Raw genomic sequence first — 111,719 nt, forward strand, 5'->3', positions numbered from 1 at the left:
ATGCCTGCAAGGCCTCCTGCGCCATGAAGCGGCCGGTGCCCTTGCAGGTCATGTAGCCGATCTTGTCGAACTGTTGCTGCGGCATGGCGCGCAGCAGCGGGTACAGCGTGCCCAGCGTCTTGCCGATGCCGGTGGGCGCCTGCGCCAGCAGGTGGCGGCCGTTCACGGCCACGCGGTAGACGGCCTCGGCCAGCAGGCGCTGGCCCGGCCGCAACTCACCCTTGGGGAAGGGCAGCGCGGCCAGCGCCGCGTCCCGCGCGCTGCGGTGTGCGGCCTCCTGCGCGGCCCAGGCCTCGAAGGCGCGGCAGCGCGCCTCGAACGCGGCCTGCAGCGCGGCTGCGGTGAGCTTGTCACGCAGCACCGTTTCGTTCTGCGTGTCGGCGTCCACATAGACCAGCGCCAGCTCCAGCTCTTCCAGCCCGCGGTCGGCGGCGATCAGCGCGCCATAGGTCTCCAGCTGCGCCCAGTGCAGCGCGCGGCGGTTCTCGGGGATGAGGTCGACCGGGCCGCGAATGGTCTTGATCTCCTCCAGCCGGTTCACGTCGGCCTCGTAACCGTCGGCGCGGCCGCGCACGCGCAGGTTGCCCACCTGGCCTTCCAGCGGCAGCTCGATCTCATAGCCCGGTGAGCGCCGCGCCAGCACGGCCAGCTGCATGGCCTGGCCTTCCAGCGCGGTGGCGGACGGCGTGAAGCGCCGGTCCAGGCTGCCTTCCTTGGCCGTGAACTCGCACAGGCTGCGGACGGAGACGGTGTAGGTCCAATCGGCCATCAGAAGAGAGAGAGGTTTTCTCTTGCCGGTTCCGTGACGCGTTCTTTGGCGGGCGCAGCCGGCTGCACCTCGCTGGCATGCACCAGGTTGCCGATGCGCACGCCCATCAGCCGCAGCCGCTTGTCGAACTTCACGCGCTTCAGGCACAGGCCCACCGCGTGGCGGATGTCGGCGGCGCTGCTGATCGCGGCCTTGACGGTCTGGTCGCGCGTGACGGTGATGAAGCCCTCGAAGCGCAGCTTGATGCCTACGGTCTTGCCGGCGTAGCGCTTGCGTTCCAGGTCGCGGGCCAGGCTCTCGCACAGATCATCCATGATGCTGCCCAGCAGCGCGCGATCGTGCACCGCGCTGAGGTCGCGCTCGAAGGTGGTCTCGCGGCTGATGGACACGGGTTCGCTGAACGTGACGACCGGGCGGTTGTCGCGGCCATGCGAGGCGTTGTGCAGCCACTGGCCGTAGCTGTCGCCGAACTGCTCGACGAGCCAGGCCGGCGAGGCGGCGGCGATGTCGCCCACGGTCTCCAGCCCCAGCTTGATCAACTTCTCGCTGGCCTTGGGGCCGATGCCGTTGATCTTGCGCACGCCCAGCGGCCACACGCGCGTGGGCAGGTCGTCCATGGTCAGCACGCTGATGCCGTCGGGCTTGTCCAGCTCGCTGGCGATCTTGCTGAGCAGCTTGTTGGGCGTGACGCCGATGGAGCAGGTCAGGCCCGTGGCCCGGCCCACCGAGTTCTTGATCTCGCGCGCGACGGCCTTCACGCCGCCCAGCGGGTCGTGGCCCACGGCGTCGCGCACGCCGGGCACGTCGGTCAGGTCGATGTAGATCTCGTCGATGCCGCGATCCTCGATGACCGGCGCGACCTCGGCCACGGCGGCCTTGAAGAGCCGCGAATACTTGCGGTAAGAGTCGAAGTCGGCCGGCAGCAGGATGGCGTCGGGGGCACGGAGTGCGGCCTTCATCAGGCCCATGGCCGAGAACACGCCCAGGTCGCGCGCGGCGTAGGTGGACGTGGTAACGACGCCGCGGCCGGTGTAGTCGCGCAGCTTGGAGTAGACCCAGCTGCCGTCCTCCAGCTGGCGCGGCGCATCGGCCCGCCGCCCGCCGATGACGACCGCCTGGCCCTTGAGCTGCGGATAGCGCAGCAGCTCGACGGACGCGTAGAAGGCGTCCATGTCGAGGTGGGCGATCCAGCGCTCGGGCAACTGCATGTCAGTGGCGCGCGGCCGCCCGAAGCCGCTGACGCGCCCCCGCGGGGGGCAGCGAGCGGATGCGAGCGTGGGGGCATTTCATGCCCTGGATTGTCCAGTGGAGGGATGCCAGCAGCTGGCAGCATGGTCAGAATGCGCCGGCCGCCCACTCCTTCACCGAAACCGATGCGCGTCCTGCTGTTCTGCATCTGCCTGGCACTGACCGCCTGCGCCAGCGCGCCGATGAACCCGCCGCGCAACAAGCCGGCGGCCACGCAGACGCTGCAGCGCGAGCCCAAGCCGCTGGACGCTGACACCTATGTGGCGCTGAGCTTCTCGGGCGGCGGGCTGCGCGCGGCGGCGTTTTCCTACGGCGTGCTGGAGGGCTTGCGCGGGCAGGCGTCCGCGCCGGGGCGCAACCTGCTGGACGAGGTCAGCTTCATCACCAGCGTGTCGGGCGGTTCGTTGACTGCGGCCTACTTCGGGCTGCACGGCGCCGAGGGCCTGCGCGATTTCCGCGACAAGGTGCTGCTGCGCGACGGCGAGGCCGGGCTGCGCTTCAGCCTGCTGAACCCCAACAACCTGCGCCGGCTGTTCGCCGGCGGGTTGAACGACCGCAGCGATTTCAACGACTGGCTGGAGAACGACGTCTTCAAGGGCGCCACCTTCGCCGACATGTTCAAGCGCCCGCGGCCCGTCGTGTGGATCAGCGCCAGCAACGTGCAGTACCGGCTGGCCTTCCCCTTCCACGAGCGCGCCTTCGATGCGCTGTGCAGCGACCTGGCGAGCTACCCGGTGTCCGAGGCGGTGGCGGCGTCCATGGCCGTGCCGCTGTTCTTCGCGCCGGTGGTGCTGGAGCGCTTCCCCGGCCAGTGCGAGCTGAAGACGCCGCCGGGGCTGATCGGCCGGCGTGATGACCGCGACGACCAGCACCGGCTGCGGCTGGCGCTGGGAAGGCTGTTCCGCGACAACCTGGACCCCAAGGCGGGTCGCTTCCTGAAGCTGGTGGACGGCGGGCTGACCGACAACCTGGGCCTGGTGGCCATCCTGCAGAGCCGCGTGCTGCTGAACACGCCCTACGGGCCGCTGCCCGAGAACGACGCGGCGACGATGCGGCGCATGCTGTTCGTCGTCGTGGATGCCGGGCAGGGCCCCAGCGCCGACTGGGCGCGCGAGGTGGCCGGGCCGTCGGGCGTGGATATCGCATCGGGCGCCGTTGACACGGCCATCGAGAGCACGATGCGCATGAGCTACGCGAGCTTCCTGCCCATGGTGCGCAACTGGGAGCGCGATCTGGTGACGTGGCGCTGCAGCCTCAGCGACGAGCGCAAGGCGGCGCTGCGCGCGCTGATCCCGGACTGGCGCTGCGAGGACATCAAGTTCAGCGTCACGCAGATCAGCTTCGCCGACCTGTCCGAGGCGGAAGAGCAGGCGCTGAACGGCATCCCGACACGGCTCAAGCTGCCGCCGGAGCAGATCGACCGGCTGATCGCCGCCGGCCGTGAGGCGGCAGCGGCGGATGCGACGGTCAAGCGGTTCTCAGCGGCCGTGCAGCGAGGGGAGTGATCACCACAGGCCGTGGACTTGCGGCGCGATGCGCCGCTTGTAGAGATCGGCGAGCGCGTCCATCAGCGGCGCGGGCAGCGCGGCGAGGTCGGCGGCGCTGACGTTCTCGTCCACCTGGGCCGGCGTGCGGCCGCCGGGGATGGCGGTCGTGACGGCTTCATGCATGACGATCCAGCGCAGCGCCAGCCTGGCCATGCTCACGCCTTCGGGCAGCAGCTGGCGCAACTCCTCGACGGCGGCCAGCCCCTGTTCGTAGTCCACGCCCGAGAAGGTCTCGCCCTTGTCGAAGGCCTCGCCCTGGCGGTTGAAACCGCGGTGGTCGTCGGCGGCGAACTTGCTGTCGCGCGTGAACTTGCCGCTCAACATGCCGCTGGACAGCGGCAGCCGCGCCAGCACGCCGACCTGTGCCGCTTGCGCGGCGGGCAGGAACGCCTCGGCCGGCCGCTGGCGGAACAGGTTGAAGATGATCTGCACGGACTGCACGCCGGGGAACTTGAGCGCGGCCATCGCCTCGTCGATGCGCTCGACGCTGACGCCGTAGTGACGCAGCTTGCCGGCCTTCACCAGGTCGTCCAGCGCGCCGAAGACCTCGGGCATCGTGTAGACGGCCGTGGGCGGGCAGTGCAGCTGCAGCAGCTCGATCGCGTCGGTGTCCAGGTTCTGCAGACTGCGTTCGATGAAGGGGCGCAGGTCACGGTAGCCGTCGGCCACATGCGGGTTCAGGCGGCGGCCGGCCTTGGTGGCGACGTGGAAGGCGTCGCTGGGGCGCTCCCTGCGCAGCCGGGCCAGCAGACGCTCGCTGTGGCCGTCGCCATAGACGTCGGCCGTGTCGAAGAAGTTCACGCCGCGGTCCAGCGCGCGGTGCAGCGCGGCCATCGCGGCCGTGTCGTCGGTGTCGCCCCAGGTGCCGCCGATGGCCCAGGCGCCGAAACCGATTGCAGAGACGTTCCAGCCGGTGCGGCCGAGGGGGCGGTAGATCATGTGCGGTCCCAAAACAAAACCGCGCGCCGGCAGGGCGCGCGGTGATCAAATGGTAGCGCGAACAGCAAGCCCTTGCGGGCTGTGCGTCACAACACCTCGGATGCGAAATCCGCGAGCCGCGAGCGCTCGCCGCGCGCCAGCGTCACGTGGCCGCTGTGGGCCCAGCCCTTGAAGCGGTCCACCGCGAAGGTCAGGCCCGAGCTGCCTTCGGTCAGGTAGGGCGTGTCGATCTGTGCCAGGTTGCCCAGGCAGACGATCTTGGTGCCGGGACCGGCGCGGGTGATCAAGGTCTTCATCTGCTTGGGCGTCAGGTTCTGCGCCTCGTCGATGATGACGAACTTGTTCAGGAAGGTGCGCCCGCGCATGAAGTTCAGGCTCTTGATCTTGATCTTGCTGCGCACCAGATCGTTGGTGGCCGCTCGGCCCCACTCGCCGGCCGACGAGCCGCCCTTGGCCAGCACCTCCAGGTTGTCGTCCAGCGCGCCCATCCACGGGCCCATCTTTTCTTCCTCGGTACCGGGCAGGAAGCCGATGTCCTCGCCCACCGGCACGGTCACGCGGGTGACGATGATCTCGCTGTAGCGGCGCTCATCGAACACCTGCGCCAGCGCGGCGGCCAGCGTCATCAGCGTCTTGCCGGTACCGGCCGTGCCGGTCAGCGTGATGAAGTCGCACTCCGGGTCCATCAGCAGGTTCAGCGCGAAGTTCTGCTCGCGGTTGCGCGCGGCCACACCCCAGACCGAATGCTTCTGGTGGCCGTAGTCCTTCAGCGTCTTCAGCACGGCGGTCTTGCCGGTGATCTCGGTGACCTTGGCGTACAGCGGTGTGGCGCCCGGCGCTTCCAGGTAGACCAGCTCGTTGATCAGCAGCGTGGGCACCAGCGGACCGCTGATGCGGTAGAACGTGGTGCCGCCCTGCTGCCAGCTCTCCATGGTCTTGCCATGGCGCTCCCAGAAGTCGGCCGGCAGCGCCTGCACGCCGGTGTAGAGCAGGTCCGAGTCTTCCAGCGTCTTGTCGTTGCGGTAGTCCTCGGCGGGCAGGCCCAGGGCGCGGGCCTTGATGCGCATGTTGATGTCCTTGGACACCAGCACGACTTCCCGGCCCGGGTGGCGGCCCTTCAGCGCCTGGACGACACCCAGGATCTGGTTGTCCGCCTTGCCCTGCGGCAGGCCCTGGGGGAGCGGCGTGTCGATCAGTTCGGTCTGGAAGAACAGCTTGCCTTCGGCCTCGCGGTGGCCGGTGGCCGCCAACGGCAGGCCCTTGGCCATCTCGGCGATGCTGCTGCTCTGCAAGCTGGCGGCCAACTGATCCAGCTCGCGGCTGACCTGACGCACATTGCGGGCGACCTCGGTCATGCCCTTCTTGTGCCCGTCCAGTTCCTCGAGCGTGATCATGGGCAGGAAGACGTCGTGCTCCTCGAAGCGGAACAGCGACATCGGGTCGTGCATCAGCACATTGGTGTCGAGCACGAACAGCTTGGGATCGCCGGCCGGTTTGCGCGTGCGTTTGGGCGCAGCGGCGGGTTTGGCCGGCGTCTTGCTGGCGGCCTTGACGGGCAGGCCCGGTTTGGCGCCGGCAGGGCTGGAGGCGGGGGTGGGAAGCCGCAGCACTTCGGCTGTGGGCGGCGCGGCCGGCGTCGCCGGAGTCAGCGCGGGCGCGACGCTTGGGGGTGTCGCGCGAGGTTTGCTGGGGGTCAGATTGGCCGAGTAAGCAGTGGCATCGAGGCGGCTGGCGCGTTGTGCAGGAGGCTTAGGCAGTGGCATGTACGGCGGGTCGACGACAAGTGAACCCCACGCGAACCAAGCTCCAGAAAGCAAAAAGCCGCACAGGATGAGTGCGGCTTTTTGATCTGAGACATGGATTCGACCCGGGGCATGAGCTGATTATGCACATCCCGCGGGTGTCCGCGATGTCAGCAAACAACGCGTTGTGATGTCGCTTACGCGGCTTCCTTCTTCAGGCCCTTCACGGCCTTCAGGACTTCGTCCACATGGCCGGCGACCTTGATGCCGCGCCATTCGCCCACCAGGATGCCCGTGGGGCTGATCAGGAAGGTCGAGCGCTCGATGCCCTTGACCTTCTTGCCGTACATGATCTTGTTCTTGACCACGCCGAACATGTGGCAGAGCTTTTCTTCGGTGTCGGCGATCAGCTCGAACGGCAGTTCCAGCGCCTGCTTGAACTTGTCATGCGAGGCCATGTTGTCGCGCGAGACGCCGAACACCACGGCGCCGGCCTTCACGAAGTCCTTGTGGCGGTCGCGGAATTGCATCGCCTCGGTGGTACAACCCGGTGTGTTGTCCTTCGGGTAGAAGTACAGCACGACCGACTTGCCCAGGAAGGCGTTGCCGGTGAACTTCACGCCGCCGGTGGCTTGAGCCTCAATTTCCGGCAGGGGTTTGTTGAGCGCAGGCGTCATTGGGGGGTGCGGCAAGTTGTGCTCGCGGGGTCCCCGGTTCGTGATTGCTGTGAAACCATTCACAAAAACAATCTACGCGGGCGCCCGCAAGCAATAGCCCGTCATTATAAGGCCTCGCCCAGCCGGCTCGGCCCGAAGGTCATCCCTCGATCAGCAGCGCCGCGAGCACGTTGCGGCCTTCGCTGGCCAGCACGTTGTAAGTGCGGCAGGCGGCGGCGATGTCCATCACCTCGAAACCGATGCGCGCTTCGACCAGCCCGCGCCACAACGCCGGGTTCGGAAAGCGCAGCCGGGCGCCGCTGCCGAAGACCACCAGCTCCGGTTTCAGTGCCTTGATTGCTTCGAAATGCGCGGGTTGAAGTTCCTCGAAGCGCGAAGGCGCCCACGCATGGACCTCGCCCTTCCACGGCACCAGCACGCTGGCCGTGTGCGGCTGGCCATTGACCCAGACGCCCTGGGTGTCATGGCGGGAAATGCTGTTGCCGCCTTGCGGCTCGTCGAGCTGGAACTTCATCTGAAACAGAGGCGCAGAAAGCCGGGCGCGAGTGTCGCCCAGAACGGCATGCCGCATGCCTGGCCCCTTAAACTTCAAGGTCCTTCTTTTGCACTGCAGCAGACGCTGCGCCGGAGCCCCTTTGAAGCCCATTGCCAAGTCCAGCAAGCTCGCCAGCGTCAGCTATGACATCCGCGGCCCCGTGCTCGACAAGGCCCGGCAGATGGAGGAAGAGGGCCAGAAGATCATCAAGCTGAACATCGGCAACACGGCCGTGTTCGGCCTGACGCCGCCGGACGAGATCGTGCAGGACATGATCCGCAACCTGGGCGACGCCGGTGGCTACACCGACAGCAAGGGCCTGTTCGCGCCGCGCAAGGCGGTGGTGCACTACACGCAGCAGAAGGGCATCAAGGGTGTCACGGTGGACGACGTCTACCTGGGCAACGGTGCGTCCGAGCTGATCCAGATGTCCATCAACGCGCTGGTCAACGATGGCGACGAGATCCTGATCCCCGCGCCCGACTTTCCGCTGTACACGGCCGTCGTGGGCCTGTCCGGCGGCCGTCCGGTGCACTACCGCTGCGACGAAGGTGCCGGCTGGCTGCCCGACCTGGCCGACATCGAGGCCAAGATCACGCCGCGCACGCGCGGCATCATGGTCTGCAACCCGAACAACCCGACCGGCGCGCTGTACCCCAACGACCTGCTGCTGGGCATCATCGAGCTGGCCCGCAAGCACCAGCTGGTCATCTTCGTGGACGAGATCTACGACAAGACGCTGTACGACGGCGTCACGCACACCAGCATGGCGTCCCTTGCGGACGACGTGCTGTTCATCACCTTCAACGGCCTGTCCAAGAACTACCGCAGCTGCGGCTACCGTGCCGGCTGGATGATCGTCAGCGGCGAGAAGCGCCATGCTCGCGACTACATCGAGGGCCTGAACATGCTGGCCTCGCTGCGGCTGTGCTCCAACACGCCGGGTCAGTTGGCCATCCAGACCGCGCTGGGCGGGCACCAGAGCATCGACGACCTGGTCGCGCCCACCGGCCGGCTGTGCCGCCAGCGCGACCTGGCCTATGAGCTGTTGACGCAGATCCCGGGCGTCAGCGTCGTCAAGCCGAAGGCGGCGCTCTACATGTTCCCGCGCCTGGACCCCAAGATGTACCCCATCGCGGACGACCAGCAGTTCGCCTACGAGCTGCTGGCCGAGGAGAAAGTGCTCATCGTCCAGGGCACCGGCTTCAACTGGCCCGAGCACGACCATTTCCGCCTTGTCTTCCTGCCCAATGTGGACGACCTGCGTGAGGCCATCGGCCGCATCGAACATTTCTTGGCGGGCTATCGTCGCCGCCACTCCTCCTGATTTCCCTGTTGTCCTGAGAGCCCTGCAATGAAAGCGATCCAAGTTGGCCTGATCGGCCTCGGCACCGTCGGTGCCGGCACCTTCAACGTCTTGCAGCGCAACCAGGCCGAGATTCGCGGCCGCGCCGGCCGGGGCATCGAGATTGCGATGGTGGCCGCCCGCAACGCCGAGCGTGCCAAGGCTTACCAGGCCATCGTCGGCGACGGCGTGCCCTGCACGGGCGACGCGCAGCAGCTGGTCAACAACCCCGCCATCGACATCGTCGTGGAACTGATCGGCGGCATCGAGCCCGCTCGCACGCTGGTGCTGCAGGCGATTGCCAACGGCAAGCACGTCGTCACGGCCAACAAGGCGCTGCTGGCGCTGCATGGCAGCGAGATCTTCGCGGCCGCGCGCGAGAAGGGCGTCACCGTGGCCTTCGAGGCGGCCGTGGCCGGCGGCATCCCCATCATCAAGGCGCTGCGCGAAGGCCTGACGGCGAATCGCATCGAGTGGATCGCCGGCATCATCAACGGCACGACCAACTTCATCCTGTCGGAGATGCGCGGCAAGGGCCTGGACTTCGCCACCGTGCTGAAGGAGGCCCAGCGCCTGGGCTATGCCGAGAGCGACCCCACCTTCGACATCGAAGGCGTGGACGCCGCCCACAAGCTGACCATCATGAGCGCCATCGCGTTCGGCGTGCCGGTGCAGTTCGACAAGGCGCACGTGGAAGGCATCTCCGCGCTGCAGGCGGCCGACATCAAGTACGCCGAACAACTGGGCTACCGCATCAAGCTGCTGGGCATCACGCGCCGTCGCGAGAATGGTTTCGAGCTGCGCGTGCACCCCACGCTGATCCCGTCCACCCGCCTGATCGCCAACGTCGAAGGCGCGATGAACGCCGTCGTCGTGCAGGCCGATGCCGTCGGCACGACGCTGTACTACGGCAAGGGCGCCGGCGCCGAGCCGACCGCCTCGGCCGTCGTCGCCGACCTGGTGGACGTGACCCGCCTGGCCACGGCCGACCCCGACCACCGCGTGCCCCACCTGGCCTTCCAGCCCGACGCGATGAGCGACACGCCGGTGCTGCCCATGGCCGACGTGCACACGGCCTTCTACCTGCGCCTGGTGGTGGCAGACCAGGCCGGCGTGCTGTCGCGCATCACGACCATCCTGGCCGAGCATGACATCTCCATCGACGCCGTGCTGCAGCGTGAGTCCGCCGAGGGCGAGCGCCAGACCGACCTGATCATCCTGACGCACGACACCGCCGAAGGCCGCATGAACGAGGCGCTGGCCAAGATGCAGGGCCTGCCGACCGTCCTCGCGCCCATCGTCCGCATCCGCAAGGAAGAACTGGCGTAATGGCCCACCCCGTCCCGGCTGACGCCGGCCCCCTCAAGGGGGCGCAGCCAGTGGCCCGGCAAAGCCGGTTCCACGGCAGCCGCTTGATCAACTCGTTTGGTGCCAAGAGCTGTTTGCTCGCGGCGAATGCATCATGAAGTACATCTCAACACGCGGTGACCAGACCGAGCGCGGCTTCTCCGACATCCTGCTGGAAGGCTTGGCGCCGGACGGCGGCCTCTACCTGCCCAAGACCTACCCCAAGGTCGACGCCGCCACGCTGGCTCGCTGGCGCGGCCTGACCTATGCGGACCTCGCGTTCGAGATCCTGTCGCTGTTCATCGACGACATCCCGGCCGAGGACCTGCGCGCCATCACGCGCCGCGTCTACACCGCCGAAGTTTTTGGCACCGAGGCCATCACGCCCATCACCTGGCTGGGCGAGGGCATCGCGCTGCAAGGTCTGTCCAACGGCCCCACGCTGGCCTTCAAGGACATGGCCATGCAGCTGCTGGGCGCGCTGTTCGAGTACGAACTGGGCCGCCGCGGCGAGACGCTGAACATCCTGGGCGCCACGTCGGGCGACACCGGCAGCGCCGCCGAGTACGCGATGCGCGGCAAGAAGGGTGTCAACGTCTTCATGCTGAGCCCCAACGGCCGCATGAGCCCGTTCCAGCAGGCGCAGATGTTCAGCCTGCAGGACGCCAACATCCACAACATCGCCATCGACGGCGTGTTCGACGACGCGCAGGACATCGTCAAGGCCGTGTCCAACGACCTGGCCTTCAAGCGCGAGCACCGCATCGGCACGGTGAACTCCATCAACTGGGCGCGACTGCTGGCGCAGGTCGTCTACTACTTCGCCGGCTACTTTCAGGCGACGAAGACGAACGCCGAGAAGGTCAGCTTCACGGTGCCGTCGGGCAATTTCGGCAACGTCTGCGCGGGCCATGTGGCGCGCCAGATGGGCCTGCCCATCGCCAAGCTGGTCGTCGCGACGAACGAGAACGACGTGCTGGACGAGTTCTTCCGCACCGGCAACTACCGCCCGCGCGGCACGGCCGACACGCACGAGACGTCGAGCCCGTCCATGGACATCTCCAAGGCCAGCAACTTCGAGCGCTTCGTGTTTGACCTGCTGGGCCGCGATGGCGCGCGCGTGAAGGCGCACTTCACGGCACCGACCTTCGAGCTGTCCGCCGGTGAGCATGCCGACATCGCTGGCTTCGGCTTCACGTCCGGCCGCAGCACGCATGCCGACCGCGTGGCCACCATCCGCCGCTGCCATGCCGAGCACGGCATCGTCATCGACCCGCACACGGCCGACGGGCTGAAGGTCGCGCTGGAGAAGCACGAGCCCGGCACCACCATGCTGGTGCTGGAGACCGCGCTGCCGGCAAAGTTCGCCGCCACCATCCAGGAAGCGCTGGGCCAGGAGCCGCCGCGGCCCGCGGGCCTGGAAGGCATCGAGGACCTGCCCAAGCGGGTCATGGTGATGCCGGTGGATGTGGACCAGGTGAAGGCCTACATCCGCGCCCATGTCTGACGGCGGAAAAAAGCCCGGCCTGATCCCGCTGGACGACGCGCTGGCGTCGCTGCTGGCGCAGGTCACGCCGCTGGCTGGGGCCGAAACGCTGGTCACCTCCGAGGCGCGCGGCCGCGTGCTGGCCGTCGACCTGGTGTCGCCGGTGGACGTGCCGCCGGCCGACAACTCGGCGATGGACGGCTACGCCCTGCGCGCCGCCGACCTGGCCGCGCTGCTGCCCGTCACGCAGCGCATTCCCGCTGGCACGGTGCCCACGCCACTGCCCGCGGGTGAGGCGGCCCGCATCTTCACCGGCGCCCAGGTCCCGCCTGGCGCGGACACCGTCGTCATGCAGGAGTTCACCGAGCTGGTGGACGGCCAGGTGCGCGTGACCCAGCCCGTCACCCCCGGCGCCAATGTGCGCCTGCGTGGCGAGGATGTGCGCGCCGGTTCTATCGTGCTTCCAGCCGGCACGCGGCTGGACGCCGTCGCGCTGGGCCTGGCGGCCACCGCCGGCGCGGCGCAGCTGAGCGTCACGCGCCGCCTTCGCGTGGCCGTGTTCTCGACCGGCGACGAACTGGTCATGCCTGGCGAGCCGCTGCCACCCGGCGCCATCTACAACTCCAACCGCTTCACGCTGCGCGCGCTGCTGCAAGGCCTGGGCTGCGAGGTGGTGGACCTGGGCATCGTGCCCGACAACCTGGATGCGACGCGCGCCGCGCTGCGTGAGGCCGCTTCGCGCGCCGACGTCATCCTGACCTCCGGCGGCGTGTCGGTCGGCGAGGAAGACCATCTGCGCCCCGCCGTGCAGGCCGAGGGCCAGCTGGACCTGTGGGCCATCGCCATCAAGCCCGGCAAGCCGTTCGCGTATGGCCGCGTGGGCGAGGCGCATTTCATCGGCCTGCCGGGCAACCCGGTGTCCAGCCTGGTGACCTTCCTGGTGCTGGTGCGGCCCTTCCTGCTGAAGCTGCAGGGCGCGACGCGCGTCGCGCCGCGGGGCTACCGCATTGCCGCCGGCTTCGACTGGCCCAAGCCCGACAAGCGCCGCGAGTTCCTGCGCGTGCGGCTGGACGACGAAGGCGGCCTGGCGCTGTTCTCCAACCAGAGCAGCGGCGTGCTGACCTCGGCCTTCTGGGCCGACGGCCTGCTGGACAACCCGCCGGGCCAGGCCTTCAGCGCCGGTGACCCGGTGCGCTTCATTCCGTTCAGCGAGTTGCTCGCATGACGATCTCGGTGCGCCTGAAGTTCTTCGCGTCGCTGCGCGAGAAGCTGGGCGAGGGCGAGGCGCTGGCTCTGCCCGCCGGCTCTACCGTCGGTGCGGCGCGTGAGGCGCTGCGCGCGCGGGGCGGTGTGCATGCCGAAGCACTGGCGCCGGGCCGCGCGGTGCGCTCGGCGTTGAACCAGAAGATGTGCGCCGAATCGGCCGCGCTGGCGGACGGCGACGAGCTGGCGTTCTTTCCGCCGGTGACCGGCGGATGAAGCTGAGTCCACTGCACGGTGCGATGGCGCAGTTGGCCGTGTTGCCAACTGCGGTTCTCGCTCTTTCCGTCAAGCATGGCGAAAGGGTCTACGTGCAGGTGAACCCGTCTCAAGGCCTTGCTTTGTCGGAGAAGCGGATCATTGAGGGGCTCGTCGACCGAGCACGGCGTGCCTGCAATGACTTGAAGAGAGCTTGGGTCATCGCCGAAGCAGAAGGTCCGTTTTCGTTGAAGCCGAACCCGGAAACGTTGACCGTCAAGGCCTTGCTTGTGGCCTATGGCCTAGACGCGGAGCGCATCAAGGGTGGGAACCAGCGCGTCGCGGTAGGCAGCATGAAGTCGACAGCCGAGACCACGCTGGTCAGGGTTGAGTTGACCTGTGATGCGAATGCCTGAGGAAGGGGAGTAGCGCGATGGATGGCCTGCACTTGACGGCGGATCTCCGCGGTGTCGATCCGATGCTGTCCTTGATGCGTGATGCCGGCACGCTGGCGGCAATGTGTCGCGACGCTGTCGTCGCATCCGGCCTCAGCGGCGTCGCCGAACTCTTCCACCACTTCGGCGCTGCCGACGAGCAGAGCGGCATCACCGGCGTCGTGTTGCTGGCCGAATCTCACCTGGCCATCCACACCTGGCCCGAACTGGGTGGCGTGACGCTTGACGTCTATGTCTGCAACTACGGCGCGGACAACAGTGCCAAGGCGGAGGCGCTGATGGCAGCGATGGTGCGTGCCTTCAATGCCGAGGTGGTGAGCCACCAAAGGGTCATTCGCGGACGCTGAGACGTGACCCGCCTCCCTCCCGTAGAGCCCGGCGACACCGCCGCGGACGAACTAGAGCAGGCGGTGGCCGAGGCGCGTGCGCATCGCAGCCGCGTCGATGCCGTGGAGGGGCAGCTCCACGTGCCGAACCACATTCCCAGCAGCGAGCGCTTCGCGCATGTCTTCTTTTCGCTGCTGCTGCTGATGTACGCATCGCATGGGCTCATCCACGATGACCTCTACATTCCCGGCAAGTGGGCGCCTGGTGTGCACCTGCATGGCGTGCCGATGTGGGTGATGTGCGGCGCGATGATCAGCGCCGTTGCGAGCATGTTGTCCGTGGTCGTCGACCACTACGACACGCGCGCCAACGAGATTAGCTACCGGCGTGTTGCGATCGGCACGCAACTGCTGGGCTGGCTTCTCTTCTTCGGCGCGTTTGCTTTGGATGGCTGGGTCTATCAGCTCGCGACGCGGTAGCAGTCACTGCGCTTTGCGGTCGATGTTGAGCCTCGTCGCGGCTTCTATGCCCGCCGTGTAAGCCTCCTCGAACACCGAATATCCCGCGAGGTCGCTGTGCACGAAGACGACGCGTCCTGTTGATTCGTTCAGCGCGGCCAGCGCTGCCGAGCTGCGCAGGCCGGGTGTCGGGATACTCATTGCATGGCCGAAGCGGCACAGGTCCATGCGTTCGACCTTGGCGGACAGGTCGGGATGCGTCTGGGCGAGCTCATCGGTGACGACCTTGGCCCAGTGCTGCCAGGGCTGGCTCAACAGCGCGGCGCGCTGCGCGGCGGGCAGCGCGAAGTAGGCGGTCAGCAGCGGCGGTTGTGGCGTCGGGTCCAGCGACTGGTGGCGGGCGTCCACATAGCCCAGCGCCGTGGTGCCATAGCGCACGCTGTCCCAGGCGGCCGGCGCGCCCACGCGGTGCAGCAGCGGTTCGCGCAGCAGCACGTTGGCGGTCAGCCACGGGGCGTAGCTCAGCCTCAGCGCGCGCAGCGCGTCGGGTGGTGTCGCCAGCAACCGTGCGGCGATGAACAGCGGCGTGGCCATGACCACCGCGCGGGCCGACCAGCGCTCGGGTGCGTTGGCGGCCTCGTTCCACGCGAGCGCCTCGATGCCCTCGCGCCCCTCGGTCACGCGCAGCACGCTGCGGCCGACGTGGAGGCGGTCGCGCAGCGGTTGGGCGATGCGTTCGCTGAGCCAGCCATTGCCCTGCGGCCATGTCAGCACGGGCTCGCGCTCGGCCGTGTCGTCGCCCGGCGCGTGGAAGCCGTGGCGGCTGGCGAAGTAGTGCAGGCCGGCCCAGGCGGACACGCCGTCGGCATTGGCGCCGAAATCGTCGCGGCAGCAGTAGTCCAGGTACCAGCGCAGCCGTTCGTCGTTCAGGCCTGCGCGGTCCAGCCACGCGGCGAAGGTCTGCGCGTCCAGCGCGGCGTGGCCGGGCGTCCAGTGTGCGCGGCGCGTGGGCATCGCAAAGCCCAGCTCGCGCTGGGCCTGCGCCACCAGCGCCGCGAAGCGTCGGTACTGCTCGCGCGTGGCCGGCGCGTCGTCGGCGGGCGGCAGCAGGCCTTCGTGCCAGGCGCCGTCGAAGAACAGGCGCTCCTGCGGGCTGTGGCACAGGTGGCGCTCGTCCCAGACGGTGCGGCCCAGGTGTTGCCGCGCGACGCCCAGGTCGTGCAGCAGCTCGGCCACTTCGCGCGCGTGCTCGCCCGGCACCGGCAGGTAGTGGGCGCCCAGAGGGCAGGGCAGGCCGTTCAGCGTGTGACTTCGGCTGTTGCCGCCGGCCTGGTCTTCCAGGTCCAGCAGCGCGAAGTCGTCGACACCGCGCTGCCTCAGCGCCCGTGCGCAGGCCAGGCCCCCGATGCCGGCGCCGACGATGAGCACGCCGGTCTTCTTGATCGGGCCATCCGCCTTCGGCAGCTCGCCGCGCAACCGATGGCCGCGCTCGGGATGGGTGCCGACCCAGCCGCCTTGCAGCGGCGGCTTTTCCGGCGTGCAGCCGGCGGACAGCGCACCCAGCAGCAGGGCGCGGCGCGACAGGCGGGGCGAGGGAAGGGAGAGGGGCGGACGCAAGGGCGCGAGCCTAGCAGCGAAATCGGCAGCGTCCGGTGCGTGCATGCGCGGGCCGTGCGCCGGGCCGCTCCCAAGCCGGCCCGCATGAGGCGATGTGCATGCGGCTCGACGCCGCATGCATCGCCGTCCCCGCGGGGGACCGACCAGGCGCGCCCGCGTTCAGCGGTGCGAGCCTGGGCGAGGGGCTTGTCTGTTCAGCCGCAGGGCGCGCGCCACTCGCGCAGTTCGGCGGCCAGGACGGGATGCTTGCCGGTCTCGGCGCGTTCGATCAGCGCGGTGACATTGGCTTCGGTGACCAGCTCGTGGCCCACGCCTTGCAGCAAGGCCTGGTAGACGCTGTCGAGATCGGACGCGTCGGTGTCGGCCGGCGTGGTGGGAACGGTCTTGGCGAGGGTGGATTGCATCGGAGGCTCCTGGCATCGGCACGATGTACCGCGATCCCGGTTCCCGGCAATCGGCGTTCCTCAGTGCACCGCGCCCCACTCCTCCTCGAAGGTCTGCACCAGCACCTGGTTGGACAGCCGGTTCACGTCGGTGGGCACGCGGGCCATGTCGGGCGGAAAGGCCAGCAGCGTGGGCAGCGTCTGCGGCGTCACGAAGCGCAGGCCGGCGGGGAACTCCGTCGGCATGCGGAACGGCCGGCGCGACGCGAGGATGAAGCCCCATTCGCCGAACGACGGCACGTGCGCGTGATACGGCGTGGCGGTCAGGCCGACGGATTCGATGGTGGTCACCACGGTCCAGTAGCTGCGCCGCGCGATCAATGGCGACGTGGTCTGCACCACCGCGTAGCCGCCCGCGCTCAGGTGCTGGTCCACAAACTCGTAGAAGCTGGCCGTGTAGAGCTTGCCCAACGCGAAGTTGGACGGGTCGGGGAAGTCGATGACGATGACGTCGAAGGTCTCCGTCTGCTGCTCCAGCCAGCCAAAGGCGTCGGTGTTGATGATGCGCAGCTTGGGCGAAGACAGCGCATGGCCGTTCAGCGCGGCGAGCTTGGGCGAATCGCGGAAAAGCGTGGTCATCAGCGGGTCCAGCTCCACCAGCGTGACCTGCTCGACGCCGGGGTGGCGCAGCACCTCGCGCACGGCCATGCCGTCGCCGCCACCCAGCACCAGCACGCGCTTCGGCGCGCCATGCGCAGCCATGGCCGGCTGCACCAGTGCCTCGTGGTACCGGTACTCGTCCTTGGAGTGGAACTGCAGGTTGCCGTTCAGGAACAGCCGCGTGCCGGCGCGGCCCTCGGTGACGACGATGCGCTGGTAAGCGCTGCTCTGCTTGAAGACGATGTCCTCGCCATAGAAGCGGTCCTCGGCCCAGGTGGTCAGCCGGTCGGCGCCCAGCAGTGCGGCCATCAGCAGCCCGGTGGACAGCGCGCAGGCAGCGACCATGGAGGACCGGGCCCGCACCTCGGCGCGAAACAGCCACAGCGCCCAGATCGCGACCGCCACGTTGATCAGCCCGAACACGACGCCCGTGCGCACCAGGCCCAGGTGCGGCACCAGCACCAGCGGGAAGGCCAGCGCGACCAGCAGCGCGCCGAGGTAGTCGAAGGTCAGCACCTGCGAGACCAGGTCCTTGAGCCCGTAGCGCGCGCTGAAGTGGCGCTTCAGGATGCGCATGACCAGCGGAATCTCCAGCCCCACCAGCGTGCCCACCAGCAGCACCAGTCCGTACAGCAGCACGCGGAACGGCGTGTCCGCGCCGGGCGGCAGCAGGCTGTGCACGGCGAACAGCGCGGCCGGCATCAGCCCGCCGATGACTCCCACCAGCAGTTCCACCTGCAGGAACACGCCCACCAGTTGCCGCTCGACGAAGCGCGACAGCCAGGAGCCCAGCCCCATCGCGAACAGGTAGACGCCGATGACGGTGGAGAACTGCAGCACCGAGTCGCCCAGCAGGTAGCTGGCCAGCGCACCGGCGGCCAGCTCATAGACCAGGCCGCAGGCCGCGATGAAGAAGACGCTGACGAGCAGCAGCGCTTCGGCGGCCGAGACCCGGGAGGGAGAAGCGGTGGTGGCGTCCGTCATGCAGCTTTCAAGGCTTGGGCGGGTTCAGCGTCACCGAGAACGCCAGCTTTGTGCCGTCCGCGCTCGCCGCGATGTTGCGTACCGCGCCGCCCAGCTCGGGCAGATCGGCCAGGGGCTGGAAGCCGCTGCCGGCTTTGCCGTCCCAGCGTAGGAACAGGTGGCCGCGTGCCATGATGAAAGAACCGTCGGGCAGGCTGACGAAGTACTGCGGGCGGTTGGCCGGCTTGTCGCCTTCGGGCAGCGGCGGGGTTTCGATCAACACCTGCGGCTTGGCGTCGCCGGGGCCCTGGGCGGCAATGATCCAGCGGTTGGCGTCGGTCTGGTCGACGAAGAGCGCGCGCTTGCCGTCCGCCGTGCGGCCCAGCGACCGGCCAGGCTTGGTGGTCAGCAGCGTCTGCTGGCCGGTCGTGCGGGAGATGAGCACGGCCTTGTGGTCGTTGCGCTGCGGCACGTCGTCGACGACGAAGGCCGCGATCAGGTCCGGGTTGATCCATGCGTGGTAGCCGATGCGCTTGGTGGGCACGACCGGCGCGACGGGCTTGCCGTCCCAGCCGAAGCGCCACAGCGACGGCTCGTTCATCTCGATGCCGTAGGCCGGGTCGGCGGTGATGACGCGGATGGCCGAGAAGCCGCTGCCGTCGGCCAGCGGCGTGGGCGAGTAGAGCTTTTCGGTGGTGTCGGTGACGGCGGCGGTCTTGCCGCTGAGCAGGTCGTGGCGGTAGATGTTGTTGGTATCGCCGCGGGTCGCCGCGTAAACCACCGCGTTGCCGTCCGGCGTGAAGGCCGGCTGGAAGTGGCTGCCCTTGCCCGGCGTGATGTTGCGGGCCTCGGTGATCGTGCCGGCCTTGACGTCGAGCCTGGCGACGAAGACGGCCACGTCAGGCGGCGCGTCGGCCGCAAACACGGGGAGGGCGACGGTCAGGAGCAGGGCCTGGGTGAGGCCGCGGAAGGAGAAGCTCATGGCTTGCCTTTGCAGTCGTTCAGCGGACCGCGAGTGTCGGCTAGAACGAAGTGGGTAAGGGCAGCGCCTTGCTCCAGTAGAAGATGTCCCAGCCGGCGCGCAGGCCGCCGGTGGTGAACGGGTCGGTGGCGATCAGCGCCTCGACGGCGGCCTTGTCTGGCGCACGCACCACCCACAGCGCGCCCACCGGCGTGGCTTCGGGCGACTCGCGCAGCGAGCCGGCCACGCGCAGCGCGTCGCCCTGTGCCGCCACCCATTGCAGGTGCGCCTGCAGCAACTGCTGGCGCAGGTCGCCCGCGCCGGGCCTGTCGTGGAAGCGGATCGCGAACAGCGTCCAGTCTTCGTGGGCGTTGCCGGTCAGCGTGGCGAAGTCCAGTTCAGCCATGGATCGCCGCAGCGACGATGTTGCCGATGGAGATGCACATGGCCCCGACCACGATGGCCAGTGCCAGGTTCTTGTGCTCGACCAGTTCCTCCCACAGCTTGTAGGGGGTGATCTTGTCCACGATGATGAAGCACACCCAGAAGATGACGACGCCGATGACGGCATACATCGTCGTGCCGAGGATGACTTCGGGCTTGAGCCAGTCGAGGGTCATGGTGCGAACTCCTTGGGGGTCGTCTTATTTGTGGCTGCCGCCACCGCTGCTGTAGCCGCCGTAGCTGCCGCCACTGGGGATGTAGACGCCGCTGCCGCTGGAACGCGTGCGGCATTGGCGGTATTCGTTGCTGTTCTCGCCGAAGCTGTTCTTGTACTGCTGGCAGTCGTCGCTGGAGCAGGCGCGCAGCAGCGTGCCCAGGATGACCATCAGGAACAGACCCACGACGATGTAGACCAGCAGCTTGCCGCCGCTGTTCTTGAACGCGGAGGCGTCGCGCGAGAAGGTCGCTGCCGGCGCGCTGAGGCCGAAGGCCTTCTGCACGTCGGCGGCCGGCAGCGTGCGCCCGGCGCTCCAGGTGACCTCCGGGCCCTGCTGTTCGCGGCTGAGCAGGTACTGGCCGTCGCGGCTGGCATAGTCGGTCACGCGCACGCGGTCGTCCAGCCGCACGGGCCAGTAGAACTCGCCCAGCACATAGGTGTTCTTGGCCTGGTAGGTCCAGCGCTCGGCGTAGGCGCGGCTCTGCCAGGTGGCGCTGCCGCGTTGCGTGCTGGGCGCGCCGGTCAGCGTGCGAACGAGGCTCCAGCCCTCCTGCGTGTCGACGAGGAAGGCGAAGCCGGCCAGGCGGTTGAACAGCAGGTACTCGCGCCAGAAGCTCTGTTCGTCCTCGGCGTCTTCCGGGATGTCGCAGCGCTCCTGGTAGCCGACGACCTGCCAGGCCTGCGCCTTCTCGCCGTCGATCGCCAGCGTGCCGGTGCGGCCCAGCGGGATCAGCGGCGGGTTCTCGGGCGACTGCGCGGTAAAGCCCAGCGCCTTGGCGTCGCCCTCGGGCAGATCGACGACGGCATGGCATTGCGCGCAGACCATGCTCCTGGTCTGCGACAGCTTGGGCTCCAGCGGCGAGCCGCAACTGGGGCAGGCAATGCTGCGGCCCTTGAACTTGGCCTCGGCGACGGACTCGCCCTCGGCCGTGCTGCGCAGGCCTTGCAGCGCCAGGTCGGCCAGTTGCACGCCCCGGCCTATGGACCAGACCGGCGGGCCGTCCTCGCGGTACTCCAGCGAACCGACCTCGTCGCGCTCGTTGCGCAGCTCGACGACGCGGCCCGTGCGCGGCACGCGCGGCAGCTCGCCCTCGGCGGCGCGCACGGCGGCCTCGACGACGGCGGCGACCTGCCAGCGCTGGCCGCCCAGCGTCAGCGGCAGGCCGACCTGAGGATCGGCCGGCGGCGCTTCGGTCAGCGGGGCTTCGAGGCTGAGGACGAACTGGCCGTTGTCCTCGCTGAGCCATGCCACGCGAGGGGTGTCGCCTGCGTCGAACAGCAGATGCCATTCGTTCCAGTTGCCCAGCTCCGAGCCGCGCTGCACGCGGCCCACGACGGCAAAGCCGCTGCCCGCAAAGCGCCCGGTGGCGCCCAGCTGCAGCGGCGAATAGTCTTCAAAGATCTCGGCGCTCTGGCCGATGCGCTCCAGCACGTCGCCGTCGCGCACCAGCGTGCTGCGGCAGAAGCCGCAGACGGCCGTGCTGGACGCTGCGCTGGCGAACTCGACCGGTGCCCCGCAGTTGGGGCACGAGGCACGCCACCGCCGTTGGGCGGCTGGCGCCTGATCAGCCAAGTTTCTTCAGCAGGTCAGCCTTCTTCGCGGCGAATTCCTCGTCGGTCAGGATGCCCTTGGCCTTGAGGTCGCCGAGCTTTTCCAGCAGCGCAACGATGTCGTCGGGCTTGCTGGCCGCCGGGGCGGGTGCTGCGGCGCCCACGCCGGCCAGGCCCTGGCCCAGCGTCTGCGCCAGCGTCTGGCCCAGCGCCACACCGGCACCCAGGCCGATGGCTTCGCCGGCAATGCCGCTGCCGCCATTGGCCGCACCCTTGGCCATCTCGGGCAGCGCCTGCGCGGCTTGGTACTGCATGAACTGGCCCATGTTCTGGCCAATGATGCCCATGCCGATGCGCTGGTCCAGGATCTTCTGCAGCTCCTCGGGCAGCGACACGTTCTGCATCGTCACCGAGATCAGCTCCAGACCCAGCGACGCGAACGACGGTGCGGTGGCTTCCTTCAGCGCGGCGGCGAACTCGACCTGGTTGGCGGCCAGGTCCAGGAAGGGCGTTCCGCTGCCGGCCACGGCGTCGCTGATGTGCTGCAGCATCAGGCCGCGCAGCTGGCCTTCCAGGTCGGCCACCGTGTAGCGCTCGCGCGTGCCCGAGATCTGGCTGTGGAAGACCTTGGGATCGGCGATGCGGTAGGCGTAGTTGCCGAAGGCGCGCAGGCGCACGGCGCCGAAGTCCTTGTCGCGGATGGCCACCGGCTGGCTGGTGCCCCAGCGCTGGTCGATCTGCTGGCGCGTGCTGAAGAAGTAGACATCGCTCTTGAAGGGCGATTCGAACAGCTTGTCCCAGTTCTTCAGATAGGTCAGCACCGGCAGCGTCTGCGTCGTCAGCTTGTGCGTGCCGGGGCCGAACACGTCGGCCACCTGGCCTTCATTGACGAAGACGGCGACTTGCGATTCGCGCACGACGAGCTGGCCGCCGTTCTGGATTTCCATGCCGGCCATCGGGAAGCGCCACGACAGCGTGCCGTCGCTGTCTTCCGTCCACTGGATGACGTCGATGAACTGTTTCTTGATGAAATCCATCAGAGCCATGTGTTGGTCTCGCTTGTGGTTCTTGAACAGAAATGGCGTCCAGTATGGGGCCACGGCGTGGCGGCATTTGCCCCAAACAGGTGAATCTCACCGCCGGCCGGGGCGAGAATCCGTGCCATGGCGAGAGTGTGCATCCAGACGCAGGACTTTGACCTGAGCCGCGAGGCCGCAGCCCTTCGAGCAGGGGATGGCGGCGTGGGCGCGGTGGCTGTTTTCGTGGGCACCGTGCGCGAGATCGGCAGCGGCGCGGCCGTCAGCCAGATGGAGCTGGAGCACTACCCCGGCATGACCGAGACGGCCATCGAGGCGATGGTGGACGAGGCGCTGGCGCGCTTCAACATCCGCGCCGCCAAGGTCATCCACCGTGTGGGGCTGCTGCAGGCGGGCGACCAGATCGTGGCGGTGCTGGTCAGCAGCGCCCACCGAGGCCAGGCCTTCCAGGCCTGCGAGTTCCTGATGGACTACCTGAAGACGCAGGCGCCGTTCTGGAAGAAGGAATACACGGCCGACGGCGCCCAGTGGGTGGATGCCCGCGTGGCCGACGACGAGGCGCTGGCGCGCTGGGGCATTGCTGTCGGGAACGCCGTGTGAACGCAGCGGCCGTGGCCCTGGGGGCGGCGTTGGGCGCCTTGGTGCGCTGGCAGGCCGGCATGCTGTTCAACGCACGCTGGGCGGGTTTCCCGCTGGGCACGCTGCTGGTCAATCTGGTCGGCGGGCTGCTGGTGGGCATCGCGCTGGAGTGGTTCGGCCGCCAGCCGAACGAGTTGCTGAAACTTTTGCTGGTCACCGGCTTCCTGGGCGGGCTGACGACGTTCTCGGCGTTCTCCGGCGAGTCGCTGGCCTTGCTGCGCCACGGGGATTTCGCCATGGCGGCTGCCCACACGCTGGCGCATGTGCTGGGAGCGCTTTTTGCCGCGTGGCTGGGCATGAGACTGGTGCAGACGCTGTTTTGACGGCTTGAAAAGCGGCGCCCGGCGCCCACTTGGCTTCGCAACCGGAGGATTCCATGCGTGCCGACAAGTTGACCACCCGTTTCCAGGAAGCCCTGGGCGAAGCACAGAGCCTTGCCCTGGGCCGCGACAACCCCTACATCGAGCCTGTCCATGTGCTGGCGGCCATGCTGGCCCAGGATGACGGCCCGCGGGCGCTGCTGGAGCGTGCGGGCATCAATGCCGCCGGCCTGAAGACGGCGCTGGACGGGCTGATGGCCGGCCTGCCGCAGGTCAGCGGCGCGGGCCAGACTGTGCAGGCCAGCCGCGACCTGGTCAGCCTGCTGCAGGCGGCCGAGAAGGAAGCCACCAAGCGCGGTGACCAGTTCATCGCCAGCGAGATGTTCCTGCTGGCGCTGGCCGACGCCAAGACCGACCTGGCCGGCGTCGTGCGCGGCCATGGTCTGACGCGCAAGGCGCTGGAGGCCGCCATCCAGGCCGTGCGAGGCGGTCAGAACGTGGATTCGGCCGATGCCGAAGGCCAGCGCGAGGCGCTGAAGAAATACACGCTGGACCTGACCGAGCGCGCCCGCCTGGGCAAGCTGGACCCGGTCATCGGCCGCGACGAGGAGATCCGCCGCGCCATCCAGGTGCTGCAGCGCCGCAGCAAGAACAACCCGGTGCTGATCGGCGAGCCGGGTGTGGGCAAGACGGCCATCGTCGAAGGCCTGGCGCAGCGCATCGTCAACGGCGAGGTGCCCGACAGCCTGAAGAACAAGCGCGTGCTGGTGCTCGACATGGCGCTGCTGCTGGCCGGCGCCAAGTACCGCGGCGACTTCGAGGAGCGCCTGAAGGGCGTGCTGAAGGAAGTGAGCCAGGACGCCGGCCAGACCATCCTGTTCATCGACGAGATTCACACCATGGTGGGCGCCGGCAAGGCCGAGGGCGCCATCGACGCCGGCAACATGCTCAAGCCCGCGCTGGCGCGCGGTGAGCTGCACTGCATCGGCGCGACGACGCTGGACGAATACCGCAAGTACGTCGAGAAGGACGCCGCGCTGGAGCGCCGTTTCCAGAAGGTGCTGGTCGACGAGCCCAGCGTGGAGGCCACCATCGCCATCCTGCGCGGGCTGCAGGAAAAGTACGAGGTGCACCATGGCGTGGAGATCACCGACCCCGCCATCGTCGCCGCGGCCGAGCTGAGCCACCGCTACATCACCGACCGTTTCCTGCCCGACAAGGCCATCGACCTCATCGACGAGGCCGCGGCCAAGATCAAGATCGAGATCGACTCCAAGCCCGAGGCGATGGACCGCCTCGACCGCCGCATGATCCAGCTCAAGATCGAGCGCGAGGCCGTGCGCAAGGAGAAGGACGAGGGCTCGCAGAAGCGCTTTGCGCTGATCGAGGAAGAGCTGCTGAAGCTGCAGCGCGAGTACGACGATCTGGAAGAGATCTGGACCGCCGAGAAGGCGCAGGCCCAGGGCTCGGCGCACGTGAAGGAAGAGATTGACCGCATCCGCCAGCAGATCGAGGAGTTCAAGCGCAAGGGCGACTTCAACAAGGTCGCCGAGCTGCAGTACGGCCGCCTGCCCGAGCTGGAGAAGCAGCTGCACGACGCGCAAGCCAAGGAAGCCGGCAAGAAAGCGGGCGACGCCACCCGCCCGCAGCTGCTGCGCACGCTGGTGGGCGCCGAGGAGATTGCCGAGGTCGTGGCCCGCGCCACAGGGATCCCGGTCTCCAAGCTGATGCAGGGCGAGCGCGAGAAGCTGCTGCAGATGGAAGCCAAGCTGCACGAGCGCGTGGTGGGCCAGGACGAAGCCATCCAGGCCGTGTCCGATGCGATCCGCCGCTCACGCGCCGGGTTGTCCGACCCCAACCGGCCGCTGGGCAGCTTCCTGTTCCTGGGCCCCACCGGCGTCGGCAAGACCGAGCTGTGCAAGGCGCTGGCCGGCTTCCTGTTCGACAGCGAAGACCACATGGTGCGCATCGACATGAGCGAGTTCATGGAGAAGCACTCGGTCAGCCGCCTGATCGGCGCGCCTCCGGGCTACGTCGGCTACGAGGAAGGGGGCACGTTGACCGAAGCCGTGCGCCGCAAACCCTACTCGGTGCTGCTGCTGGACGAGGTCGAGAAAGCGCACCCTGACGTCTTCAACGTGCTGCTGCAGGTGCTGGACGATGGCCGCCTGACCGACGGCCAGGGCCGAACGGTGGACTTCAAGAACACCGTCATCGTGATGACGTCCAACCTCGGCTCGCAGCACATCATGGCGCTGTCCGACCAGGGCGACGACGTCATCCGCGAGGCGGTGTGGAGTGAGGTCAAGAGCCACTTCCGGCCCGAGTTCCTGAATCGCATCGACGAGACCGTCATCTTCCACGCGCTGGGTGCCGCGCACATCAAGTCCATCGCGAAGATCCAGCTGCGCCAGCTGGAAGCGCGGCTGGACAAGATGGAGATGAAGCTGGACGTGTCCGACGCGGCGTTGGACGAGATCGCCAAGGTCGGCTTCGACCCGGTGTTCGGCGCCCGGCCGCTCAAGCGCGCCATCCAGCAGCGCGTGGAGAACCCGCTGTCCAGGCTCATCCTGCAGGGCAAGTTCGGCCCGAAGGATGTGATCCCGGTGGATGTGGACGGCGGGGAGTTCTCGTTCGGGCGGGTGGTGCACTGACCGGCAACGCGCGGCGGCGACTTCACATCGTCGTCGCCGCGTCCTGGGCGTTGCCCAGCTCCACCCGGTTGCGGCCTGCTTCCTTGGCGCGGTAGAGCGCTGCGTCGGCGCGCCGGAATGCCCGGTGTGTGGCGGCGCCCGGTGGCACCAGCGTCACGCCAAAACTCGCGGTGATGCCGAAGCGGCCCTTGGGATCCACGGTGCCCGCCGCGAGTGCCGCGCGCAGCTTGTCGGCCAGCGCGGCCGGCTCGTCGATGTGGCGGCAGCGGCAGACGATGAGGAACTCCTCGCCGCCCCAGCGGCCGACGACGTCGGCGTTGCGCAGGTTGGCCGACACGATGGCGGCCACGCGGCGCAGCACCTCGTCACCGGCCGCGTGGCCCCAACGGTCGTTGATGTGCTTGAAGTAGTCGATGTCCAGCAGCACCAGGCCCAGCGTCTCGGCCTGGGCTTCCAGGTCGTCCAGTGCCGTCTCCAGGCCGCGGCGGTTCAGCACGCCGGTCAGCTCGTCGATGGTGGCGAGGCGGCGCAACTGGTCCTGCTCCACACGCAGCTGGCGCGTGCGCGCGGTCAGCGCATCGATCTCGCGTTGCTGGCGGCGGTCGCGCTGCCGCAGTTCTTGCCAGCGCCACATGGCCAGCACGCTGGCGCCCAGCAGCCACAGGCACAGGATGCCCAGGTAGACGCGGTCGCGGCTGATCCATTCGCCCTTCAGCGTGAGGCTGCGCAGCACCAGGTCCTGCGGGTGGCCGCTGAGGTCGGCCGGCAGGTCCACGGTGAACGAGGTCACGTTCTCCAGGCTGGGGCGGTTGTACTCGCGCGCCAGGTCGAACTGCTGCATCCACCACTCGGGCACGGTCAGCTCGGCCATCTCGATGTCCACCGGTTTGGCCACGTCGCGCTGGCGCAGGTTCACCGACTGCATGCGGGCGCTGTTGCCATCCTCGGGCTTGGAGAAGCGCGCGTCGAAGTTGCGCAGCGCCACGCGCACGAAGGGCGAGCTGCCCTTGTAGCGCAGCTCCATGTGGAGGGTGTCGAAGTGGCTGAGGTCCAGGCCGTGGCCCTTCTCGGCGTCGCCCAGCATGAAGGTCAGGCCGCAGCCCTGGCGGCCGTCGATGCCGCGGTAGTGGCAGCGCCAATGCCGCCGGTCGACATCGACCCAGCGCACCGGTGGTTCGTCCTGGCCTTCAACGGCCTGCTGGGCGCCGACCAGGAAGAAGTTGCTGGCCACGCCCGGCCGGGTCAGTTCCATCGTGCGCGGCGGGAGCCAGGACTGGCCCAGCAGCATCGCCACGGTGAGGGCGATGCCGGCGGCAAGGAAGCCGGGGTTGCTGGGCGCGGGCCGCATCGATCGGGGGGTGTTTTTCAGCCAAGCTGCACTGTAGTGGCGCCCGTGCGGGCCATCACCATGAGATGGCGGACTTCGTGGCGGATTGCCGCCCGCGTCACCAGCGCGAGCGGTGGTCTTCGGTCACGCCCAGCAGGGCTTGCACGTCGCGCCGCGCTGCGGCCGTGTCGGCACGCACCCAGCCGGAGAACGTGCCCACGGGCTGCACATAGTGGCTGGCGGCGAAGCCCAGGTTGCGGCTGTCCTGGCGCAGGCCTTCGGGCGTGAAGGTCAGGTCAAGCAGGCCGTCGTCGGTGTGCACGCGCCAGGGCTGCAGCGGCTGGGCGGCGTCGAACTCGAACCGCGCCGTGCCCAGCGCGATGGGGTGGCCGTCCAGCCAGAGTAGGTTCTCCTGGTCGCCGAAATAGCCTTGTTGCAGGTTGAAGCCCACCCCCGGGCCGTGCGCGCTGGCCCAGCGCCAGGCGGTGTTGCGGGCCAGCAGGCCGTTGGAGGCGTCCACCGCCGCGAACGCGCCGTCCAGCAGAAAGCGCCGCCCGCCGGCCTCCGCCCAGCCCTGGACGGGCAGCGCGGTCGTCTTCTGCGTGGCGTGCGCCAGGCCGCCGGCGATGGGGCCGATGGCCAACAGCGGCGGCGCCATGTCGGCCAGTTCCAGCCGCGCATGCAGGCGCAATGCCCGGGTGTCGACCTGCAGCTCCAGGCTGTCGTCGGGCTGGTGTTGCAGGCTGAGGCGGGCGGCGGGGCCGCGAAACCAGGCGTGGGCGCCGGCCAGCGGCTCGTCCGACACTCGGGCCTGCAGCCCGGGCAGGCCGTCCTGGTGCCAGTCTGCCCGCAGCCGGCGCTCGCCGCGGTCGAACAGATAGGCGAAGGCCGTGGCCGTCCAGCCCAGGTCCACGATGGCGACGCCGATGAACACCTCGTTATTGCCCAGCCCCACGTACTGCCAGCGCTTGTGGTGCAGCCGGCGCCACAGCCAGCCCGGGCTGTGCTTCAGCGTCGCCCAGTCGATGCGGGCGATGCGGCCGGCATGGCGGCCGTGGGCAGGCAGTCCGTCGACGACGACGGCGGAGGGTGCGGGTGTCATGCGTTGTGGTGTTGCCGGCGCCATTGCAGCGGCGCAAGGCCCGTCCACTGCCGGAAGGCGCGCGTGAAGGCGCTTTGTTCGGAATAGCCCAGCAACAAGGCCACCTCGGCCAGCTCCAGTTGCGGGTCGCGCAGATAGGCCTCGGCGAGCTGGCGGCGCGTGTCGGACAGCAGGGCCTGGAAGCTGTGGCCCTGCTCGGCCAGGCGGCGCTGCAGGCTGCGGGGGCTCATCTGCAGGTTGGCGGCGAGGTCGGCCAGTGATGTGTGGCCGCTGCGGATCTGCCCCACCAAAGCCTGGCGCCAAAGGACCACCGGCCCCGAGACGGCGGCCACCTGCTGCAGCAGCCGCTCGGCCTGCGCATCCAGCAGCGCCAGCAGGTCGGCGTCGGCGCCGCGCAGCGGCAGGGCCAGGTCTTGTGCGGCCAGCAGCAGCCGCGTGCCGGGCTGGTCAAAGCGCACCGGCGCGCCGAAGAAGTCCGTGTACGGACGCAGGTCCGGCGGCTGCGGGTTGACGAAGTCCACCGCCAGCGGCCGCAGCGGCCGGCCGGTCATGTCGCGGGTCAGTTGCACGAGGCTGGCGATGGCGGTTTCATCCACCAACGCACCGGGCCGGCCGCGCTCCACGCCCCATTCGATGCTGAGGCCTTGCACGGTCGGGCGCACGCGCGCCAGGTTCACGTCGTAAACCGCGCGGTGATGCCGCTCCAGCCGCTGCAGCGCGTCACCCAACGTGCCGCAGGCCAGCGCGGCAAAGCCCACGACGCCGAAATGGCGCGGCGCGATGCCCCGCGCCAACCGCAGCGGGAAGGTGGCGCGCGGGCCGGGGTCCAGGTCGCGCGCGTGCGCCAGCAGCGCCTGCCAGCGCTTCAGCGCGACGAAGTCCTCGTCGGCGGCGGGCGGCGTGCCCAGCGCGTCGGCAAGGCCCAGCGCGGCCATGTGCTCGAAGAGCAGGCGCACATAGCTGGCGGCGACGCGGGTCTCGTCCATGGTCGCGGCATCATCCCGCAGCGCGTGATGCGTCTCGGTGCGGGATCACCCCAGCGCGTGGCGTGATCCGTCAAAAACCAGGGGTTTGCCGTCAAGAAGCGGCGCGCGTTTCGGATCAACATCGCGGCCATGGACTGGCTGCTCGACCTCTACCAACGCCACTTCGACTGGCGCGACCTCACGCTGGTCATCCTGTCGCCCGTGTTCGGCGTCTTCATCGCGATGGAGGCCTGGCGCTTTCGCAAGACCGGCGTGTTCGACTTCCGCGACACCTTCGACAGCCTGAACAGCGGCGGCAGCTACCTGGTGGCCGACCTGCTGCTGCTGGCCGTGCTGGTGCTGCCGGCGATGGGCTGGGTGTACGACCACCGGCTGTTCACGATCGACGTGACCGTGTGGCGCTTCATCGGCCTGTTCCTGTTCGTCGAGTTGCTGTACTACGGGTTCCACCGCGCCAGCCACCGCATCCGCTGGTTCTGGTGCGCGCATGTCGTGCACCACGGTTCGGAGAAGATGAATTTCGGCACCGCGCTGCGGCAGAGCTGGTTCTACCCCATCGCCGGCAACTGGCTGTTCTACCTGCCGGCGGTGTGGCTGGGCTTCGAGCCGCGCTGGGTGCTGTTCGCGCTGTCGCTGAACCTGGGTTATCAGTTCTTCGTGCACACCACCTGGGTGGACAAGATGCCGGCGTGGTTCGAGTTCATCTTCAACACGCCGTCGCACCACCGCGCCCACCATGGTCGCAATCCGCAGTACATCGACCGCAACTTCGGCGGCATGCTCATCGTCTTCGACCGCCTGTTCGGCACCTTCGAGCCCGAGCGCGAGCCGGTGGACTACGGGCTGGAGCATCCGTTCCCGACGCACAACCTGTTCTGGCTGAATGCGCATGAGTGGCGGGCGATGTTCCGCGACATGGCCGCCGAGAAGACCTGGGCTTTGCGTCTGGCCCACTTTTGGAAGCCGCCGGAGTGGCGGCGGCATTCCAACGGGTTCAGGGAGTGATCAAGGCTTGAGATGCTCGGCCAGGAAGGCTTCCATGCGCTGTGCGTGATCCACGCGGTTCTTCAGGTAGTACAAGCCGTGCCCTTCATCGCGGTAACTCACCCAGACCGGTTCGTTACCCGCGTCGCGCATCGCCTTTCGCAGGCGCTCGCCGTGGGCCAGGGGCACGCGCCAGTCCATCTCGCCATACACCAGCATCACGGGTGCCTTGATCCTTGCCGCCTGTTTCACCGGTGACTGGGCTTCGATCATCGCGGCTTCCCGGCTCGCGTCTCCCACCATCACGGGCAGGCTGTGCCGGCGCACTTCGGGGCCGATGTCGTCGGCCAGCCACGCCGAGCCCTGCAGGTACAGCGCCAGGTCGGCCGGCGCGAAGCCCGCGATCCCGCAGCGATAGAGCGCCGGGTCGTTCGCCAGGCCCATCAGGGTGCTGTAGCCGCCATAGCTGTCGCCGACTATGCAGGCCTTGTCGCTGGCAATGCCTTCCTTCTGCGCCCAGCGCAGTGCGTCGGCCACGTCGTGCTGCATGGCCTGCCCCCACTGTCGGAAACCCGCCTCGAAGTGGGCCTTGCCGTACCCCGTGCTGCCACGCATCTCGGGCTCGATGACCACATAGCCCCGTGACGCGAGGAACTGCGGCATGGCATGCCAGCCCCAGGCGTTGCCGCGCAGCCAGGGACCGCCGTGCACCAGCACGACGGCGGGGCGCGGTCCGGTGGCTGCATTGGGCCGCGTTACCCAGACCGGCAACTCGCGACCGTCGCGCGCACGTATACGTTGCAGGCTCATGCCGGCCATCTGCTCGGGAATCACGCCGTTCATCACGGCGCCGACAGGTCGCCAGGGCTTCTCGCCATCGGCCGGCCGGGCTTGGTAGAGATACAGCTTGCCGGGATCCTGGTCGCTGTAGGAGCGTACGACAGCCACCATGTCGGGTGCGCCGCAGCGGCGGCAGTCGACGCGATTGACTCGGCCGGGGAAGATCTGGTCCACCCGATCCTGGAAGGCTTTCATCGCAGGGTCGAGCCAGTGCGTCGTCTCGCCATCGACGACGAAACGCAGGCCCAGCAGTTGACCTTCGCTCTGCACCAGTCCGCCGTCGAAGTCGAAGCCCGGCGTCCTGATGATGAACCGGTCCTCCGGCTTGCCGAGCTTGAAGTCGTAGCGCGACAGCCAGTAATAGCCCTCGGGGCCTTCCGCGCGCGTCACGTAAAGGCTGCCCGCATCGTCGACGCCTTCAATGTAGAAGGGAACCGACAGCGAGTCGCTCTCGTAGAGCTGAAGCCACTGTCTGCTGCCGGGCGCGCGCCAGTAGGCCGCACTCTTGTTCTGGTGGTGCGTGACGGCCACTCGCAACTCGCCCTGGCTGTCGGCGAGCCATCCGACCGCGTGCGGTGGCGCATCGAGCTGATCCGGCCTGCGCGTCGAGCCGACGCGGGTGTCAAGCCACAGCGGCGTCGTCGATGTCTCATCGTTCCAGGCAAGCATCAGGATGCGATCGTTCGCCTGGCCAGCGACCGGGGCCGGCACGCGCAGCACGCTGTGATGGCCCGACCACAGCCGCCGGATTGAACTGCCATCGCTATTGGCCGCGTACAGCGCGGCCGGCGAGCCGTACCGATCCGGACCGTCGTCGGCGCGGAAGACGCTGAAGGCCAGCCGGTCGTCGCCCATCCAGTGCACGCGGCGGATGTCGCCATCGGGGAAATACGCAATGCGCCGCGCCTGGCTGCCTTGCGACAGGTCAAGCACCGCGAGCCCCACGCGGTCTGCTCCCTGATTGGACAGCAGCGCCAGCTTGCGGCCGGACGGCGACAGCACGACGTCGCCCATATCGGCGTTCTTGAAGAAGGTCTGGATCGGCTGCGCGGTTGCGGCGCACCCGGTCATCCACAGTGCTGCGGCGAGCGAGGCGGCGCGTATCAGTTGATGGAAGGTCATGGTCATCCGGCGTTCAAGGCTTGAGGTGCCTGGCCAGGAAGGCTTCCATGCGCTTGGCGAAATCCACGCGGTTCTTCACGTTGCCGAAGCCGTGGCCTTCGCCGGCATAGGTCACCCACACCGGGTCGTTGCCGGCATCACGCAGCGCCTTGCGCATGCGGTCGCCGTGCGCCATCGGCACGCGTCGGTCGCCCTCGTTGAAGGCCAGCATCACCGGCGCCTTGATGCGAGCGGCCTGCTTGACGGGTGAGTTCGCCGCCAGCATCGCGGCGTCCTTGACGGGGTCGCCGACCGACTCTGGGATGGTGTAGCGCCGGCCCGTGGCGCTGATGTCGTCGCTGACCCACCAGGAGCCGGCGGCGTACAGGTCCAGGTCGGTCACGGCCAGCCATGCGACGCCGCAGCGGTAGAGGCCTGGGTCGCGCACCAGGCCCATCAGCGTGCTGTAGCCGCCGTAGCTGGCGCCGGCGATGCAGGCCTTGTCGCTGGCGATGCCTTGCTTCTGCGCCCACTTCAGCGCGTCGGTCACGTCGTCCTGCATGGCCTGGCCCCACTGCTTGAAACTCGCGCGGAAATGCGCGTCGCCGTAGCCGGTGCTGCCGCGGAACTCCGGCTCGATGACGACGTAGCCGCGCGACGCGAGGAATTGCGCGTCCGCCTCCCACGCCCAGCTGCTGCCGCGCACCCACGGGCCGCCATGCACCAGCACGACGGCGGGCAGCGCGGCCTTGGCATCGGCCGGTCGCGTGATCCACACCGGCAGCTCCAGCCCGTCGCGGGCCTGGATGCGCTGCAGTTCGACGGTAGCCATCTGCTGAGGATTCACGCCTTCGCGCACGGCGCCCATGTCCATCCAGGCCTTCTCGCCTGCGCCTGGCTTGGCCTGGAACAGGTAGAAGCGGCCCGGGTCGCGGTCACTGAAGCTGCGCACCAGCGCCACCATGTCGGGGCCGCCGCAGCGTCGGCAGCTGATGAGGTTGGCGTTGCCCGGGAACAGCCGGTCCACACGGTCCTGGAAGGCCTTCATCGCCGGATCGAACCAGGCGATCGTGGGCGCATCCACCAGCAGGTGCACGCCCAGCACGCGGCCGCTGGTCTCGTCGATGACGAGGCCGCCGTCGAAGTCGAAGCCGGGCGTCGCAACCAGGGGCTTGTCCTGGGGCTTGCCAGTGGTGAAGTCGTAGCGCTTGAGCGTGGCCTGGCCGGCGGCGCCCTCATGCACGCTGACGTACAGACCACCGGCATCGTCGACCGCCTCGATGTTGAAAGGAGCCGACATCAGGTCGCTGTCGAACAACGGTGTCCAGGTCTTGCTGCCCGGCGCGCGCCACAGCGCGGCCTGGCGGCCATCGCGGCGGGTGAATGCCACACGGGCCTCGCCGCGGCTGTCGGCCAGCCAGCCCACGGTGCCCACGGGTTCGTTGAAGTTGACGTTGCGCGTCGTGCCCATGCGCGTGTTGAGCCATTTGAGGGCTTCGGTGTCGTTGTCGGCGCCGGGCGAGAACTCGGCCAGCAAGACCTCGTCGTTGCTGCCGCCAGCTGGCAGGCGCGGCACCTTGAGCAACCGGTGGTGCCAGTCCAGCAGCCGGTTGTCGCTGTTGCCGTCGCTGATGACTGGCTTCCACTGCCGGCGCACCAGCTGGCGGAACTTGCTGCCGTCGGCGTTCACGGCGAACAAGCCCGGCGCGCCGCTGTAGCGGGCACTGCCGTCGAACAAGTCCACGACGCCATAGACCAGCCGCTCGTCATCCACCCAGCGAACGTCGTGCACGTCGCCGTCGTTGAAGCGGGCCACTGCGTTGAGCTTGCCACCCTTGTCCAGGTCCATGACGACCAGCGCGACGCGGTCCGTGCCGCGCGAGGTCGTGAACGCCAGCTTGCGGCCGGACGGCGACAGCACGACATCCAGTAACTCGGCGTCCTTGTAGAACAGCTCGGCAGGCGGCGGTGCGGCGACGGCGGTGCCGGAAAGGACGGTCAGCGCCAGCACGGCACAACGGAGCAGGTGGGTTATGTCTCTTGTCGTTGTTCAGGGTTGCAGATGCTTGGCCAGGAACGCGGCCATGCGTTCAGCGAAGTCCACACGGTTCTTGATGATGCTGAAGCCGTGGCCCTCACCGGGGTAGGTCACCCACTCGGGCGGATTGCCCGCCTCGGTCAAGGCGTCGCGCATGCGCTTGCCATGGGCCAGCGGCACGCGCAGGTCTTGTTCGCCGAAGGCCAGCAGCACCGGGGCCTTCACACGGGCGGCCTGGCGAACCGGGGAGTTGGCGATGATCATGGCGGCGTCTTTCTCAAGGTCGCCGATGCTCTCGGGCAGACGGTGCCGGCGCGATTCATCACTCGTGTCGTCGTTGACCCACCAGGAGCCCTTGAGTAGCAGCTCGAGGTCGGTCACGGCGACCCAGGCCACGCCGCAGCGGTAGAGGTCGGGATCCTTGATGAGCCCCATCAGCGTGCTGTAGCCGCCATAGCTGCCGCCGGCGATGCAGGCCTTGTCGCTGGCCAGGCCTTCCTTCTGCGCCCACTTCAGCGCGTCGGCCACGTCGTCCTGCATGGCCTGGCCCCATTGCTTGAAGCCCGCGCGGTAGTGCGCGCTGCCGTAGCCCGTGCTGCCGCGGAACTCGGGCTCGATGACCACGAAGCCGCGTGACGCGAGGAACTGTGCCTGCCCATTCCAGCGCCAGCTGCTGCCGCGCACCCAGGGCCCGCCATGCACCAGCACGACGGCGGGGAGTGCCCCCGTGGCGTTGGCGGGCCGCGTGACCCACACAGGCAGGTCACGACCGTCGCGCGCGGTGATGCGGCGGAATTCCAGCAGCGCCATCTCCGACGGCTTCACGTCGTCGCGCACACGGCCCACGGCGCGCCACGGCTTCTCGCCTTGCGGCGGCTGGGCCCGATAGAGCCACACCTGGCCCGGGTCGCGGTCACTGTGGCTGCGCACCACGGCCACCATGTCCGGTGCGCCGCAGCGGCGGCAGTTGATGCGATTGATGCGGCCGGGGAACTGTGCGTCCGCTTCGTCCTGCAAGGCCTTCATGGCCGGGTGAAGCCAGACGGTGGTCTCGCCATCGATGAGGACGCGCACGCCCAGCGCCTGGTCGTCGCCGTCATCGATCAGCGCGCCGCTGAAGTCGAAGCCCGGCGTGACGACCAGCGGCTTGGGGTGGGGCGCGCGGCGGTCGAAGTCGTAGCGGCTCAGCACCTGCTCGCCGGCCTTGCCGCTGGCATGCGTGACGTAGAGCTGGCCGGCGTTGTCCACGCCTCTCGGCGTGAAAGGCGAGTTGAAGGGGCCAGCCTCGAACAGCGGCTGCCAGTCGCTGCTGCCAGGCCCCCGCCACAGGGCACCCACGCGGCCTTCCCGGCGCGTCAGGGCCACCCGCAGTTCACCGCGGCCGTCGGTCAGCCAGCCCACGGTGTCGTCGGGCACCTTGATGTCCAGTGAGCGCGTGCGGCCGGTGCGCGTGTTCAGCCACAGCGGCGTCTGCAGACGTCTTTCATTCGTCTCCACGTGGGCGACCAGGATCTCTTCATTGGCCGAACCGGCCATGAGCCGGGGCACGCGCAGCAGCACGTGGTTCCAGTCCAGCATGCGCTTTCTGCCGCTATCACCATAGGTCACGTTGGGCCGGTTCATGCGCAGCACCAGTTGCCGCGGTTCGCTGCCATCGGCATTGATGGCGAACAGACCCGGCGCGCCATTCGGGCGGCCGCTGCCTTCGGAGAAATCGACCACGCTGAACAACAGGCGCGTGTCGTTGACCCAGTGCACCCGCGATACGTCGCCGTCGTTGAACTGGGCCACGCGACGCACCTGGCCGGTGTTCAGGTCGAACACCGCCAGCCCGACCCGGGTGCCGCCGCGCGCGGTAAGGAACGCGAGCTGGCGGCCAGTGGGCGACAGCACGGCTTCAAGCAGGTCGGGATCCCGGAAAAAGGTCTCCGTTGGCGGTGGCGCCGCTGCAGCCGGCCGCGCGAGCAGTAGCAGGCCCACCAGCGCGGCGGCCCAACGATGAAGGCGGTTCAATGGTCTCTCCCTCGCCACTACGTCGGCGGCCCGCGCAGCATAGGGCAGGGCGTACGTAGGCTGGCTGCACGCCTTGGCAATCCTCACCACCGGCGCGCAGGGGCGGGCCTGCGGGACAATGCCGGGCCATGACTGCTGCTTCCCCCGACGACGCGCCCGTCGTCATCATCGGCGCCGGCCTTGCCGGTCTCACCGTGGCCTTGCACCTGGCCGACAGCGTGCCCGTCGTCGTGCTGGCCAAGCGCGACCTGACCGAGGCGGCCACCGCGTGGGCACAGGGCGGCATCGTGGGCGTGCTGGGCAGCGACGACTCCATCGACAGCCATGTGCGCGACACGCAGGACGCCGGCGCCGGCCTCGTCGACGAGGGCACGGCCCGCTTCATCGCCGAGCGCAGTGCCGCCGCGGTGGGCTGGCTGGTGGAGCAGGGCGTGCCCTTCACGCCCGACGACACCGGCCCCATGGGCCTGCACCTGACGCGCGAAGGCGGCCACGCGGTGCGTCGCATCGCGCACGCGGCCGACGCGACCGGCAAGGCCATCCACGACCAGCTGCTGGCCGTCGCGCGCCGTCACCCCAACATCCGGCTGCTGGAGCGCTGGATGGCGCTGGACCTGATCACCTCGCGCCATGTGCAGCGCGACGAGGTGCCGCGCGTCTACGGCGTCTATGCGCTGGACATCGACAGCCAGCGCGTCGAGACGCTGGCGGCGCGCGCGGTGGTGCTGGCCACCGGTGGCGCCGGCAAGGTCTACCGCTACACGACCAACCCCGACACGTCGACCGGCGACGGCATCGCGATGGCCTGGCGCGCCGGCTGCCGCGTCGCGAACATGGAGTTCATCCAGTTCCACCCGACCTGCCTGTACCACCCGCAGGAGCGCAGTTTCCTCATCACCGAGGCGCTGCGTGGCGAGGGCGGGCACCTGAAGCTGCCCGACGGCACGCGCTTCATGGCCGCGCACGACGAACGCATGGAGCTGGCGCCGCGCGACATCGTGGCCCGCGCGATCGACTTCGAGATGAAGAAGCACGGTCTGGACTACGTGCTGCTGGACGCCACGCACCTGGGCGAAGCCTTCCTCATCGAGCACTTCCCGACCATCCATGCGCGCTGCCTGAAGCTGGGCATCGACATCGCGAAGCAGCCGATTCCCGTCGTGCCGGCCGTGCACTTCACCTGCGGCGGCGCGGTGACCGACCTGGCCGGCCGCTGCGACCTGCCGGGGCTGTACGCGGTGGGCGAGACCGGCTACACGGGCCTGCACGGCGCCAACCGGCTGGCCAGCAACTCGCTGCTGGAGTGCGTGGTGCTGGGCCAGACCTGTGCGGCCGACATCCTCAGCCACGAGCCCCAATCCCCCGCACCGCTGCCGGCCTGGGACGAGAGCCAGGTCGAGAACGCCGACGAGCAGGTCGTCATCGCGCACAACTGGGACGAGCTGCGCCTGCTGATGTGGAACTACGTCGGCATCGTGCGAACCACCAAGCGGCTGGAGCGGGCGCTGCACCGCATCGAGCTGCTGCGCGGCGAGATCGACGACTACTACGGCAGCTTCCGCGTCAGCCGCGACCTGCTGGAGTTGCGCAACCTGGTGGATTGCGCGGAGCTGATCGTCAAGTCGGCACTGCTGCGCCACGAGAGCCGCGGCCTGCACTACAGCCGCGACTACCCGCAGACGCTGCCGGTCAGCTTCCCGACGGTGCTGATCAGCGAACGGCGTCGCCGTTAGCCGCCAGTCGGTATTGGGCCCAGCTGCAGCTGCACGCCGAAGCCTGCGGGCAGCGTCAGCAGCTGCAGCCCGCCGCCGTGGGCGCGAGCCACGATGTCGGCCAGCATCAGGCCCAGACCCATCTGGCCCTCGTACTGCTCGGCGGTGATGGCGCGCTGCAGCGCCGCCACATGCTCGGGCGTGGCGCCCTGTCCGTCGTCCACCAGCTGCACGCAGTTCGGGCCGCTCACCGCCACGTGCAGCGTGCGCGCGCCGTGGCGCAGCGCGTTGTCCACGAGGTTGATCAGCGCCGCCGCCAGCAGGTCGGCGTCGGCGTGCACTTCGGCCGGCTGCGATGCTTCGATGTTCAGGCCCTCCAGCGGCAGCCGCGCCAGCAGCGCACCGACGTCGACGACGGTTGGCTGCAGGTCGACGCCACTCCTGAACAGCGTAAGCAGTGCGGTCACGACGCGGCGCAACCTGCCGGTGGCCTGACGCACGCGCAGCAGGCGCGCCTGCAGAGGTTCGGGCGCCTCGCGCAGCGCGACGGCGAGTTGCGCGTCCATGCCGGCCAGCGGAGTCCGCAGCGCATGGGCAGCGTGCGCCGTGAAGGCGCGTTCGTTGGCCATGCGGCGCTGCAGGCGCCGACCGAGGTCGTCGATGGCGTCGTGGATGGGCGCGATCTCCGCCCGCGTGGCGGCCGGCAGCGCGGCGTCGGGCGTCAGCGGGTCGTGCCGGCGCAGCGCGTCGGAGAAGTCGTTCAGCGGCTGCAGCTCCCGGCGCAGCCGCACGCGCAGCAGGCCCAGTCCCACGAGGCCGACGAGCAGCGCGGTGCAGGCGCTGGCCAGGCCCACGGCGGCCATGGTCTCCTGCCGCTCCTCGGCCGTCTGGGCCACGTAGAGCATGGCGTTGCCGAGCGGACGCCCGTAGCTATGCCAGCCATTCGTCGTGCGGGCGGGGCCGGACAACGGACTCGCGTGGAAGGGCTGCTCGGGCGCGAGCGCGGAACGGGCGCTCAGCCGACCTTTCTCATCGACCAGCTGCCACGCGAAATGCTGGGTCGGCGTGCCCGTCGTGACGACGCGCGGCCCCGTGCCCACAGGCAGCGGACCGACGTCCAGCACGGCGGCGAGCAGGTCGGCCGAGTCCTGCAGGGTTTCGTCGAGCAGCTCCTCCACCTCGGCCCGCACAGCCAGCCAGACCAGGGTGGTGCCGACAAGCGCCCACAGCAGCCCGAGGATCAGCACGAAGCGGGACAAGCGCCCGCGGATGGAGGGCAGAGCGGTCGCTGCTGTCATGCGGCAGCCAGGATGCGGTAGCCCAGCCCGCGCTGGGTCTCGATGAGGTCGCGGCCCAGCTTGCGGCGCAGGCTGGACACGTGCACCTCCAGCGCATTGCTGGCGATCTCGGCCTCGCCGCCCAGCACGATGAGTTCGAGCTCGCGCTTGCCAACGATGCGCCCGCGGCGCTGCATCAGTGCCTCCAGCAGCGCCCACTCGCGGGCTGTCAGGTCTACGCGCTGGCCGGCGAGGCTGGCCTGCTTGGCCGACAGGTCCAGCTCGACCAGGCCCACGGTGACCACCGAGCCGCTGGCACCGGCGCGGCGACGCGCGATGACGCGCAACCGGGCGCCGAGTTCCTCGGGCTCGAAGGGCTTGACGAGGTAGTCGTCGGCGCCGCTGTCCAGCCCCTCGATGCGGTCCCGCAGCAGGTCCCGCGCCGTCAGCACCACCACCGGCGTGGCGATGCCGCGGCGCCGCAGCGAACGCACCCAGTCCACGCCCGAGCCGTCGGGCAGCTGCCAGTCCACCAGCAGCGCGTCGAAGGGATCGCGCTCCAGCGCCCGGGCCGCGCCCAGCTCGCGCACCCAGTCCACGATGTGGTCCTCGGCCTGCAGGAAGTCACGCAGTCCTTCTCCCAGCACGTCGTCGTCTTCAAGCAGCAGCAGGCGCATGTCCGTCCCAACCCCTCACGCGGTCGCTGAACGCTAGCACGCGTCCAGCTTCAGCCTGTCTTCAGGTCGGCCGGGCTCAATGCCGGCCCATGCTCGTTGTCTCCCCATCGCTGTCGCATCTGCCGGCCAGGCGTTCCTGGCGTCTTGAGTCACTGGGCACCTGGCTGTCGTTGGGCGTGCTGCTGCTGTGGGACGCCAGCGGGCTGGACCTGCGCTTCGCCCGCTATTGGGGTGATGCCGGCGGATTCGCCTGGCGGGAGCACTGGCTCACCGCCGGCGTGCTGCACGAGGGCGGCCGCGCGCTGGCCTGGGTCGTCGTCGCGCTGCTGGTGGTGAATGTGGTCCGGCCGCTGTGGCGGCTGCAGAGCCGGCGGGAGCGAGTCTGGTGGCTGGCGGTGACGCTGGCCTGCGTCGCCCTCATCGCTCTGCTCAAGCGCGCCAGCACCACCAGCTGCCCGTGGGACCTGACCGAGTTCGGCGGCGTGGCCCGCCATCTGTCGCATTGGCGGCTGGGCGTGGCCGATGGCGGCGGCGGGCATTGCTTCCCGTCCGGTCACGCCAGTGCGGCGTTCGCGTTCCTCGGCGGCTACTTCGCGCTGCGGCGCGCCTATCCGCGCCAGGCCCGGGCCTGGCTGGCGGGTGTGCTGCTGGCCGGTGCGCTGTTCGGCGGCGCCCAACTGGCGCGCGGCGCCCACTTTCCCAGCCACACCTTGTGGACGGCCTGGATCTGCTGGGCCGTCACGTGGCTGGCCTGGGGCGTGTCGACCGGGCCGGCACGCCCTGACGTGACGCGGGCGCTGACCGACGCGCGGCGCCGCCTGCCGGACTGGCTGCGCCCTCAGGCTTCGCAGCCGTTGACCCAGGCCTGGCTGGCCGCCCTGTGGATGGGCCTGCTGGCCAACTGGCCGCTGTGGCTGAAGCTGCACGGCATGGCCGAAGTGCGGCCGCTGTTCATCGTCGCCTTCGCCGGCATGGTGACGGCGGCGACCGGTGCGGTGCTCAGCGTGCTGGCCTGGCCGCGGCTCATCAGGGGCGTGCTGCCCGTGCTGTTGCTGGCGTCAGGCGCGCTGGCTCATTTCATCGGCAGCTACGGCATCGTGTTCGATGCAGCCATGGTCACCAACCTGCTGCAGACCGACTGGCACGAGACGCGCGACCTGCTGAGCTGGCGGCTGCTGCTCAGCGTCGCGCTGCTGGGTGGCCTGCCCAGCTGGTGGCTGCTGCGCCGCCCCGCCGCGCCACCGCAGGCGCTGCGCCGCCAACTGGCCCACAACGTGGCGGCCTTCGCGCTGGCCGTCGTCGTGATGGCGGTGCTGGCGCTGGGCGTCTTTGCCGACCTGTCGTCGACGATGCGCAACGACAAGACTCTGCGCTACCGGGTCACGCCGCTGAACGCGGTCTATTCGCTGGGCAGCGCCGCGCTGCGCGCACAGGCCGGTCCCGTGGGGCCGCCGGCCGTCATCGGCGCCGATGCCCACCTGCTGCCGCGCGCCCCGGGGGCCAAGCCGCCGCTGCTGTTGCTGGTGGTGGGCGAGACGGCGCGGGCGATGAACTTCAGCCTCAACGGCTATGCGCGGCCCACCAATCCGGCGCTGGCGCGGCTGCCCGTCGTCAGCCTGCGAGATGTCACCTCCTGCGGCACGGCCACCGCGGCCTCGCTGCCATGCATGTTCTCGCCGCTGGGCCGCGAGGCCTTTGGCGCGCAGAAGCAGCCGCAGGAGAACCTGCTGGACGTGCTGCAGCGCGCCGGCCTCGCCGTGCTGTGGCTGGACAACCAGTCGGGCTGCAAGGGCCTGTGCGACCGCGTGCCGAACGCGTTCACCCGCCAGTTGCCCGCAGGCGCCGTGCCGCTGCCGGCTGGGCTGTGCGATGGCGACGAATGCCAGGACGAGGCACTGCTGCACGAGTTGGACCGGCGCGTGGCCGCGCTGGACCCGATGCGGCTGCAGCGCGGCCTGGTGCTGGTCATGCACCAGATGGGCAGCCATGGCCCGGCCTATTTCAAGCGTTCGCCGCCAGACCTGAAGCCTTTCCAGCCCGAATGCCGCAGCAACGCGCTGCAGCAGTGCGCGCGCGAGGCGGTCGTCAACGGCTACGACAACTCCATCGTCAGCACCGACCGCCTGCTGGCCCACGCCGTCAGCTGGCTGCAGACGCAACGGGGCTTCGACCCGGGCCTGCTCTATGTGTCCGACCATGGCGAGTCGCTGGGCGAGAACGGGCTGTACCTGCATGGCATGCCGTACGCATTCGCGCCTCGAGAGCAGACTCACGTGCCCATGGTCCTGTGGTTGCCCGAGCAGGGCGACCTGGCCGCATCGCTGAAGCCGGGCTGCCTGGGTGGCCTGCGCGACCGGCCCACATCGCACGACCAGCTGTTCCACACGGTGATGGGCTGGGTGGGCGCGCGGGCCGACGTCTACCAGCCCGCGCGCGACTTGCTTGCGGGCTGCCGCGCCTGATCAGGTGTCGCCGCCGGCGTCCGTGTCGCCCGCCGCGGGCCGTCCGCGCTTGGGCGCCGGGCTGCTGGCCGGCTTGATGCCGCGCCGCGCCAGCGCCTCGCGCAGCAGGTACTCGATCTGCGCGTTGGCCGAGCGCAGTTCCTGCGCGGCGAGGCGCTCGATCTGTTCCCACAGCGCCGGGTCCAGCCGCAGCGCGAAGTTCTTCTTGTCGGGACTGGCCATCAGCTGTGTCTTTTTCAGCGGCCCGCGATGCGGCCCTGCAGAGACCGGATCAGCTCGCGAGGCTCGTGGCTGCCCAGGCGCAGGCGGCGGCCATCGCGCAGCGCGAGCCGCACGGCCTGCGTGCCGCTGGCGTTGTAGAGCATGCCGTCGCTGGCGAAGCGTATGCCCCAGCCCTCGATCCAGCGTGACCGCGCGGGTTCAACGGCGACGATGTCGTCCAGATCGACCTGCCAGCGCGGCCAGGGCAGCCAGCCGAAGCGCCAGACCAGACGGTCGCCATGCACCTCGGTCACCATGCGGCCAAAGACCAGCACCAGCAACGCCGGCAATGCCGCCAGCATCCAGAGCCCCTGGCCTCGCGCCGGGCTCGCGGACAGCGCGATGCCCACGCCGACGCTCACCGGCAGCAGCACGGCCAGCAGCGGCCACATCAGCTGCGACTCGCGCCAGACCAGGTCGGTGCTGCGCGAGCCGTGCCGCACCGGCGGCGGCGAGGCGACCGCCGGCAGGCGGTTGAAGCGCCGCATCAGCGCCAGCAGCCACACCGCGAAAGCCAGCCCCTGGGCCACGGCGCCCGCCGTCCAGACCTCGGGGGGCACCTGCGGCCAGTGGGGCTGGGCGCGCTGCAGCTCCCGATAGTGCAGGCCGGCGAACAGCGCCAGCAGGCCCAAGCCCAGCACCGCCAGCCGCCCGCCCATGTCGGTCAGCGTCTGCTCGCGGTGCGCGGGTGCCAGCCAGTGGTCGCGGTAGGGCAGGTTGACCAGGCCCGGCGCGCGCCGCGCCAGCAGCAGGGCGCCGTAGGTGGCCATCCACGGGCAGAGCAGGGCCACGACCAGCATCACGGCCATGTGCTGATCGCGCGGCAGGGCCTTGTGCGGCGCGCCGACGAGGTCGGGCATCAGCGGCCAGGTGCTGACGAGGAAGACCAGCAGCGCCAGCCAGGCGAGATTGAAGACGAGGCGCATGGCCAGACCCTCAGGTGTAGAGCGTGCCGGCGTTGACGATGGGCTGCGTGTCCTTGTCGGAGCACAGCACCACCAGCAGGTTGGACACCATGGCGGCCTTGCGCTCGTCGTCCAGCTCGACGATGCGGCGCTCTGACAGGCCCTTCAGCGCCTCTTCCACCATGCTGACGGCGCCCTGCACGATCTTCTTGCGCGCGCTGATGATGGCCTCGGCCTGCTGGCGGCGCAGCATCACCTGGGCGATCTCGGGGGCATAGGCCAGGTGGGTGATCTTGGCGTCCACCACGCGCACGCCGGCCTCGCTGAAGCGCGCCTGCAGTTCCTGCACCAGGGCGGCGCCGACCTCGTCCTGCCCGGCGCGCAGCGTGGTCTCGTCGGCATCCAGGTCTTCGCCGTCGTCATAGGCGTACTGCGAGGCCAGGTGGCGCATCGCGGCCTCGGCCTGCGTGCCGACATAGGCTTCGAAGTCGTCCACCTCGAACACCGCGCGCGCGCTGTCTTCCACGCGCCAGACGATGGCCGCGCTGATCTCGATGGGGTTGCCGCGCTTGTCGTTGACCTTGATGGTGGGCGCGTTCAGGTTGCGCGCGCGCAGCGACAGGCGGCGCTTGCCGGCCAGCGGGTTGGCCCAGCGCAGCCCCTCGCTGCGGTCGGTGCCGATGTAGCGGCCGAACAGCGTCAGGATGCGCGCTTCGTTGGGCTGTTGCATGTAGAGGCCGGCCAGACAAAACAGGCTGATGGCCACGATGACCAGGCCTACCAGCACCATGACTGGCTTGGTCTGCAGGGACAGAAGCAGGGCAACGCCGAGCGCCACGCCGGTGAGGCAGAGAGGGATCGCGGTGTAGCCGCTCGCCGTCTTTGCGGCTTTCTCTGCAGCGCGGTGGGTTTCCGAAGATGGCATCGTGATGTCTCCCGTAAAAGTGATATCACTTTAATTGCAACTTTCCGTTTTGCCAAGCGGAGATGCGGACGCAAAAAAAGCCCGCGTGATGCGGGCTTCCTGAGGCTGGGCGGCAGCGGCCTATTTGCGCGTACGCAGCGCCGTGCGCGCCTGCACGAAGTTGAACGCATAGCTGACCGCCTCGATGATGGCGTTGTCGATCTCCAGGCGCTCGTGCTCGGTCAGGTAGAAGCTGAAGTCCACCTCGTGGCGGATGTAGCGCGGCGGCAGGCGGTTCAGCGCCACGCAGGCCACGTCGCACAGCAGGTCGTTGCTGTCGGCGATGTCCGGGAAGTCCTTGGACGCGTCCATCACCGCGCCGAAGACTTCGCGCTCGTGGTGGTTGTAGAGGGAGCTGAAATCGGCGGGCATGGCGGGCCTCGTGATGGCTGTCGACGATTCCCGATTTATAGCGCCATCAGGCGGCGCCGATACCCGGTGTCATGCCTGAAGCGGCCTTCTTGCGCGCGGCCGTGAAATCCAGCATGCGGTTGATGCAGAGCTGTGCCTTCACGCGGGTGGGTTCGTCCACATGGATCTGCGGCTCGCCGCTCTCCAGGCATTCCACCAGATTGGCCAGGCCGTTCATCGCCATCCAGGGGCAGTGCGCGCAGCTCTTGCAGGTGGCGCTGTTGCCAGCGGTGGGCGCCTCGATCAGCGTCTTGCCCGGCGCCAGCTGGCGCATGCGGTGCAGGATGCCGTTGTCGGTCGCAACGATGTATTCCTGCGCGGTGCCGTCCACAACCGCCTTGATCAGCGCCGACGTGGAGCCCACCACATGCGCCATGTCGACCACACTCTTGGGCGACTCGGGGTGCACGAGGATCTGCGCGTTCGGGTGCTGCTCGCGCAGCAGCTCCAGCTCCAGCCCCTTGAACTCGTCGTGCACGATGCAGGCGCCGTTCCACATCAGCATGTCGGCGCCGGTCTGCTCCTGGATGTAGCGGCCCAGATGGCGGTCGGGCGCCCACAGGATCTTCTGGCCCTTGGCGTGCAGGTCGGACACGATCTCCAGCGCGCAGGAGCTGGTCACCATCCAGTCGGCGCGCGCCTTCACGGCGGCGCTGGTGTTGGCGTAGACGACGACCTGGCGATCCGGGTGCGCGTCGCAGAAGGCGGCGAAGTCGTCGGCCGGGCAGCCCAGGTCCAGCGAGCAGGTGGCGTCCAGGTCGGGCATCAGCACGCGCTTCTCGGGGCTGAGGATCTTGGCCGTCTCGCCCATGAAGCGCACGCCGGCGACGACCAGCGTCTGCGCGGCGTGGTCGCGGCCGAAGCGGGCCATCTCCAGCGAGTCGGACACGATGCCGCCGGTCTCCAGCGCCAGGTCCTGCAGCACGCCGTCGACGTAGTAGTGCGCCACCAGCACGGCGTTGTGTTTCTTCAACAAGGCCTTGGCGCGTTCGGCCAGCGCGGTGCGCTGCACCGGCGTCAGCGGCGCGGGCTGCTTGGCCCAGGCGTGGGCGGTGGAGCAGGTGCCGGAAGCGTCCTGCTTGGTGTAGTCGAACAGCTGGGTGTCCATGAGGAAATCAGTCTCGTGATTGATGCAGCCTCGCCCGGGCTCCCTAAACTGGCCGGATGGCGAGAGGAGCCGATTGTCCGCCCGACAGGGCCCAGGCTGGTGGCGGTGCGGCAATACCCGTGCGGCGGTGGCTGGCCGCGTTGCTGCTGGCCTGCAGTGGGGTGGGCGCGGCCAGGGCCGATGAGCCGCCGGCGCTGCGCTTCATCGTGGGCCAGGACTGGGCCTGGCCCTATCTGGAACTGCGCGACGGCCGGCCCGTGGGCGGCCTGGCCTTCGACCTGATGGAGCGCGTGGCCCGCGCGGCCGATGCGCGGGCGGCGTATCTGGTGCTGCCGCCCAAGCGCACGCAGCCGGCGCTGCATGCGGGTGAAGCCGACCTGATGTGCATGATGAGCCCCAAATGGGTGGCCGAGCGCATGGCGCCCGAGCGCGTCGGCCCGCCGCTGGTGGTGCTGGAGGACGTGCTGGCCGTGCTGCCCGGCAAGGCGGCCGCCAGCCCGCTGGACCTGCGCGCGCAGCGCGGCCTGCGCGTGGGCACCGTGCTGGGCTACCACTATCACGAGCTGGGTCCGCTGTTCGACGCGGGCCAATTGCTGCGCGACGACGCGTCCACGCAGCAAGCCGTGCTCGACAAGCTGGCCCGCGGCCGCACGCAGGCCGCGGTGGTGGACCGGCTGGTGCTGGCCCAGTACAACCGCGGCCGGCCGGCGGCCGAAGCCTTGCGGGCGTCGCAAGTGGTCAGCCAGACGGTGACGCACTGCCTGCTGGGCGGCCGCACCCAGTTGCCGGCAGCCCGGTTGCACCAGGCGTTGCGCGTGGTGGCAGAGCGGGCCGAACTGGCCCGCCTGCTGCAGCGCTATCGGTAAGGCTCAGGGCAGGCGCATCGTGTCGCGCTCGCTGACCCGCACGGTGTTGATGGGCTCGGCGGCGAAGCGATAGGTCACGCTGAGGATCTTGCGCGCGCCCGGTGCCGGGTCGAAGCCGAACAGCTCATTGCGCACCTGGATGTCCAGCTTGTCGCCGCGCACCTGGCCGCGCACGATGTGGGTCACATCCACCCAGCGGCCGTCGCCGCCGTAGCTGGCGCTCTCGATGACCAGGCCACCCTGGCCCGGGCGGGCCGGGCCCCAGGCGCCTTGCGGGCGTTCGTCGCGGCCCCAGTCGCCACGGCCCCAGCCGACGAACTGGTTGCCGTCGATGACGGCGTACTCGCGGTACTCGAAGCTGCGCTGCTGGCCGCCACGGTCGCGTGCGGTGATGCGCAGCCGCTTGGTCTGGCCCGGGTCGGGGTCGATGCCGCCGAAGGCGTCGTTGTCCAGGCGGAAGCGCTGGTCGCGCCGCGCCAGGTCGCGCAGGCGGTCGGTCACGTCCACCTCACGCCGGCCGGTGCCGTAGGTGGCGTAGAGGATGGTGAACTCGCCATCGTCGCGGCGGTCGCCGCCCTGCCAGTTGCCCTGGCCGCCGCCGCCGCCCCAGTTGCCGCCGCGCCAGCCGATGAACTGGTGCCCGTCCACCCAGTCGCGCTCGCGGTACTCGAACTGCCGCTCATGGCCCTGCCGGTCGCGCGCGAAGATGCGCAGTGACTTCTGCCGGCCCGGCTCGGGGTCCACGCCGAACACGTCGTTGGTGAGGCGAAAGCGCCGGTCCTGGCGGGCCAGGTCGCGCAGCTTGTGGGTCACGTCGACGTTGTTGCGGTCGGTGCCATAGCTGGCGCGCAGGATCGTGAACTCGCCGTCGTCGTCGGCGCGGGCCGGCAGCGTCAGGCCGGCCAGCAGGCCGGCCAGCAGGGCGAGGTTGAGCGGGCGTCGTTGCATGGCGAATCTCCTCATTGTTGGTCGTTCATCGTAGATCGCTAGGGCGGCAGCAGGTACTCCCGCGCCAGCGTCCGCGCCCGGTGCAGTCGGCTCTTCACGTTGGCCCGCGTCAACTGCGTGCGGACCGCGATCTCCTCGATGGTCATCTCCTCCAGATCGCGCAGCAGCATGACCTCGCGGTAGTGAGCCGGCAGCGACTCCAGCGCGTGTGCCAGCTCAACGCGCAACTGCGCCTCGTCGCGGACGACCAGCCACTGCTCCAGCCGCTCTTCGTCGTAAGGGTCGTAACGCAAGGTCACACGCGCCATGCGTCGGCATTCGCGCTGCACCAGCCGCAGCGCCCAGCCCGAGAAGGCCGCCAGCACCCGCAGCGACGTCAGCTTGCGCGACACGATGAGCAGCGCCTCCTGCACGTCGTCATCGACGTCGCTGAGCAGGCAGTGCCGCTGCGCGTAGCGGCGGATGTCGGGCTGCGTGATCTTCAGCAATTGCTGCAGCGCGCCCGTGTCGCCGCCGTGGGCGGCGGCGAGCAGGGGTTGGTGCTCGGCGGCCAGGGCCATGCTCAGTCCTTCAATCGGCGGCCGACCATTGCGCAGGCCGGGCAAAAGCCCACCAGCCCGGACACAACCAGCCCGGCCGCGCCGGCGGCCAGCAGCCAGCCGGCGGGGCCGCCCACCAGCACGACGGCCGCGCCCGCCGTGGCCACGCCCAGCACAACGCGCAGCACGCGCTCGGTGTTCGGAACATTCTTCGCATAGATCATGTGTGACTCCTGATGTTCGAGGACAACCCTCGGCCACCAAGAGGCGGTGACGCCGCGTTCGGATTCGCGGCGTGCGAAAAATAGTTGGTCGTGCTGGCGCCGCTGCCTGGCTCTCAGGGATGCGTCAGGACAGCGACTCGAGCAGGCGCCTCGCCTCGGGCGCACCGGGGAAGTCGGTGCTGATGTCCATCGCGTTGCGCAGCCACTTGCGGGCTTCTTCCTTGGCGCCCGAATCGGCCAGTGCCCTGCCCAGCTGGGCCATGGCCAGCGGGTTGCGCGGCGCCTGGGCCTGGGCCTGGCGCCAGGTCTGAACGGCGTCCTGCGGGCGGCCCTGGGCGCGCTGCACCGAGGCCAGTGTGTCGACGAAGTCCATCGCCTGCGGCGCCAGCTTCACTGCGGCGCGCGCGCGCTCCTCGGCCTTGGGCAGGTCCTTGCCGCGCCCGACCGCGATCGCGGCGAGGTTGTTCAGCGCCAGCGCTTGCTGGCTGTCCACAGCCAGCACCTTCAGGTAGGCAGCCTCGGCCTTGTCGAGCTGGCCGCGGCGGTGCTCCAGCATTGCCGCGCGCAGCAGCGGTGGCGTGGCCTTGGGCGCCAGCTGGGCGGCCTCGGCATAGGTCTGCAGCGCGGCATCGGGCTTGTTCTGCAGTTCCTGGATGTCGCCCTTGGTCACGAGAGCTTCGACCATCTTGGGCTGGCGGCGCAGCACCTTGTCGATCTCGGCCATGGCGGGAGCGGCACGCTGGCGGCCCAGCTCCAGCCGTGCCAGCGCCAGCGGCGCCAGCACTCCGCTGGGGGCCAGCTCGGCCGCCTTGCGGTAGGCGTTCGCGGCGGAGTCCAGCTGGTCCTGGGCCTGCAGTGTCTGGCCCAGCGCGTAATGGGCGCCGGCGTGTTTGGCGTCGAGTTCGATGACCTGCCGGTACAGCGCCGTCGCATCGGCCAGCGAGCGGCGGGTGGCCAGCAGATCGGCCAGGTCCATCTTGGGTCGGATCAGCTTGGGGTCTGCCTCGATGGCCTGGCGCCAGGCGGCTTCGGCCTCGGCGGTCTTGCCGCTGACCGCCAGCAGCCGGCCCTGCGTGGCCAGCGCGCGGGCATTGCCCGGTGCGGCCTTCAGCGCCGCGTCGACCTGCGCGGCGGCGACGCTGGTCTTGCGCTGCGCGAACGCCACCTCCGCCAACCCGAGCATGGCATCGACATGCTTGGCGTCAAGATTCAGTGTCTCGCGGAACGCGCGTTCGGCCGCGGCGAGATCGCCTTTGGCCATCGCATCCACGCCATGGGCATAGGCCCGCTCGGCGGGCGTTGCGGTCGATGACAGGCGGGCCACTTCGCCGGTTCGGGTCACCGGGGCAGAGCCAACCGGCAAGGCCAGTAGCGCGGCGCTGCCCACGAGCGCGGACGCGGCCATGTGCCGCATGAGGACGGAAGCAGGATGGAAACGTTGGGTCATCGCCGGAACTCTGGAAAGCGGGCTTGCATCATCCCAGCCGGCATGGCCGGCTGGGCAGTAAAAAAGCCCGCAGCGAGCATGGGCTCCCTGCGGGCTTGGCGTCAGGCCGGCGCTGGGCCGGCGTTTGCCGATCAGGCCTGACGGCGACGGGCGCGGCCCAGACCCAGCAGGGCCAGACCGACCAGGGCCAGCGAGCCCGGTTCCGGCACGGTGATCACGGGCGTGCCGCCGACACCGGAGAAGCCGAAGATGAAGGTGGCCGGTGCACCAGACGTTTCGCCGCCGCGGGATTGGCCCAGCGAGAACAGTTCGATGCCAGCGGCACCGATGGCGGCCAGTGCGGCGGTTTCGCTACCTGCAGCACCGTAGAAGATGTCGAAGGTGTAGCTGTCGCCCGCGGCGATGGTGCCGAAGTTGAAGCGGAAGTAGGCGCCGTGGTCGGAAGGACCTGCGTCGGTCACATCCACATCAACACCGCCGTAGCCGCAACCCGTCGCGTCGCAGCTGGTGCTCAGCGGGTTGGACGTGGCAAAACCGTCGAGGTGCGACTTCTCGAGCAGCGTCGTCGAGGCGGTGCCACGAATGGTGACGTATTCGCTGAACTCGGTCAGCGGCACGTCCCAGTCCATGGCGCGCACGTACTTGACGTTGGTGACGTCAGCGCCCGTGGTGTTGGCGATGGTGACGCGGGCACGGAACAGGGCGCCCGGGGCAGCGGCAGCTTCAGCGTACTCGTGCGTGATGGTGATGCCGCTCATCGCGCTCAGGCTGGTCACCGAGGTGGCGGTGTTGGCCGTCGATGCGAACGAGCCCAGCGTCAGGCCGGCGGTGCCGGCGGCCTCATTGGCATAGCCCGAGGTGGTGCCGTTGACGGCCACACCCCAGCCTTCGCAGAAGCAGCCCGGCGACGTCGCGTCGCGGAACTCGCCGGTGGGGAAGCGGTAGGCGATGCCCGTACGCGACGAGTTGACGGCCACGCTACCGGTGGCGGTATTCAGATGACCCAGGTCATTGACTCCCAGCGCCAGCGTGCCCGCGGTGTTGGTGATGGTCGCAGCGGCCATCGCGTTGCCGGCAAAGCCGAGCGCGACGGCGGCCAGCGCGATCAGTTGGGAACGTATTTTCATGATTGCTCCTTCGTTGACATGCTCTCGGGCGACGCCCTTGCAAGGTCTACTAAGCAATCATTGGGCCAGGTTAAAAACTTGTTATCCATCAACGATTTAGGCATCCTTTCTGCAATCTGTCAGAAATGACTGTCAGACGGATCGACACCCTAATATTTGGGGGTGTTGGGCAAGGGTTTGACCTTGCTTCACCCGTTGATTGGTTAGGCTTCCGCGAAGAATCGGCTCGGCGGCATGCCCACTGTTCGCGTGACCATCGCGGTGAACGCGCTGGCGCTGGCGTAGCCCAGTTCGGCGGCGATGTGGCTCATGGGCTTGCGTCTTGCGGCCATGGCGAGTGCATGAGCCAGCATCACTTGTGATCGCCACTGGGCGAAGCTGGTCCCCAGTTCTTCGCGGAACAGGCGCGACACGGTGCGGGCGCTGGCGCCGATCTCGGTGGCCCAGGCGTCCAGGCTCAGGTGGCGGGCCGGCTCGTCCAGCATGGCCTCGCACAGCCGGCGCAGCCGGGGGTCGCGCGGCAGGTCCACGCCCAGCCGCAGCGGCTGGGCGCGGCGCAATTCGTCGACGATGAGATCGCGCAGCAGGGTTTCCCGGGCCGCGTCCGGCGGGGTGTCGATGGGTGAAATGGGATGGGCATCCAGTTGCATGACCAGTTCACGCAGCAGCGGCGACACCTCCAGCACGCGGCAGCGATGCCAGGCGTCGTCGGCGGGCGTTTCCAGCAGCCCCGGCAGCAGGTACAGCGTGCGCAGATCCGCCCGTTCGACCACCGTGACCGCATGCGTGACGCCGGCAGGGATCCAGACCGCGCGCGACGGCGGCACGAGGTAGGTGCTGTGGGCGTCGGCGGCATCCGCACTGACGCGCACCGCGCCGCTGACGGAAAACACCAGTTGGCCCCAGTCGTGGTGGTGCGGCTGGATGTCCATCGCCGCCGCCATCTCGCGCGCCTTGGCGCGCAGCGGGCGCTCCCGCGTCGGGGCGTAGCGCAGCGGGTCGGCCGGTGGCAGGACCTGGCGCGGCCGGCGGGGGGCGGGCGTGTTCATGGCTGGAATTCGATAGAACTTGACGAACCATCGTAACCAGGCCGGGGGCGCCTTTTCTAGAGTGAGGTCATGCACACCCTTGCTTCCGACCTCGACGCCGCCCAACTCCGGCGGCGCGACATCACGACGATCTCGACCATCGGCGTCGCCCACGGCAGCTCGCACTTCTTCCACATGCTGCTGCCGCCGCTGTTCCCGGCGTTCATCCAGGCGTTCGGGCTCAGCTACTCGGAACTGGGCCTGCTGGTTACCACCTTCTTCGTCATCTCCGGCGCGGGGCAGGCGCTGTCGGGCTTCATCGTGGACCGCATCGGCGCGCGGCCGGTGCTGTTCGCGGCGATGGGCTGCTTTTTCCTCGCGTCGGTGGCGGCCGGCCTCGCGCAAGGCTTCAGCGGTTTGATGCTGGCCGCCGCGTTGGCGGGCGTGGGCAATGCCCCTTTCCACCCGGCCGACTTCACGATCCTGAACAAGCGTGTGTCGCAGCCGCGCCTGGGCCATGCGTTCTCGGTGCATGGCATCAGCGGCAACCTGGGGTGGGCGCTGGCGCCGGTGTTCTCCATCGGCATCGCCGAGGCGACCGGCAACTGGCGCTTGGCCTACCTGGGCACGGCGCTGGTGGCGCTGGCGGTGATGGGGCTGCTGTTCTGGCAACGCTCGGCCATCGACGACCGCCAGGGCTCCTGGGGTCATGCCAAGGCGGCAGCCGGCACGCCGGCCGAGCATCCCATGGCCTTCCTGAAGCTGCCGTCGGTGTGGCTGTGCTTCTCGTTCTTCTTCTGGAGCACGGCGGCGCTGTCGGCGATCCAGAGCTTTGCCAGCCCCGCGCTGCATCAGATGTACGGGCTGCCGTTGTCGGTGACGGCCTATGTCGTGACCGGCTACATGCTAGCCGGCGCGGCGGGCATGGTGTGCGGCGGCTTCCTGGTGGCCAAGGCCGAGCGGCTGGAGCGCACCATCGCCTGGGCGCTGGCGCTGGCCGCGGCGCTGTTGCTGCTGACGGCAACGGGTTGGCTGCCGGGCCTGCTGGCTGCGGCGGTCGCGGCGCTGGCCGGCTTCGGTACCGGGCTGGCCGGGCCGTCGCGCGACATGCTGATCAAGCGCGCCTCGCCGCCGGGTGCCACGGGGCGGGTGTATGGCACCGTGTACTCGGGCCTGGACATCGGCTTCGCGGTGGCCGCCCCGGTGTTCGGCGCGATCCTGGACGAGGGCATGCCGCGCGGCGTGTTCGCCGGCTCCGCGCTGGCGCTGCTGATGGGCATCGCGTCGGCCGGCCTGGTGGGGCTGGGCATGGCGCGCCGCCGCGCCGTGCCGGCCGCGGCCTGATCAGTTGCGGAACGTGGGCGTGGTCTTGCCGGCCATCATGGCCTTGCTGAGGTCCTCGCTCATCAGCATGGCCGCGTTCCAGGTCGCGATGTAGTTCAGTCCGTCGGCCACCGAATGGTCGCGGGCGTAGTTCAGCTGCTCCTTGGTGCCGCGTATGGATAGCGGCGACTTGGCCACGATGGCGGCCGCGATCTCGCGCACACCGGCCTGCAGCGCCTCGCGGCTGTCGAACACGCGGTTGACCAGACTCAGTTCGCGCGCCTCGGCGGCTTCCACGCGCCGGCCGGTGTAGGCCAGTTCGCGCACCAGGCCTTGCGAGCCGACCAGCTTGGGCAGGCGCTGCAGCGTGCCCACGTCGGCCACCATGCCGATGTCGATCTCCTTGATGGAGAAGTAGGCGTCGGCGCTGCAGTAGCGCATGTCGGCACAGCAGACGAGATCGATGCCGCCGCCCACGCAGGCGCCGTGGATGGCCGCCAGCACGGGCTTGCGGCAGCGCTCCAGGCTGGTCAGCGTGTCCTGCATATCCAGGATGACGCGGCGCAGGCTTTCGCGCATGCGGCCATCGCAGGGATCCTGGATCTGCGGCGCGATGCCCATCATCATCTGCAGGTCGATGCCGGCCGTGAAGTGCTTGCCTTCGCCTTCCAGCACGGCCACCCGGGCCTCGGGCTGCGCGTCTATCCAGTCGAACGCGCGGCGGATGTCCTGCCACATCACCGCGTTCATCGCGTTGGCCTTGTCGGGCCGGTTCAGGCGGACGGTGGCGATGTGGTCCTGGATGGCGATGGTGACGGTTTCGAGTTGCATGGCGCGGTCCGCTGCGGTGGGGGAGGGGTGATGATGCCCGGCAAACAACCCCGGGCGCTGTCGCCCTCGGGCCAGCGTCGATACTTGAGCCCATGATCCACGCCACCAAACGCATTGCCGGCGGTGCCGGCCTCGCCGCCGTGCTCGTCAAGCGCGCGCCCACCCTGGAACTGGACTGGGACACCCGCAGCAAGAGCCGCTTCTCCGCCACCGACTCCACCGGCCGCGAGATCGGCGTCGTGCTGCCGCGCGGCACCACGCTGCGTGGCGACGACGTGCTGGTGGCCGAGGACGGTACGCTGCTGCGCGTCATCGCCGCCGCCCAGCCGGTCCTGCAGGTGCGCCACTGCACAGAGCACGGCAGCCCCTTCGACCTGCTGCGCGCCGCCTACCACCTGGGCAATCGCCATGTGCCGTTGGAGTTGCAGCCCAGCCTGCTGCAGTTCGAGCCGGATGCAGTGCTGGCCGACATGCTGCGTCGCCAGCACCTCATCGTCACCGAGGCGAACGCCGCGTTCGAGCCCGAAGGCGGCGCATACGGCGAGGGCGCGGGCCACGGCCACCATCATCATGGCCATGACCACGGTCACGACCATGCGCATGCCCCGGCGCCCGCGCGCAAGCCGCTGGCCATTCCCGTCAAGGCGCATGACGCCGGCCATGTCCACGGCCCGGATTGCAACCATGACCATGACCATGGACATGCGCACGCCCACGGCGAGCCCGGCCATGTGCACGGCCCCGGCTGTGGCCACGATCACAAGCATTGATGTCCCTGCGCCGTCGCTGAGGCGGCCGGGAATCCTCACGTCAGCCCTGGGCAGGTTTCTTGCTGATGGCACGTTGCGGTGCCGTTAGCATGCGGCCCGTTTCGCTCGGAGCGCCTCATGAGGGTGACCCGCGAAGCGCGACATGCCAACCAGGGAGTGCTCTTGAAAACCATCCGTATCGTTCTCGCCGGCCTCGCACTGGGCCTGCCCGCCGCCGGCTTCGCGCAGGCCGACCTCGCCGCTGCCACCTACATCGGCGTGGAAATCGGCAATGGCAAGGTGAGCCTGAGCTGCCCGGCCAACACGAGATGTAGCCCCGTGGACACCAGCCTCGTCGTGCGGGCCGGGCACCGGTTCAACCCGGCCTGGGCATTCGAGGTGACCTATGCCCACATCGATGCAGACTTTGGGCTGCTGACCTACAACCGCTCCGCCGAGTTCGTCGGCTTCGGCGTTGGTGCCGTCTACACGCTGCCCTTGTCCTCCAGCGTCGGTGCGCAGTTCCGCTTCGGGGGGGCCTCCAATGAGCTGAAGCTGCAGCCCGCCGTGGGGTTGGGGCAGACCAGTCCCGGCACCATCACGACCCGGTCTGTGAAGCCTTATGTGGGCCTGGGTCTGTCCTGGCAGTTCGCGCGCCACTGGAGCGCCAGCGTCAATGCCGACCTGACCCGTGCGGATCTGCGTGATTCGCCCACCAGTGCGAAGCAGGCCGTCACGGTGCGCATGCTGGGCGCGGGCATCGCCTTCAACTTCTGATCGGGTTCCGGCGGGAGAGCTGTGCGGCGCGGTGAGAATCGCCGCATGCCGCCCGACGCCTCATCCTCACTGCTGCACCTGCTCTGGCTGGCCAGCCCCGCGCTGCCGGTCGGCGGCTTCAGCTACTCCGAGGGGCTTGAGGCAGCGGTGGACGCCGGCATCGTTCACGACGAGACCAGCGCCGGCGACTGGCTGCTGAACCAGCTCGAGCTGGTGCAGGCCCGCGCGGAACTGCCGGTCGCGGCGGCGGCGCATGCGGCCACGCTGGCGTTGGACGCCGAACGGCTGGCGCAACTCAACGCCTGGGTGCTGAAGACCCGCGAAACCAGCGAGAGCCTGCAACAGATCCAGCAGATGGGCCGCAGCCTGCTCGTGTGGATGCAAGGCCTGGTGCCCGACGCGCCGGTGCTGCCATTGCTGCAGACGTTGAAGCCCGCGCCCGCCTGGCCCGTGGTGATGGGCGCGGCCGCGGCGTCGCGCGGCGCGGCGCTGGAGCCCGCGCTGCAGGCCATCGCTTTCGGCTGGGCCGAGAACCTGATGCAGGCCGCAGTGCGCTGCGTGCCGCTGGGCCAGACCTCTGGCCAGCGCCTGTTGGCACGTCTCGTGCAAGCCATCCCGCAAGCCGTGGCGACCGCTGTGGCCGTGCACGAACCCATGGCGTTCTCGCCGCTGCTGGGCGTGCTGGGCGCCCGCCACGAAACCCAATATTCACGACTGTTCCGCTCATGAACGCACCGCTGCACGCCATCCCGAATCGAACCAAGAAACTGCCGCCGCTGCGCGTGGGCGTCGGCGGCCCCGTGGGCTCCGGCAAGACCACCCTCGTCGAGATGCTGTGCAAGACCATGCGCGACCACTGGGACCTGGTGGTCGTCACCAACGACATCTACACCAAGGAAGACCAGCGCCTGCTGACGGTGGCCGGCGCTCTGGAGCCCGAGCGCATCATGGGTGTGGAGACCGGCGGCTGCCCGCACACGGCCATCCGCGAGGACTGCTCCATCAACCTCGAAGCCGTGGACCGCATGCTGGAGAAGTTTCCCGACGCCGACATCGTCTTCGTCGAGAGCGGCGGCGACAACCTGGCGGCGACGTTCAGCCCCGAGCTGAGCGACCTGACCATCTACGTCATCGACGTCGCCGCGGGCGAGAAGATCCCGCGCAAGGGCGGGCCCGGCATCACGAAGAGCGACCTGTTCGTCATCAACAAGACCGACCTCGCGCCGCATGTGGGCGCCGACTTGACAGTCATGCGCAGCGACACCGCGCGCATGCGGCCCGTGAAGCCCTGGGTCATGACCAATCTGAAGACCCGCGAAGGCCTGGCCGACGTCGTTTCCTTCATCGAGAAGAAGGGTCTGCTCGTTGGCTGATGCTGTTCGCTGGCCCGCGCGGCTGGCGTTGGACGCGAGACGCGAGGGCACGGCCACGCGCGTCCACGCGCGCCACGACGGCCCGCTGCGGCTGCTGAAGACGCTCTACCCCGAGAGTGACGCCGTCGCGCACGCGGTGCTGGTGCACCCACCCGGCGGCCTGGTGGGCGGCGACCGGTTGGACATCGCCATCGACGTGCAGCCCGGCGCCCACCTGCTGGTGACGACGCCAGCGGCCACGCGCTTCTACCGCTCCGTCGCCGGCGAGGCCGCGCAGGTGGTACAGGCGCGGGTGGGCGAGGGCGCCCGGCTGGAGTGGGTGCCCCAGGAGACGCTGGCCTACCCGGCCTGTGTGGCGCGCAACGAGGTGAAGCTCAGCCTCGCGCCGGGCGCCAGCCTGTTCGCGACCGAGGTGCTGGGCCTGGGCCTGCCCGCGGCGGCGCAGCCCTTCGACCTGGGCCGCGTGTTGCAGCACCTCGAGATCGAAGGCCAGTGGCTGGATCGCGGCTGGCTGGATGCCGCCGACAAGGCCTTGCTGGACGGTCCCTGCGGCCTGGCCGGCCGCCGCGTGCTGGGCACGCTGGTCTATGCGCAGACGACCCCGCTGGCCGACGCCGAAACCTTGCTGGCCGACGGGCGCGAGTTGCTGGCCGATCAGCCGTTGAGCGGCGCCACGCACCTGGCCGGCTCGCGCGGATCCGTGCTGCTGGTGCGCGTCGTGGGTGACGAGGTCGAGGCGGTCACCGTGGCGCTGCGCCGCGTGCGGGCGCTGTGGCGCGAGCGGCTGTGGGCCCTGCCCGCCAGCGATCCGCGCATCTGGGCGACCTGAGCTTCAACGCGCGCGCTGGCGCATGTCGACGGCGGCGGTGGTGATCAGCGTACGCAGCGCCGCGTCGTCGACGGCCTCACCGGGCCTCAGCTTCACGTGCCGCATGAAGCGACCGCTGCCTTGCAGCAGGCCGGCCGGGTCCGGCAGCAGCGCGCCCAGAAAAAAGCCCACGTTGACGTGGGCCGTGAAGCTGTTGACGTAGGCGAAGGCGGCGTCGCCGACGCAGGCGGTGGGATGGCCGTCGTGCAGCAGTTCCTGCACATCGTTGCCGCAGTCGCGCATGAGGCTGAACCAGTGGCGGGCCATGCCGCCGAGCTGGCCGCGGGCGTCAAACCACGCGGCGATGCCGGCGTCGTGCCGGACCGCGGTCGGGAAGCGCATCAGCCTTTCCATGACCGCGGTGCCGCAAGCGTTCAGTCGTCGCCGCCCGGGATCTGCTGGCGCAGCTTGACCTTGGTGTCAGCGTTCTTGCGCATCTTGATGTTGATCATCTCGACGCCCAGCGAGAACGCCATCGCGAAGTAGATGTAGCCCTTGGGCACGTGGTGGCCGAAGCCTTCCGCCACCAGCACCACACCCACCACGACGAGGAAGCTCAGCGCCAGCATCTTGATGGTCGGGTGGTTGGACACGAACTGGCCGATGGGGCGGGCGAACAGCATCATCAGGGCGACCGACGCGATGACGGCGGCGATCATGATGCGCACGTCGCTGACCATGCCCACGGCGGTGATGATGGAGTCCAGCGAGAACACCAGGTCGATCAGCATGATCTGCACGATGGCTGCGCTGAAGGCAGCCTTGGCGGCCTTGCCGGTGCTGACCTCGTGCGCTTCGTCTTCACCTTCCAGCGAGCCGTGGATCTCGACCGTGCTCTTCCAGATCAGGAACAGACCGCCGCCGATGAGGATCAAGTCTCGGCCCGAGAAGCCGTAGCCGAACAGCGTGAACAGCGGCTCGGTCATGCCGACGATCCAGGCCAGCGTCATCAGCAGCGCGATGCGCATGAACATGGCCATGAACAGGCCCAGGCGCCGCGCCGTCTCCTGCTGCGCCTTGGGCAGCTTGTCCACCAGGATGCTGATGAAGATGATGTTGTCTATGCCCAGCACCAGCTCCAGGGCGGTCAGGGTCGCGAGCGCGATCCAGGTCTGTGGGTTGCTGAGCAGTTCGATCAGGGTCATGGTCGTGGGGCGGCGGCCGTGGAAAAACCGGCATTGTCGCAATTGGTGTCGCAAGCGGCGACTGAATATTGCTTCGGCTTTTACGTAGATCGGGCGTTCAGGTCAGTCCCAGCGCCCGCAGCAGCTCGGCGGGCGAGTGTGGGCGGCGGCGCTTGGGCCAGGCTTGCACCAGCGCTTGCATGCGCGCGTTCAGCGGCGCCTGGCGGTTCAGGCCCTGGGCCAGCCGCACGATCTCGCCGCACAGCGCATCGATCTCGGTGATGCGGCCGACGGCCAGGTCGTCGGCCATGCTGGAGCGGGCCTCGTCGTCGATGCGCAGCATGCGCGCGGCCACCAGCCGGAACAGCGGCGTGGGCAGGCGCAGCACCTGCAGCAGGCGGCGCGGCGGCAGCGGTGTCAGCTGCGCGACCGGGCGCTGCGCGGCGTCCAGCAGGTCCAGCGCCTCCTGCTGCAGCGCCGCCAGCGCGCGGCGGTAGCCGCGCTCCAGCAGTTGCGCCCGCAGGGGCCGGCCGGACAGCGCATTGACCGGGTTGTTCAGGTTCAGCAGCAGCTTGCCCCACTGCACCGGCGCCAGGTCTTCATGCAGATGCAGCTTCATGCCCATGCGGCCCAGCGCCGTCTGCCACGCTGCCAGTGCGACATCAGAGGCCCGGCCCTCGGCGGCCAGCGAGCCGTCGGTGCCGCGGTGGTAGTGCCCAGGCGCCAGCTCGGCGATGTTGAACGGCACCATGCCGGCATGCCAGTGCAGCTGCGGCACGGTGGCGCGGGCCAGCTCGGCGTTGGCGACGCCGTTCTGCAGGCTGACGACGGGTGTGCCCTGCGGCAGCGTCAGCCCCAGCGCGGTGGCCGCCTCGGCGGTGGCACCGGACTTCACGCACAGCAGCACCAGATCGGGTTTGAGGCCGGCGGGCGGCTGTTCGTGCAGGCGCAGGTCCAGCGCCGGGATGCGGCGGTCCAGCCCGTTCTGGTCGGTCAACCGGAGGCCGTTCTTGCGCAAGCCGGTCAGCACGCGCGGGCGGCCGACGAAGTGGACCGGCACACCGGCCAGCTGGGTCAGGCCGCCGATGAAACAGCCGACGGAGCCGGCGCCCATGACGAGAACGCCGGTCATCGCGTCAGCGCGTCAAACAGGATGGGCCAGGTCGCGCAGATGCGTCGGGCCGACGCGCTTCTCGATCTCTTCCAGCAGCGGGCGGCCCCAGCCCAGCATGAACATGGCCTCGCCGACGACGAACATCGGGCCCACCAGCAGGCCCACCAGGTCGTCGACGAAGGCGGGCTTGCGGCCTTCGTAATAGTGGCCCACGAACTGCAGCACCCAGCCCACGACGAAGCTGCCCACGCCGATGACCAGCCAGCCGGTCGTTGTCGCGCCCTGGATGGCGGTCATGGCCAGCGCGGTCAACACGCCGTTGACGATGGCCGTGGCGGCGCCCAGCACGAGATTGCCGCGCGTCAGGTACCACAGCGCCGTGACGGCCCACAGCACGATGGCCGCGTTCATGGGCGTGGCGCCCACGTGGAACTCGGCGCGCGCCAGCAGCGCGCTGATCGCGAACACGATGAGCGGGATGCCGACGAAGTGCGTCGCGATGTTGCGGCGGTCGCGGTGGTAGGCGGCGTACTGCGCCATCAGGTCAAGGGCGGGGCGGAACAGGCTGGCCATGTCGGGGCTCCGTTGAGGAGATGGGCCTATGCTAGTCCAGCCCGGCGCGGGAACGTCGCGCTCCAGCACGCAAAACCTCCGCGAATTCCCCAGTTGAGCACGTTGTCCTTCGTCCGCCGCACCTTGCTGATCGCTGTCGCCGCCGTCGTGCTGGCGGGCTGCGCCGGTGCGCCCGCGCCCGTTGCCGCACCAGCCGTCCAGGGGCAGGCCCTGCATGTGCTGGTCTTCCGGGGCGGGGCCGCGGCGCGCCTGGGGCACAACCATGTGTTGCGGGCGGGCGACCTGCGTGTGGAGTGGGCCGCCGCAGGGCCGGTGCTGCGGTTCCGGCTGGACGCGCTGGTGGTCGACCCGCCCGAACTGCGCGCCGCGTTGGGCGTCGACTTCGCCAGCGCGGTGGACGCCGACGCGCGCGCCGGCACGCGGGCCAACCTGCTGAAGGCGCTGGATGCCGCCACGCACCCCGAGGTGGCAGTGCGCACGCTGCAGCAGGTGGGTGACGGCGCCAGGCGCGCGGTGGAGGCCGAGATCACGCTGCACGGCCAGAGCCGCCGGCAATGGTTTGTCGTTGACGTGGACGGGCGCCGCGCAAGCGGCCAGGTGGTCGTGCGGCAGAGCGACTTCGGCATCCAACCCTTCGCGGTGATGGGCGGGCTGTTGGCGGTGCAAGATGCGCTCGTGGTGCAGTTCGAGCTGGTTCAGCCCTGAAGCCTGAGCAGCATCAAGTCCTTGTCCAGCCGGCGTCCGTCGGGCAGGCGCACTGCGTCGGGCAGGCAGCCGTAGCGCTGGAAGCCCATGCTGGCGTACAGGCCGATGGCCGCGTGGTTGCTGGACGTCACGCTCAACGTCAGCTGGGCCAGGCCCGGCACCGCCTGCAGCCGCACGATGGCGGCGGCCAGCAGCGCGCGGCCGATGCCGCGGCCCACATGGGTGTCGGCCACCATCATGCCCAGCAGCTGCGCGATGTGCTGCACCTTGCGGCGCGGTTCGCGCTCGAAGGTCAACGCGCCCACCACGCGGTCGCCGTCCACGGCCAGCAGCGTGAACAGCGTCGTGCCGCCCTGGCCGCCGGGCAGTCGGCTGCGGTAGCTGCCCAGGTCGCGCCGGCCCTCCGTCTCGGCGTCGGATGTGAAGGCCTCGGGGTGACCTGCCAGCATCGCGTCGCGCAGCGCTTTGTAGGCCAGCAGGTCGGTTTCCTGCATCAGGCGCAAGACGACTTCAGCCATGCAGGTCCGCCAGGCGGTTGAGGTTGGCGAAGGCGGCCTCGTCGTCGAAGTGCGCGATGCCATGCGGCTGCGACAGCATCCAGCGCAGCACGGCGCGGCCACCGGACTGCAGATGTGCAGCCAGCGGCTCGCGCAGTCGGGCGTGCAGCAGCGCATGCGTCGGGTGCTCGCGACCGGCCCGCGCGAAGGCCAGACCGTGGGGCTGGGCGGCATCGAACAGGCGCTGCGCCAGATCCAGCGGCAAGTGTGGGCAGTCGCTGGGCGCGGTCAGCAGCCAGGCGTCGCCGGGCAGCGTGTGCAGGCCGGCCAGCATGCCGGCCAGCGGGCCGGTGAACTCCAGGCCGGGCGGGTCGGTGACGACTTGATGGCCCAGCGCGGCGTAGGCGTCGACGTTGCGGTTGGCGCTGATCAGCACAGGGCCGGCCTGCGGCGCGAGGCGGGCGATGACATGCGACACCAGCGGCTTGCCATCCAGCAGCTGCAGCCCCTTGTCCACGCCGCCCATGCGGCTACCGCGGCCGCCGGCGAGGACGAGGGCGTGAAGTTCAGCCACCGATGTAGTGCATCTCGACGCGGGGCTCGGCCATGGCTTCGGCGGTCCCGCGCAGCTGCGAGTAGCGGTCCGTGCGGCCGGTCCACACACCCGCGACGGCACCCGCCAGCTGCTCGTCGCTGACCGGCTCCAGCCCGCGCAGCAGGCCGCGCAGGTCATGCCCGCGGCTGGCGAACAGGCAGGTGTAGAGCCGCCCCTCGGTCGACAGCCGCGCGCGGTTGCAGTCGCCGCAGAAGGCTTGCGTCACGCTGGAGATGAAGCCCACCTCGCCGCCGCCATCGGCATAGGCCCAGCGCTCGGCCGTCTCGCCGGGTGCGCTGGCCGACAGCGGCACCAGCGGAAACTCGGCCGCGATGCGGCGTTGCACCTCGTGGCTGGGCAGCACCTGATCCATGCGCCAGCCGTTGGTGGCGCCCACGTCCATGTATTCGATGAAGCGCAGCGTCACGCCGCTGCCCCTGAAGTGGCGTGCCATCGGCAGGATCTGGTCGTCGTTGACGCCGCGCTGCACGACCATGTTGACCTTGATGGGCCCCAGACCCGCGGCCTGCGCGGCGCGTATGCCGTCCAGCACGTCGGCGACCGGGAAGCCCACGTCGTTCATGCGCTGGAACACGGCGTCGTCCAGTCCGTCCAGACTGACCGTCAGGCGGTTCAGGCCGGCCGTCTTCAGGCTCGCGGCCTTTTTCACCAGAGTGGAGCCGTTGGTGGTCAGCGTCAGGTCCAGCGCCCGCCCGTCGGGCGTGCGCAGCGCGGCGAGCTGGGCGATGAGCGCCTCCAGGCCGCGGCGCAGCGTGGGTTCGCCGCCCGTGATGCGCAGCTTCTCGACGCCCAGAGCCACGAAGACGCGGGCCAGCCGCGTGATCTCCTCAAAACTGAGGAGGTCGGCATGGGGAAGGAATTCATGGTGTTTGCCGAACACCTGCTTGGGCATGCAGTAGCCGCAGCGGAAGTTGCAACGGTCCGTCACCGAGATGCGCAGATCCCGCAGGGGCCGGCCCCGTGCGTCGAGCAGCGGCATGCCGACGCGGACCGGCGCCACCGCAAGGGGGTGCAGCGAGCGGCTGTCGTGCAGGGGAATGACGCGTCCGGACATGGGGTGATTGTCGCAGCGACGCCATAGCCCCGGGCACTTGCGGCCCTCGCGTGGGCGCGCTTGAATCCACACGAATGGCCCAGATCCTCCACCCCGACCTGCCGCATTTCATTGCCTTCGGCGAAGCGCTGACCGATCTGACCCGCATCGGTGCCGACCGCTGGCGCAGCAGCTGTGGTGGCTCGCCGTGGAGCGTGGCCGTGGCGATGTCCACGCTGGGGCAGCTGAGCGCCTTTGCCGGTGCCATCAGCCGCGACGCGTTCGGCGACGAGATCTGGCGCTGCAGCCAGGCCGCGCACCTGGACCTGCGCTTCCTGCAGCAACTGGCCCGGCCGCCGCTGCTGGTCGTGACGCATGAGGTGGACCCGCCCCGCGCCTTCTTCATCGGCCAGGACAGCGCCGACCTGCATTTCCGGCCCGACGGCCTGCCGGCAGGCTGGACGCGCTCGCTGCGCTGGGCGCATTTCGGCAGCCTGGGGCTGGTGCGCCCGCCATTGGCGCCGCGCTTGCTTGCACTGGCGCAGGCCTTGAAGGCCGAAGGGCGGTTGATCAGCTATGACCCCAACTTCCGCGCGCCGCCCATGGACGCGAGCTATGACGACACCTTGGAGCAGATGTGCCGGCTGGCCGACGTCATCAAGGTGTCCGAGGCGGACCTGCGCGGGCTGTTCCGGCTGCCGGACCACCGCTCCGGCCTGGCGCAGATCGCCGCCTGGAACCCCGGTGCCTGGCTGCTGCTGACGCGCGGCGAGGCCGGCGCGACGCTGTACCACGGCGTGGAGGAATGCACCGCCCTGCCGCCCCGGGTGGACGTGGTGGACGCCGTGGGCGCCAGCGATGCGAGGCTCGCCGCCTTGCTGGACAGCCTGATGCGCGACGCTGGCGCGCCGGCCGAGGTACATCTGCGCTGGTCTCTGGCCGCTGGTGCCACCGCCTGCACTGCCGCCGGCTTCGCGCCGCCTCTGCCTGCCCTGGTGGCAGCCCTGGTGGACGGCGTCCAGGTCGTCAAAACCTAGGGTTTTCTCCAGGCCTCCTTGATTCGGCCGGAGGAGGCTTCTACGATTAACCGACCGGTCGGTAGAGAAATCCCATGTCCGAACAACTGATCCAGATCGAACAGCAGGGCGCGGTGCGCGTCATGCGCCTGAACCGCCCCGAGGCGCTGAACGCGTTCACGGCCGGCATGCTGGGCCAGCTGCGCCAGGCGCTGCAGGCGGCGGCCGAGGACGGCCAGGTGCGCTGCGTGCTCATCACGGGCGCCGGCCGCGCCTTCAGCGCCGGCCAGGACCTGGCCGACCCGCACGTGGCACCCAGCCGCGAGCCGGGGGCCGCGCCCAAGGACATCGGCCACATGCTGGATCACTACTACATCCCGCTGGCGCTGCGGCTGCGCAGCATGCCGGTGCCGGTGGTGGCGGCCGTCAATGGCGTGGCGGCTGGCGCCGGCGCCAACCTGGCTTTCGGCTGCGACCTGGTGGTGGCCGCCGAGAGCGCCAGCTTCATCCAGGCCTTCTCCAAGATCGGCCTGATCCCGGACTGCGGCGGCACCTGGCTGCTGCCGCGGCTGGTGGGCCGCGCCAAGGCGCTGGAACTGGCGCTGCTGGGCGACAAGGTAAAGGCGCCCGAGGCGCAGGCGCTGGGCCTGATCGCCCGCGTGGTGCCCGATGCCGAGCTGCAGGACACGGCCCTGGCGCTGGCCCAGAAGCTGGCCGGCATGCCGACGCGGGCGCTGGCCGAGACGCGCCGCGCGCTGGACGACGCGCTGCTGGTGGACTACGAGTCCGCGCTGAAGCGCGAAGGTGGCCTGCAAAGCCAGCTGGGCTTCTCGCACGACTACCTGGAGGGCGTTGCCGCCTTCCTGGACAAGCGCGCCCCCGAGTTCAAGGACCGCTGAACATGGACGCGCAAGCCACAGCCGAAAAGGTCCGCGACACGATGTTGGCGGACGATGCCGCCACCCGCATGCTGGGCATGCAGATCGCGGAGGTTGGACCCGGACGCGCGGTCGTCACGATGACCGTGCGGGCCGACATGCTGAACGGCTTCGCGATCTGCCACGGCGGGTTGATCGCCACGCTGGCGGACTCGGCGTTTGCATTCGCCTGCAATGCCCGCAACGCGCTGACGGTGGCGTCGGGCTTCGGCATCGACATCCTGAAGTCCGCGAAGTTGAATGACGTGCTGACGGCGACGGCGGAGGAGACATCGCTGGCAGGCCGCACGGGGCTGTACGACGTGACGGTGAAGAACCAGAACGGCGACCTGATCGCGATGTTCCGTGGCAGGTCCTACCGCCTCGGCGAAAGAAAGGTGTTTGAAGCATGACGGCGAAGACGCCTCAACCCGGTGACCTCGAGCCCATCGAGACCGCCAGCCGCGACGAACTGCAGGCCTTGCAGCTGCAGCGCCTGCGCTGGAGCCTGCAGCACGCCTATGACAACGTGCCGCACTACAAGGCCAGCTTCGACGCGGCCGGCGTGCATCCGTCTGACCTGAAGACGCTGGCGGACCTGGCGAAGTTCCCCTTCACGACCAAGCAGGACCTGCGCGCCAACTACCCCTTTGGCCTGTTCGCCGTGCCGCGCGAGAAGATGGCGCGCATCCATGCGTCGTCTGGCACCACGGGCAAGCCCACCGTGGTCGGCTACACGCTGCAGGACATCGACAACTGGGCCAATCTCGTCGCGCGCTCCATCCGCGCCGCCGGTGGCCGTGCGGGCGATCTGGTGCATGTGGCCTACGGCTACGGCCTGTTCACGGGCGGCCTGGGCGCGCACTACGGCGCCGAGCGGCTGGGCTGCACGGTCGTCCCGATGAGCGGCGGCCAGACCGAGAAGCAGGTGCAGCTGATCACCGACTTCAAGCCCGACATCATCATGGTCACGCCCAGCTACATGCAGGTGCTGATCGAGGAGTTCACGCGCCAGGGGCTGGATGCGAAGGCGTCGTCGCTGAAGGTGGGCATCTTCGGCGCCGAACCGTGGACCGAGGCGATGCGCCGCGAGATCGAGGCCGGCGCCGGCATCGACGCGGTGGACATCTACGGCCTGTCCGAAGTGATGGGTCCGGGCGTGGCCAGCGAGTGCATCGAGAGCAAGGACGGCCCGGTGATCTGGGAAGACCATTTCTATCCGGAGATCATCGATCCCGACACCGGCGAGGTGCTGCCCGACGGCAGCGAGGGCGAGCTGGTGTTCACGTCGCTGACCAAGGAGGCCATGCCCGTCATCCGCTACCGCACGCGCGATCTGACCCGCTTGCTGCCGCCCACCTCGCGCAGCATGCGTCGCATCGGCAAGATCGTCGGTCGCAGCGACGACATGCTCATCATCCGCGGCGTGAACCTGTTCCCCACGCAGGTGGAGGAGCTGGTGCTGCAGGAGAAGGGGCTGGGCGGGCAGTACCAACTGGTCGTGACTCGCAACGGCCACCTGGACGAGTTGCTGATCCGCTGCGAGCTGGCGCTGGGCGCGACCGATGACGGCATTGCCAAGCGCTTGTCCGAACGCATCAAGAACCTGATCGGTGTGACCGCGACCGTCAACGTCGAGCCGAACAATTCCATCGAACGCACGCTGGTCGGCAAGGCCAGGCGCGTCGTGGATCAACGTAAGCAGCGATGAATACCAAAGGCAACCACAGAGGCACAGAGACACAGAGAGAGCGCCCTCTGAGTTCCTCCGTGTCTCTGTGCCTCTGTGGTTGCATTTCTTTAGGAGCTTGAGATGTATACACAAGCCATGGACCTGATGGCCCGCGAGGCCAAGCCCAAGGTGGTCAAGTCCGCCGAGGAACTGGCCCGCGAGGAAGCGTTTGAAGCCCGCATCGATGCCGGTGACTTCATCGAAGCCAAGGACTGGATGCCCGAGCACTACCGCAAGACGCTCGTGCGGCAGATCAGTCAGCACGCGCACAGCGAAATCGTCGGCATGCTGCCCGAGGGCAACTGGATCACGCGCGCGCCGACGCTGAAGCGCAAGGCGATTCTTCTTGCCAAGGTGCAGGACGAGGGCGGCCATGGCCTGTACCTCTACGCCGCCGCCGAGACGCTGGGCACCAGCCGAGACGAGATGACCGAGGCGCTGCTGTCCGGCAAGGCCAAGTACAGCTCCATCTTCAACTACCCCACGCTGACCTGGGCCGACATCGGCGTCATCGGCTGGCTGGTGGATGGTGCCGCCATCATGAACCAGGTGCCGCTGTGCAGGTGTTCCTATGCGCCTTATGCGCGGGCCATGATCCGCGTCTGCCGCGAGGAGAGCTTCCATCAGCGCCAGGGCTACGAGAGCCTGCTGACGATGATGACGCACGGCACCGCAGCGCAGAAGGCCATGGTGCAGGACGCCGTGAACCGCTGGTGGTGGCCTTCGCTGATGATGTTCGGCCCGGCGGACAAGGATTCGCCCAACTCCGAGCAGAGCATGCGCTGGGGCATCAAGCGCGTCACCAACGACCAGCTGCGCCAGAAGTTCGTCGACGCGACGATTCCGCAGGCCGACATCCTCGGCGTGACGGTGCCGGACCCGGCGCTGAAGTGGAACGCCGAGCGTGACAGCTACGACTTCGGCGACATCGACTGGGCCGAGTTCTGGCGCGTGGTGGGCGGTGAAGGTCCGTGCAACCGCGAGCGCCTGGCCGCCCGCAACAAGGCCTGGGACGACGGCGCCTGGGTGCGCGATGCGGCGCTGGCCCACGCCCGCAAGCAAGCGACGAAAGCAGAGGCAGCCTGATGAGCAATCCGAAGAACGAATGGCCGCTGTGGGAAGTGTTCGTCCGCAGCAAGGCGGGCCTGGACCACAAGCACTGCGGCAGCCTGCACGCGCCCGATTCGTCGATGGCCATCCAGATGGCCCGCGACGTCTACACGCGTCGCCAGGAAGGCACCAGCATCTGGGTCGTGCGCTCCGAGCAGATCGTCGCCAGCGACCCGACCGAGAAGGGCAGCCTGTTCGAGCCGGCCGACGACAAGGTCTACCGCCATCCGACGTTCTATGAACTGCCGGATGAACTGAACCACATGTGATGGACGCCAAGACCACCTACGTCCTGCGCCTCGCGGACACCTGCCTCATCCACAGCCAGCGGCTGTCGGAATGGGCCGGCCACGCACCGGTGCTGGAGGAAGACCTCGCGCTGTCCAACATCGCACTGGACCTGCTGGGCCAGGCACGCGCGCTGCTGACGCATGCCGGCCAGCTCGAAGGCGCCGGCCGCGATGAAGACCAGCTCGCCTTCCTGCGCGAGGAGCGCGAGTACCGCAACATCATCCTCGTCGAGCTGCCCAACGCGGCGGCCAGCCCCAGCGATGGCGGCGGCGGGCGCGACTTCGCGCTGACGACGATCCGCAACGCCGCCATGGCCATCTGGCTGGAGCTGCTGTACGAGCGACTGCAGACCAGCCTGGACACCGAACTGGCCGGCATTGCCGCCAAGTCGCTGAAGGAAGTGCGCTACCACCGCCAGCACAGCAGCGACTGGGTTGTTCGCCTGGGCGACGGCACGGCGGAGTCGCAGGCCCGCATGCAGGCCGCGTTGAACGTGCTGTGGCCGTATTTCAACGAACTGTTCGCCGCCGAGGGCGTGGATGGCGTCGGCCCCGCGTGGAACGAGCTGGAGCCCGAGTGGCGCACCCGTTGGACCACGCTGATGCAGGAAGCCATGCTCGCGCTGCCGCGCGACAGCGCGATGCAGCCGCGCGGTATCGACGGCGTCCACAGCGAGCACATGGGCCACATGTTGGGCACCATGCAGTTCCTGCAGCGCACCTACCCGGGTGGAGTCTGGTGATGAACCTCGCCGCCGCCCGCGAGCGCCTGGCGCAGGTGCCTGATCCCGAGATCCCCGCGGTGACGCTGGTGGACCTGGGCATCGTGCGCGACCTGCGCGAGACGGCGTCGGGCGTCGAGGTCGTGCTGACGCCCACCTACAGCGGCTGCCCGGCCACCGAGCTGATTGCCGACGACGTGCGCGCCGCGCTGGCAGAGTTCGGCGACGTGACCGTCACGCTGCAGCGCGCGCCGGCCTGGAGCACCGACTGGATCACGCCCGAGGGCCGCGAGAAGCTGCAGCAGTACGGCATCGTGCCGCCGCAGTGCAGCGCCGAGCAGGCCATCAAGGTCGTGCCGCGGCTGCGCTGCCCGCGCTGTGACAGCGGCTCGACGCAGCAACTGTCCCGCTTCGGCTCCACCGCCTGCAAGTCCACGTGGCGCTGCATCGAGTGCCTGGAACCCTTCGAATACTTCAAGCCCATTTAAAGCAATGGCTATCCAGTTCCACCCGCTTCGCGTGTCTTCGGTCGAGCGCGATACCGACGACGCGATGGTGGTCGGCTTCGACGCACCCGAAGGCTTCACCTTCGAGCCTGGCCAATACCTGACGTTGCGCACCCACATCGCTGGCCAGGAGCTGCGCCGCAGCTACTCCATCTGTTCCGACCGCCAGCTGCGCGTCGGCATCCGCCGCGTCGAAGGTGGCGCGTTCTCCACCTGGGTGCATGAGCGGCTGCAGCCGGGCGATCTGATCGAGTCCTACCCGCCGCAGGGCCGCTTCGTGCTGCCGGCCGCGCGGGCCGAAGGGCGCCACGTGCTGTTCATCGCCGGTGGCTCGGGCATCACGCCCATCCTGGCTCTGCTGACGGCGCTGCTGGAGCGCGAACCGGCCGCGCGCGCGACGCTGATCTACGCCAACCGCCGCACCGCGTCGACGATGTTCAAGGAAGAACTCGAAGACCTGAAGAACCGCTTCATGACGCGGCTGTCGCTGCACCTGATCTTCAGCCGCGAGGTCGTCGACGCGCCGCTGTACGGCGGCCGCCTGGACGCCGGCAAGCTCAGCGTGTTCCTGTCCGGCCCGGTGCCGGCGGCGAGCCTTGACGAAGTCTTCGTCTGCGGCCCGTTCGAGATGAACGACCAGGCCGAGGCCGCGCTGCTGGGCTCGGGTGTGCCGGCCAATCGCATTCACATCGAGCGCTTCGGCACGCCGGAGACGCTGAGCGGCCGACCTGTGCCGCACGAGGTCAAGCCCGGCGATGCGCCCGAGGCACGCGTGACCGTCATCCGCGACGGCCTGTCGCGCGAGATCGAGTTCCATGCCGGCGACCCCAGCCTGCTGGACGCCGCCGCCCGCGAAGGCATGGACGTGCCGTTCTCCTGCAAGAGCGGCGTGTGCTCCACCTGCCGCTGCAAGCTCATCGAGGGCCAGGTGCGCATGGACAAGAATTTCGCGCTCGACAAGGCCGAGGTCGCTGCCGGGTTCATCCTGAGCTGCCAGGCCCACCCGTTGACCGACAAGGTCGTCATTTCCTTTGATGAACGTTGATGGCCCGCAAACGCGCCCCCGGCTTTGAAGCGCAACGCGAGGACATCCTCGCCGCCGCCGCCCGGCTGTTCGCCGAACAAGGCTTCAGCGCCACGTCCATGAACCAGGTCGCCGAGGCCTGCGGCGTGGCCAAGCCGACGCTGTACCACTACTTCCAGGACAAGCAGGAGCTGCTGGCGCAGATCTGCGACAGCCATGTGCATGCGCTGCTGGCGCTGGTTGCCGACGTCAAGGCGCGGCAGCTCGCGCCCGACGCCCAGCTGCGCGCGCTGATCGAGGGCTTCACGCGCGCCTATGCCGACGCGCAGGACCAGCACCGCGTGCTGACCAGCGAGATCAAGTTCCTGGCCGACGAGGAGCGCGAACGCCTGCTGGACGTGGAGCGCCGCGTCGTGGGCGAGTTCGCTTCGGCCATCGCCAGCGTGCGGCCCGAACTGAGTGACGCCAAACTGCACAAGCCGTTGACCATGTTGCTCTTTGGCATGATCAACTGGACCTTCACCTGGCTGCGCCCCGATGGCGAGCTTTCGCACGAGGCGCTGGCTGACCTGGTCAGCGACCTGTTCTTTGGCGGCCTGGGCGCGGTGCGCGCGCCCCAGACCACCGCCGTTCAATAACCCCTGAGGAGACCCCCGTGAAAATGTTCAAGCAAGTTGCCGTTGCCCTCGCCGCTTCCATCGCCCTGGCCGCCCATGCGGACATCAACGTCGGCGTCACGGTCTCGGCCACCGGTCCTGCGGCTTCGCTGGGCATCCCGGAGAAGAACACCTTCGCGCTGATGCCCACCACCATCGCCGGCCAGAAGGTCAACTACATCGTGCTGGACGACGCGTCCGACACGACCACCGCTGTCGCCAACACGCGCAAGCTCATCACCGACAACAAGGTCGACATCGTCATCGGCTCCACCGTCACGCCCAACTCGCTGGCGATGATCGACGCGGTGTCCGAGTCCGGCACGCCCATGATCTCGATGGCCGCGTCGGCCCGCATCGTGGAGCCCATCGACGCGAAGAAGAAGTGGGTCTTCAAGACGCCGCAGAACGACATCATGATGGCGCTGGCCATCGTGACCCACATGGTGGACAACGGCATCAAGACGGCCGGCTTCATCGGCTTTGCCGATGCCTACGGCGAAGGCTGGTGGGGCGAGTTCAACAAGATCGCCGCGGCCAAGAAGCTCAACATCGTCGCGAGCGAACGCTACAACCGCACGGACACGTCCGTCACCGGCCAGGTGCTCAAGCTCGTGGCCGCCAAGCCCGACGCCATCCTCATCGCCGGCTCGGGCACGCCCGCCGCACTGCCGCAGAAGGCGCTGAAGGAGCGCGGCTACGCCGGCAAGATCTACCAGACCCACGGCGTGGCCAACAACGACTTCCTGCGCGTGGGCGGCAAGGACGTGGAAGGCACGCTGCTGCCGTCCGGCCCGGTGCTGGTGGCGGCGCAACTGCCGGCCGACCATCCGGTGAAGAAGAGCGCCGAGGCCTACATCGCCAAGTACGAGGCGGCGCACGGCAAGGGCTCCGTGTCCACCTTCGGCGGCCACGCCTGGGACGCCGGCCTGCTGCTGGCCGCCGCCGCGCCGGAAGCACTGAAGAAGGCCCAGCCGGGCACGTCGGCCTTCCGCGCCGCGCTGCGCGACGCGCTGGAGAACACGAAGAACGTGGCTGGCGCACACGGCGTGTTCAACATGTCGGCCGGCGACCACCTGGGCCTGGATCAGCGCGCCCGCGTGATGGTGCAGATCAAGGATGGCAAGTGGGTCTTGATCAAGTGAGCACGCTTCAGAGCTACATCGCCGGCCGCTGGGTCGGCGCCACGGCCGCCAAACCGCTGGCGAGCGCGATCAACGGCCGGGTCGTCGCGCACACCCACGAGGAAACGCTCGACTTCGCGGAGGCGATGAGCTTTGCGCGCGGCACGGCCTTGCCCGGCCTGCTGCGCACGCATTTCCAGGACCGCGCCCGCGTGCTGAAGGCGCTGGCCGCCTACCTGCTGGAACGCAAGGAGCAGTTGTACGCGATCAGCGCCCACACGGGCGCGACGCGCAGCGACTCGTGGATAGACATCGAAGGCGGCATCGGCACGCTGTTCGCTTACGCGTCCATCGGCGGCAAGGACCTGCCCAGCAGCAACGTGCTGCACGAAGGCCCGCCCATGCGGCTGGGCGCCAACAACCACTTCATCGGCAGCCACGTGCTGGTGCCCAAGCGCGGCGTGGCGCTGCACATCAACGCGTTCAACTTCCCGATGTGGGGCATGCTGGAGAAGTTCGCGCCCAGCTTCCTGGCGGGCATGCCCTGCCTGGTGAAGCCGGCCACGGCCACCAGCTATGTGGCCGAGGCCTGTGTGCGCCTCATCGTCGACTCGGGCCTGGTGCCGGCCGGCGCGCTGCAGTTGATCATCGGCGGCACGGGCGACCTGTTCGAGCGGCTGGATGAGGCCGACGTGGTCACCTTCACCGGCAGCGCCGACACCGCGCTGATGCTGAAGGCGCACCCCAACCTGCTGAAGAAGAGCATCCCGTTCAACGCCGAGGCCGACAGCCTGAACTGCGCCATCCTGGCGCCCGACGTGACGCCGGACGACCCGGAGTTCGACCTCTTCATCAAGGAGGTCTCGCGCGAGATGACGGCCAAGGCCGGCCAGAAGTGCACGGCCATCCGCCGCACCATCGTGCCGGCGAAGCTGGTGGATGCGGTGGCCACGGCACTGAAGGCGCGCCTCAGCAAGACCGTGGTGGGCGACCCCGCCCTGGAAGGCGTGCGCATGGGCGCGCTGGCCAACAAGGCCCAGCAGGCCGACGTGGCCGAGCGCGTGGCGCAACTGGCGAAGAATTGCGAGTTGCTGCTGAGCGAGCGCGACGGCTTCGCGCCCAAGGGTGAGGGCGTTGGCGATGGCGCGTTCTACGCACCCACGCTGCTGCTGGCGCGCGACGCGTCCGCCAGCGACGCGCATCACCTCGAGGCCTTCGGCCCGGTGACGACGCTGATGCCCTATGGCGACTTCGAAGAAGCCCTGCACCTGGCCACGCTGGGCCGCGGCAGCCTGGTGGGCACCGTCTGCACCAAGACGCCGGCGCTGGCCGCGCAAGCCGTGCCGACCTTCGCCGCCTGGCACGGCCGCATGCTGGTGCTGGACCGGGAAGCTGCGCTCGAGAACACCGGTCACGGCTCGCCGCTGCCCAAGCTCAAGCACGGTGGCCCCGGCCGCGCCGGCGGTGGCGAGGAACTGGGCGGCCTGCGTGCGGTGAAGCACTACCTGCAGCGCTGCGCGGTGCAGGGCTCGCCAACGATGATCTCCGCCGTCACCGGCGAGTACCAGCGTGGCGGCACGGTCACCGAGAGCGACGTCCACCCGTTCCGCCGCTACTTCGAGGACGTGGAAGTGGGCATGAGCCTGCTGACGCACCGCCGCACGGTGGGCGAGGCCGACATCGTCGCGTTCGGCGGCCTGTCGGGCGACTACTTCTACATGCACTTCGACGAGGTCGCGGCCAAGGAATCGCCGTTCGGCCAGCGCATCGCGCACGGTTACTTCGTGCTGTCGGCGGCCGCGGGCCTGTTCGTGAGCCCGGCCCCAGGCCCGGTGCTGGCCAACTACGGCCTGGAGAACCTGCGCTTCGTCACGCCGGTCGCCATCGGCGACACCATCCAGGCGCGCCTGACCGCCAAGCGCAAGATCGACCGCCCGCCGCGCGACGACCAGCCTGCACAAGGCGTCATCGGCTGGGACGTGGCCGTGACCAACCAGCGCGGCGAGCTGTGCGCGAGCTACGAGATCCTGACGCTGGTGGCCAAGCGGGTCGCAGGCTGATGGATTCCGCCAAGGCCCGCGAGCTCGCGCTGGCCTTGCCCCGGTGCGGTCGAGATGCCGCATCACGAGCTGACGTCGTTCCGCCTGCCGGGCAGCAAGGGCCGCATCTTCGCGACGATGACGCCCGACGGCGCAGAGCTGCGCGTGTTCATCCAGGACGACGATGCCCGCGATGCGTGGATCGCGCGCGAAGCGGGCGTCGTCGAGCCGCTGTTCTGGGGCGCCAAACGCTGCGGCGTGAAGCTGCTGCTGGCAAGAGCCAGTCCGGCGTGGGTCAAGGAGTTGCTCGGCCAGGCCTGGCGCGAGCTGGGCGGCCCCGTCAGCGGGTGACGGTGGCGCTGTTGTTGCCTTCGGCCGCGGCCTTGAGGTCGGCGCGGCGCGCGCCGGTGAAGCGCTTGGCCCAATAGGCGTCGCGCATGTCTTCCACGCGCACGGCGCTGCCGGTGCGCGGCGCATGGATGAACTTGCCTTCGCCGACGTAGATGCCCACATGGCTGAAGGTGGCGCGCATGGTGTTGAAGAACACCAGGTCGCCCGGCTTGAGTTCGTCCTTGCGGATGGACAACAGGCTGTTCATCTTGGCCTGCTCGTCGGCGCGGCGCGGCAGCACCAGGCCCACGCTCATCTCGAAGATGTGGCGCGTGAAGCCGCTGCAGTCGAAGCCGTTCTCCACCGAGTTGCCGCCCCGCGTGTAGCGCACGCCCAGGAAGTTCATCGCCGACAGCACCAGGTCGGAGGCCGTGTCGCGCACGCTGCTCAACAGCCGCGACGGTGCGCTCTGCTCTGAAGTGACCAGCAGGCCGCGTTCACTGAGGAAGCGGCTGACGGCGTCCTGCCCCGTTGCGGTCGTCGCGGTGGCCGGCTTGGCGGCCTTGTCGGTCGCGGCCTGCTGCTGCAGGCTCTGGCCGTAGGCGCCCGTCATCGTGCCCGGCGGCGGCGTCGATGCATTGATGGTGGAGGCCTGGGCCACGCCTTGCGCATGCGCAGCGCAAGCCACGGCTAGCAGGCCGGCGGCAGCAATGCGATTCAGCAGGGCAATGGAGACCAGGGACATTCGAGACGAGAGAGACCGGGAACGGGCCGCGAGGGCCGGATAGCAGAGTGGGTACAGCGGCGCGGAGGGTAGGGGGGGCACCCGGCAGCGTCAACCAAAGCGGAAGTAAAGCGCGCGATTTTCAGGGCAAACCCCGGTACCTCAAGCGTCTCTCTTCGTAAAAACCCTGAAATTCCTCACGCCGGCGGCTTGCGCGAGGTCAGACTGCCGTCAGTGCCCCCGGGCCACACTCGTTCCCATGAGCCCGACCGCCTACGCCGACTTCCACGCCCGCTCGCTGACCGAGCGCGATGCCTTCTGGGCCGAACAGGCCAAGCGCATTGACTGGCAGACCCCGCCACAGCAGATTTGCGATGCCAGCCAGCCGCCGTTCGCGCGCTGGTTCGTCGGCGGCACGACCAACCTGTGCCACAACGCGGTGGACCGTCACGCGGCCACGCGGCCCGGTGACCGTGCGCTGATCTGGGTGTCCACCGAGGTGGGCCAGGAAAAGGTCTACAGCTTCGCGCAGCTGCAGGCCGAGGTGGAGGCCATGGCCGCCATGCTGCTCGCGCAGGGCGTGGGGCCCGGTGATCGTGTGCTGATCTACATGCCCATGATTCCGGAGGCCGCGTTCGCGATGCTGGCCTGCGCGCGCATTGGCGCCATCCATTCGGTGGTGTTCGGCGGTTTCGCGTCCGTGAGCCTGGCCAGCCGCATCGACGACGCGGTGCCCACGCTCATCGTCAGCGCCGACGCGGGCAGCCGTGGCGGCAAACGCGTGGCCTACAAGCCGCTGCTGGACGAGGCCATCACGCTGGCCCAGCACAAGCCGGCCGCCGTGCTGATGGTGGACCGCGGCCTGGTGCCGTTCGAACGCGTGGCGGGCCGCGACCTGGACTACGCCGAACTGCGCCGCCGGCACGACGGTGCCCGCGTGCCCTGCGCCTGGCTGGAGAGCAACACGCCCAGCTACACGCTGTACACCAGCGGTACGACCGGCAGGCCCAAGGGCGTGCAGCGCGACGTGGGAGGCTATGCGGTGGCGCTGGCCGCCAGCATGGACTGGATCTTTGGCGGCAAGCCCGGCGAGACCTACTTCTCCACCAGCGATATCGGCTGGGTCGTGGGGCACAGCTACATCGTCTACGGCCCGCTGATCCACGGCATGGCCACGTTGATGTACGAGGGCACGCCGGTGAACCCCGATGCCGCGGTGCTGTGGAGCCTCGTCGAGAAGTACCAGGTCACCGTCATGTTCAGCGCGCCCACCGCCGTGCGCGTGCTGAAGAAGCACGACGCCGTGCTGCTGAAGCGGCACGACCTGTCGTCCTTGCGCGCGCTGTTTCTGGCCGGCGAGCCGCTGGACGAGCCCACCGCGCGCTGGATCGCCGAGGGCCTGGGCGTGCCTATCATCGACAACTACTGGCAGACGGAGACCGGCTGGCCGCTGCTGACCGTGGCCCACCACATCCCGGGCGTCGAAGCCGTGCCCACCCGCCTGGGCTCACCCGGCGTGCCCATGTACGGCTATGACGTGAAGCTGCTGGACGAGCAGACCGGCGTCGAGCTGACCGGGCCGGATCAGAAGGGCGTGCTGGCCATTGCTCACCCGCTGCCGCCCGGTGCGCTGCAGACCGTGTGGGGCGACGACGCCCGCTTCGTGAACACCTACTGGCGCAGCATTCCTGGCCGCGAGGTCTATTCCACCTTCGACTGGGCCACGCGCGACGCCGACGGCTACACCTTCATCCTGGGCCGCACCGACGACGTCATCAACGTGGCGGGCCACCGGCTGGGCACGCGGGAGATCGAGGAGTGCATCTCGGGCCATGCGGCGTTGGCGGAGGTGGCCGTGGTAGGTGTGGCGGATCAGCTCAAGGGCCAGGTCGCCATCGCCTTCGCCGTGCTGCGCGACGCGGCGCTGGCGTCGCCCGCGCTGGAAGGCGAGATCATGAAGCACGTGGACGCGCAACTGGGCGCCGTGGCCCGGCCCGCGCGCGTGCTGTTCGTGACGCTGCTGCCCAAGACACGCTCCGGCAAGCTGCTGCGTCGCGCGCTGCAGGCTGTGGCCGAAGGCCGCGACCCGGGCGACCTGACGACGCTGGACGATCCCTCGGCGCTGGCCCAGGTGAAAACCCTGCTGCACAAGTAGGGGCGTGAGGAACGGCCGGCCGTGGCCGTCACCGCAGAATCGGCGCCTTCCCACGAGGAGCCACGATGAAGACCGCCCTGACCACGCTGGCCAGCCTGCTGCTGGCCGCCACCGCGCAAGCCCAACCCAAGCTGCCCGGCCCCAACTTCCCCACCTACAACAGCGTCGCCGATGTGCAGACCCGCTGTGATGCGGGCCTCAAGGGCGCCAAGCAGCGCGTCACACAGCTGGAGAAGCGCAAGGTCGACGCCGGCTGGCTGGCCGCGCTGGACGACCTGACGGTCTACTTCGAGGATCACCAGTACCCCAACGACTTCATCCTCAACGTCCACCCGGTCAAGGCCATCCGCGATGCGGCCCAGGCCTGCTCGCTGCGCTGGGCCGACTTCAGCTCCAGCCTGGGCCAGAACGAGAAGCTGTTCCGCGCGCTGCAGAAGGCGCCCAAGAAGGACGGCATCGACGCCGAGTTCGTGCGCTTGGCCTCGGGCCAGTTCGAGGACACGGGTGTGGCGCTGCCCAAGGCCAAGCGTGAGCGCGCCAAGCAGATCCTGGACAAGCTGACCGAGCTGGACCAGCAGTTCAACAAGAACATCCGCGACGCTGGCACCCGCGTGGCCTTCACCGAGGCCGAGTTGAAGGGCGTGCCCGCCAGCGTGTGGGAGAAGGCCAAGCGCGACGAGCAGGGCCGCATCGTGCTGGGCGTGGACTACCCCAGCTATGTGCCGGTGATGCGCAGCGCCGAGAGCGAGGCCGCGCGCCAGCGCATGTGGCTGGCCAAGACCAACGAGGGCGGCCAGCCCAACCTGGACCTGCTGGCCCAGATCGTCACGCTGCGCGGCGAGTACGCCAAGTTGTTCGGCTTCGACAACTACGTGGACTTCAACCTGCGCCGCCGCATGGCCAAGGACGGCGCGACGGCGACGAAGTTCCTCGATTCCGTGACCGGCGCCGTCAACGCGCGCGAGAAGACCGAGCTGCAGGAGCTGCGCGCCGCCAAGGCCCAGCACGTGGGCACGGCGCTGGACGCCACCACCGTGCAGCGCTGGGACGCCACCTTCTACGGCGAACGCCTGAAGCGCGAGAAGTTCAGCGTCGACCAGAACGCGTTCCGCCCCTACTTCCCGCCGCAGGCCAGCCTGGAGTTCTCGATGAAGATCATCGAGCAGCTGATGGGCGTGAAGTACCAGCGCGTGGACAACACACTGTGGCACGACGAGGTGCAGACCTATGTCGTCAGCGACGCGGCCTCGGGCCAGCCCATCGCGCAGATGTACGTGGACCTGTACCCGCGCGACGGCAAGTACAACCACGCCGCCGTGTGGCCGCTGCGCGGCAGCGCCACGCGCGCGGGCCGCACGCCGGCCGCGGCGCTGGTCGTCAACTTCGACCGGCAAGGCCTGACGCTGGACGAGGTCGAGACGCTGCTGCACGAGCTGGGCCACGCGGTGCACGTGAACCTGTCCAAGACCCGCTATGCCGCGACCGCAGGCACGGCCGTCATGCACGACTTCGTCGAGGCGCCGTCGCAGATGCTGGAGGACTGGGTCTACGACAAGAACGTGCTGAAGCTGATGCAGGCCGTTTGCGCCGACTGCAAGCCGGTGCCCGACGCGATGGTGGCGCAGGCGCAGGCCGCCAAGCACTACGGCAAGGGTGGCCAGTTCGGCCGCCAGCACCTGTACGCCAGCTACGACATCACGCTGCACCAGCAGGCCAAGCCCGAACCGCTGCCGCTGTGGGCCAAGATGGAAGGCGCCACGCCGCTGGGCCATGTGAAGGACACGAAGTTCCCGGCCGGTTTCGCCCACATCGCGGGCGGCTATGGCGCGGGCTACTACGGTTACCTGTGGAGCCTGGTGGTGGCCATGGACCTGCGCACGGCGTTCGAGAAGGACAAGCTGGGCGCCGACGCCGGCAAGCGCTATCGCGACGCGGTGCTGGGCCAGGGCGCGCAGAAGCCGGCGCCGGAACTGGTCAAGGACTTCCTGGGCCGCGAGTCGAACTCGCAGGCGTTCTTCGAGTACCTGAAGAAATAAAAACGGGCCGCGAAAGCGGCCCTTTCTTCATGTGCGGCGCTTCAGTGCCCGCAGCTGCTGGAGCCACAGCCTGAGTCGGTGGCTTCGGCGGCTGCAGGCTCACGGCACTCGCCCGTCACCGGGTCGAAGCCACGCTGCTCCATCGTGAACACCAGCGCCGCGTCCATCGCCTCGGCATGCTGCGGGAACCAGCCCGCCAGCTCGGTGCGCAGGATGTTCAGCGGCTCGCGGTCGTTCAGCTCGGTCGCGTAGCGCAGCGCCTCGCGCATCACGTTCAGCACCATCGCGTGCTGGCTGCTGTGGCAGTTCTGCGCCTCGAAGCCGCAGCGCGCCATCCAGTCCTCTTCCATCGCGAAATGGGCCTCGGTGTGGGCCAGCAGCGCGTGGTAGGCGGGCAGGGCGTCCACGCCGTCGTCCAGCGCGCTGCCGAAGGCATTCAGCAGGCCGACGAATTCCTCGTGCGTGTCGTCCAGCGTGGGCTGGTTCAGTACCAGCCGGTCGGTCCAGGCAAGCGTGGTCATGCGAGACGGGCGCGGTGGCGCGCGATCTGAGCGCGGACTTGGGCCGGCGCCGTGCCGCCCAGCACGTTGCGCGCGTTCAGCGAGCCTTCCAGCGACAGCACGTCGAACACATCGGCCTCGACGCGGGCGTCGAAGGCCTTCAGCTCGTCCAGCGACAGCGCGGCGAGGTCCACGCCCTTGGCGGTGGCGGTCTTCACTGCGTGCGCGACGACCTCGTGCGCGTCGCGGAAGGCCACGCCCTTCTTGACGAGGTAGTCGGCCAGGTCGGTGGCGGTCGCGTGGCCCTTCAGCGCCGCGGCGCGCATGGCCTCGGGCTTGGCGGTCAGGCCGGCCAGCATGTCGGCAAAGATGCGCAGCGTGTCCTTCAAGGTGTCCACCGTGTCGAACAAGGGTTCCTTGTCCTCCTGGTTGTCCTTGTTGTAGGCCAGCGGCTGGCCCTTCATCAGCGTGACGAGGCCCACCAGGTGGCCCACCACGCGGCCGGTCTTGCCGCGCGCCAGCTCGGGCACGTCGGGGTTCTTCTTCTGCGGCATGATCGACGAGCCCGTGCAGAACGCATCCGGCAGCGCGATGAAGCCGAAGTTCTGGCTCATCCACAGGATCAGCTCCTCGGACAGCCGCGAGATGTGCAGCATCACCAGCGTGGCCGCCGACGTGAACTCGATCGCGAAGTCGCGGTCGCTTACGGCGTCCAGGCTGTTCTGGCACACGCCTTCCATGCCCAGCGTCCTGGCCACGCGCTCGCGGTCCAGCGGGTAGCTGGTGCCGGCCAGCGCGGCGGCGCCCAGCGGCAGGCGGTTCACGCGCTTGCGGGTGTCCAGCATGCGCTCGGCGTCGCGCGCGAACATCTCCACATAGGCCAGCAGATGGTGGCCGAAGCTGACCGGCTGGGCCACCTGCAAATGGGTGAAGCCGGGCAGGATGGTGTCGGCGTATTGGCCGGCCTTCTCGACCATGACGGATTGCAGGGCCTTGAGCAGGCCGGTGATCTCGTCGATCTCGCCGCGCAGCCACAGGCGCACGTCGGTGGCGACCTGGTCGTTGCGGCTGCGGCCGGTGTGCAGCCGCTTGCCGGCGATGCCCACGCGCTCGGTCAGGCGGGCCTCGATGTTCAGGTGCACGTCTTCCAGGTCCAGCTTCCAGTCGAACTGGCCGGCCTCGATCTCGGCGGCGATCTCGTTCAGGCCGCGCTGGATGGCGGCATGGTCCTCGGCGCTCAGGATGCCCTGCGCCGCCAGCATCTCCGCGTGCGCCAGGCTGCCGTTGATGTCGGCGCGCCACAGGCGCTTGTCGAAGCCCACGCTGGCCGTGTAGCGCTTGACCAGGTCGCTCATGGGTTCGGAGAACAGGGCGGACCAGGCTTGGGACTTGTTGGCGAGTTGGTTGTCGGACGTAGACATGGGACGGGCTAGGAGATTCAACGCGCACAATCGCGCAGCCCGGCATTATCGAACGCAGCCTCCGACATGCTTTCGTCACTCTTCAAGCGCCGCCCCGCGCCCCGTCACAGCGTCTGGCACGACTCGATGCAGGTCAGCCAGTGGCTGGGCTTCACGGCCACCGAACTGCCCGAACTGCCGGAGCTGAGCCGCGCGCCGCTGCTGGATCCCACCCGCGCCTTCGACGTCTGCCACGTGGGCCTGGTGCTGCGCGCCGTGCTGGGCGTGCAGTTGCTGCTGGCGCTGGGCATGGCGCTGGTGGCGCGCGATGCCGGCCAATGGCTGACGCTGACGGCCAGCGGCACCGTGGTGACCCTGTTTGCCGTGCTGTCCTGGCTGCTGGCCGTCTGCGCCGCCAGGCGACTGTGGCCGCGGCTGGCCGAACCGGTGCAATGGCTGGCGCTGATGAGCCTGGGCGCGCTGAGCGCCGCTCTGGGCTTCTCGCTCTACAACCTGACCAGCGAGGAGCCGGCCTCGGCCTGGCGCTGGGCCAGCATTGCGGCGTCCGGCGCCAGCGGTGCGGCCGTGCTGCTGGCCTGGCTGAAACTGCGCGAGCACAGCCAGCGCCCGGCCGATGCACTCGCCCAACTGGTGGAACTGCAGTCGCGCATCCGCCCGCATTTCCTGTTCAACACGCTGAACAGCGCCATCGCGCTGGTGCAGATCGACCCCGCCCGCGCCGAAGGCGTGCTGGAAGACCTGGCCGAGCTGTTCCGCGTCGCGCTGGCCGATTCCAGCGCATCAGTCACGCTGGCCGAGGAGGTGGAGCTGGCGCGGCGCTACCTGGCGATCGAGCAGATCCGCTTCGGCAAGCGGCTGCGCGTGGAGTGGCAGCTGGACCCGGCCGCCGACAACGCCCGCCTGCCGCCGCTGTTGCTGCAGCCGCTGGTGGAGAACGCCGTGCGCCACGGCGTGGAGCCCAACGACGACGGCGGCGAGCTGCAAGTCAGCACTGCGCGGCGCGGCGCCGAGGTCGAGATCCGCATCGTCAACACTGTGGGCGCGCCGGCCCGCATCGCCGGCCACGGCCTGGCACTGCGCAATGTGCGCCAGCGCCTGCGGCTGATGCACGACGTCGCCGCGCGCTTCGACCTTGAATCCACCGACACTCGCTTCTCCCTGCGTCTCGTCCTGCCGTTATGAGCGTCCTGCGCGTCCTTGTCGTTGACGATGAACCCCTGGCCCGGCTGCGCTTGCGCGGCCTCGTGGAGGCCATTGCCGAGCCGCGCTGCGAGGTGCTGGCCGAGGCGGCCACCGGCACCCAGGCGGCCAGCTGGCTGCGCGAGCATGGCTGCGACGTCGTGCTGCTGGACGTGCAGATGCCCGGCGCCGACGGCCTGCAGTTCGCCGACGGTCTGGCCCAGCGCGTGGCCGCCGGCCAGCCGGTGCCGTTGATCGTCTTCGTCACCGCGCATGCGATGCACGCGCTGCGCGCGTTCGAGCTCGACGCGGTGGACTACCTGACCAAGCCCGTGCGTCGCGAGCGCCTGCAGGCCGCGCTGGCGCGCTGCGCGCAGCGGCTGTCCGAGCGCGCGGCGGCGCAGGCCAATGCGCCGCTGCCGGCCGGCGACGCCCCGGCCGTGCTGGAGGCCGACTTCATCACCATTTCCGACCGCGGCCGGCTCAAGCGCGTGCCGGTGGCCGAGGTGCTGTATTTCAAGGCCGAGCTGAAATACGTGACGCTGCGCACCGCCAGCGAAAGCCATGTGCTGGACGGCGCGTTGTCGGAGTTGGAACAACGCCTGGGCGACCGCTTCCTGCGCATCCACCGCAACGCGCTGGTGGCGCGCTGGGCCGTGCGCGAGCTGGAGCGGCATGCGCCCACCAGCTTTGGCGAGCTGGACGGCGGCGACGGCGGCGAGTCCGCCGACAGCTGGGCCGTGCGCATGGTGCATGTGGACGAATGGCTGGCCGTGTCGCGCCGCCAGGTGGCGGCGGTGCGGGAGGCGCTGGCGGGGCAGGGGCGGTGAGGCCTGCCGCGAAGCGCGCCTGGCGTTGGGGCGCTCTCGTGCTACTGGGATTGCTGGCACTGCCGGTGTCTCGCGTGGTTCTGTCTATGCGTGCCGACGAGCCAGCCAAAGCTGCCGAACGGGTCCGTGCTGCGCCCGCAGCGGCGGCCGCATCCGACGCGCCTGCGGTCGTTGTCCGCCGGGCGAATGCCGAGACGCCGCCGCCGGTGTCCGATCCTGTATCGGGTGGGGTGGCGACGGCCGATGCGATGCAGATCCCGCCCACGGGGCTGGAATTCTGCGACGTGCGGCGCGTGTCGGCAGACGAGTTGCGGCGCTGGAAGGCGGACCCGGTGCATGGCAAGGCGCAGGCCGCCGACATCGAGGCGCAGATGCAGCGCCAAGGGGAGGCGGCGTTGGCGCAGATCGCCGCACGCTTGGCCGCTGGCAGCGAGCGTCAGCAGGTGGCGGCGCGGCTGCTGATGCGGGATGCCGATGGCGCCGCGTTGCTGGCCCAGCGCAGCAGCGACGCGCAGGCTTATCAGATGGCGCTGACTGCCTGCGGATCGCACGTCGCACCCGAGACGCCGAACTGCGCGCGCCTGGATGCGCGCCGCTGGGCCGAACTGGACCCGTCGGACGCGCGACCGTGGCTGCGGCTGATGGACGCAGCGTTGCAGCGCCGCGATCCCGCCGCAGTGGACGAGGCACTGGCGCAGGCGGCCGCACGCCCGCGGCTGTCGCGCGGCGAGTATTTGCTTGAAGCTCAGGCGATGGCCGCCGCGCCGGCGGCGCCGGATGTGGCGGGGTTCGGCAATGCGCTGGTCATGACCATCGGCTTCGACGCCGCGATGATGGGGGTCGACATGGGTGCGCCGATTCGTGCCTGCAAGGGCGACGCGTTGAAGGATGCGATGCGGCTGGCGCACTGTCGGGCGGTGGCGCGTCAGGTGCTGGCAGGCGCGACCGACCTGATCGACGCGACGCTGGCCCAGAAGCTGGCGGACCGCGTCGGCTTGCCGCCCGAGCAGCAGGCGCATGACGCGGCGACGCTGAAGACAGCGGGGCAGCGTCTTTCCCAGCATATGAGCGAGGACATCGGCATGGATTGCGCGGGCATGCGGCGCATACATCGCCTGTCTGCCACGCGTGCGGCCGACGGCGACTTGGCGATGGCGTTGGCGCTGTTGCCGGCGCGGCCCGCGCGCTGAGGTGCGGCCCGTATGCTGTGGTCATGACCGTGTTGTTACGCCGCTCACTTGGTGGCGCCCTGATTCTTGTCCTGCTGGCCGGTGTTGTCTGGCTGCTGTTGCGACGGCCGGAATCGGTGCCAGATGGCCGTACGGTACCCACCGCCGGCGAGCGGGCATCGGCGGCGACTGCCGCTACGTTGGCAACTGCCGACGCGGCCGCGTCAGCCGGTGCTGCACCTGTAGCCTCGACGCCGGACGACGGCAGCGTCGAGATCTGCGGCCACGGGCGTGTGAAGCGCTCGGAGCTGGAGCAGCAGCAGCCCGATCATGCGCCTGCATGGGCGAAGGTGGTCCATGAGCGCTGGGAAGTGCAGAAGGCCGAGGCGCTGCAGCGGCTTGCGGCTGGCACGCCGCGCGAGCGCGTGGCCGCGGCGCTGCTGCGTGGCGACGTGAATGCGGCCGCTGAGCTGGCCAGCGGCGCCGAGGATGGGCTGGCCTATCGCATCGCGCTGCAGGCCTGCCGGGAAGATGCTGCCTCGCGCGTTCGTGCGCCGCTCGCGTCTTCAGCGCCCATCGCGGTAGCGCCGGCGCCGGTTTCGTGTGCCGCGTTGCGGCTGGAGAAGCTGGAGCAGCTGGCGCCACGCGAAGTCTGGCCCGCGATGGCGCGCCTGATCGACGCGACCCGACGGCGCGATGCAGCCGCGCAATCGCAGCTGCTGCATCAGTTGGGCCAGGGGACCTGGCAGGCCGGTTCGCAGCGGCCGCTGACGGCCGTGGTGGCGGCGTCCATCGGTGTGCAGCCCACGCCGGGCGAGGCCAGGCTGCTGAACGAAGCGACGGGCGCGGACATGCTGGTCACCACACAGGGTTGGTTGTACGGCGTCAGCGAAGCCTGCCGGCCGCGCCAGCTGGCCGATGCGAACCGGCGCCAGCTGTGCGAGCAGGTCGCGCGGCGCATGCCTGCGTGGGTGGTGGACGGCAGCGATGCCACCGCGCTGCATGCGCTGGAGAAACAGTTGGGCCTGCCGCATTCGCCCAGGTCGATGTCGCAGGATGAAGGGCGCAAGCTGCAGGAACGCATGATGGCCGGCTTCGTGCGGGACGCGATGGATTTCAGCTGCGCTGGCTTTGCCCGCAATGCGCGGCAGTTGAAGGAGTTGGCCGTGCAGGGCGAGTTGGCGTTTCATCGGGCCGCTTCCGAGGCCGTGCGATGAGGGCGCGCGGCCGGCTGCTGATCGCCGCCGGCGTGGTGGTGCTGGCGGTCTTGTTGGCCGCGTGGCTGGGCTGGCGCCGGATGCAGCACGACGCCGATGTGGCGTTGGCTGTCGCAGCGCCCATGGCCCCGGCATCGCAGGCGATGGCCGATGCCTGGTTGCAGCCGGCGACGCAGCGGGGCGTGGCGCCGGACGCAGCAGCAGCGGCCTCCTCCGCGGCTTCGGAGAGTACGTCCATAGACATCTGTGGCGTGGGCCGGATTGATGTAGTGCAGATGCTCAGTTGGGGACCGGCGGAGATGCTGAAGGCCAAAGCGCAGGCGGACGCGCTGGAGCGGCGCAGGGATGCCGAGCTGAGCCGCATGTCCGCGCGGCTGGCGGCGGGATCGGCCAGCGAGCGCGTCGCGGCGCGGCTGCTGATGAAGGATGTCGAGGGCGCGGCGCTGCTGGCCGCGGGCTCTGGCGACGCTGCCGCCTACCGGCTCGCACTGCGTGGCTGTCGCAGCCCGCGCGACAAGCACGAGGCGCCCAGCTGCCAGGGGCTGACGGCCCAGGGCTGGCTGCGCCTGGACCCCGACGATGCACGCGCCTGGCTGGGCGTCATGGAAGAGGCGATGAACAGGTCCGACAGCGAGGCTGCGGTGCAGGCGATGGAACAGGCGCTGCGGCGCGACATGCGCGGCAGCCGCAACCCGTTGCTCACAGCCATCGCTGGCATGCCGGCTGGCAGCGATGCCCTTGGCCGTGGCCTGGCGGCGCAGGACATCAGCGTCAACGAGGTCATGATGGCCGATTTCCCCTTCCTGCACCTGGGCAGTCATTGCCGGCGTGATGCGCTGAAAGACCCGGCACGCCGCGAGCGCTGCGAACGCATCGCGCGCTGGCAGCTCGCGCAGGCGGACAACCTGAGCGACGCGGAGGGGGCTCTGAATCTTGCCGACCGCTTGGGCGTGCCCGTGGACCAACGCCCCTACACGCGAGAACAGTTGAAGCAGGGGCGGCGGATCATCGACTCGATGGTCGGGTCGGTTGGTTTCGATTGCGACAGCCTCGCCCGCACGGCCGCATGGCCGGGCCGGCTGGTGCAGCGCAGCGAGTTGCAATGGGCCTTGTCCGCGGTGCCAGGCCGGTGAAACGCTTCCTCCATGTTGTGCGCATGACCGTGTCGTCACGTTGGGGCGTCTGTGTGATTGCGCTGGTGCTCCTGCTGCTGCTTCTTGCCGCTGCGTGGTGGGGCTCTGGAGAGCGAGTCGCACGACGTGATGCGGTGGTGGCTGGCGTCGACGCTGGCGTTGCATCCGCGCCGCTGGGCGACGCCGTGGTGGCGCGTGGGTCGTCCGTGCCGGCTTCGAGCGCGTCCGCGCCGGCTGTGTCGATGGGGCGCGGCTCCACGGAATCATCCGATGCACAGGCCCGTGCCGCGCTGGTGCAGCGCATGAAGGCCGACTGGTGCGGCTTCGGCGCGGCAGAGCAGCACAGGCAGGCCGCAGCCATCATGGAAAGCGCCAGCGGCGGTATCGCGGGCAGGGAAGTGATCGCCGAGTTGAACCGGACGCCGGGCGCCCAGCTGATGGCCGAGGCGGTTGTGCAGGTCCGCCAGCGCTGGGCCACGACCTTGCAGCAGCGCGGCGACCCGCGCTCGCTGGCCGTGGCGGCCCGGCTGGGCGGCGCCGATGGCGACGAAGCCGCGGCGCGGGCGCGGTTGCAGGCGCTGGCCCACACGTCCAGCGATCCGATGGTGACCGCGCTGGCGCTGCAGTGGCCCTGCAAGTCGGCGGGCTGCCGGAACATCGATGCCGCGCAGTGGTCGCGGCTGGAGCCGGCGAATCTGCAGGCCTGGCTGGCCTTGCTGAATGACGCCCCGTCGCGCCGCACGCAGGACGCCTACGTCCTGGAGCGCGTGGCTAGCGAGGCGCGCTATTCGCGCAGCTACGCACGCGAGTTCGCGGCGCTGCTGTTCAGCCTGCCGCAGGCCGAGGCTCCGGGGCTGCTCTACGACGCGGAGATGCAGCTCATCGGTGTCGCGATGGGGGCCTGGCCGCTCGGGCCGTCGGCGCCGTTGATACGGATGTGCCGCGCCGGCATTGCCGATGCGGCCCTGCTCCAGCGCTGCGAAGCCGTTGCCGAACTGATGTGGCAGGCGGACAGCATGCTCGAACGGGGGCTGGCGCTGAGCCTCGCGCGTGACGCAGTGACCTTGCGGCCGGCTCTGAAGGCGCGCTGGGAGCCTCGGGCGCGTGAGTTGGAGGCCGTTCGGCATTGGAACTCCTCGGTCTGGGAGCTCAAGCAAGCGCCCGCACGGGAAACGATGGGGCCTTGCGATCTGTCGGCCGAGTTCAGACAGCATCTGCAGGCCAACGTGGCACAGGGCGAGTGGGAGCGGTGGCGTACCGAGATGCGGGCCGATGGCGCCGATGAAGCGGCCTTGTCGGCCGAGTGGCGTCGGCAGGCCGGGCGTGGCCTGCTGGACCCGCTGCCGGCACCCCAGCCGGCGTCGGGCGCGCGCTGACGCCTGCACCTCTATGCTGTGTGCATGAAGGTGAAGTTACGTCACCGCCTCGGGGCCGGCGCTCTGCTGTTGTTGGTCGCCGCTGTGTGGTGGGCCGGCGGTGAGCGAGGTCGGTTGCACGATGCCCAGGCGGCCCGCGTGGCGTCGGAGGCGGCGTCGGCGCCGATGGGGAGCGCCGTGTCCGCCCGTGCGCTGGTCAGGCCGGCTTCGGCGGCGTCCGCGGTGCCTGGCCTGGAGGCGCGCAACACTGAGTCGCTTGAGGGACTGGATAGAGCCGGGCTGAAGCAGCGCATGAAGGCTGACTGGTGCGGCTTTGGTGTGGCGGAATTCAACCGGCAGCGCCAGGCCGCCTATGACAGGGCCAAGGCCAATCGCAGCGGCACGCAAGCGGGCGCTGCCGACGAGGCCGAGGGGACGCCCGGGGCAGAAGTCCTGGCCGAGGCGCAGGCCGAGGTGCGCCGACGCTGGGTGCAGGCGTTGGCGCAGCGCGGCGATCCCCGCTCGCGGGCCGTGGCGGAGCTATTGGGCGGCGCGGACGGTGACGACGCGAAGTCGAGTGCGCGGCTGCAGGCGCTGGCGCGGACCTCCAGCGACCCGATGGTGACGGCGATGGCATTGCAGAGACCTTGCGAGCCGCATGCGTGCGCCAACATCGAGATGTCGCAGTGGTCGCGCCTGGAACCGGCGAATCTGTTGAGCTGGTTGGCGCTGCTGCGCGATCCAGGTGCCGGTGAACCACGACGAGACCAGGCGGACTACGTGCTGGAGCGCGCGGCCAGCGAGGCGCGCTATTCGCGCACCTATGCGCGTGAGCTGTTTGAGGTGTTGTCCAGCCTGCAAGAGGCCGGGCGGGGCGGGTTGGCCGTGGATGCGGAACTGAAGCTCTACGGGCATGTCCTTGCCGGGCAGATGTTCGATCACGTCGGCACGGTGAGGACGCTGTGTCGGGAGACGCCGCCAATGGATGTGACCACCGTGCAGCGCTGCACGGCGGTGCTGGAGGCGCTGTGGTCGGGCGACACCACGCTGGAACGGTTGTTTGCCCTCGTCACTGCGAAGGGCATGTTTCCTGCTCAACCCGCGCTGCGAGCGCGCTGGGATCCGCGGCTGCGCGAGTACGAGGCTGTGACCGAGTGGCGCAGGGAGCAGATGTCCTCGCCCAAGGGGGCGCACTGCGAGAGGACGATCGAGATGCGCAAAACGGTGCGGCAGGCAGCGGAGCACGGCGAGTGGGGCCAGGTGCGCGCCGAGATGCAGGCGGCCGGTGCGGATGACGCGGCACTTTCGGCACGTTGGCGCCGCGGGGCAGACCCCGTCGCGTCGTCGCCCCCCGCCTCGAGCGTGCGTTGACTCAGGCCGCGCTGCTCTGCACGCGCCGCAGCGCCGCCAGCAGCAGCGGATTCACGCGTGCCGCGTCGCCGATGGGCGCCAGATGGGCCGCGCCCTCCAGCACGTCCAGCCGGGCCTGGGGCAGCTTGGTGGCCAGCGTCTGCGCCACGCGGCGTGCGCTGGCGCGTGTGGCGCCGCCGCAGATCAGCTGCACCGGTATCCGCAGCGCGGTGAGCTGCGCGTCGCTCCAGCGCGCCGCCGACAGAGCCTCGAAGTGGCGGCGGATGGTGGGCATGGGCTCGGCCAGCCGGGTGCGCTGGCCTTCGTCCAACTCGGGCCAGACGTCGCGGCCCTGCCAGTAGCCGACGAAGCCGCGCGCGGCGCCGTCCAGATCGCCGCGGTCCAGCGCCGTGGCAACGTCAGCGGCGACCTGGCGGGCTTCCAGCCACTCGGGCAGGTCTTCGTCCAGCACGCCGAAGGCGACCGGCTCATACAGCGTCAGCGAGCGCACGCGTTGCGGTTGTTGCAGGGCGAGCTGCAGAGACACGGCGCCGCCGTAGCTGTGGCCCATCAGATGGAAGGGTTGATCGGGTGGCAGGGCCAGGCCGGCCAGCACACTGTCGGCCTCGAAGCTCAGGCTGCTTGCGACATCGGCGGGCCAGCCGGGGCGGCCGCCGTGGCCCAGCAGGTCGGGCGTGTGCCATGGCCAGCCGATGCCGGCCTCGCCGGCATCGGCCAGCAGGCGGCGCCATTGCTTGCCCCCTGCGCCACTGGAGTGCAGGCAGACGATGGGCAAGCTGGACGTAACAAGGGTGTCGGTCATCAAGAACTCCGTGACAGCCGCGCATCGTAGGCCGTGGCCTACCGCCGTGCAGCCGGCTCACCGATTCCGGCGCGCCGGGGTGGCGGGCTAGGCTGGGATTCCACAACACTGAAGGAGCGCGCCATGAAGCACGCCAATCGATTCTCGTCAGCAGCCCTGGCCTGTGCGCTGGTGGCTGGCTCGCCGTTCGGGGTGCCTGTCGTCGAGGCGCAGACCAGCAGCCGCAACGCCGCCGCGGCGCTGCGCGTGACCGGCTTCGACGTGGAGCAGGTCGATAGGCTCGAGCCGGGCGCCGAGTTGAACTTCACCGTCTGGGGCACGCCGGGTGCGACGGTGCTGCTGCAGATCGATGGCAGCCGCCGCCAGGTGCGGCTGGACGAGACGACCGCGGGCCGCTACCAGGGCAGCTATGTGGTGGGCCGCTCGGACCGCATCAGCCAGGACTCGCGCGTGCACGCCAACCTGCGCGCCGGCAACCGTGTGGCCACCGCCACGCTGGGCGAGGCGCTGCAGGTGGGTTGGCCGTTGCCGGGCGAGGCGGCGCTGCCGGAGATCCAGTCGGTGGCCGTCGTGCGCGAGCCCAACCGGGGCCGCACGGAGGCGCTGCGCTACACGGTGCGCGGCACGCCGGGCGGGCAGGCGTCGGTGCAGCTGCGAGGCAGCCAGGCGCGCAACGTGATGCTGGAAGAGGTTCGCCCGGGTGAGTACTCGGGCGTGTATGTCCTGCCGCAGGGCGCCTGGGTGGACACGCAGCAGCCGCTGGTGGCGCAGCTGCGCCAGGGCAACCGTTCGGCGCAGAGCAGCGTCTCCAATGCGTATGCGGGCGCTGGCCTGCGCGCCACGCGTGCCGGCTATGACAGCTGTCTGGACTGCGCGACGGTGCAGGCGGTGAACCAGGTTGTTATGGACGGTGACGGCAAGGTGCTGGGCACCGTGGCCGGCGGCGTGCTGGGGGCCGTGGTGGGCAGCCAGTTCGGCAAGGGCGATGGCCGCACGGCCGCCGGCGTGGCCGGCGCGGTGGGCGGCGCGCTGCTGGGCCGCGAGATCCAGAAGCGCCACAACCAGCGCACGCAGCACGAGGTGGTGGTGCGCATGAACGACGGCACGCAGCGCACGATGGTCTATGCCGAAGCGCCGGCGTTCCGCGTGGGCGACCGCGTGCGCGTGGTGGGCGAGACGCTGGAGATGGCGGCGCGCTGAGTGCGTCGCATCAGCCGGTGAGGGCGCCTTCCGCGATGACAAGGTTGCGCCCCTCGGCCTTGGCCCGGTAGAGGGCCGCGTCGGCGGCGGCGAACACCTGCTCCAGCGGGCGTTCGCCGTTGTCCATCGCGGCGACGCCGAAGCTGGCCGTCACGCGCAGGCCGTCGCCGAAGTCGTGGCCGGCGATGAGCGCGCGCAGCTTCTCGGCAATGCCCAGGGCCTGGGGCAGCTGCGTGTCGCGGCAGACCAGCAGGAACTCCTCACCGCCCCAGCGGCCCAGCAGGTCTTGCGCTCGCACATGGCGGCGCACCAGCTCGGCCAGGCCGGCCAGCACGCGGTCGCCGGTCTGGTGGCCATGGGTGTCGTTGACGGCCTTGAAGTGGTCGATGTCGATGAGCACCAGGCCCAGCGGGTGCTGGTGCGTGCGCCAGTCGGCCAGCGCCTGCTGCAGCACGTCCTCCAGCCCCTTGCGGTTGAAGGCGCCGGTGAGTGCATCGGTGGTGGCCATCTGCACCAGCTGCTCGCTGCGCGCGTTCAGCACGCGGTTGATCTCGTGCAGCTCCTGGGACTGCTGGCGCTGCGTGCGCACGACGGTTTGCAGGCGCACGAGGCGCATGAACAGGTAGAGCAGCGCCAGGCCCAGCCAGATGCTCATGATGAGGAGGTACCAGCGCTCGGTGGACAGATGCTGCACGTCGTACTCCACCTTGTGCAGCACGAAGCGGTAGTCGCCCAACGGCGCCTCGGTGCCGGTGACGATTTCGAGCGCGATGACGTTGCTGAAGTCCGGCCGACCCAGGTGCGGTGCGATGTGGAACTGCTGCATCCACCAGTTGGCGACGACGAAGTTGTGCAGGTCCACCTCGACCATGCCGTCCTGGATGGACGACGCGTTGATCTCGATGTGGTTGTACTTGGCCGATTCCTGCTCGCCCTGCGGAATGCCGTAGGCGGGGCTGGCGTTGCGCAGCTGGATCTTGATCGTGCTGGCGGGGCCCTGGTAGTCCAGCCACAGCCGCATGCGGCGCACCTCGCTGAGGTCGATGCCGTGCAGGCGCTGTGGGTCGAAGCGCAGCGCGATGCCGCAGTAGGGGTAGCGATAGCGCTCGTGCAGCGTGCACTGCAGCTCGAAGCCTTTGGACGGGCCGCGCCTGACCTCGCTGTTGCCGCCGTTGCTGCGGTCTGACATCGGCTCGGTGAGGGTAGGCGCACCGGGCGTGATGACCCGGGCCTGCTGCAGCAGCACCTCGGAGAACTGCACCGCGGCGATGCTGAGCAGCATCAGCAGCAGCAGGCTGTACTCGAAACGCCACCGGAGCCCCATGCGGCGGACTCTAGCGCGCGACCCCGCCCAGGGCCACGTCTTGCGGCCCGGGGTGCGACTTGCTACCGCCGGGATTTACCCGGTGTTGCGCAGGCCGGCGGCGATGCCGTTGATGGACAGGTGGATGCCGCGCTGCACGCGTTCCATGGCCGGATCGTCCTTCTCGATGCGGCGGTAGCGGCGCATCAGCTCGACCTGCAAATGGTTCAGCGGGTCGATGTAGGGGAAGCGGTGCTCGATGGAGCGGGCCAGCGACGGGTTGGCCGCCAGGCGCTTGGCGTCGCCGGTGATGAGGTTGAGCATGGCCTGCGTGCGCTCGAACTCTTCCTTGATGGCGGCGAAGATGCGCTTGCCCAGCTTCTTGTCCTCCACCAGCTCCACGTAGCGCTCGGCCAGCGCCAGGTCGGCCTTGGCCAGCACCATGTCGAGGTTGGACAGCAGCGCGCGGAAGAAGGGCCAGCCCTTCAGCATGCGCTTGAGCAGGGCCAGGTTCTTGGCGCGCTGGGCCGGGTCGTCGCCGAGGAAGGCCTCGACACCGGACCCGAAGCCGCACCAGCCCGGCAGCGCCACGCGGGCCTGGCCCCACGAGAAGCCCCAGGGGATGGCGCGCAGGTCTTCGATGGCGCGGGTGGCCTTGCGCGATGCGGGGCGCGAGCCGATGTTCAGCTCGGCGATCTCGCGGATGGGGGTGCTGGCGAAGAAGTAGTCCGCAAAGCCGGTGGTGCCGTAGACCAGCTTGCGGTAGGCGTCGAAGCTGGCGTCCGACAGCGCCTGTGCGGCCTGCAGAAAGCCCTTGGGCGCGCTTTGCGTAGGGTGCAGCAACGTGGCTTCCAGCGTGGCGGCCACCAGCGTCTCCAGGTTGCGCCGGCCGATCTCGGGGTGGGCGTACTTGGAGGCGATGACCTCACCCTGCTCGGTCAGGCGGATCTGGCCGTTCACGGTGCCCGGGGGCTGGGCCAGGATGGCCTGGTAGCTGGGGCCGCCGCCACGGCCCACGGTACCGCCGCGGCCATGGAACAGGCGCAGCGTGATGGGGCCGACCTTCTTCAGCTCGTCGAACAGCTCGACCAGCGCGATCTCGGCGCGATACAGCTCCCAGGACGACGTGAACATGCCGCCGTCCTTGTTGCTGTCGGAGTAGCCCAGCATGATGTCCTGCTCGCCGCCGGAGCGGTCCACCATGCCGCGGATGCCGGGCAGCGCGTAGAACTCGCGCATGATGGTGGGCGCGATGCGCAGGTCGCCGATGGTCTCGAATAGCGGCACGATGATGAGATCGCTGGTGGCGTAGCCGTCCAGCGTGCCACGCAGCAGGCCGGTTTCCTTCAGGAGCAGCGCGACCTCCAGCAGGTCGGAGACCGACTCGGTGTGCGAAATGATGTAGTGGCGCAGCGACTCACGACCGAAGCGCGCCAGCGCCTCGCGGGCCGCTTCGAACGTGGCGAGTTCGCCCAGCGTCTTGTCGGTGTAGAGCGCGCCGATGACGCGCAGCGGGCGGGCATCGCTGAGCAGCTTCAGCAGCAGCGCGCGCTTAGGCCCCTCGTCCAGTGCGGTGTAGTCGCTCTCGATGCGGGCCGCGGCCAGCAGCTCGGCCAGCACCAGTTCGTGCTGGTCGCTGCTCTGGCGCAGGTCCAGCGTGGCGAGGTGGAAGCCGAACACCTGCACCGCGCGGATCAGCGGCGCCAGGCGCGGCGCGATCAGCGCCTCGGCGTGGTGGCTCTTCAGCGAGGCCTCCAGCGTGCGCAGGTCGGTCAGCAGCTCGTCGGGCGAGCGGTAGGGGTTCTGCGGTGCGACCGCGTGGCGCAGCGCTTCGGTGCCGGTCAGTTCGTGCAGCGTGGCGGCCAGGCGGGCGTACATGCCGGTCAGCGCGCGGCGGTAGGGTTCGTCCAGCCGGTGCGCGTTCTGATCGGGGCTGCGCTCGGCCAGCGCCTGCATCTCGGGCGACACGCCGGTCAGGCGCAGCGAGATGGACAGCTCGGCGCCCAGTTCGTGCAGTTCGGTCAGGTAATGGCGCAGCGCCACCTCGCTCTGGCGCTGCATGGCGCGCTTCAGCGTCACGGCGCCCACGTTGGGGTTGCCGTCGCGGTCGCCGCCGATCCAATGCCCCATGCGCAGGAAGCTGGGCAACTTTTCGCCGGGCAGGTGTTCTTCCAGCTCGGCGTAGAGCTTGGGAATCTGGCGCAGGAAGGTCGAGTGGTAGTAGGACAGCGCGTTCTCGATTTCGTCGGCCACCGTCAGCTTGGAATAGCGCAGCATGCGCGTCTGCCACAGCTGCGTGATGCGGGCACGCAGCAGCGCTTCGGCCTCGCGCAGTTCGCGTTCGGTGCCTGCGCGGTCTCGTGCTTCCAGCAGGCCCGCGACGGCGCGCTCGGCGTCCAGGATGCTCTTGCGCTGCACCTCGGTCGGGTGGGCGGTCAGCACGGGCGAGATGAAGCCGCGCTGCAGCACCTCGGCGATCTCGGTCGGCCGGATGCCTGCTTCGTGCAGGTGCTCCAGGCAGTAGGCCAGCGAGCCCGGCTGCAGGCTGCCGGCGCGCTCGTGCACATCGCGGCGGCGGATGTGGTGACGGTCTTCGGCGATGTTGGCCAGGTGCGAGAAATAGCTGAAGGCACGGATGACGCTGACGGCCTGATCGCCGGACAGGCTCTTCAGCAGCTTGTCGAAGCGCTTGCCTGCCTCCTTGTCGTGCTTGTGCCGGTAGGCGACCGACAACTGGCGGATGCGCTCGACCAATTCATAGGCTTCGCGGCCTTCCTGCTCGCGGATGACGTCGCCGAGGATTCGACCCAGCAACCGGATATCGGCTACCAACGGCTCGTTTTTGTCGGCTTTCTTGTCGATTTCGGGGCGGGCAGGGGCGGCTCGTGAAGGCATGGCGGGTCGTCCGAGAAATTGGCGATTCAAAAAAGTAACGAAGTTACCTGCGTGTGACTCTAGCAGTTTCTTCGTCTGCAGACCTTTCGTTGTTGGGTGTCTGCAAGCCCACGGTCGCCTGAGTCCGCTGCGGGTTTTCCAGATGTGGGCCATGGGAAATGCGGCTTTGCGCGGGTTGACCGATGTCGGCTTCGAGCCGGGCGAAGTTCGCGTTGCGTACTTACGGGGTGCCGCGGTGCGCTTGCAGTCGTCCGGAGTGCACACGCATGAAACGCGCCGGAGAAGGAGCATCGGGATGCGAGGCCACGCAGCGGCTGCGACTGGTCGAGGCGGGCAAGGGGGCGAGGGAGCCGGACTGGATCAACAAGGCGCTCGCCGTTGCTGCGACGTGTCCACAGCGCGTATCGCCCTTGCGGTCCGAGGCGCATCGCCAGCGAGCTTGGCGCACTTCCCCGGACAGCTTCGGCATGGTGCCTGTGCGCCATGTTGTGGCGCGCAGGCACCATGCCGGGTAAACCAGACTGTCTGTGCAATTGAACGCCGCTAGTGAATGGGATATCGTAGACAACGTTGTCTATTTCGGAAGTCAGCGCTTGTGACGGTCGTGGATCGGAAGGTCTGAGATCGCTAACATGCTCGTCTCGACTTTTGTTGAGCCGTCCGGTTCATTTCCTGCGGTGATCGAGTGAACGTTGGCTTCTTTCTGCGATGTTGTGGAATGTGGACAGCGCTGCCTCGACTCGTGAAAACCCCAGGGGAATGAGTCTGGGTGAGTCAATAAAGTACGAGTCACGCTTGACCAAGGCACTTGTGCGCAAGTGAATTGGTAGCGATAACAAATGCTGACATCCGCAGACTGCAAAGTCGTCGTGAAGTCGGCCCGGTTCGGGTCGTTAAGCAAAGCAAGGAGACAAATGAAACACCCTCAGAGTTCCAAGATGCGGCACCAAGCCCAGCGGGCGCGGCTGAAGCCGATCGCCTGGGCTTCGTCGGTCACGCTGCTGGCCGGCGTGTCCGCAGTGCAAGCTCAACAAGTCCCGGCTGCCCCCACTGCGCTGGAGACCGTCGTCATCACGGGTATTCGCAAGTCGCTTGACAGCGCTGTCACGCTGAAGCGTGAATCGCGCGGTCTGGTTGATGGCATCGTGGCCGAAGACATCGGCAAGTTCCCCGACACCAACCTCGCCGAATCGATGCAACGCATCGCCGGCGTGTCCATCGACCGCAATTCCAGCGGCGAAGGTTCGAAGGTGACGGTGCGCGGTGTCGGCCCGGACTTCAACATGGTGCTGCTGAACGGCCGTCAAATGCCGACGGCGGTCATCAACCCGTTGAACCAGGGCGCCAGCGGCTCGCGCGCGTTTGACTTCGCCAACCTGTCCTCTGATTCGATTTCAGCGCTCGAAGTCTTCAAGACCGCTCGTTCGGAGACGCCGACGGGTGGCATTGGCGCCACGATCAACGTCAAGACGGCGCGCCCGCTGGATGTGCGCGAGCGCATCGCCAGCGTCGGCATCAAGGCCAACTTCGATGATTCGAACAACCGCCTTCCCGAGTCGTTCAAGGGCGACAAGGTCACGCCGGAAATCTCCGGCATCTACAGCGACACCTTCGGCAATCGCACGCTCGGCATCGCGATCAGCGGCAGCTACTCCAAGCGTGCTTCGGGTTCCAACAACGCGTACACGCAAAACGGTTGGCACACGAACAATCCGAACGTCATGAACGTTGTCCCGTCCAGCAACATTCCGGTCAAGCCGACCGGCCTGTATGCAACGACGAACGACATGCGCTACTCGATCACGGCGCTGGACCGTGAGCGACTGAACGGCCAGGTGACGCTGCAGTTCGCGCCGACCAAGGACCTGAAGTTCACTGTCGATCACACCATGGCCGTCAATACGGTCAAGGCAAAGAATTCAGAGAATTCGGCCTGGTTCAACAATGAGTTTTCCGGTCCGCTGGGCAGCAGCCCGGCCACCAAGTTCACGACCGGCCCGGTTCAGGCTCCCATCGTCCAGACCGTGGTTTGGAATGGGACACACGATTACGGGATGAATATTGGCCAGTTTGCACAGAAGAGCAAGCTGGATTCCACGGGTTTCAACGTGGATTGGAAAGTCAGTGACGCATTGCGGTTCGAACTGGATGCGCACCATTCCAAGGCCAAGACGACGCCGGACAGCCCTTATGGCACGTATGCCATCCTGGACCTGGCCCTGTTCAACCAGGGCAATATCACGGCGTACTACGACAAAGACCTGCCGATCATGCAATCGCCGGGTTTGGTCTATGACGCCAACAAGACCACGGTGACGGGTTCGCAGTTCAACAGCAACTTGAGCGATCAAGGGGTTGATCAGGTTCAACTGCGCGGCACTTATCGGTTGAGCGCTGATGACAAACTGATTGCCGGCCTTGGTTTCTCGAAGTTGAAGAACCGCTCGGCAAGCGTGAACAACTTCCACGGCGACTGGAGCGGCGTGGGTCCGCAGGGTTCGTTCAAGAACGTTCCGGTGGCCATCGACAGCCTGGGTGGTTTCTTCTCGCGCATTCCCGGCCATGACGATCCCCGGTTGTTCCCCCACTTCTTCACGCCCGACTTCAACGGCGTCCTGAAGCAGGCGATCGCCAACTCCCAGGTCTCCGGCACCCAGAGCACGGGGAACGTGCCGTTCACGAAGGAGCGCGCTGAGGCCTACTTCCGCGCACTGACCGACTACAGCACCGGCAACGACTGGCGCACCACGGAAAAGTCCACCTCGGCGTTTGGCCAGTGGGACCATTCCTTCGATACCGCCGTTCCGATGAATGTGTCGGTGGGGTTGCGCTATGAGTCCACCAAGGTGGAATCTGCCTCCCAGGTCATCTCCTATTCGGGTACGAACTGGAATGCCGAGAACGAGGTGATTCTCACCGGCGGTACCAGCAGCTTTGGCAGCAAGTCGGGTAAATACAATTACTGGCTGCCGAGCATTGACTGGGATGCCGACCTGACGGACAAGATCAAGGTTCGCGCCAGCTACGGTGTCAATATTGGTCGTCCGGGTTGGGATCAGATGCTGGGCGGTATCACCCTGAATCAGGTTGCCAACCGTTCCACCGGCGGCAATGGTTCGACGGGCGATCCGGCGTTGAAGCCCCTGAAGTCCAAGAATCTCGACCTGTCGGCTGAGTTCTACTACGCGAAGTCGAGTTACGCCGCTGTCGGTGCCTTCTACAAGAAGGTTTCTGACTTCATCGGCGCGACGACCGTCACCACGACCGTTCCCGGGTTGAATCAGCCGGCCAGCGGAACTTGCTACAACGCAGCCCGGGCCGCAGGCCATACGACGGCAATCGCCATCCGCAATTACATTTTCAATAATTGCAATGGCCAATCTGGCGTGACGATCACCAATGGCTCCAATCCGGCCTTCATCATTGGTGACATCACGGGAGCGGTGGCTGGTGCACAGCCCATGGTGTTCCAGATCAACAGCTACGCCAATGGTGCTGGGGACAACATCAAGGGCCTGGAACTCAACTTCCAGCACATGTTCGGCAACAGCGGCTTCGGTGTTTCGGGCAACTACACGTATGTGAAGAGCGGGCTGAATTTCAACAACGCCAGCACAGGCACGCAGGCTCCGCTGCCCGGACTCAGCGATTCCGCCAACCTGGTCGGTTTCTACGAGAACGAGTCGTGGTCCATCCGCGCTGCCTACAACTGGCGCGACAAGTTCCTCGCCGCCCGTACGTATGACAACGCCAACGACCCGATCTACACCGAGGCTTACGGCCAGGTTGACATGTCCATCGGCTACAAGATCGGCAAGAACCTGACCCTTCAGGCTGACCTGCTGAACCTGAATGACGGCTACATCCGTCAGCACAGCCGCACCAAGGAAATGCTGGTATCGGCGCAGCAAACCGGTCGTCGTTACCTGATCGGTGCCCGCTATCGTTTCTGAGCGATAGGCATGGTCGCTCGGTGATCACCCCTCGGGGGTGGTTTTCCGAGTGGCTGACATTGGCCGGGGCGGGCGCGCAACGCCTGCCTCGGCCAAATTTCTTTGCAGAATTCCTTGGTCTTCGCGGCTCGCAAGGTCGCCGCACAGACCATACTTTTCGGGATGAATTCCGAGTTGACAGCGGTTCGACGCATCGTGGTGCTGGGTGGCGGGTCGGCCGGTTGGCTGACGGCAGCGACGCTGGCCGCTGAACTGGGCGGCGAGGGCGCGGATGCGCTGCAGATCACGCTGATCGAGTCACCCGACGTGCCATCCATCGGCGTGGGCGAGGGCACCTGGCCCACGATGCGCGCCACGTTGCACCGCATCGGCCTTACCGAGGTCGAACTGATCCGTGAGTGCGATGCGGCGTTCAAGCAGGGGTCGCGCTTTGACGGCTGGCTGCATGGCGGCGAAGGCGACCATTACTACCACCCGTTCACGCTGCCGCACGGCCATGGCGATGTGGACCTCGCCAGCGCCTGGTTGCAGGGCAGTCGCGAGCAGGGCTTTGCCGAAAGCGTCGGCCCCCAGCCGCATCTGTGCAACGTCCACCTGGCGCCCAAGCAGACGACGACGCCCGAGTTCGGCGGCGTCCTGAACTACGGCTATCACTTCGACGCCGTCAAGCTGGGTCATCTGTTGCAGCGGCATGCGGCGGCCAAGCTGGGCGTGCGCCACATCGTCGACCACTTCACCGCCGTGCGCTCGCACGAGAACGGCGACCTCGCCGCGCTGACGACCCGCGCGCATGGCGACATCGAAGGCGACCTCTTCATCGACTGCTCGGGCCTCGCCAGCCTGCTGCTGGGTCAGCACTACGGCGTGGGCTTGCGCTCCGAGAAGGGCGTGCTGTTCAACGACAGCGCGCTGGCCGTGCAAGTGCCGCACGCCGATGCGCAGGCGCCGCTGGCCTCGGCCACCATCTCCACCGCGCATGCCGAAGGCTGGACCTGGGACATCGCGCTGCCCACGCGCCGCGGCATCGGCCTGGTGTTCTCCAGCAGCCACACCGACGACGCCGCCGCCGAGCGCGCGTTGCTTAATCATCTGCAACGCAATGGGCTGTCGCTCGGCGACGCAACGCCGCGCCGGCTGCGCTTCAGCCCCGGCTACCGCGAGCAGTTCTGGCATCGCAACTGCGTCGCCGTCGGGCTGGCGGCCGGCTTCATCGAACCGCTGGAGGCGTCGGCGCTGGCGCTGGTGGAACTGTCGGCCGCCTTCATCCGCGACGAGATGCCGGCCGACCGCGCCAACATGGACATCGTCGCCAAGCGCTTCAACGAGGCCTTCGCCTACCGTTGGTCGCGCATCATCGATTTCCTGAAGCTGCATTACGTGCTGAGCCGCCGCGAAGATGCCGATGGCGCCGACTACTGGCGAGAGCACCGCTCGCCCGCCACGCAACCCGACTCGTTGCGCGAGCTGTTGCAGCTGTGGCGCCACCGCGCGCCGTCGCGCAACGACTTCTATCGCGTGGAGGAAGTCTTTCCCGCGGCGAGCTACCAGTACGTTCTCTACGGCATGCAGTTCCAGCCCGCCTCGCGTGCACTGCGCGCCGACAGGCTGGCCGCCGCCCAGGCCGGCATGAAGGACGTGCCGACAATCACCCGACGCTTGCTGGGCGCTCTGCCCCGGCACCGCGACCTCATCCAACACATCCGCGCGCACGGCATGCCGCCGGCCGCATAAGACGAGACCCCATGCTGCAACTGCTCAACAACGTCCAGCACAAGGACTTGCGCGTCATCACCCAGCGCGGCGCGCAATGGGGCGATGACTTCATGTCGGCGCCCGTCACGGTGGACGAGTTCCGCAAGCTCCAGGCGCATTACCCCATCGTCTTCCAGCCGGACGACAAGGGTGGTTTCGTGCCGACCGCGCTGTTCGGCCTTCAGCACGGGCAGAACCTGTTCCTGGACGGGCAGGGCTGGGATGCTGATTACCTGCCGCTATCGGTGCAGCGCCTGCCGTTTTCCATCGGCATTGCCGACGACGAGCTGCGCATGATGGTCGACATGGACAGCAAGCGCATTGCGTCCGGCGCCGAGGGCGAGGCCGTGTTCCTGCCGCAAGGGGGCATGACCGACTTCATCGAGAACGCCAATGCGGTTTTGCATGCGCTGCACGAGGGCCTGCAAGCGACGACGGATTTCGTTCAGACGCTGATGCGGTACGAACTGCTGGAGTCCTTCGTGCTTGACGTCGAGCGCCCGGACGGTTCGCGAGGCCAGCTGGTGGGTTACTACATCCTCAACGAGGAGCGCCTCGCCGCGCTGGATACGGCCACCGTGGGTCTGCTGCACCAGGCCGACTACCTGCAGCCCATCTACATGGCCATCGCGTCGCTGTCCAACTTCAGGGCGCTGATCAAGCGCCATCTTGCCCGCGAGGCCTGATGAAACGAAAGCCCCTCGCCCAACTGAGCTTCGCTGAACGCGAGCGCATCTGGTCGGTCCCCCGGGGGGACGGCGCCGTGTGCGGCATTGAGCCGCACGCCGGCGCCCCGGGCGGTCCGGCTTGGGAGCGGCCCGGCGCTCGGCCCGCAAGTTTCATTTCGACGTGAGTGCCGACGCCATCCCTGCCGACGTGCTGCAGTCCACCCAGCCCGTGCTGTTGCGCGGCCTGGTGCGGCACTGGCCGCTGGTGCAGGCGGCGCAGCGCTCCGATGCAGCCTTCTGCGACTACCTGCGCGGCTTCGGCGCCGAGACCCGGCTGAACGTCTGGCGCGGTGCGCCGGAGATCGGCGGGCGCTTCTTCTACAACGCCGACTTCACCGACTTCAACTTCCGCCGCGAGACCCATGCCTTCGGTGCGCTGCTGGACGAACTGCTGGCCGGCACGCTCGACGCGCTCTACCTCGGCTCCACCGGCATCGACTACTGCTTCCCCGGCCTGCGCGAGCCCAACGACCTGCCTGCATTGGCCCCGTTCAATCCGCATGCCAGCATCTGGCTGGGCAACCGCATGCAGGTGGCCACGCATTTCGATCTGCCCGACAACATCGCCTGCGTCGTCTCCGGGCGGCGCCGCTTCACGCTGTTCCCACCCGAGCAGGTCGCCAACCTCTACATCGGCCCGCTGGACCTGACGCCCGCCGGCCAGCCCGTCAGCCTTGTCGATGTGACGCGGCCCGACCTGCAGCGCTTCCCGCGCTACGCCGAAGCGGCCAAGCATGCGCAGACCTTCGAGCTGCTGCCGGGCGATGCGCTGTTCATCCCCAGCCAGTGGTGGCATGGCGTTGAGTCGCTGGAGCCCATCAGCGGCCTCGTCAACTTCTGGTGGCGCCAGTCGCCGCCCTTCATGGACACGCCGCTGAACACGCTGCTGATGGCGCTGCTGTCGCTGCGCGACCTGCCACCGGCCCAGCGCGACGCCTGGCGTGCGCTGTTCGACCACTACGTCTTCGACGCCGACGAGCACACGGCGGCCCACATCCCGCCGGCTGCGCGTGGCCTGCTCGCGCCGATGGATGACCGCAGTGCCCGACAGTTGCGCTCCATGCTGCTGAACCGGCTCAACCGCTGATCCGCCATGACCCTGACTTCCGCTGCTCAACCCGTCCGCCGCATCGTCATCGCCGGTGGCGGCACCGCCGGCTGGATGGTGGCCGCGGGCCTGTCCAAATGCCTGGGACGGCACTACGACATCCGCCTGGTCGAGTCCGAGGAGATCGGCACCGTCGGCGTCGGCGAGGCCACCATCCCGACGCTGCACCTGCTGCATGAGGTCCTGGACCTGGACGAGCGCGAGTTCATCCAGGCCACACAGGCCACGTTCAAGCTGGGCATCAATTTCGAGAACTGGCGCAACGTCGGCGAGAACTACTTCCACTCCTTCGGCAAGACCGGCAAGGGGCACTGGACGGCAGGCTTCCACCACTTCTGGCTGGACGCACGCAAGCGCGGCCTCGCGAGCGACTACGGCGACTACTGCCTGGAACTGCGCGCCGCGATGGAGAACCGCTTCGCGACGCTGCCCGACAACGGCATCAATTACGCCTACCACTTCGACGCGACGCTGTACGGCCAGTACCTGCGCCGCTACTCCGAGGCGCTCGGCGTGCAGCGCATCGAAGGCAAGATCGCTCAGGTCCACACGGACGCCGACAGCGGCTTCGTCACCGGCCTGCAGCTGGCCGAAGGCCCGCTCCTCGAAGGCGACTTCTTCATTGACTGCACCGGCATGCGCTCGCTGCTGCTGGGCGAGACGCTGGGCGTGCCCTACGAGAGCTGGCAGCACTGGCTGCCCTGCGACAGCGCGCTGGCCGTGCAGACGACGCTGGTGGGCGAGCCCGTGCCCTACACGCGCTCCATCGCCCACCCCTGGGGCTGGCAATGGCGCATTCCGCTGCAGCACCGCGTCGGCAACGGCGTCGTGTTCAGCAGCCAGCACATCAGCGACGACGAGGCCCAGGCCGCGTTGTTGGCCAACGTCGAAGGCGAAGTGCTGCGCCAGCCGCGCGTCATCCGCTTCAAGCCGGGCCAGCGCGAGCAGGTCTGGAAGAAGAACGTCGTCGCCATCGGCCTGTCCAGCGGCTTCCTGGAACCGCTGGAGTCCACCAGCATCCACCTGATCCAGAAAGGCCTCACCCGCCTCATCGAGCTGTTCCCGACCGACGGCGTGCGCCAGAGCGACATCGACGAATACAACCTGCAGACGCGCGAGCAGATCGAGATCATTCGCGACTTCATCATCCTGCATTACCACGTCACCAACCGCGACGACACGCCGTTCTGGCGCGGTTGCCGCGACATGGAAGTGCCGCCGCTGCTGAAGCACCGCATCCAGCATTTCCGCGACACCGGCCGCATCATGCTGCGCCAGGGTGAGCTGTTTGCCGAGAACTCCTGGGTGCAGGTCATGATGGGGCAGGGCATCACGCCCGCCAGCCACCACCCCATCACGCGGAACATGGACAACCGCAGCCTTGCCGACTTCCTTGGCGAGATCCGCAAGGACGTGGCGCGCACGATGATGAAGCTGCCCAGGCACCAGCAGTTCATCAACCAGTTCGCGCCGGCGCCCAAGGTCGACGTGAAGGTGGCGCCCCAGGCCCTGGGCAGCCCCGCGCTGCGCATCAATCCGCAGGCGAAGCTGGAGGTCGTCGAGCTGGCCGGCGGCGCCAGGGTCTACGTCGTCGATGACTTCGCGCAAGACCCGGACGCCCTCGTCGCGCTGGCCCAGGCGGCCGGCAGCCAGTTCCAGGCGCCGCCGGGCCATCCCTATCCCGGCCCGCAGCTCAACCTGCCCGACAGCATGGCCGCCGAGCTGGACGCCTTCTTCCGCCGGCAGCTGGGCGGCCCGCTGCGCACCGGCGCGCCGCTGGGCATCTATGCACGCTTCTCGCGCGTCACGCAGGACGCCGCCACGCTCGACGGCCGCCAGCGCATCTGCCACCGTGACGACTCCGGCCTGCAGCCGGGCGAGATGGTCGCGGCCTCGGTGCATTACCTGTTCAAGGACGAGCAGCTGGGTGGCACGGTGTTCTTCCGCTCGCTGATGTCCGAGGCCGACACGGCTCGGTTCCGCCTGGACGCCGGCACTCTGGACCCCAGCGCCTTCGGCGACAAATACGGCGTCGCGCCCGGCTACATGACCGAGAGCAACCGCTATTTCGAGGTCATCGGCCGCGTGCCGGCCAAGTGGAACCGCGCGATCTTCTACGACGGCGGCATCTTCCATTCCGGCGACATCGGCAAGGCTGCGCCTGCGGCCTACCGCGAATTGCCGGGCCGCCTGACGATCAACGCGTTCTTCAAAAGTCGCTTGCCCTGACGCTGAAGTGGCCGCCTCGATAATCGAGGCATGACCGCTTCCATCACCATCGCCACCCGCGAGAGCCGCCTCGCGCTGTGGCAGGCTGAGCATGTGCAGGCCCGCCTGGCCGCCGAGCTCGGCATCACCGCCACCCTGCTGGGCATGACCACGCGCGGCGACCAGATCCTCGACCGCACGCTGTCCAAGATCGGCGGCAAGGGCCTGTTCGTGAAGGAGCTGGAGGCCGCGCTGGCCGATGGCCGTGCACAGCTCGCCGTGCACTCGCTGAAGGACGTGCCCATGGAGCTGCCCGAGGGCTTCGTGCTGGCCGCCGTGCTGGAGCGCGAAGACCCGCGCGACGCCTTCGTGTCCAACGATTTCGCGTCGCTGGCCGATCTGCCCGAAGGCGCGGTGGTGGGCAGCTCCAGTCTGCGCCGTGTCACGCAGATCCTCAGCCGGCGGCCCGACCTGCGCGTCGAGCCGCTGCGCGGCAATCTCGACACGCGGCTGCGCAAGCTGGACGACGGCGGCTACCACGCCATCGTGCTGGCGGCCGCCGGCCTGAAGCGCCTGGGCCTGGCCCAGCGCATCCGAGGCTTCTTCGAGATCGACCAGATGCTGCCGTGCGCGGGGCAGGGCGCGCTGGGGCTGGAGATCCGCGCGGGTGACGACGGACTGGCCGAATCGCTTGCCCGCCTGAACCACGTGCCCACGTTGCTGGCCTGCGAGGCCGAGCGCGCCGTGTCGCGCGCGCTGGGCGGCAGCTGCAGCCTGCCGCTGGCCGCGCATGCGCACTGGCAGGGCGGCACGCTGCAGCTGGAGGCTGCGGTAGGTCATGCGGAGATCCACGCGTCGCCGCTGCTGCGCGCCAGCGTGTCCGCGAGCGTGGCCGATGCGGGCGCGGCCCGCGAGCTGGGCCAGCAGGCCGCGCTGCGGTTGCGCGAGCTCGGTGCCGGCTCCTACCTGCCGGGATGACCAAGCCCACGCTGGTCCTGACGCGTCCGCGCCCGCAATGCGGCGCCTGGCTGGCTCGACTGGCCGCGCTGGGCCAGCCGGCGGTGGCGCTGCCGCTGATCGAGATCCTGCCGGCCCGCGACCCCGACCCCGTGCGCGCGGCATGGGCGGCGCTGCCGGGCGTGGACCTGGCCGTCTTCGTCAGCCCCAACGCTGTGGAGCACTTCTTCTCACAGGCGCAAGGGGCCGCCTGGCCCGCCCACACGCTGGCGGCCTGCGTGGGCCCTGGCAGTGCCCAGGCCCTCGCGGCTCATGGCGTGCCGGCCGCGCTCATCGTCCAGCCGGCTGCCGACGCGGCCAGCCTGGACTCAGAAAACCTGTGGCAGCAACTGCAGCCTCGCCGTGATTGGGCCGGCGCCCGTGCGCTGCTGCTGCGCGGCGACGGCGGCCGCGAATGGCTGGCCGAGCGCCTGGCCGAGGCCGGCGCCCGCCCCGAGCCGGTGACCGTCTATCACCGCAGCGGCCCGCGCTTCGATGCCGCCGAGCAGGTCTTGCTCACACAAATCCTTGCGCAGCCGCAAGGATTTGTCTGGCTGTTCAGCAGTGCCGAAGCCGTGGGTCATCTGGCCGGCCAACCCCTGAATGGCCAGCGCGCCATCGCCACGCACCCACGCATTGCGGAGGCGGCCAGCGCCGCAGGCTTTGCGCCTGTGGTTTTGGCGCGACCCGACCCCGAAGCGGTGACGCAGGCGCTGAAACGGCTCTGACAGAATCTGCCGCACTGTGAGTGAGCCGATTTCCCCCGACACGGCGCTGCCGACCGCGGCCGAGCCCGCGGCGCCCCCGCCCCCCGCTTCTTCCCCTTTGCCGGCCTGGCTGCCCTGGCTGCTGGCGCTGCTGGGCGCCGCCGTGCTGCTGTGCGTGGTGCTGGCGTGGCAGAGCCTGTCCCGCCAGCAGTCGCTGGAACAGGAGCTGGTACGCCGCCAGGAGGCCAGCCAGGCCCAGGCCACCGAAGCCCGCATGGCGGCCAAGCAGTCCGGCGAGCTGGTGCGCGACACCGCCGCCAAGGTCTCGTTGCTGGAGGCCCGCCTTGCCGAAGTCGCGCTGCAGCGCGGCCAGCTGGAGGAGCTGATCCAGTCCATGTCCCGCTCGCGTGACGAGAACGTCGTCGGCGACATCGAGGCCGCCATCCGCGTGGCCTTGCAGCAGACGCAGATCACCGGCAGCGCCGAGCCGCTGGTGGCCACGCTGAAGCAGGCCGACGAGCGCCTGCTGCGCTACAAGCAGCCGCGCATGGAAGGCGTGCGTCGCGCGGTTGCGCGCGACCTGGACCGCGTGCGCGCGGTGGCCGTCGTGGACGTGTCCACGCTGACCATCAAGCTCGACGAGGTTGTGCGCATGGCCGACGAACTGCCGCTGATGTCCGGCGGCGACGTGGCCGTGCGCCCGCGCGAGGAACGCCCCTCCGAGGTTGCCGCCAAGCAGCGCGAGAACGCGCTGAAGCTGCAGCGCGAACAGGCCGCCGCCGCGGCCGACGGCAAGCTGGCGTTGTGGTGGTGGCAGGCGCGCGAGCAGCTGTCCAGCTGGACCGGCCTGGTCTGGGGCGAGGCGCGCACGCTGCTGCGTGTGACCCGCATCGAACACCCCGAAGCCGCGCTGATCTCGCCCGACCAGAGCTTCTTCCTGCGCGAGAACCTCAAGCTGCGCCTGCTGAACGCCCGTCTGGCGCTGCTGAGCCGCCAGTTCGACACCGCACAAAGCGACCTGCGCGACAGCCAGGAGATGCTGAACCGCTACTTCGACATGCGCTCGCGCAAGGTGGCCGGCGTGGCCGAGTTGCTGCGTCAAGTCTCCGGCCAGGCCCGCCAGGTCAGCGTGCCGCGCCCCGACGACACGCTGGCCGCGCTGACCGCGGCAGCGGCCGGTCGCTGAGGGGAGGCGGAACATGCGCCTCGTCATCTGGCTGGTCCTGCTGTTCGTCGTCGCCGTTGTCGCGGCGCTGACGCTGGGCTCCAACGACGGCCTCGCCAGTTTCTACTGGGCCGGCTGGCGGCTGGACATCTCGCTCAACCTCTTCCTGCTGTTGTTGGTGGCCAGCTGCTTTGCGCTGGTCACAGCGATTCAGGCCATCGAGGCGCTGACCACGCTGCCCAAGCGCGCCCGCGAATGGCGGCTCTCGCAGCGTGAGCGCAGCGCCCAACTGGCGTTGCGCGAGGCGCTGGTCGAGTTCTTCGGTGCCCGCTTCAGCCGCTCGCAGAAAGCGGCGCAGAAAGCCCTCAGTATCCAGTCCGCCACCCCCGAATTGGCGGCCGACCAGGCTTTCATGGCGCTGGCCCATCTGCTGGCCGCGGCCAGTGCCCATCGGCTGCAGGACCGCCGCCACCGCGACGAGCAGCTGACCCGCGCGCTGGACCTGGCCCGCCGCAGCGGTGGCGCCCGTGCGCACGAGGACGGCGCCCGGCTGCTGGCCGCCGAATGGGCGCTGGACGACCGCGATGCCGCCCGCGCCCTGGGCCTGCTGGGTGAACTGCCGCCTGGCGTGGCCCGCCGGACGCAGGCACTGCGCTTGAGGCTGCAGGCATCGCGCCTGGCGCAGCAACCGTTGGATGCGCTGCGCACCGCGCGCCTGCTGGCCAAGCACCAGGCGTTCTCCAAGGTCGCTGCGCAGGGGCTGCTGCGCACGCTGGCCTTCGAGGCGCTGGACGGTGCCCGCGACGTCGACCAGTTGCGCATCGTCTGGCAGCAGCTGGATTCCGCCGACCGCCGCGACCCGCTGGTGGCAGCCCGCGCCGCGCAATGCGCTGGCCAGCTGGGCGCACCGGACGATGGCCGGGGTTGGCTGCGTCCGTTCTTCGATGACCTGGGCGAGTTGCAGGCGGACGATCGCTCCGCGCTGGCTTACGCCCTGGTGCCGGTGCTGGCGGGTTGCGGCCACGACTGGCTGCAGCGCCTGGAGGCTGCGCAGTCGCGTTTCCCGCGCGAACGCGCGCTGGCCTACGCGTTGGGCCATGCGCTGGCCGAACGCCAGCTGTGGGGCAAGGCCCGCCTGATGCTGGAAGCAACGGCCGATGACGCCTCCATGCCCAGTGCCGCTCGGCGACGCAGCTGGCTGAGCCTGGCGGCGCTGGCCGAGCAAGAGGGCGACGACGCACGTCGGGCGCGTTGCTATGAGGCCGCGGCACGACTGCCCTGAATGTTTGCCGGCTAGTGCTTCACCGAAAAACGCGAAAGTCTTGCTGGGGCTTCAGAATTCTGGCTATACTGTGAGGCTTCAGCGGCTGTAGCTCAGTTGGATAGAGTACTTGGCTACGAACCAAGGGGTCGTGGGTTCGAATCCTGCCAGCCGCGCCAGAACAACAAGAAATGGATCGACGGGTTAGCCGTGAAAACAGCTAACCCGTTCTTCTTGGCGCCAACATGGTTGCCGGATGGGGTTTCCTCATCAATGTCAGATAAGCGGCTGTAGCTCAGTTGGATAGAGTACTTGGCTACGAACCAAGGGGTCGTGGGTTCGAATCCTGCCAGCCGCGCCAAAAACAAGAAGCGATTTACGGGTCAGCACCGCAAGGGGCTGACCCGTTTTCCTTTGCAGAAGCGCTCCGCACCTTCGCCCGCGCGCCAATTTGCACTGGTTGAAGCTGTATGAAAATACAGTATCATGGCAGCGTCGCCCACGAAGGGAGTTCGCATGCAACTGAACCTGGAAGAGCCCGAAAGCATCGTTCAATGGTGGCGCATCTGCCCCGAGCGGCACTGGCTGTACCTTGAGACACTGGAAGCCCAGTCGCCCCAGTTCCGCAGCGCGATCCATCATGCCCGCCATCGCATTGAGGCCGACTCGATGTTCAGCAGGCGCCGCGTCCAGGCGCTGGCAGATGAGTTGCAGGCGGCATGGAATCAAGGCGAGGAGTTGATCGAGCAGGGCGCGGAAGCCGAACTTCATTGAAGCGCACGCGCGGCTGCGCGTGCCTCACGAGATCGCAGTTGCCGGGTGTGAGGTGCACACCAAGGCGTTCATGCCCGGCGGCTTCGGTGTCGCCGGGCTTTTTTTGTTCCGCTGTTCAGCGGGGCTTCGAGAAGCGCGGCGCGACGGCGGGTTGCCAATAGCCGTCGCGGGTCGGCACGAAGCTGGCCCGGGCCTGCGCATGCGGATGCAATGGCGCCTCACCCAGTGTCAGCACCGGTGCGAAGCAGGCGTCGCTACCTTCCAGCAAGGCGCACCATTCGTCTCGCGTCTTCTCGCGGATGCGGGCGGCCACGCGCTCGCGCAGCTGCGGCCATTGACTGCGGTCGTGTTGCGCGGCGGGCTCCACATCGGCGAGATCCAGGCGCCGCAGCAGTTCGCCATAGAACTGCGGTTCCAGCGCGCCCAGCGAGATGAAGCGGCCATCGGCGCATTCGAAGCAGTCGTAGAACGGCGAGTTGTGCAGGAAGAAGTTCTGCTCGGGCTCGTCGCTCCAGAGGCCGTCCGCACGCATGGAATGCAGCAGGCTGGACATCAGCCCTACGCCGTCCACCATGGCCGCGTCCACCACGCGGCCGCGGCCG

The 111,719-nt window shown here is 68.8% G+C and carries 104 protein-coding genes and 2 tRNA genes (2 of these 106 running past the window's edge); 58 read left to right on the forward strand and 48 right to left on the reverse strand.

The annotated features are described in order from the left end of the window. Together J2X21_RS03555 and dinB are read right to left on the reverse strand one after the other, a co-directional pair. Positions 1–769, reverse strand: the 5' end (the start) of a protein-coding gene (locus tag J2X21_RS03555; protein ID WP_310324941.1) for an ATP-dependent DNA helicase. The gene continues 1,550 nt to the left of window position 1, outside the view; 769 of the gene's 2,319 nt are visible here — the first part of the coding sequence; its start codon is at positions 767–769; its stop codon lies off the left edge, out of view. Continuing rightward, positions 769–1,977: a DNA polymerase IV gene (gene dinB, locus J2X21_RS03560; RefSeq protein ID WP_310324943.1), complete on the reverse strand. Its 1,209-nt coding sequence runs from the start codon at positions 1,975–1,977 to the stop codon at positions 769–771. The genes J2X21_RS03555 and dinB overlap by 1 nt, the downstream gene beginning before the upstream one ends. 165 nt (positions 1,978–2,142) lie before the next feature. Between dinB and J2X21_RS03565 the strand changes: the two genes are divergently transcribed. Continuing rightward, on the forward strand, positions 2,143–3,522 hold the full coding sequence (locus J2X21_RS03565) for a patatin-like phospholipase family protein (RefSeq protein ID WP_310324945.1): 1,380 nt from the start codon (positions 2,143–2,145) through the stop codon (positions 3,520–3,522). Here J2X21_RS03565 and J2X21_RS03570 read toward each other — a convergent pair whose 3' ends face one another. The 4 genes from J2X21_RS03570 to J2X21_RS03585 form a co-directional block, all read right to left on the reverse strand. Further along, positions 3,523–4,503 (reverse strand): aldo/keto reductase, encoded by a 981-nt coding sequence (locus tag J2X21_RS03570; protein WP_310324948.1) that lies wholly within the window; start codon positions 4,501–4,503, stop codon positions 3,523–3,525. Between the two features lie 86 nt (positions 4,504–4,589). Then, entirely contained in the window at positions 4,590–6,266 is a 1,677-nt protein-coding gene (locus J2X21_RS03575; RefSeq protein ID WP_310324950.1) for a PhoH family protein, read from the reverse strand. Positions 6,267–6,442: 176 nt separating this feature from the next. Next, on the reverse strand, positions 6,443–6,922 hold the full coding sequence (locus J2X21_RS03580; RefSeq protein WP_310324952.1) for a peroxiredoxin: 480 nt from the start codon (positions 6,920–6,922) through the stop codon (positions 6,443–6,445). Positions 6,923–7,061: 139 nt separating this feature from the next. Next, entirely contained in the window at positions 7,062–7,568 is a 507-nt protein-coding gene (locus J2X21_RS03585) for an Mth938-like domain-containing protein (RefSeq protein WP_310324953.1), read from the reverse strand. Between J2X21_RS03585 and J2X21_RS03590 the strand changes: the two genes are divergently transcribed. The 8 genes from J2X21_RS03590 to J2X21_RS03625 all read left to right on the forward strand — a co-directional run bounded on the left by J2X21_RS03590 (position 7,558) and on the right by J2X21_RS03625 (position 14,354). Then, entirely contained in the window at positions 7,558–8,784 is a 1,227-nt protein-coding gene (locus tag J2X21_RS03590) for a pyridoxal phosphate-dependent aminotransferase (protein WP_310324954.1), read from the forward strand. The two genes, J2X21_RS03585 and J2X21_RS03590, sit on opposite strands and share 11 nt — an antisense overlap. Positions 8,785–8,811: 27 nt before the next feature. Beyond that, positions 8,812–10,131 carry a homoserine dehydrogenase gene (locus J2X21_RS03595; RefSeq protein WP_310324956.1) on the forward strand — a complete coding sequence of 440 codons (1,320 nt, stop codon included), beginning with the start codon at positions 8,812–8,814 and terminating at the stop codon, positions 10,129–10,131. Between the two features lie 133 nt (positions 10,132–10,264). Beyond that, complete coding sequence (gene thrC / locus J2X21_RS03600) at positions 10,265–11,656, forward strand: threonine synthase (protein ID WP_310324958.1); 1,392 nt, start codon at positions 10,265–10,267, stop codon at positions 11,654–11,656. After that, positions 11,649–12,860, forward strand: coding sequence for a molybdopterin molybdotransferase MoeA (locus tag J2X21_RS03605; RefSeq protein ID WP_310324961.1), 1,212 nt, complete (start codon positions 11,649–11,651; stop codon positions 12,858–12,860). The genes thrC and J2X21_RS03605 overlap by 8 nt, the downstream gene beginning before the upstream one ends. Next, positions 12,857–13,114 carry a MoaD/ThiS family protein gene (locus J2X21_RS03610; RefSeq protein ID WP_310324962.1) on the forward strand — a complete coding sequence of 86 codons (258 nt, stop codon included), beginning with the start codon at positions 12,857–12,859 and terminating at the stop codon, positions 13,112–13,114. Before J2X21_RS03605 ends, J2X21_RS03610 begins: the two co-directional genes overlap by 4 nt. After that, positions 13,111–13,509: a hypothetical protein gene (locus J2X21_RS03615; RefSeq protein ID WP_310324964.1), complete on the forward strand. Its 399-nt coding sequence runs from the start codon at positions 13,111–13,113 to the stop codon at positions 13,507–13,509. The genes J2X21_RS03610 and J2X21_RS03615 overlap by 4 nt, the downstream gene beginning before the upstream one ends. A gap of 17 nt (positions 13,510–13,526) precedes the next feature. After that, complete coding sequence (speD, locus tag J2X21_RS03620; RefSeq protein WP_310324966.1) at positions 13,527–13,895, forward strand: adenosylmethionine decarboxylase; 369 nt, start codon at positions 13,527–13,529, stop codon at positions 13,893–13,895. A gap of 3 nt (positions 13,896–13,898) precedes the next feature. Further along, positions 13,899–14,354 carry a hypothetical protein gene (locus J2X21_RS03625; RefSeq protein ID WP_310324970.1) on the forward strand — a complete coding sequence of 152 codons (456 nt, stop codon included), beginning with the start codon at positions 13,899–13,901 and terminating at the stop codon, positions 14,352–14,354. Between the two features lie 3 nt (positions 14,355–14,357). Here J2X21_RS03625 and J2X21_RS03630 read toward each other — a convergent pair whose 3' ends face one another. From J2X21_RS03630 to J2X21_RS03665, 8 genes are all read right to left on the reverse strand, one after another. Beyond that, positions 14,358–15,950, reverse strand: a complete 1,593-nt coding sequence (locus tag J2X21_RS03630) for a flavin monoamine oxidase family protein (RefSeq protein ID WP_310324972.1) — start codon at positions 15,948–15,950, stop codon at positions 14,358–14,360. A gap of 194 nt (positions 15,951–16,144) precedes the next feature. Beyond that, positions 16,145–16,354: a hypothetical protein gene (locus tag J2X21_RS03635; RefSeq protein WP_310324974.1), complete on the reverse strand. Its 210-nt coding sequence runs from the start codon at positions 16,352–16,354 to the stop codon at positions 16,145–16,147. A gap of 60 nt (positions 16,355–16,414) precedes the next feature. Further along, positions 16,415–17,977 carry a polyamine aminopropyltransferase gene (locus J2X21_RS03640; RefSeq protein ID WP_310324976.1) on the reverse strand — a complete coding sequence of 521 codons (1,563 nt, stop codon included), beginning with the start codon at positions 17,975–17,977 and terminating at the stop codon, positions 16,415–16,417. Positions 17,978–17,984: 7 nt separating this feature from the next. Continuing rightward, on the reverse strand, positions 17,985–18,938 hold the full coding sequence (locus J2X21_RS03645; RefSeq protein ID WP_310324978.1) for a TolB family protein: 954 nt from the start codon (positions 18,936–18,938) through the stop codon (positions 17,985–17,987). 40 nt (positions 18,939–18,978) lie between these two features. Next, positions 18,979–19,323, reverse strand: coding sequence for a YciI family protein (locus tag J2X21_RS03650; protein ID WP_310324981.1), 345 nt, complete (start codon positions 19,321–19,323; stop codon positions 18,979–18,981). Further along, complete coding sequence (locus tag J2X21_RS03655; RefSeq protein WP_310324983.1) at positions 19,316–19,537, reverse strand: DUF350 domain-containing protein; 222 nt, start codon at positions 19,535–19,537, stop codon at positions 19,316–19,318. The genes J2X21_RS03650 and J2X21_RS03655 overlap by 8 nt, the downstream gene beginning before the upstream one ends. Before the next feature lie 24 nt (positions 19,538–19,561). Further along, entirely contained in the window at positions 19,562–21,151 is a 1,590-nt protein-coding gene (locus tag J2X21_RS03660) for a DUF4178 domain-containing protein (protein ID WP_310324985.1), read from the reverse strand. Then, the gene (locus tag J2X21_RS03665) at positions 21,144–22,175 is read right to left on the reverse strand and encodes an SPFH domain-containing protein (protein WP_310324988.1); all 1,032 of its coding nucleotides are present in this window, start codon (positions 22,173–22,175) and stop codon (positions 21,144–21,146) included. Before J2X21_RS03665 ends, J2X21_RS03660 begins: the two co-directional genes overlap by 8 nt. A 117-nt stretch (positions 22,176–22,292) precedes the next feature. On the opposite strand from J2X21_RS03665, the gene J2X21_RS03670 reads away from it, so the two are divergent. Genes J2X21_RS03670 through clpB form a run of 3 tightly spaced genes read left to right on the forward strand, consistent with a single transcriptional unit; the run spans position 22,293 to position 25,779 of the window. Next, a complete protein-coding gene (locus J2X21_RS03670) occupies positions 22,293–22,766 on the forward strand; it encodes a molybdenum cofactor biosynthesis protein MoaE (RefSeq protein ID WP_310324991.1) in 474 nt (157 codons plus the stop codon). After that, positions 22,763–23,128 (forward strand): fluoride efflux transporter CrcB, encoded by a 366-nt coding sequence (gene crcB, locus J2X21_RS03675; protein WP_310324994.1) that lies wholly within the window; start codon positions 22,763–22,765, stop codon positions 23,126–23,128. The genes J2X21_RS03670 and crcB overlap by 4 nt, the downstream gene beginning before the upstream one ends. Positions 23,129–23,181: 53 nt before the next feature. Beyond that, on the forward strand, positions 23,182–25,779 hold the full coding sequence (clpB, locus tag J2X21_RS03680; RefSeq protein ID WP_310324996.1) for an ATP-dependent chaperone ClpB: 2,598 nt from the start codon (positions 23,182–23,184) through the stop codon (positions 25,777–25,779). A gap of 22 nt (positions 25,780–25,801) precedes the next feature. Here the strand turns inward: clpB and J2X21_RS03685 are convergent, their stop codons facing one another. The 3 genes from J2X21_RS03685 to J2X21_RS03695 all read right to left on the reverse strand — a co-directional run bounded on the left by J2X21_RS03685 (position 25,802) and on the right by J2X21_RS03695 (position 29,194). Then, the gene (locus J2X21_RS03685) at positions 25,802–27,127 is read right to left on the reverse strand and encodes a GGDEF domain-containing protein (RefSeq protein ID WP_310324999.1); all 1,326 of its coding nucleotides are present in this window, start codon (positions 27,125–27,127) and stop codon (positions 25,802–25,804) included. A gap of 97 nt (positions 27,128–27,224) precedes the next feature. Then, entirely contained in the window at positions 27,225–28,208 is a 984-nt protein-coding gene (locus tag J2X21_RS03690; protein ID WP_310325001.1) for a DUF2804 domain-containing protein, read from the reverse strand. After that, positions 28,205–29,194, reverse strand: coding sequence for an AraC family transcriptional regulator (locus J2X21_RS03695; protein WP_310325003.1), 990 nt, complete (start codon positions 29,192–29,194; stop codon positions 28,205–28,207). Before J2X21_RS03695 ends, J2X21_RS03690 begins: the two co-directional genes overlap by 4 nt. A 129-nt stretch (positions 29,195–29,323) precedes the next feature. Here J2X21_RS03695 and J2X21_RS03700 point away from each other — a divergent pair, with 129 nt between their 5' ends. Beyond that, the gene (locus J2X21_RS03700; protein WP_310325006.1) at positions 29,324–30,199 is read left to right on the forward strand and encodes a sterol desaturase family protein; all 876 of its coding nucleotides are present in this window, start codon (positions 29,324–29,326) and stop codon (positions 30,197–30,199) included. Here the strand turns inward: J2X21_RS03700 and J2X21_RS03705 are convergent, their stop codons facing one another. Genes J2X21_RS03705 through J2X21_RS03715 form a run of 3 tightly spaced genes read right to left on the reverse strand, consistent with a single transcriptional unit; the run spans position 30,200 to position 36,170 of the window. Then, a complete protein-coding gene (locus tag J2X21_RS03705; protein WP_310325008.1) occupies positions 30,200–32,140 on the reverse strand; it encodes a S9 family peptidase in 1,941 nt (646 codons plus the stop codon). It lies immediately after the preceding gene. 13 nt (positions 32,141–32,153) lie between these two features. Further along, positions 32,154–34,130: a S9 family peptidase gene (locus tag J2X21_RS03710; protein WP_310325010.1), complete on the reverse strand. Its 1,977-nt coding sequence runs from the start codon at positions 34,128–34,130 to the stop codon at positions 32,154–32,156. Between the two features lie 39 nt (positions 34,131–34,169). Next, positions 34,170–36,170, reverse strand: coding sequence for a S9 family peptidase (locus tag J2X21_RS03715; RefSeq protein WP_310325012.1), 2,001 nt, complete (start codon positions 36,168–36,170; stop codon positions 34,170–34,172). A 128-nt stretch (positions 36,171–36,298) separates the two neighbouring features. Here J2X21_RS03715 and nadB point away from each other — a divergent pair, with 128 nt between their 5' ends. Next, positions 36,299–37,903, forward strand: coding sequence for an L-aspartate oxidase (gene nadB / locus J2X21_RS03720; protein ID WP_310325014.1), 1,605 nt, complete (start codon positions 36,299–36,301; stop codon positions 37,901–37,903). On the opposite strand, the gene J2X21_RS03725 is transcribed toward nadB, so the two are convergent. Together J2X21_RS03725 and J2X21_RS03730 are read right to left on the reverse strand one after the other, a co-directional pair. After that, complete coding sequence (locus J2X21_RS03725; protein ID WP_310325016.1) at positions 37,900–39,180, reverse strand: sensor histidine kinase; 1,281 nt, start codon at positions 39,178–39,180, stop codon at positions 37,900–37,902. The genes nadB and J2X21_RS03725 overlap by 4 nt on opposite strands. Beyond that, positions 39,177–39,836, reverse strand: coding sequence for a response regulator transcription factor (locus J2X21_RS03730; protein ID WP_310325018.1), 660 nt, complete (start codon positions 39,834–39,836; stop codon positions 39,177–39,179). The genes J2X21_RS03725 and J2X21_RS03730 overlap by 4 nt, the downstream gene beginning before the upstream one ends. An 89-nt stretch (positions 39,837–39,925) precedes the next feature. Here J2X21_RS03730 and J2X21_RS03735 point away from each other — a divergent pair, with 89 nt between their 5' ends. Continuing rightward, positions 39,926–42,298 carry a phosphoethanolamine--lipid A transferase gene (locus J2X21_RS03735; protein WP_310325022.1) on the forward strand — a complete coding sequence of 791 codons (2,373 nt, stop codon included), beginning with the start codon at positions 39,926–39,928 and terminating at the stop codon, positions 42,296–42,298. On the opposite strand, the gene J2X21_RS03740 is transcribed toward J2X21_RS03735, so the two are convergent. From J2X21_RS03740 to nadA, 5 genes are all read right to left on the reverse strand, one after another. Next, complete coding sequence (locus tag J2X21_RS03740) at positions 42,299–42,520, reverse strand: type II toxin-antitoxin system antitoxin (RefSeq protein ID WP_310325024.1); 222 nt, start codon at positions 42,518–42,520, stop codon at positions 42,299–42,301. It lies immediately after the preceding gene. 14 nt (positions 42,521–42,534) lie between these two features. Beyond that, positions 42,535–43,485: a hypothetical protein gene (locus J2X21_RS03745; protein ID WP_310325026.1), complete on the reverse strand. Its 951-nt coding sequence runs from the start codon at positions 43,483–43,485 to the stop codon at positions 42,535–42,537. A 10-nt stretch (positions 43,486–43,495) separates the two neighbouring features. Further along, on the reverse strand, positions 43,496–44,389 hold the full coding sequence (locus J2X21_RS03750) for an SPFH domain-containing protein (protein ID WP_310325029.1): 894 nt from the start codon (positions 44,387–44,389) through the stop codon (positions 43,496–43,498). A 120-nt stretch (positions 44,390–44,509) separates the two neighbouring features. Then, positions 44,510–44,800, reverse strand: coding sequence for a late competence development ComFB family protein (locus J2X21_RS03755; protein WP_310325031.1), 291 nt, complete (start codon positions 44,798–44,800; stop codon positions 44,510–44,512). Between the two features lie 46 nt (positions 44,801–44,846). Further along, positions 44,847–45,947 carry a quinolinate synthase NadA gene (nadA, locus tag J2X21_RS03760; RefSeq protein ID WP_310325032.1) on the reverse strand — a complete coding sequence of 367 codons (1,101 nt, stop codon included), beginning with the start codon at positions 45,945–45,947 and terminating at the stop codon, positions 44,847–44,849. A gap of 119 nt (positions 45,948–46,066) precedes the next feature. On the opposite strand from nadA, the gene J2X21_RS03765 reads away from it, so the two are divergent. Next, positions 46,067–46,813, forward strand: coding sequence for a substrate-binding periplasmic protein (locus J2X21_RS03765; protein ID WP_310325034.1), 747 nt, complete (start codon positions 46,067–46,069; stop codon positions 46,811–46,813). 3 nt (positions 46,814–46,816) lie between these two features. Here J2X21_RS03765 and J2X21_RS03770 read toward each other — a convergent pair whose 3' ends face one another. The 6 genes from J2X21_RS03770 to J2X21_RS03795 form a co-directional block, all read right to left on the reverse strand. Then, positions 46,817–47,761 carry a DNAJC11 domain-containing protein gene (locus J2X21_RS03770; RefSeq protein ID WP_310325036.1) on the reverse strand — a complete coding sequence of 315 codons (945 nt, stop codon included), beginning with the start codon at positions 47,759–47,761 and terminating at the stop codon, positions 46,817–46,819. Positions 47,762–47,799: 38 nt separating this feature from the next. Continuing rightward, positions 47,800–48,321: an RNA polymerase sigma factor gene (locus J2X21_RS03775; protein WP_310325041.1), complete on the reverse strand. Its 522-nt coding sequence runs from the start codon at positions 48,319–48,321 to the stop codon at positions 47,800–47,802. A gap of 2 nt (positions 48,322–48,323) precedes the next feature. Further along, positions 48,324–48,524: a YgaP family membrane protein gene (locus J2X21_RS03780; RefSeq protein ID WP_310325043.1), complete on the reverse strand. Its 201-nt coding sequence runs from the start codon at positions 48,522–48,524 to the stop codon at positions 48,324–48,326. Between the two features lie 124 nt (positions 48,525–48,648). Continuing rightward, positions 48,649–49,971 (reverse strand): tetratricopeptide repeat protein, encoded by a 1,323-nt coding sequence (locus J2X21_RS03785; protein WP_310325046.1) that lies wholly within the window; start codon positions 49,969–49,971, stop codon positions 48,649–48,651. A 131-nt stretch (positions 49,972–50,102) separates the two neighbouring features. Continuing rightward, complete coding sequence (locus tag J2X21_RS03790) at positions 50,103–51,098, reverse strand: PEP-CTERM sorting domain-containing protein (protein ID WP_310325048.1); 996 nt, start codon at positions 51,096–51,098, stop codon at positions 50,103–50,105. A 203-nt stretch (positions 51,099–51,301) separates the two neighbouring features. Continuing rightward, on the reverse strand, positions 51,302–52,147 hold the full coding sequence (locus J2X21_RS03795) for an AraC family transcriptional regulator (protein ID WP_310325050.1): 846 nt from the start codon (positions 52,145–52,147) through the stop codon (positions 51,302–51,304). A 69-nt stretch (positions 52,148–52,216) separates the two neighbouring features. Here J2X21_RS03795 and J2X21_RS03800 point away from each other — a divergent pair, with 69 nt between their 5' ends. After that, the gene (locus tag J2X21_RS03800) at positions 52,217–53,470 is read left to right on the forward strand and encodes an MFS transporter (protein ID WP_310325053.1); all 1,254 of its coding nucleotides are present in this window, start codon (positions 52,217–52,219) and stop codon (positions 53,468–53,470) included. On the opposite strand, the gene J2X21_RS03805 is transcribed toward J2X21_RS03800, so the two are convergent. Further along, a complete protein-coding gene (locus J2X21_RS03805; RefSeq protein WP_310325055.1) occupies positions 53,471–54,280 on the reverse strand; it encodes a crotonase/enoyl-CoA hydratase family protein in 810 nt (269 codons plus the stop codon). Positions 54,281–54,372: 92 nt separating this feature from the next. On the opposite strand from J2X21_RS03805, the gene ureE reads away from it, so the two are divergent. From ureE to J2X21_RS03830, 5 genes are all read left to right on the forward strand, one after another. Then, the gene (gene ureE, locus J2X21_RS03810) at positions 54,373–55,050 is read left to right on the forward strand and encodes an urease accessory protein UreE (RefSeq protein ID WP_310325058.1); all 678 of its coding nucleotides are present in this window, start codon (positions 54,373–54,375) and stop codon (positions 55,048–55,050) included. Positions 55,051–55,212: 162 nt separating this feature from the next. Then, positions 55,213–55,806, forward strand: coding sequence for an outer membrane beta-barrel protein (locus J2X21_RS03815; protein ID WP_310325062.1), 594 nt, complete (start codon positions 55,213–55,215; stop codon positions 55,804–55,806). A 45-nt stretch (positions 55,807–55,851) separates the two neighbouring features. Continuing rightward, positions 55,852–56,535: an urease accessory protein UreF gene (locus tag J2X21_RS03820; protein ID WP_310325064.1), complete on the forward strand. Its 684-nt coding sequence runs from the start codon at positions 55,852–55,854 to the stop codon at positions 56,533–56,535. Next, positions 56,532–57,179 carry an urease accessory protein UreG gene (ureG, locus tag J2X21_RS03825; RefSeq protein ID WP_310325066.1) on the forward strand — a complete coding sequence of 216 codons (648 nt, stop codon included), beginning with the start codon at positions 56,532–56,534 and terminating at the stop codon, positions 57,177–57,179. The genes J2X21_RS03820 and ureG overlap by 4 nt, the downstream gene beginning before the upstream one ends. Further along, positions 57,172–58,008, forward strand: coding sequence for an urease accessory protein UreD (locus J2X21_RS03830; RefSeq protein ID WP_310325068.1), 837 nt, complete (start codon positions 57,172–57,174; stop codon positions 58,006–58,008). The genes ureG and J2X21_RS03830 overlap by 8 nt, the downstream gene beginning before the upstream one ends. A 3-nt stretch (positions 58,009–58,011) precedes the next feature. Here the strand turns inward: J2X21_RS03830 and J2X21_RS03835 are convergent, their stop codons facing one another. The 4 genes from J2X21_RS03835 to J2X21_RS03850 form a co-directional block, all read right to left on the reverse strand. Continuing rightward, on the reverse strand, positions 58,012–58,389 hold the full coding sequence (locus J2X21_RS03835; RefSeq protein WP_310325071.1) for a DUF1801 domain-containing protein: 378 nt from the start codon (positions 58,387–58,389) through the stop codon (positions 58,012–58,014). A gap of 32 nt (positions 58,390–58,421) precedes the next feature. Beyond that, positions 58,422–59,186, reverse strand: a complete 765-nt coding sequence (locus J2X21_RS03840) for a TerC family protein (protein WP_310325454.1) — start codon at positions 59,184–59,186, stop codon at positions 58,422–58,424. A gap of 103 nt (positions 59,187–59,289) precedes the next feature. Next, a complete protein-coding gene (locus J2X21_RS03845) occupies positions 59,290–60,303 on the reverse strand; it encodes a 2-dehydropantoate 2-reductase (RefSeq protein ID WP_310325074.1) in 1,014 nt (337 codons plus the stop codon). A gap of 12 nt (positions 60,304–60,315) precedes the next feature. Further along, a complete protein-coding gene (locus tag J2X21_RS03850; protein WP_310325076.1) occupies positions 60,316–60,858 on the reverse strand; it encodes an Mpo1 family 2-hydroxy fatty acid dioxygenase in 543 nt (180 codons plus the stop codon). Positions 60,859–60,960: 102 nt separating this feature from the next. On the opposite strand from J2X21_RS03850, the gene J2X21_RS03855 reads away from it, so the two are divergent. Further along, complete coding sequence (locus J2X21_RS03855) at positions 60,961–61,563, forward strand: YceI family protein (protein ID WP_310325077.1); 603 nt, start codon at positions 60,961–60,963, stop codon at positions 61,561–61,563. Here J2X21_RS03855 and J2X21_RS03860 read toward each other — a convergent pair. The 3 genes from J2X21_RS03860 to moaA are packed head-to-tail and all read right to left on the reverse strand — an operon-like array spanning position 61,554 to position 63,730. Continuing rightward, positions 61,554–62,081: a GNAT family N-acetyltransferase gene (locus tag J2X21_RS03860; RefSeq protein ID WP_310325079.1), complete on the reverse strand. Its 528-nt coding sequence runs from the start codon at positions 62,079–62,081 to the stop codon at positions 61,554–61,556. The two genes, J2X21_RS03855 and J2X21_RS03860, sit on opposite strands and share 10 nt — an antisense overlap. Then, a complete protein-coding gene (mobA, locus tag J2X21_RS03865) occupies positions 62,074–62,634 on the reverse strand; it encodes a molybdenum cofactor guanylyltransferase MobA (RefSeq protein WP_310325082.1) in 561 nt (186 codons plus the stop codon). Before mobA ends, J2X21_RS03860 begins: the two co-directional genes overlap by 8 nt. After that, on the reverse strand, positions 62,627–63,730 hold the full coding sequence (gene moaA, locus J2X21_RS03870; protein ID WP_310325085.1) for a GTP 3',8-cyclase MoaA: 1,104 nt from the start codon (positions 63,728–63,730) through the stop codon (positions 62,627–62,629). Before moaA ends, mobA begins: the two co-directional genes overlap by 8 nt. A gap of 74 nt (positions 63,731–63,804) precedes the next feature. Here moaA and J2X21_RS03875 point away from each other — a divergent pair, with 74 nt between their 5' ends. The 13 genes from J2X21_RS03875 (at position 63,805) to J2X21_RS03935 (ending at position 75,196) form a co-directional block, all read left to right on the forward strand. Continuing rightward, positions 63,805–64,746, forward strand: a complete 942-nt coding sequence (locus J2X21_RS03875) for a PfkB family carbohydrate kinase (RefSeq protein ID WP_310325088.1) — start codon at positions 63,805–63,807, stop codon at positions 64,744–64,746. Between the two features lie 74 nt (positions 64,747–64,820). Then, the gene (locus J2X21_RS03880; protein ID WP_310325091.1) at positions 64,821–65,624 is read left to right on the forward strand and encodes an enoyl-CoA hydratase-related protein; all 804 of its coding nucleotides are present in this window, start codon (positions 64,821–64,823) and stop codon (positions 65,622–65,624) included. 2 nt (positions 65,625–65,626) lie between these two features. Continuing rightward, positions 65,627–66,055, forward strand: a complete 429-nt coding sequence (gene paaI / locus J2X21_RS03885; protein WP_310325095.1) for a hydroxyphenylacetyl-CoA thioesterase PaaI — start codon at positions 65,627–65,629, stop codon at positions 66,053–66,055. Then, positions 66,052–67,353 (forward strand): phenylacetate--CoA ligase PaaK, encoded by a 1,302-nt coding sequence (gene paaK / locus J2X21_RS03890; protein ID WP_310325098.1) that lies wholly within the window; start codon positions 66,052–66,054, stop codon positions 67,351–67,353. The genes paaI and paaK overlap by 4 nt, the downstream gene beginning before the upstream one ends. 102 nt (positions 67,354–67,455) lie before the next feature. Beyond that, complete coding sequence (gene paaA, locus J2X21_RS03895; protein ID WP_310325100.1) at positions 67,456–68,460, forward strand: 1,2-phenylacetyl-CoA epoxidase subunit PaaA; 1,005 nt, start codon at positions 67,456–67,458, stop codon at positions 68,458–68,460. Then, complete coding sequence (gene paaB / locus J2X21_RS03900; protein ID WP_310325102.1) at positions 68,460–68,753, forward strand: 1,2-phenylacetyl-CoA epoxidase subunit PaaB; 294 nt, start codon at positions 68,460–68,462, stop codon at positions 68,751–68,753. Before paaA ends, paaB begins: the two co-directional genes overlap by 1 nt. After that, the gene (paaC, locus tag J2X21_RS03905; protein WP_310325104.1) at positions 68,753–69,517 is read left to right on the forward strand and encodes a 1,2-phenylacetyl-CoA epoxidase subunit PaaC; all 765 of its coding nucleotides are present in this window, start codon (positions 68,753–68,755) and stop codon (positions 69,515–69,517) included. Before paaB ends, paaC begins: the two co-directional genes overlap by 1 nt. Further along, positions 69,517–69,984 carry a 1,2-phenylacetyl-CoA epoxidase subunit PaaD gene (paaD, locus tag J2X21_RS03910; protein WP_310325106.1) on the forward strand — a complete coding sequence of 156 codons (468 nt, stop codon included), beginning with the start codon at positions 69,517–69,519 and terminating at the stop codon, positions 69,982–69,984. Before paaC ends, paaD begins: the two co-directional genes overlap by 1 nt. A 4-nt stretch (positions 69,985–69,988) precedes the next feature. Then, on the forward strand, positions 69,989–71,047 hold the full coding sequence (gene paaE / locus J2X21_RS03915) for a 1,2-phenylacetyl-CoA epoxidase subunit PaaE (RefSeq protein WP_310325108.1): 1,059 nt from the start codon (positions 69,989–69,991) through the stop codon (positions 71,045–71,047). Beyond that, positions 71,047–71,664 (forward strand): TetR/AcrR family transcriptional regulator, encoded by a 618-nt coding sequence (locus tag J2X21_RS03920; protein WP_310325110.1) that lies wholly within the window; start codon positions 71,047–71,049, stop codon positions 71,662–71,664. The genes paaE and J2X21_RS03920 overlap by 1 nt, the downstream gene beginning before the upstream one ends. Before the next feature lie 23 nt (positions 71,665–71,687). Continuing rightward, positions 71,688–72,827, forward strand: a complete 1,140-nt coding sequence (locus J2X21_RS03925) for an ABC transporter substrate-binding protein (RefSeq protein WP_404666575.1) — start codon at positions 71,688–71,690, stop codon at positions 72,825–72,827. Beyond that, a complete protein-coding gene (gene paaZ / locus J2X21_RS03930) occupies positions 72,824–74,866 on the forward strand; it encodes a phenylacetic acid degradation bifunctional protein PaaZ (protein ID WP_310325113.1) in 2,043 nt (680 codons plus the stop codon). Before J2X21_RS03925 ends, paaZ begins: the two co-directional genes overlap by 4 nt. Before the next feature lie 54 nt (positions 74,867–74,920). Beyond that, positions 74,921–75,196, forward strand: a complete 276-nt coding sequence (locus tag J2X21_RS03935; protein ID WP_310325115.1) for an MmcQ/YjbR family DNA-binding protein — start codon at positions 74,921–74,923, stop codon at positions 75,194–75,196. On the opposite strand, the gene J2X21_RS03940 is transcribed toward J2X21_RS03935, so the two are convergent. Next, entirely contained in the window at positions 75,186–75,920 is a 735-nt protein-coding gene (locus tag J2X21_RS03940) for a C40 family peptidase (protein ID WP_310325117.1), read from the reverse strand. The genes J2X21_RS03935 and J2X21_RS03940 overlap by 11 nt on opposite strands. A gap of 238 nt (positions 75,921–76,158) precedes the next feature. Between J2X21_RS03940 and J2X21_RS03945 the strand changes: the two genes are divergently transcribed. Both J2X21_RS03945 and J2X21_RS03950 read left to right on the forward strand, forming a co-directional pair. Then, the gene (locus tag J2X21_RS03945; RefSeq protein ID WP_310325119.1) at positions 76,159–78,054 is read left to right on the forward strand and encodes a propionate--CoA ligase; all 1,896 of its coding nucleotides are present in this window, start codon (positions 76,159–76,161) and stop codon (positions 78,052–78,054) included. 65 nt (positions 78,055–78,119) lie between these two features. Further along, a complete protein-coding gene (locus tag J2X21_RS03950; RefSeq protein ID WP_310325121.1) occupies positions 78,120–80,090 on the forward strand; it encodes a M3 family metallopeptidase in 1,971 nt (656 codons plus the stop codon). Between the two features lie 41 nt (positions 80,091–80,131). Here the strand turns inward: J2X21_RS03950 and J2X21_RS03955 are convergent, their stop codons facing one another. Together J2X21_RS03955 and argH are read right to left on the reverse strand one after the other, a co-directional pair. Then, positions 80,132–80,611, reverse strand: coding sequence for a hemerythrin domain-containing protein (locus J2X21_RS03955; protein WP_310325123.1), 480 nt, complete (start codon positions 80,609–80,611; stop codon positions 80,132–80,134). After that, positions 80,608–82,011 carry an argininosuccinate lyase gene (gene argH, locus J2X21_RS03960; RefSeq protein ID WP_310325125.1) on the reverse strand — a complete coding sequence of 468 codons (1,404 nt, stop codon included), beginning with the start codon at positions 82,009–82,011 and terminating at the stop codon, positions 80,608–80,610. The genes J2X21_RS03955 and argH overlap by 4 nt, the downstream gene beginning before the upstream one ends. A gap of 66 nt (positions 82,012–82,077) precedes the next feature. Here argH and J2X21_RS03965 point away from each other — a divergent pair, with 66 nt between their 5' ends. From J2X21_RS03965 to J2X21_RS03995, 7 genes are all read left to right on the forward strand, one after another. After that, positions 82,078–83,193: a sensor histidine kinase gene (locus tag J2X21_RS03965; protein ID WP_310325127.1), complete on the forward strand. Its 1,116-nt coding sequence runs from the start codon at positions 82,078–82,080 to the stop codon at positions 83,191–83,193. After that, positions 83,190–84,020 carry a LytR/AlgR family response regulator transcription factor gene (locus J2X21_RS03970; protein ID WP_310325129.1) on the forward strand — a complete coding sequence of 277 codons (831 nt, stop codon included), beginning with the start codon at positions 83,190–83,192 and terminating at the stop codon, positions 84,018–84,020. Before J2X21_RS03965 ends, J2X21_RS03970 begins: the two co-directional genes overlap by 4 nt. An 86-nt stretch (positions 84,021–84,106) precedes the next feature. Next, a complete protein-coding gene (locus tag J2X21_RS03975) occupies positions 84,107–85,210 on the forward strand; it encodes a hypothetical protein (protein WP_310325131.1) in 1,104 nt (367 codons plus the stop codon). 179 nt (positions 85,211–85,389) lie between these two features. Beyond that, on the forward strand, positions 85,390–86,406 hold the full coding sequence (locus J2X21_RS03980) for a hypothetical protein (protein WP_310325133.1): 1,017 nt from the start codon (positions 85,390–85,392) through the stop codon (positions 86,404–86,406). Then, positions 86,403–87,539, forward strand: coding sequence for a hypothetical protein (locus tag J2X21_RS03985; protein ID WP_310325135.1), 1,137 nt, complete (start codon positions 86,403–86,405; stop codon positions 87,537–87,539). The genes J2X21_RS03980 and J2X21_RS03985 overlap by 4 nt, the downstream gene beginning before the upstream one ends. Before the next feature lie 65 nt (positions 87,540–87,604). Next, complete coding sequence (locus J2X21_RS03990) at positions 87,605–88,915, forward strand: hypothetical protein (protein WP_310325138.1); 1,311 nt, start codon at positions 87,605–87,607, stop codon at positions 88,913–88,915. A 24-nt stretch (positions 88,916–88,939) separates the two neighbouring features. Further along, positions 88,940–90,265, forward strand: coding sequence for a hypothetical protein (locus tag J2X21_RS03995; RefSeq protein ID WP_310325141.1), 1,326 nt, complete (start codon positions 88,940–88,942; stop codon positions 90,263–90,265). 1 nt (position 90,266) lies between these two features. Here the strand turns inward: J2X21_RS03995 and J2X21_RS04000 are convergent, their stop codons facing one another. Continuing rightward, positions 90,267–91,067 carry an alpha/beta fold hydrolase gene (locus J2X21_RS04000; protein WP_310325143.1) on the reverse strand — a complete coding sequence of 267 codons (801 nt, stop codon included), beginning with the start codon at positions 91,065–91,067 and terminating at the stop codon, positions 90,267–90,269. A gap of 123 nt (positions 91,068–91,190) precedes the next feature. Here J2X21_RS04000 and J2X21_RS04005 point away from each other — a divergent pair, with 123 nt between their 5' ends. Then, on the forward strand, positions 91,191–92,267 hold the full coding sequence (locus J2X21_RS04005) for an outer membrane lipoprotein (RefSeq protein ID WP_310325145.1): 1,077 nt from the start codon (positions 91,191–91,193) through the stop codon (positions 92,265–92,267). A 10-nt stretch (positions 92,268–92,277) separates the two neighbouring features. Here J2X21_RS04005 and J2X21_RS04010 read toward each other — a convergent pair whose 3' ends face one another. After that, complete coding sequence (locus tag J2X21_RS04010; protein ID WP_310325147.1) at positions 92,278–93,591, reverse strand: GGDEF domain-containing protein; 1,314 nt, start codon at positions 93,589–93,591, stop codon at positions 92,278–92,280. Between the two features lie 75 nt (positions 93,592–93,666). Continuing rightward, positions 93,667–96,465 (reverse strand): phosphoenolpyruvate carboxylase, encoded by a 2,799-nt coding sequence (ppc, locus tag J2X21_RS04015; RefSeq protein ID WP_310325149.1) that lies wholly within the window; start codon positions 96,463–96,465, stop codon positions 93,667–93,669. 938 nt (positions 96,466–97,403) lie between these two features. On the opposite strand from ppc, the gene J2X21_RS04020 reads away from it, so the two are divergent. From J2X21_RS04020 to J2X21_RS04075, 12 genes are all read left to right on the forward strand, one after another. After that, positions 97,404–100,418, forward strand: coding sequence for a TonB-dependent receptor (locus J2X21_RS04020; protein ID WP_310325151.1), 3,015 nt, complete (start codon positions 97,404–97,406; stop codon positions 100,416–100,418). 162 nt (positions 100,419–100,580) lie between these two features. Continuing rightward, complete coding sequence (locus J2X21_RS04025; protein ID WP_310325153.1) at positions 100,581–102,149, forward strand: tryptophan halogenase family protein; 1,569 nt, start codon at positions 100,581–100,583, stop codon at positions 102,147–102,149. 11 nt (positions 102,150–102,160) lie between these two features. Then, positions 102,161–102,856 carry a SapC family protein gene (locus J2X21_RS04030; RefSeq protein WP_310325156.1) on the forward strand — a complete coding sequence of 232 codons (696 nt, stop codon included), beginning with the start codon at positions 102,161–102,163 and terminating at the stop codon, positions 102,854–102,856. A 163-nt stretch (positions 102,857–103,019) separates the two neighbouring features. Continuing rightward, the gene (locus J2X21_RS04035; protein WP_310325158.1) at positions 103,020–103,985 is read left to right on the forward strand and encodes a cupin-like domain-containing protein; all 966 of its coding nucleotides are present in this window, start codon (positions 103,020–103,022) and stop codon (positions 103,983–103,985) included. A gap of 6 nt (positions 103,986–103,991) precedes the next feature. Continuing rightward, positions 103,992–106,235 carry a DUF6445 family protein gene (locus tag J2X21_RS04040; protein WP_310325159.1) on the forward strand — a complete coding sequence of 748 codons (2,244 nt, stop codon included), beginning with the start codon at positions 103,992–103,994 and terminating at the stop codon, positions 106,233–106,235. A 30-nt stretch (positions 106,236–106,265) separates the two neighbouring features. Beyond that, positions 106,266–107,192, forward strand: a complete 927-nt coding sequence (hemC, locus tag J2X21_RS04045) for a hydroxymethylbilane synthase (RefSeq protein WP_310325161.1) — start codon at positions 106,266–106,268, stop codon at positions 107,190–107,192. After that, on the forward strand, positions 107,189–107,938 hold the full coding sequence (locus J2X21_RS04050; protein ID WP_310325164.1) for a uroporphyrinogen-III synthase: 750 nt from the start codon (positions 107,189–107,191) through the stop codon (positions 107,936–107,938). The genes hemC and J2X21_RS04050 overlap by 4 nt, the downstream gene beginning before the upstream one ends. A 16-nt stretch (positions 107,939–107,954) precedes the next feature. After that, positions 107,955–109,103 carry a uroporphyrinogen-III C-methyltransferase gene (locus J2X21_RS04055; RefSeq protein ID WP_310325166.1) on the forward strand — a complete coding sequence of 383 codons (1,149 nt, stop codon included), beginning with the start codon at positions 107,955–107,957 and terminating at the stop codon, positions 109,101–109,103. Between the two features lie 13 nt (positions 109,104–109,116). Beyond that, entirely contained in the window at positions 109,117–110,364 is a 1,248-nt protein-coding gene (locus J2X21_RS04060) for a heme biosynthesis HemY N-terminal domain-containing protein (RefSeq protein WP_310325169.1), read from the forward strand. Positions 110,365–110,445: 81 nt separating this feature from the next. Next, positions 110,446–110,522, forward strand: a tRNA-Arg gene (locus tag J2X21_RS04065). A gap of 105 nt (positions 110,523–110,627) precedes the next feature. After that, a tRNA-Arg gene (locus J2X21_RS04070) sits at positions 110,628–110,704 on the forward strand. 155 nt (positions 110,705–110,859) lie between these two features. Continuing rightward, the gene (locus tag J2X21_RS04075) at positions 110,860–111,117 is read left to right on the forward strand and encodes a hypothetical protein (RefSeq protein ID WP_310325171.1); all 258 of its coding nucleotides are present in this window, start codon (positions 110,860–110,862) and stop codon (positions 111,115–111,117) included. Positions 111,118–111,232: 115 nt separating this feature from the next. On the opposite strand, the gene J2X21_RS04080 is transcribed toward J2X21_RS04075, so the two are convergent. After that, positions 111,233–111,719 carry the final stretch of a CaiB/BaiF CoA transferase family protein gene (locus J2X21_RS04080; RefSeq protein ID WP_310325174.1) on the reverse strand. The gene runs 545 nt beyond the window's last position, so only the last 487 of its 1,032 coding nucleotides appear in the window; its start codon lies beyond the right edge, outside the window; its stop codon occupies positions 111,233–111,235.

Origin of the sequence: Roseateles asaccharophilus (assembly GCF_031458115.1) — a bacterium.
In the GTDB taxonomy this organism is placed as follows: Bacteria; Pseudomonadota; Gammaproteobacteria; order Burkholderiales; family Burkholderiaceae_C; genus Pelomonas; species Pelomonas asaccharophilus_A.

Excerpts from the sequence above, each read along its gene's own strand:
- J2X21_RS03845 (WP_310325074.1), bottom strand. The coding sequence starts at position 60,303 with ATGACCGGCGTTCTCGTCATGGGCGCCGGCTCCGTCGGCTGTTTCATC.
- J2X21_RS03670 (WP_310324991.1), top strand. The coding sequence starts at position 22,293 with ATGGCGAGAGTGTGCATCCAGACGCAGGACTTTGACCTGAGCCGCGAG.
- ppc (WP_310325149.1), bottom strand. The coding sequence starts at position 96,465 with ATGCCTTCACGAGCCGCCCCTGCCCGCCCCGAAATCGACAAGAAAGCC.
- clpB (WP_310324996.1), top strand. The coding sequence starts at position 23,182 with ATGCGTGCCGACAAGTTGACCACCCGTTTCCAGGAAGCCCTGGGCGAA.
- J2X21_RS03645 (WP_310324978.1), bottom strand. The coding sequence starts at position 18,938 with ATGAGCTTCTCCTTCCGCGGCCTCACCCAGGCCCTGCTCCTGACCGTC.
- paaI (WP_310325095.1), top strand. The coding sequence starts at position 65,627 with ATGGACGCGCAAGCCACAGCCGAAAAGGTCCGCGACACGATGTTGGCG.
- thrC (WP_310324958.1), top strand. The coding sequence starts at position 10,265 with ATGAAGTACATCTCAACACGCGGTGACCAGACCGAGCGCGGCTTCTCC.
- J2X21_RS03875 (WP_310325088.1), top strand. The coding sequence starts at position 63,805 with ATGGCCCAGATCCTCCACCCCGACCTGCCGCATTTCATTGCCTTCGGC.
- J2X21_RS03795 (WP_310325050.1), bottom strand. The coding sequence starts at position 52,147 with ATGAACACGCCCGCCCCCCGCCGGCCGCGCCAGGTCCTGCCACCGGCC.
- J2X21_RS03800 (WP_310325053.1), top strand. The coding sequence starts at position 52,217 with ATGCACACCCTTGCTTCCGACCTCGACGCCGCCCAACTCCGGCGGCGC.
- J2X21_RS03730 (WP_310325018.1), bottom strand. The coding sequence starts at position 39,836 with ATGCGCCTGCTGCTGCTTGAAGACGACGACGTGCTGGGAGAAGGACTG.
- J2X21_RS03965 (WP_310325127.1), top strand. The coding sequence starts at position 82,078 with ATGCTTTCGTCACTCTTCAAGCGCCGCCCCGCGCCCCGTCACAGCGTC.
- J2X21_RS04075 (WP_310325171.1), top strand. The coding sequence starts at position 110,860 with ATGCAACTGAACCTGGAAGAGCCCGAAAGCATCGTTCAATGGTGGCGC.
- J2X21_RS03635 (WP_310324974.1), bottom strand. The coding sequence starts at position 16,354 with ATGCAATCCACCCTCGCCAAGACCGTTCCCACCACGCCGGCCGACACC.
- J2X21_RS03950 (WP_310325121.1), top strand. The coding sequence starts at position 78,120 with ATGAAGACCGCCCTGACCACGCTGGCCAGCCTGCTGCTGGCCGCCACC.
- J2X21_RS03770 (WP_310325036.1), bottom strand. The coding sequence starts at position 47,761 with ATGCAACGACGCCCGCTCAACCTCGCCCTGCTGGCCGGCCTGCTGGCC.
- J2X21_RS04020 (WP_310325151.1), top strand. The coding sequence starts at position 97,404 with ATGCGGCACCAAGCCCAGCGGGCGCGGCTGAAGCCGATCGCCTGGGCT.
- J2X21_RS03605 (WP_310324961.1), top strand. The coding sequence starts at position 11,649 with ATGTCTGACGGCGGAAAAAAGCCCGGCCTGATCCCGCTGGACGACGCG.
- J2X21_RS03790 (WP_310325048.1), bottom strand. The coding sequence starts at position 51,098 with ATGAAAATACGTTCCCAACTGATCGCGCTGGCCGCCGTCGCGCTCGGC.
- J2X21_RS03665 (WP_310324988.1), bottom strand. The coding sequence starts at position 22,175 with ATGGCTCTGATGGATTTCATCAAGAAACAGTTCATCGACGTCATCCAG.
- J2X21_RS03970 (WP_310325129.1), top strand. The coding sequence starts at position 83,190 with ATGAGCGTCCTGCGCGTCCTTGTCGTTGACGATGAACCCCTGGCCCGG.
- J2X21_RS04000 (WP_310325143.1), bottom strand. The coding sequence starts at position 91,067 with ATGACCGACACCCTTGTTACGTCCAGCTTGCCCATCGTCTGCCTGCAC.
- paaC (WP_310325104.1), top strand. The coding sequence starts at position 68,753 with ATGGACGCCAAGACCACCTACGTCCTGCGCCTCGCGGACACCTGCCTC.
- J2X21_RS03995 (WP_310325141.1), top strand. The coding sequence starts at position 88,940 with ATGAAGGTGAAGTTACGTCACCGCCTCGGGGCCGGCGCTCTGCTGTTG.
- J2X21_RS03690 (WP_310325001.1), bottom strand. The coding sequence starts at position 28,208 with ATGACACCCGCACCCTCCGCCGTCGTCGTCGACGGACTGCCTGCCCAC.
- J2X21_RS03805 (WP_310325055.1), bottom strand. The coding sequence starts at position 54,280 with ATGCAACTCGAAACCGTCACCATCGCCATCCAGGACCACATCGCCACC.
- J2X21_RS03610 (WP_310324962.1), top strand. The coding sequence starts at position 12,857 with ATGACGATCTCGGTGCGCCTGAAGTTCTTCGCGTCGCTGCGCGAGAAG.
- J2X21_RS03655 (WP_310324983.1), bottom strand. The coding sequence starts at position 19,537 with ATGACCCTCGACTGGCTCAAGCCCGAAGTCATCCTCGGCACGACGATG.
- nadA (WP_310325032.1), bottom strand. The coding sequence starts at position 45,947 with ATGGACACCCAGCTGTTCGACTACACCAAGCAGGACGCTTCCGGCACC.
- J2X21_RS04025 (WP_310325153.1), top strand. The coding sequence starts at position 100,581 with ATGAATTCCGAGTTGACAGCGGTTCGACGCATCGTGGTGCTGGGTGGC.
- J2X21_RS04040 (WP_310325159.1), top strand. The coding sequence starts at position 103,992 with ATGACCCTGACTTCCGCTGCTCAACCCGTCCGCCGCATCGTCATCGCC.
- J2X21_RS03695 (WP_310325003.1), bottom strand. The coding sequence starts at position 29,194 with ATGGACGAGACCCGCGTCGCCGCCAGCTATGTGCGCCTGCTCTTCGAG.
- J2X21_RS03975 (WP_310325131.1), top strand. The coding sequence starts at position 84,107 with ATGCGTGCCGACGAGCCAGCCAAAGCTGCCGAACGGGTCCGTGCTGCG.
- J2X21_RS03785 (WP_310325046.1), bottom strand. The coding sequence starts at position 49,971 with ATGACCCAACGTTTCCATCCTGCTTCCGTCCTCATGCGGCACATGGCC.
- hemC (WP_310325161.1), top strand. The coding sequence starts at position 106,266 with ATGACCGCTTCCATCACCATCGCCACCCGCGAGAGCCGCCTCGCGCTG.
- moaA (WP_310325085.1), bottom strand. The coding sequence starts at position 63,730 with ATGTCCGGACGCGTCATTCCCCTGCACGACAGCCGCTCGCTGCACCCC.
- speD (WP_310324966.1), top strand. The coding sequence starts at position 13,527 with ATGGATGGCCTGCACTTGACGGCGGATCTCCGCGGTGTCGATCCGATG.
- J2X21_RS03945 (WP_310325119.1), top strand. The coding sequence starts at position 76,159 with ATGAGCCCGACCGCCTACGCCGACTTCCACGCCCGCTCGCTGACCGAG.
- J2X21_RS03685 (WP_310324999.1), bottom strand. The coding sequence starts at position 27,127 with ATGCGGCCCGCGCCCAGCAACCCCGGCTTCCTTGCCGCCGGCATCGCC.
- J2X21_RS03820 (WP_310325064.1), top strand. The coding sequence starts at position 55,852 with ATGCCGCCCGACGCCTCATCCTCACTGCTGCACCTGCTCTGGCTGGCC.
- J2X21_RS04060 (WP_310325169.1), top strand. The coding sequence starts at position 109,117 with ATGCGCCTCGTCATCTGGCTGGTCCTGCTGTTCGTCGTCGCCGTTGTC.
- J2X21_RS03955 (WP_310325123.1), bottom strand. The coding sequence starts at position 80,611 with ATGACCACGCTTGCCTGGACCGACCGGCTGGTACTGAACCAGCCCACG.
- J2X21_RS03640 (WP_310324976.1), bottom strand. The coding sequence starts at position 17,977 with ATGACGGACGCCACCACCGCTTCTCCCTCCCGGGTCTCGGCCGCCGAA.
- J2X21_RS03565 (WP_310324945.1), top strand. The coding sequence starts at position 2,143 with ATGCGCGTCCTGCTGTTCTGCATCTGCCTGGCACTGACCGCCTGCGCC.
- ureG (WP_310325066.1), top strand. The coding sequence starts at position 56,532 with ATGAACGCACCGCTGCACGCCATCCCGAATCGAACCAAGAAACTGCCG.
- J2X21_RS03570 (WP_310324948.1), bottom strand. The coding sequence starts at position 4,503 with ATGATCTACCGCCCCCTCGGCCGCACCGGCTGGAACGTCTCTGCAATC.
- J2X21_RS04005 (WP_310325145.1), top strand. The coding sequence starts at position 91,191 with ATGAAGCACGCCAATCGATTCTCGTCAGCAGCCCTGGCCTGTGCGCTG.
- nadB (WP_310325014.1), top strand. The coding sequence starts at position 36,299 with ATGACTGCTGCTTCCCCCGACGACGCGCCCGTCGTCATCATCGGCGCC.
- J2X21_RS03935 (WP_310325115.1), top strand. The coding sequence starts at position 74,921 with ATGCCGCATCACGAGCTGACGTCGTTCCGCCTGCCGGGCAGCAAGGGC.
- paaK (WP_310325098.1), top strand. The coding sequence starts at position 66,052 with ATGACGGCGAAGACGCCTCAACCCGGTGACCTCGAGCCCATCGAGACC.
- J2X21_RS03985 (WP_310325135.1), top strand. The coding sequence starts at position 86,403 with ATGAGGGCGCGCGGCCGGCTGCTGATCGCCGCCGGCGTGGTGGTGCTG.
- J2X21_RS03775 (WP_310325041.1), bottom strand. The coding sequence starts at position 48,321 with ATGGCCCTGGCCGCCGAGCACCAACCCCTGCTCGCCGCCGCCCACGGC.
- J2X21_RS03850 (WP_310325076.1), bottom strand. The coding sequence starts at position 60,858 with ATGGCCAGCCTGTTCCGCCCCGCCCTTGACCTGATGGCGCAGTACGCC.
- J2X21_RS03705 (WP_310325008.1), bottom strand. The coding sequence starts at position 32,140 with ATGACCTTCCATCAACTGATACGCGCCGCCTCGCTCGCCGCAGCACTG.
- J2X21_RS03925 (WP_404666575.1), top strand. The coding sequence starts at position 71,688 with ATGTTCAAGCAAGTTGCCGTTGCCCTCGCCGCTTCCATCGCCCTGGCC.
- argH (WP_310325125.1), bottom strand. The coding sequence starts at position 82,011 with ATGTCTACGTCCGACAACCAACTCGCCAACAAGTCCCAAGCCTGGTCC.
- J2X21_RS04050 (WP_310325164.1), top strand. The coding sequence starts at position 107,189 with ATGACCAAGCCCACGCTGGTCCTGACGCGTCCGCGCCCGCAATGCGGC.
- paaE (WP_310325108.1), top strand. The coding sequence starts at position 69,989 with ATGGCTATCCAGTTCCACCCGCTTCGCGTGTCTTCGGTCGAGCGCGAT.
- J2X21_RS03745 (WP_310325026.1), bottom strand. The coding sequence starts at position 43,485 with ATGCGCCTCGTCTTCAATCTCGCCTGGCTGGCGCTGCTGGTCTTCCTC.
- J2X21_RS03835 (WP_310325071.1), bottom strand. The coding sequence starts at position 58,389 with ATGCGCTTCCCGACCGCGGTCCGGCACGACGCCGGCATCGCCGCGTGG.
- ureE (WP_310325058.1), top strand. The coding sequence starts at position 54,373 with ATGATCCACGCCACCAAACGCATTGCCGGCGGTGCCGGCCTCGCCGCC.
- J2X21_RS03595 (WP_310324956.1), top strand. The coding sequence starts at position 8,812 with ATGAAAGCGATCCAAGTTGGCCTGATCGGCCTCGGCACCGTCGGTGCC.
- J2X21_RS03615 (WP_310324964.1), top strand. The coding sequence starts at position 13,111 with ATGAAGCTGAGTCCACTGCACGGTGCGATGGCGCAGTTGGCCGTGTTG.
- J2X21_RS03860 (WP_310325079.1), bottom strand. The coding sequence starts at position 62,081 with ATGGCTGAAGTCGTCTTGCGCCTGATGCAGGAAACCGACCTGCTGGCC.
- J2X21_RS03575 (WP_310324950.1), bottom strand. The coding sequence starts at position 6,266 with ATGCCACTGCCTAAGCCTCCTGCACAACGCGCCAGCCGCCTCGATGCC.
- J2X21_RS03585 (WP_310324953.1), bottom strand. The coding sequence starts at position 7,568 with ATGGGCTTCAAAGGGGCTCCGGCGCAGCGTCTGCTGCAGTGCAAAAGA.
- J2X21_RS03580 (WP_310324952.1), bottom strand. The coding sequence starts at position 6,922 with ATGACGCCTGCGCTCAACAAACCCCTGCCGGAAATTGAGGCTCAAGCC.
- J2X21_RS03740 (WP_310325024.1), bottom strand. The coding sequence starts at position 42,520 with ATGGCCAGTCCCGACAAGAAGAACTTCGCGCTGCGGCTGGACCCGGCG.
- J2X21_RS03700 (WP_310325006.1), top strand. The coding sequence starts at position 29,324 with ATGGACTGGCTGCTCGACCTCTACCAACGCCACTTCGACTGGCGCGAC.
- J2X21_RS03735 (WP_310325022.1), top strand. The coding sequence starts at position 39,926 with ATGCTCGTTGTCTCCCCATCGCTGTCGCATCTGCCGGCCAGGCGTTCC.
- J2X21_RS03920 (WP_310325110.1), top strand. The coding sequence starts at position 71,047 with ATGGCCCGCAAACGCGCCCCCGGCTTTGAAGCGCAACGCGAGGACATC.
- paaA (WP_310325100.1), top strand. The coding sequence starts at position 67,456 with ATGTATACACAAGCCATGGACCTGATGGCCCGCGAGGCCAAGCCCAAG.
- paaB (WP_310325102.1), top strand. The coding sequence starts at position 68,460 with ATGAGCAATCCGAAGAACGAATGGCCGCTGTGGGAAGTGTTCGTCCGC.
- J2X21_RS04030 (WP_310325156.1), top strand. The coding sequence starts at position 102,161 with ATGCTGCAACTGCTCAACAACGTCCAGCACAAGGACTTGCGCGTCATC.
- paaD (WP_310325106.1), top strand. The coding sequence starts at position 69,517 with ATGAACCTCGCCGCCGCCCGCGAGCGCCTGGCGCAGGTGCCTGATCCC.
- dinB (WP_310324943.1), bottom strand. The coding sequence starts at position 1,977 with ATGCAGTTGCCCGAGCGCTGGATCGCCCACCTCGACATGGACGCCTTC.
- J2X21_RS03780 (WP_310325043.1), bottom strand. The coding sequence starts at position 48,524 with ATGATCTATGCGAAGAATGTTCCGAACACCGAGCGCGTGCTGCGCGTT.
- J2X21_RS03750 (WP_310325029.1), bottom strand. The coding sequence starts at position 44,389 with ATGCCATCTTCGGAAACCCACCGCGCTGCAGAGAAAGCCGCAAAGACG.
- J2X21_RS03880 (WP_310325091.1), top strand. The coding sequence starts at position 64,821 with ATGTCCGAACAACTGATCCAGATCGAACAGCAGGGCGCGGTGCGCGTC.
- J2X21_RS03755 (WP_310325031.1), bottom strand. The coding sequence starts at position 44,800 with ATGCCCGCCGATTTCAGCTCCCTCTACAACCACCACGAGCGCGAAGTC.
- J2X21_RS04010 (WP_310325147.1), bottom strand. The coding sequence starts at position 93,591 with ATGGGGCTCCGGTGGCGTTTCGAGTACAGCCTGCTGCTGCTGATGCTG.
- J2X21_RS03650 (WP_310324981.1), bottom strand. The coding sequence starts at position 19,323 with ATGGCTGAACTGGACTTCGCCACGCTGACCGGCAACGCCCACGAAGAC.
- J2X21_RS03725 (WP_310325016.1), bottom strand. The coding sequence starts at position 39,180 with ATGACAGCAGCGACCGCTCTGCCCTCCATCCGCGGGCGCTTGTCCCGC.
- J2X21_RS03940 (WP_310325117.1), bottom strand. The coding sequence starts at position 75,920 with ATGTCCCTGGTCTCCATTGCCCTGCTGAATCGCATTGCTGCCGCCGGC.